At 34.9% G+C, this 115,343-nt stretch carries 106 protein-coding genes, 3 pseudogenes and 1 riboswitch (2 of these 110 running past the window's edge); of the genes and pseudogenes, 12 read left to right on the forward strand and 97 right to left on the reverse strand.

Going from position 1 to position 115,343, the window contains the following annotated elements:
- The 6 genes from pdxR to M1D73_RS19180 all read right to left on the reverse strand — a co-directional run.
- Window positions 1-1,359, reverse strand: partial view of a MocR-like pyridoxine biosynthesis transcription factor PdxR gene (gene pdxR / locus M1D73_RS19155; protein ID WP_481157940.1) — the 5' portion only. The gene continues 75 nt to the left of window position 1, outside the view; only the first 1,359 of its 1,434 coding nucleotides appear in the window; it begins with the start codon at window positions 1,357-1,359; the stop codon falls past the left edge of the window.
- A 186-nt stretch (window positions 1,360-1,545) separates the two neighbouring features.
- Complete coding sequence (locus M1D73_RS19160) at window positions 1,546-1,737, reverse strand: hypothetical protein (protein ID WP_000006458.1); 192 nt, start codon at window positions 1,735-1,737, stop codon at window positions 1,546-1,548.
- Between the two features lie 219 nt (window positions 1,738-1,956).
- Complete coding sequence (locus tag M1D73_RS19165; RefSeq protein ID WP_001274912.1) at window positions 1,957-2,664, reverse strand: GntR family transcriptional regulator; 708 nt, start codon at window positions 2,662-2,664, stop codon at window positions 1,957-1,959.
- Between the two features lie 30 nt (window positions 2,665-2,694).
- Window positions 2,695-4,104 carry a glycoside hydrolase family 1 protein gene (locus tag M1D73_RS19170; protein WP_000671629.1) on the reverse strand — a complete coding sequence of 470 codons (1,410 nt, stop codon included), beginning with the start codon at window positions 4,102-4,104 and terminating at the stop codon, window positions 2,695-2,697.
- A 192-nt stretch (window positions 4,105-4,296) separates the two neighbouring features.
- A complete protein-coding gene (plcA, locus tag M1D73_RS19175) occupies window positions 4,297-5,286 on the reverse strand; it encodes a phosphatidylinositol diacylglycerol-lyase (protein ID WP_000066288.1) in 990 nt (329 codons plus the stop codon).
- Window positions 5,287-5,465: 179 nt separating this feature from the next.
- Window positions 5,466-7,307 (reverse strand): S8 family peptidase, encoded by a 1,842-nt coding sequence (locus M1D73_RS19180; protein WP_000689195.1) that lies wholly within the window; start codon window positions 7,305-7,307, stop codon window positions 5,466-5,468.
- A gap of 292 nt (window positions 7,308-7,599) precedes the next feature.
- Here M1D73_RS19180 and M1D73_RS19185 point away from each other — a divergent pair, with 292 nt between their 5' ends.
- The 3 genes from M1D73_RS19185 to M1D73_RS19195 all read left to right on the forward strand — a co-directional run bounded on the left by M1D73_RS19185 (window position 7,600) and on the right by M1D73_RS19195 (window position 12,422).
- Window positions 7,600-8,397: a cell wall hydrolase gene (locus M1D73_RS19185; protein WP_000771005.1), complete on the forward strand. Its 798-nt coding sequence runs from the start codon at window positions 7,600-7,602 to the stop codon at window positions 8,395-8,397.
- A 265-nt stretch (window positions 8,398-8,662) separates the two neighbouring features.
- Window positions 8,663-10,000: an NAD(P)/FAD-dependent oxidoreductase gene (locus M1D73_RS19190; protein ID WP_000272405.1), complete on the forward strand. Its 1,338-nt coding sequence runs from the start codon at window positions 8,663-8,665 to the stop codon at window positions 9,998-10,000.
- Window positions 10,001-10,502: 502 nt separating this feature from the next.
- The gene (locus M1D73_RS19195) at window positions 10,503-12,422 is read left to right on the forward strand and encodes an LTA synthase family protein (RefSeq protein ID WP_481157941.1); all 1,920 of its coding nucleotides are present in this window, start codon (window positions 10,503-10,505) and stop codon (window positions 12,420-12,422) included.
- Window positions 12,423-12,470: 48 nt separating this feature from the next.
- Here M1D73_RS19195 and M1D73_RS19200 read toward each other — a convergent pair whose 3' ends face one another.
- On the reverse strand, window positions 12,471-15,254 hold the full coding sequence (locus tag M1D73_RS19200) for a dynamin family protein (protein ID WP_001235314.1): 2,784 nt from the start codon (window positions 15,252-15,254) through the stop codon (window positions 12,471-12,473).
- Between the two features lie 506 nt (window positions 15,255-15,760).
- On the opposite strand from M1D73_RS19200, the gene M1D73_RS19205 reads away from it, so the two are divergent.
- On the forward strand, window positions 15,761-15,946 hold the full coding sequence (locus M1D73_RS19205) for a hypothetical protein (RefSeq protein ID WP_000461138.1): 186 nt from the start codon (window positions 15,761-15,763) through the stop codon (window positions 15,944-15,946).
- Between the two features lie 263 nt (window positions 15,947-16,209).
- On the opposite strand, the gene mutL is transcribed toward M1D73_RS19205, so the two are convergent.
- From mutL to spoVFB, 33 genes and pseudogenes are all read right to left on the reverse strand, one after another.
- Window positions 16,210-18,153 carry a DNA mismatch repair endonuclease MutL gene (gene mutL / locus M1D73_RS19210; protein ID WP_000516465.1) on the reverse strand — a complete coding sequence of 648 codons (1,944 nt, stop codon included), beginning with the start codon at window positions 18,151-18,153 and terminating at the stop codon, window positions 16,210-16,212.
- Between the two features lie 8 nt (window positions 18,154-18,161).
- Window positions 18,162-20,834 (reverse strand): DNA mismatch repair protein MutS, encoded by a 2,673-nt coding sequence (mutS, locus tag M1D73_RS19215; protein ID WP_000196021.1) that lies wholly within the window; start codon window positions 20,832-20,834, stop codon window positions 18,162-18,164.
- Window positions 20,835-21,014: 180 nt separating this feature from the next.
- Window positions 21,015-21,557 (reverse strand): outer spore coat protein CotE, encoded by a 543-nt coding sequence (gene cotE, locus M1D73_RS19220; RefSeq protein WP_001288799.1) that lies wholly within the window; start codon window positions 21,555-21,557, stop codon window positions 21,015-21,017.
- Between the two features lie 125 nt (window positions 21,558-21,682).
- The gene (locus M1D73_RS19225; protein WP_000870461.1) at window positions 21,683-22,114 is read right to left on the reverse strand and encodes a YlbF/YmcA family competence regulator; all 432 of its coding nucleotides are present in this window, start codon (window positions 22,112-22,114) and stop codon (window positions 21,683-21,685) included.
- Between the two features lie 3 nt (window positions 22,115-22,117).
- Window positions 22,118-23,647 (reverse strand): tRNA (N6-isopentenyl adenosine(37)-C2)-methylthiotransferase MiaB, encoded by a 1,530-nt coding sequence (gene miaB, locus M1D73_RS19230; protein ID WP_001005386.1) that lies wholly within the window; start codon window positions 23,645-23,647, stop codon window positions 22,118-22,120.
- A 430-nt stretch (window positions 23,648-24,077) separates the two neighbouring features.
- Window positions 24,078-24,944 (reverse strand): 2-oxoacid:ferredoxin oxidoreductase subunit beta, encoded by an 867-nt coding sequence (locus M1D73_RS19235; RefSeq protein ID WP_000190155.1) that lies wholly within the window; start codon window positions 24,942-24,944, stop codon window positions 24,078-24,080.
- Window positions 24,931-26,688, reverse strand: coding sequence for a 2-oxoacid:acceptor oxidoreductase subunit alpha (locus M1D73_RS19240; RefSeq protein WP_481157942.1), 1,758 nt, complete (start codon window positions 26,686-26,688; stop codon window positions 24,931-24,933). Before M1D73_RS19240 ends, M1D73_RS19235 begins: the two co-directional genes overlap by 14 nt.
- 224 nt (window positions 26,689-26,912) lie before the next feature.
- On the reverse strand, window positions 26,913-27,836 hold the full coding sequence (locus tag M1D73_RS19245) for a dipeptidase (RefSeq protein WP_000688045.1): 924 nt from the start codon (window positions 27,834-27,836) through the stop codon (window positions 26,913-26,915).
- Between the two features lie 59 nt (window positions 27,837-27,895).
- On the reverse strand, window positions 27,896-28,156 hold the full coding sequence (gene spoVS / locus M1D73_RS19250; RefSeq protein WP_000404341.1) for a stage V sporulation protein SpoVS: 261 nt from the start codon (window positions 28,154-28,156) through the stop codon (window positions 27,896-27,898).
- 149 nt (window positions 28,157-28,305) lie between these two features.
- Complete coding sequence (locus tag M1D73_RS19255) at window positions 28,306-29,100, reverse strand: TIGR00282 family metallophosphoesterase (protein WP_121868053.1); 795 nt, start codon at window positions 29,098-29,100, stop codon at window positions 28,306-28,308.
- A 162-nt stretch (window positions 29,101-29,262) separates the two neighbouring features.
- Window positions 29,263-30,825 carry a ribonuclease Y gene (rny, locus tag M1D73_RS19260; RefSeq protein ID WP_000204911.1) on the reverse strand — a complete coding sequence of 521 codons (1,563 nt, stop codon included), beginning with the start codon at window positions 30,823-30,825 and terminating at the stop codon, window positions 29,263-29,265.
- A gap of 482 nt (window positions 30,826-31,307) precedes the next feature.
- The gene (gene recA / locus M1D73_RS19265) at window positions 31,308-32,339 is read right to left on the reverse strand and encodes a recombinase RecA (RefSeq protein WP_001283860.1); all 1,032 of its coding nucleotides are present in this window, start codon (window positions 32,337-32,339) and stop codon (window positions 31,308-31,310) included.
- Between the two features lie 143 nt (window positions 32,340-32,482).
- Window positions 32,483-33,721 (reverse strand): competence/damage-inducible protein A, encoded by a 1,239-nt coding sequence (locus tag M1D73_RS19270; RefSeq protein ID WP_000990691.1) that lies wholly within the window; start codon window positions 33,719-33,721, stop codon window positions 32,483-32,485.
- A gap of 20 nt (window positions 33,722-33,741) precedes the next feature.
- Complete coding sequence (gene pgsA, locus M1D73_RS19275) at window positions 33,742-34,320, reverse strand: CDP-diacylglycerol--glycerol-3-phosphate 3-phosphatidyltransferase (RefSeq protein ID WP_001052967.1); 579 nt, start codon at window positions 34,318-34,320, stop codon at window positions 33,742-33,744.
- Between the two features lie 64 nt (window positions 34,321-34,384).
- Complete coding sequence (locus M1D73_RS19280; RefSeq protein ID WP_000137461.1) at window positions 34,385-35,296, reverse strand: helix-turn-helix domain-containing protein; 912 nt, start codon at window positions 35,294-35,296, stop codon at window positions 34,385-34,387.
- Between the two features lie 21 nt (window positions 35,297-35,317).
- Window positions 35,318-36,103, reverse strand: a complete 786-nt coding sequence (locus M1D73_RS19285) for a DUF3388 domain-containing protein (protein ID WP_000574107.1) — start codon at window positions 36,101-36,103, stop codon at window positions 35,318-35,320.
- Between the two features lie 138 nt (window positions 36,104-36,241).
- Window positions 36,242-36,490 (reverse strand): DUF3243 domain-containing protein, encoded by a 249-nt coding sequence (locus M1D73_RS19290; RefSeq protein ID WP_000114450.1) that lies wholly within the window; start codon window positions 36,488-36,490, stop codon window positions 36,242-36,244.
- 75 nt (window positions 36,491-36,565) lie between these two features.
- A complete protein-coding gene (gene ymfI / locus M1D73_RS19295) occupies window positions 36,566-37,279 on the reverse strand; it encodes an elongation factor P 5-aminopentanone reductase (protein ID WP_000759604.1) in 714 nt (237 codons plus the stop codon).
- Window positions 37,280-37,379: 100 nt separating this feature from the next.
- Window positions 37,380-38,666 (reverse strand): EF-P 5-aminopentanol modification-associated protein YfmH, encoded by a 1,287-nt coding sequence (yfmH, locus tag M1D73_RS19300; RefSeq protein WP_000411976.1) that lies wholly within the window; start codon window positions 38,664-38,666, stop codon window positions 37,380-37,382.
- Window positions 38,667-39,941, reverse strand: coding sequence for an EF-P 5-aminopentanol modification-associated protein YfmF (yfmF, locus tag M1D73_RS19305; RefSeq protein WP_000772418.1), 1,275 nt, complete (start codon window positions 39,939-39,941; stop codon window positions 38,667-38,669).
- 209 nt (window positions 39,942-40,150) lie between these two features.
- Window positions 40,151-41,110 carry an ABC transporter permease gene (locus M1D73_RS19310; protein WP_000008856.1) on the reverse strand — a complete coding sequence of 320 codons (960 nt, stop codon included), beginning with the start codon at window positions 41,108-41,110 and terminating at the stop codon, window positions 40,151-40,153.
- Window positions 41,111-42,169: an ABC transporter permease gene (locus M1D73_RS19315; protein ID WP_121868054.1), complete on the reverse strand. Its 1,059-nt coding sequence runs from the start codon at window positions 42,167-42,169 to the stop codon at window positions 41,111-41,113. It abuts the gene before it with no gap.
- A complete protein-coding gene (locus M1D73_RS19320; RefSeq protein WP_000456914.1) occupies window positions 42,162-43,694 on the reverse strand; it encodes an ABC transporter ATP-binding protein in 1,533 nt (510 codons plus the stop codon). The genes M1D73_RS19315 and M1D73_RS19320 overlap by 8 nt, the downstream gene beginning before the upstream one ends.
- A 117-nt stretch (window positions 43,695-43,811) precedes the next feature.
- Entirely contained in the window at window positions 43,812-44,897 is a 1,086-nt protein-coding gene (locus tag M1D73_RS19325) for a BMP family lipoprotein (RefSeq protein WP_000725771.1), read from the reverse strand.
- Window positions 44,898-44,989: 92 nt separating this feature from the next.
- Entirely contained in the window at window positions 44,990-45,715 is a 726-nt protein-coding gene (locus tag M1D73_RS19330) for a GntR family transcriptional regulator (protein WP_000114182.1), read from the reverse strand.
- 232 nt (window positions 45,716-45,947) lie between these two features.
- A riboswitch (purine riboswitch) is annotated at window positions 45,948-46,049 on the reverse strand.
- Between the two features lie 203 nt (window positions 46,050-46,252).
- The gene (locus M1D73_RS19335; RefSeq protein WP_001118779.1) at window positions 46,253-48,634 is read right to left on the reverse strand and encodes a DNA translocase FtsK; all 2,382 of its coding nucleotides are present in this window, start codon (window positions 48,632-48,634) and stop codon (window positions 46,253-46,255) included.
- Window positions 48,635-48,846: 212 nt separating this feature from the next.
- Window positions 48,847-49,050 carry a YlzJ-like family protein gene (locus tag M1D73_RS19340; protein WP_000605036.1) on the reverse strand — a complete coding sequence of 68 codons (204 nt, stop codon included), beginning with the start codon at window positions 49,048-49,050 and terminating at the stop codon, window positions 48,847-48,849.
- The gene (gene tepA, locus M1D73_RS19345) at window positions 49,047-49,796 is read right to left on the reverse strand and encodes a translocation-enhancing protein TepA (RefSeq protein WP_000139806.1); all 750 of its coding nucleotides are present in this window, start codon (window positions 49,794-49,796) and stop codon (window positions 49,047-49,049) included. The genes M1D73_RS19340 and tepA overlap by 4 nt, the downstream gene beginning before the upstream one ends.
- A gap of 101 nt (window positions 49,797-49,897) precedes the next feature.
- Window positions 49,898-51,568, reverse strand: a complete 1,671-nt coding sequence (locus M1D73_RS19350; RefSeq protein WP_000823096.1) for a ribonuclease J — start codon at window positions 51,566-51,568, stop codon at window positions 49,898-49,900.
- 736 nt (window positions 51,569-52,304) lie between these two features.
- Window positions 52,305-53,183 (reverse strand): 4-hydroxy-tetrahydrodipicolinate synthase, encoded by an 879-nt coding sequence (gene dapA, locus M1D73_RS19355; RefSeq protein ID WP_000564765.1) that lies wholly within the window; start codon window positions 53,181-53,183, stop codon window positions 52,305-52,307.
- A gap of 11 nt (window positions 53,184-53,194) precedes the next feature.
- The gene (gene dapG, locus M1D73_RS19360; RefSeq protein WP_000692451.1) at window positions 53,195-54,427 is read right to left on the reverse strand and encodes an aspartate kinase; all 1,233 of its coding nucleotides are present in this window, start codon (window positions 54,425-54,427) and stop codon (window positions 53,195-53,197) included.
- Between the two features lie 23 nt (window positions 54,428-54,450).
- Window positions 54,451-55,497: an aspartate-semialdehyde dehydrogenase gene (asd, locus tag M1D73_RS19365; protein WP_000414846.1), complete on the reverse strand. Its 1,047-nt coding sequence runs from the start codon at window positions 55,495-55,497 to the stop codon at window positions 54,451-54,453.
- Between the two features lie 150 nt (window positions 55,498-55,647).
- Window positions 55,648-55,836, reverse strand: a pseudogene (spoVFB, locus tag M1D73_RS19370) (dipicolinate synthase subunit B); the annotation flags it as partial.
- Between the two features lie 237 nt (window positions 55,837-56,073).
- Between spoVFB and M1D73_RS19375 the strand changes: the two are divergent.
- The 3 genes from M1D73_RS19375 to M1D73_RS19385 all read left to right on the forward strand — a co-directional run bounded on the left by M1D73_RS19375 (window position 56,074) and on the right by M1D73_RS19385 (window position 59,484).
- On the forward strand, window positions 56,074-57,792 hold the full coding sequence (locus M1D73_RS19375) for a zincin-like metallopeptidase toxin domain-containing protein (RefSeq protein ID WP_481157943.1): 1,719 nt from the start codon (window positions 56,074-56,076) through the stop codon (window positions 57,790-57,792).
- 14 nt (window positions 57,793-57,806) lie between these two features.
- Window positions 57,807-58,295: a hypothetical protein gene (locus tag M1D73_RS19380; protein ID WP_000050864.1), complete on the forward strand. Its 489-nt coding sequence runs from the start codon at window positions 57,807-57,809 to the stop codon at window positions 58,293-58,295.
- 682 nt (window positions 58,296-58,977) lie between these two features.
- Window positions 58,978-59,484, forward strand: coding sequence for a hypothetical protein (locus tag M1D73_RS19385; RefSeq protein ID WP_481157944.1), 507 nt, complete (start codon window positions 58,978-58,980; stop codon window positions 59,482-59,484).
- A 198-nt stretch (window positions 59,485-59,682) separates the two neighbouring features.
- Here the strand turns inward: M1D73_RS19385 and M1D73_RS19390 are convergent, their stop codons facing one another.
- The 40 genes and pseudogenes from M1D73_RS19390 to M1D73_RS19585 all read right to left on the reverse strand — a co-directional run bounded on the left by M1D73_RS19390 (window position 59,683) and on the right by M1D73_RS19585 (window position 94,707).
- Entirely contained in the window at window positions 59,683-60,492 is an 810-nt protein-coding gene (locus M1D73_RS19390; protein WP_128267067.1) for a GH25 family lysozyme, read from the reverse strand.
- Window positions 60,492-60,917 carry a phage holin family protein gene (locus tag M1D73_RS19395; protein ID WP_070179436.1) on the reverse strand — a complete coding sequence of 142 codons (426 nt, stop codon included), beginning with the start codon at window positions 60,915-60,917 and terminating at the stop codon, window positions 60,492-60,494. Before M1D73_RS19395 ends, M1D73_RS19390 begins: the two co-directional genes overlap by 1 nt.
- 88 nt (window positions 60,918-61,005) lie before the next feature.
- On the reverse strand, window positions 61,006-62,400 hold the full coding sequence (locus tag M1D73_RS19400; RefSeq protein ID WP_481157945.1) for an outer membrane protein assembly factor BamB family protein: 1,395 nt from the start codon (window positions 62,398-62,400) through the stop codon (window positions 61,006-61,008).
- Window positions 62,401-62,518: 118 nt separating this feature from the next.
- The gene (locus tag M1D73_RS19405) at window positions 62,519-62,899 is read right to left on the reverse strand and encodes a hypothetical protein (protein ID WP_130055478.1); all 381 of its coding nucleotides are present in this window, start codon (window positions 62,897-62,899) and stop codon (window positions 62,519-62,521) included.
- Window positions 62,900-62,910: 11 nt separating this feature from the next.
- Window positions 62,911-67,302: a phage tail spike protein gene (locus M1D73_RS19410; RefSeq protein ID WP_481157946.1), complete on the reverse strand. Its 4,392-nt coding sequence runs from the start codon at window positions 67,300-67,302 to the stop codon at window positions 62,911-62,913.
- Window positions 67,299-68,756: a distal tail protein Dit gene (locus tag M1D73_RS19415; protein WP_481157947.1), complete on the reverse strand. Its 1,458-nt coding sequence runs from the start codon at window positions 68,754-68,756 to the stop codon at window positions 67,299-67,301. Before M1D73_RS19415 ends, M1D73_RS19410 begins: the two co-directional genes overlap by 4 nt.
- Window positions 68,757-68,797: 41 nt before the next feature.
- Window positions 68,798-72,424 carry a phage tail tape measure protein gene (locus M1D73_RS19420; protein ID WP_481157948.1) on the reverse strand — a complete coding sequence of 1,209 codons (3,627 nt, stop codon included), beginning with the start codon at window positions 72,422-72,424 and terminating at the stop codon, window positions 68,798-68,800.
- A 233-nt stretch (window positions 72,425-72,657) separates the two neighbouring features.
- The gene (locus M1D73_RS19425) at window positions 72,658-73,020 is read right to left on the reverse strand and encodes a hypothetical protein (protein WP_098300322.1); all 363 of its coding nucleotides are present in this window, start codon (window positions 73,018-73,020) and stop codon (window positions 72,658-72,660) included.
- Window positions 73,021-73,024: 4 nt separating this feature from the next.
- Window positions 73,025-73,612, reverse strand: a complete 588-nt coding sequence (locus M1D73_RS19430) for a major tail protein (RefSeq protein WP_001004907.1) — start codon at window positions 73,610-73,612, stop codon at window positions 73,025-73,027.
- The gene (locus tag M1D73_RS19435) at window positions 73,613-73,948 is read right to left on the reverse strand and encodes a hypothetical protein (RefSeq protein ID WP_065845257.1); all 336 of its coding nucleotides are present in this window, start codon (window positions 73,946-73,948) and stop codon (window positions 73,613-73,615) included.
- The gene (locus tag M1D73_RS19440) at window positions 73,945-74,289 is read right to left on the reverse strand and encodes an HK97 gp10 family phage protein (protein WP_061666393.1); all 345 of its coding nucleotides are present in this window, start codon (window positions 74,287-74,289) and stop codon (window positions 73,945-73,947) included. The genes M1D73_RS19435 and M1D73_RS19440 overlap by 4 nt, the downstream gene beginning before the upstream one ends.
- Window position 74,290: 1 nt before the next feature.
- Window positions 74,291-74,641 (reverse strand): phage head closure protein, encoded by a 351-nt coding sequence (locus M1D73_RS19445; RefSeq protein WP_481157949.1) that lies wholly within the window; start codon window positions 74,639-74,641, stop codon window positions 74,291-74,293.
- Window position 74,642: 1 nt separating this feature from the next.
- A complete protein-coding gene (locus M1D73_RS19450) occupies window positions 74,643-74,939 on the reverse strand; it encodes a hypothetical protein (RefSeq protein WP_001243202.1) in 297 nt (98 codons plus the stop codon).
- Window positions 74,940-74,951: 12 nt separating this feature from the next.
- Window positions 74,952-76,115, reverse strand: coding sequence for a phage major capsid protein (locus tag M1D73_RS19455; RefSeq protein WP_000152777.1), 1,164 nt, complete (start codon window positions 76,113-76,115; stop codon window positions 74,952-74,954).
- 19 nt (window positions 76,116-76,134) lie between these two features.
- A complete protein-coding gene (locus M1D73_RS19460) occupies window positions 76,135-76,908 on the reverse strand; it encodes a head maturation protease, ClpP-related (RefSeq protein ID WP_481157950.1) in 774 nt (257 codons plus the stop codon).
- Window positions 76,892-78,055: a phage portal protein gene (locus M1D73_RS19465; protein WP_443756631.1), complete on the reverse strand. Its 1,164-nt coding sequence runs from the start codon at window positions 78,053-78,055 to the stop codon at window positions 76,892-76,894. The genes M1D73_RS19460 and M1D73_RS19465 overlap by 17 nt, the downstream gene beginning before the upstream one ends.
- A gap of 8 nt (window positions 78,056-78,063) precedes the next feature.
- Entirely contained in the window at window positions 78,064-79,719 is a 1,656-nt protein-coding gene (locus M1D73_RS19470; protein WP_221818458.1) for a terminase TerL endonuclease subunit, read from the reverse strand.
- Window positions 79,716-80,072 carry a hypothetical protein gene (locus tag M1D73_RS19475; RefSeq protein WP_000763336.1) on the reverse strand — a complete coding sequence of 119 codons (357 nt, stop codon included), beginning with the start codon at window positions 80,070-80,072 and terminating at the stop codon, window positions 79,716-79,718. The genes M1D73_RS19470 and M1D73_RS19475 overlap by 4 nt, the downstream gene beginning before the upstream one ends.
- A gap of 155 nt (window positions 80,073-80,227) precedes the next feature.
- Window positions 80,228-80,563, reverse strand: a complete 336-nt coding sequence (locus M1D73_RS19480; RefSeq protein ID WP_065845250.1) for an HNH endonuclease — start codon at window positions 80,561-80,563, stop codon at window positions 80,228-80,230.
- Entirely contained in the window at window positions 80,556-80,813 is a 258-nt protein-coding gene (locus M1D73_RS19485) for a hydrolase (RefSeq protein WP_065845249.1), read from the reverse strand. Before M1D73_RS19485 ends, M1D73_RS19480 begins: the two co-directional genes overlap by 8 nt.
- Window positions 80,814-81,005 carry a hypothetical protein gene (locus M1D73_RS19490; RefSeq protein ID WP_065845248.1) on the reverse strand — a complete coding sequence of 64 codons (192 nt, stop codon included), beginning with the start codon at window positions 81,003-81,005 and terminating at the stop codon, window positions 80,814-80,816.
- Window positions 81,006-81,061: 56 nt separating this feature from the next.
- Window positions 81,062-81,541: a hypothetical protein gene (locus M1D73_RS19495; protein ID WP_481157951.1), complete on the reverse strand. Its 480-nt coding sequence runs from the start codon at window positions 81,539-81,541 to the stop codon at window positions 81,062-81,064.
- Between the two features lie 271 nt (window positions 81,542-81,812).
- Window positions 81,813-82,127, reverse strand: coding sequence for a hypothetical protein (locus tag M1D73_RS19500; protein WP_065845246.1), 315 nt, complete (start codon window positions 82,125-82,127; stop codon window positions 81,813-81,815).
- Between the two features lie 164 nt (window positions 82,128-82,291).
- Complete coding sequence (locus tag M1D73_RS19505; RefSeq protein ID WP_065845245.1) at window positions 82,292-82,843, reverse strand: hypothetical protein; 552 nt, start codon at window positions 82,841-82,843, stop codon at window positions 82,292-82,294.
- A gap of 453 nt (window positions 82,844-83,296) precedes the next feature.
- Window positions 83,297-83,719, reverse strand: a complete 423-nt coding sequence (locus M1D73_RS19510) for a hypothetical protein (protein WP_065845244.1) — start codon at window positions 83,717-83,719, stop codon at window positions 83,297-83,299.
- Between the two features lie 280 nt (window positions 83,720-83,999).
- The gene (locus tag M1D73_RS19515) at window positions 84,000-84,383 is read right to left on the reverse strand and encodes a hypothetical protein (protein ID WP_000713434.1); all 384 of its coding nucleotides are present in this window, start codon (window positions 84,381-84,383) and stop codon (window positions 84,000-84,002) included.
- A 304-nt stretch (window positions 84,384-84,687) separates the two neighbouring features.
- The gene (locus tag M1D73_RS19520) at window positions 84,688-85,230 is read right to left on the reverse strand and encodes a site-specific integrase (protein ID WP_320483679.1); all 543 of its coding nucleotides are present in this window, start codon (window positions 85,228-85,230) and stop codon (window positions 84,688-84,690) included.
- Entirely contained in the window at window positions 85,230-85,694 is a 465-nt protein-coding gene (locus M1D73_RS19525) for an ArpU family phage packaging/lysis transcriptional regulator (protein WP_098605673.1), read from the reverse strand. Before M1D73_RS19525 ends, M1D73_RS19520 begins: the two co-directional genes overlap by 1 nt.
- Window positions 85,695-85,919: 225 nt before the next feature.
- Window positions 85,920-86,501 carry an RNA helicase gene (locus tag M1D73_RS19530; RefSeq protein ID WP_366985128.1) on the reverse strand — a complete coding sequence of 194 codons (582 nt, stop codon included), beginning with the start codon at window positions 86,499-86,501 and terminating at the stop codon, window positions 85,920-85,922.
- Window positions 86,502-86,520: 19 nt separating this feature from the next.
- Window positions 86,521-89,169 (reverse strand): lipase/acyltransferase domain-containing protein, encoded by a 2,649-nt coding sequence (locus M1D73_RS19535; protein ID WP_481157952.1) that lies wholly within the window; start codon window positions 89,167-89,169, stop codon window positions 86,521-86,523.
- 319 nt (window positions 89,170-89,488) lie between these two features.
- Window positions 89,489-89,686, reverse strand: a complete 198-nt coding sequence (locus tag M1D73_RS19540) for a DUF3954 domain-containing protein (RefSeq protein WP_481157953.1) — start codon at window positions 89,684-89,686, stop codon at window positions 89,489-89,491.
- Between the two features lie 72 nt (window positions 89,687-89,758).
- Window positions 89,759-90,121 (reverse strand): cell division protein SepF, encoded by a 363-nt coding sequence (locus M1D73_RS19545; RefSeq protein ID WP_481157954.1) that lies wholly within the window; start codon window positions 90,119-90,121, stop codon window positions 89,759-89,761.
- Window positions 90,096-90,285 (reverse strand): annotated as a pseudogene (locus tag M1D73_RS19550) (hypothetical protein). The gene M1D73_RS19545 and the pseudogene M1D73_RS19550 overlap by 26 nt, the downstream one beginning before the upstream one ends.
- Before the next feature lie 2 nt (window positions 90,286-90,287).
- Entirely contained in the window at window positions 90,288-91,610 is a 1,323-nt protein-coding gene (dnaB, locus tag M1D73_RS19555) for a replicative DNA helicase (RefSeq protein ID WP_481157955.1), read from the reverse strand.
- Window positions 91,607-92,563, reverse strand: coding sequence for a DnaD domain-containing protein (locus M1D73_RS19560; protein WP_481157956.1), 957 nt, complete (start codon window positions 92,561-92,563; stop codon window positions 91,607-91,609). Before M1D73_RS19560 ends, dnaB begins: the two co-directional genes overlap by 4 nt.
- A 279-nt stretch (window positions 92,564-92,842) precedes the next feature.
- Entirely contained in the window at window positions 92,843-93,127 is a 285-nt protein-coding gene (locus M1D73_RS19565) for a hypothetical protein (RefSeq protein WP_000998370.1), read from the reverse strand.
- A gap of 177 nt (window positions 93,128-93,304) precedes the next feature.
- Entirely contained in the window at window positions 93,305-93,526 is a 222-nt protein-coding gene (locus M1D73_RS19570; protein WP_000215317.1) for a hypothetical protein, read from the reverse strand.
- A gap of 13 nt (window positions 93,527-93,539) precedes the next feature.
- Window positions 93,540-94,127, reverse strand: a complete 588-nt coding sequence (locus M1D73_RS19575; protein WP_000537277.1) for a hypothetical protein — start codon at window positions 94,125-94,127, stop codon at window positions 93,540-93,542.
- 90 nt (window positions 94,128-94,217) lie between these two features.
- Window positions 94,218-94,466: a hypothetical protein gene (locus tag M1D73_RS19580; protein WP_098093460.1), complete on the reverse strand. Its 249-nt coding sequence runs from the start codon at window positions 94,464-94,466 to the stop codon at window positions 94,218-94,220.
- A 52-nt stretch (window positions 94,467-94,518) separates the two neighbouring features.
- Window positions 94,519-94,707: a helix-turn-helix transcriptional regulator gene (locus M1D73_RS19585; protein ID WP_033693366.1), complete on the reverse strand. Its 189-nt coding sequence runs from the start codon at window positions 94,705-94,707 to the stop codon at window positions 94,519-94,521.
- A 155-nt stretch (window positions 94,708-94,862) separates the two neighbouring features.
- Between M1D73_RS19585 and M1D73_RS19590 the strand changes: the two genes are divergently transcribed.
- The 5 genes from M1D73_RS19590 to M1D73_RS19610 all read left to right on the forward strand — a co-directional run bounded on the left by M1D73_RS19590 (window position 94,863) and on the right by M1D73_RS19610 (window position 99,271).
- Window positions 94,863-95,297, forward strand: coding sequence for a helix-turn-helix domain-containing protein (locus M1D73_RS19590; protein ID WP_000946008.1), 435 nt, complete (start codon window positions 94,863-94,865; stop codon window positions 95,295-95,297).
- Window positions 95,298-95,309: 12 nt separating this feature from the next.
- Window positions 95,310-95,738, forward strand: a complete 429-nt coding sequence (locus tag M1D73_RS19595; RefSeq protein WP_481157957.1) for an ImmA/IrrE family metallo-endopeptidase — start codon at window positions 95,310-95,312, stop codon at window positions 95,736-95,738.
- 42 nt (window positions 95,739-95,780) lie between these two features.
- On the forward strand, window positions 95,781-96,776 hold the full coding sequence (locus M1D73_RS19600) for a hypothetical protein (protein WP_481157958.1): 996 nt from the start codon (window positions 95,781-95,783) through the stop codon (window positions 96,774-96,776).
- A gap of 68 nt (window positions 96,777-96,844) precedes the next feature.
- On the forward strand, window positions 96,845-97,648 hold the full coding sequence (locus tag M1D73_RS19605; RefSeq protein WP_242294613.1) for a hypothetical protein: 804 nt from the start codon (window positions 96,845-96,847) through the stop codon (window positions 97,646-97,648).
- A gap of 75 nt (window positions 97,649-97,723) precedes the next feature.
- Window positions 97,724-99,271 carry a recombinase family protein gene (locus M1D73_RS19610; RefSeq protein ID WP_481157959.1) on the forward strand — a complete coding sequence of 516 codons (1,548 nt, stop codon included), beginning with the start codon at window positions 97,724-97,726 and terminating at the stop codon, window positions 99,269-99,271.
- A gap of 32 nt (window positions 99,272-99,303) precedes the next feature.
- Here the strand turns inward: M1D73_RS19610 and dpaB are convergent.
- The 17 genes and pseudogenes from dpaB to M1D73_RS19695 all read right to left on the reverse strand — a co-directional run.
- A pseudogene (dpaB, locus tag M1D73_RS19615) lies at window positions 99,304-99,729 on the reverse strand (dipicolinate synthase subunit B); the annotation flags it as partial.
- Window positions 99,726-100,628, reverse strand: a complete 903-nt coding sequence (dpaA, locus tag M1D73_RS19620; RefSeq protein ID WP_000954739.1) for a dipicolinic acid synthetase subunit A — start codon at window positions 100,626-100,628, stop codon at window positions 99,726-99,728. The gene dpaA and the pseudogene dpaB, both read right to left, overlap by 4 nt.
- A gap of 170 nt (window positions 100,629-100,798) precedes the next feature.
- The gene (locus tag M1D73_RS19625; protein ID WP_001239759.1) at window positions 100,799-101,050 is read right to left on the reverse strand and encodes a YlmC/YmxH family sporulation protein; all 252 of its coding nucleotides are present in this window, start codon (window positions 101,048-101,050) and stop codon (window positions 100,799-100,801) included.
- 133 nt (window positions 101,051-101,183) lie between these two features.
- Window positions 101,184-102,425 (reverse strand): M16 family metallopeptidase, encoded by a 1,242-nt coding sequence (locus M1D73_RS19630; protein ID WP_000592996.1) that lies wholly within the window; start codon window positions 102,423-102,425, stop codon window positions 101,184-101,186.
- A gap of 86 nt (window positions 102,426-102,511) precedes the next feature.
- Window positions 102,512-103,411 (reverse strand): polysaccharide deacetylase family protein, encoded by a 900-nt coding sequence (locus tag M1D73_RS19635; protein ID WP_000868217.1) that lies wholly within the window; start codon window positions 103,409-103,411, stop codon window positions 102,512-102,514.
- A 151-nt stretch (window positions 103,412-103,562) separates the two neighbouring features.
- Window positions 103,563-105,701 carry a polyribonucleotide nucleotidyltransferase gene (pnp, locus tag M1D73_RS19640; RefSeq protein WP_000076737.1) on the reverse strand — a complete coding sequence of 713 codons (2,139 nt, stop codon included), beginning with the start codon at window positions 105,699-105,701 and terminating at the stop codon, window positions 103,563-103,565.
- Between the two features lie 160 nt (window positions 105,702-105,861).
- On the reverse strand, window positions 105,862-106,131 hold the full coding sequence (rpsO, locus tag M1D73_RS19645; RefSeq protein WP_001229392.1) for a 30S ribosomal protein S15: 270 nt from the start codon (window positions 106,129-106,131) through the stop codon (window positions 105,862-105,864).
- A 100-nt stretch (window positions 106,132-106,231) separates the two neighbouring features.
- On the reverse strand, window positions 106,232-107,203 hold the full coding sequence (gene ribF / locus M1D73_RS19650; RefSeq protein WP_000766706.1) for a bifunctional riboflavin kinase/FAD synthetase: 972 nt from the start codon (window positions 107,201-107,203) through the stop codon (window positions 106,232-106,234).
- 43 nt (window positions 107,204-107,246) lie between these two features.
- A complete protein-coding gene (gene truB / locus M1D73_RS19655) occupies window positions 107,247-108,170 on the reverse strand; it encodes a tRNA pseudouridine(55) synthase TruB (RefSeq protein ID WP_000399352.1) in 924 nt (307 codons plus the stop codon).
- An 86-nt stretch (window positions 108,171-108,256) separates the two neighbouring features.
- Window positions 108,257-108,613, reverse strand: coding sequence for a 30S ribosome-binding factor RbfA (gene rbfA, locus M1D73_RS19660; RefSeq protein ID WP_000776437.1), 357 nt, complete (start codon window positions 108,611-108,613; stop codon window positions 108,257-108,259).
- Window positions 108,614-108,628: 15 nt separating this feature from the next.
- Complete coding sequence (locus tag M1D73_RS19665; RefSeq protein WP_000582363.1) at window positions 108,629-108,910, reverse strand: DUF503 domain-containing protein; 282 nt, start codon at window positions 108,908-108,910, stop codon at window positions 108,629-108,631.
- Window positions 108,907-110,967 carry a translation initiation factor IF-2 gene (gene infB / locus M1D73_RS19670; RefSeq protein WP_000036343.1) on the reverse strand — a complete coding sequence of 687 codons (2,061 nt, stop codon included), beginning with the start codon at window positions 110,965-110,967 and terminating at the stop codon, window positions 108,907-108,909. The genes M1D73_RS19665 and infB overlap by 4 nt, the downstream gene beginning before the upstream one ends.
- Window positions 110,968-110,971: 4 nt before the next feature.
- A complete protein-coding gene (locus M1D73_RS19675; RefSeq protein WP_001286523.1) occupies window positions 110,972-111,283 on the reverse strand; it encodes a YlxQ family RNA-binding protein in 312 nt (103 codons plus the stop codon).
- A complete protein-coding gene (gene rnpM, locus M1D73_RS19680; RefSeq protein WP_000071127.1) occupies window positions 111,284-111,556 on the reverse strand; it encodes an RNase P modulator RnpM in 273 nt (90 codons plus the stop codon). It abuts the gene before it with no gap.
- Between the two features lie 11 nt (window positions 111,557-111,567).
- Complete coding sequence (gene nusA / locus M1D73_RS19685) at window positions 111,568-112,674, reverse strand: transcription termination factor NusA (RefSeq protein ID WP_000102604.1); 1,107 nt, start codon at window positions 112,672-112,674, stop codon at window positions 111,568-111,570.
- Between the two features lie 17 nt (window positions 112,675-112,691).
- Window positions 112,692-113,162, reverse strand: coding sequence for a ribosome maturation factor RimP (gene rimP, locus M1D73_RS19690; protein WP_000359096.1), 471 nt, complete (start codon window positions 113,160-113,162; stop codon window positions 112,692-112,694).
- Window positions 113,163-113,498: 336 nt separating this feature from the next.
- On the reverse strand, window positions 113,499-115,343 hold the end of the coding sequence (locus tag M1D73_RS19695) for a PolC-type DNA polymerase III (RefSeq protein WP_000060005.1). The gene runs 2,457 nt beyond the window's last position; only the last 1,845 of its 4,302 coding nucleotides appear in the window; its start codon lies off the right edge, out of view; the stop codon is at window positions 113,499-113,501.

Here is a 115,343-nt window from a genome sequence, read left to right on the forward strand (position 1 = left end):
CGTAAATCGTATATATTCATTTTTCGAACCTAAAACACTGCCCGGAACAAATGCGACACCATTCTGTATAGATTCACCTAATAAGTGATATTCATCAAACTTTCCTTTCACTTTACACCATACATGTATTCCACCCTCTGGCACGAAACATTCAACTCGGTCTCCCAATGTTCCTTCAAGCTCTGCAATTAATACATCTCTTCTTTGCTTCAATTGTCCACGAAGTATCGTAATATGTTTATGGAAATCCTTTGATTCTAAAAATTGATTTGCTACCCACTGCGTAAATACACTATGGCCAAAATCAACTTGTTGCTTTGCATCTGCTAAACGCTCAATTACACGTGTAGGACCAATTATCCATCCAATACGTAATCCTGATGCAACAATTTTTGATAATGAACTTATATAAAGAACATTTCCATTTTGGTCCATTGATTTTAATGTCGGGTTCACTTCTCCATTAAAAGAGATTAAACTATACGGATCATCTTCTACAATTGGTATACCCAACTCAGAAGACAGTTCTAAAATTTTTTTACGTCTCGCTAATGAAAGCACAGTCCCCGTCGGATTCTGATAATCTGGATTCAAAAACACCATACGAATGCGATGCTTTTTGTGCAAATCGATTAAGTCATCTGGATTCATTCCATGCTCATCAACAGGTAAATGAAATATGTTCAAACCGGCCGATTTAAACATTGGAAGCGAAAAACAATACGAAGGATCTTCAATCGCGATCGCATCACCAGGTTTTAATAAACATTGAACGATAAGATTAAGCGCCTGTTGTGCTCCTGACGTAATAAGAATAGAGCTTGAATCTGCTTCAATTTGTTTATATTGCTGAACATGTGCTGCAATTGTTTTTCTCAACATCTCATTTCCAAGTGGATGATCATAACCGAGGTTTTCCATAAATGTTTTCTCCGACAAAATTGTTCGAAATCTATCACTTGGAATTAATTCTGGTGACAGTTCACCGCTTGCTAAATTAATTAAATCATCTTTTTGTGTTTCCGTTCGAATTTGTTGAACGAGTGGTACGTTAGGTAAGAACGATCCATCCTCCACGTACCTACCCCAGTTCGGTATTCGTTTATGTGAGACACCCCATATGTCTGTATTGACCCGTGTTCCGCTTCCCTTTTGCCGTTCTACTACTCCAAGTGATTTTAATTCTTCATACGCAGCTACTATTGTACTCCGGTTCACCTGTAATTCCTTTGCTAACATACGCTCAGAAGGTAACTTACTATCAGAAGGAAATTCACCTGAAGAAATGCCTCTTTCAATATAATCCGCAATTTGTTTATATACAGGTGTCTTATCTGCACGATTTGGTTTCCATTCCATCTAGTTTCCTCCTTTCAAAACGAACTATCCTCATTTTTTACTAACAGTATTCACCGTAAAAATAGTATTAATTAGTCACATTTTCTTATCCGTAAATGGATATATCCAAAATGGTTCTCTTTCTGATTACTCAATAGCTTCTGAAATTCCAACTTCATACTCTCATTTCAATTCTTTTACAAACTATTAAATCATTACCGCGTACCATGTTACCCCGGCCAGTAGAACAAAAAGAAGAAGAATATAGATTGCAGATAAGTTTTTCACATTTCTTTTTGTAGACTTACCGTAATTCTCCTCCACGTTTCTTGCAACTAGTACAGTCCCAAATAGCGATACAATTACAATAATAACGACTAGGGAAATTGCAAAACTCATTGTCTTTTCACCTCTCTAAGACCCATCTATTTTAATTAAAGAACTTACATAAAAACCTTCCTCTTTAAAACGTCGATAACATACTACCTTTCTTCTCTTATCATAATAGATGTTTACAAAAAGCGGACCAACCACTTTCATGTTTTTTTGCTCATCCACTTAAAAAATAAAAAGCAACTGATCACTTAGGACCAGTTGCTTTTTTCACACGATAATTTTTCATTTAAAATTAATTCGATTTAAAAGTTTCGCCTTTTCATAATGAAACATCGACTGAGATAACTCAAAAATTGTTCCATTTACAAGATACACTGTATTTTCAATAAGAAGCGCCGGATCACCTTCATTTAATTCTAAAAGCTGTGCATTTTCTTTATTTACTTTTTCACAACTAATAACTTTATCAGCAAAACCAATATTTAATCGTAAATCTTCAATGAAATAACTGTATACAGAGCTTAATGCTATTTCTTCGTTCAAATATGGAATAATATCCTTTTTGAAATAACTTACTTCAATAGAGAATGGTTTAGCATCTACAATTCTTAAGCGCTTCAAAAAATACAACCTAGTTCCAGCTTCGCATTGCATCCGCTTTGCTATCTCTTCGTCCGCATCTATTACTTCCAGCTCTAACACTTTCGTTTCAATATTTTGTGAAACAAGATTTTTCGTTAATCCACGTAAACTTCCTAAATTAATGTAATCTGTTACAGAAGTTTCGCGTAAAAACATGCCACTACCTTGCACTTGAAAAATATAACCTCTATTCACAAGCTGACTAATTACTTTACGTATCGTATTACGGCTTACTTCAAATCGATTCATCAACGCTTCTTCTGTAGGTAGTTTTTTCGTTTCATTAAAAAGCCCATCTCGAATGTTTTGCTCTAACACATCTGCAATTTGTTTATACTTTGCACTCATACACTTTCTCCTAAAATACGCTTTTATCTGTTATAACTCTTCCCCTCTCGTTTCGACCACACGTTTATACCAATGAAACGAAAGTTTCTTCTTACGTTTTAAGTTATCATTATGATCGACAAAAATAAAGCCATATTGCTTTTTATATCCATTTAACCAACTTAAAAGATCAATCACTGACCATGCATAATAACCTTTTAAGTTAATTCCCTCTTCAATTGCACGCTTCATTACTTTTAAATGCGCTTCAATAAATTTAATTCTCGGAACATCTACAATTTCTCCGTCAATGATTGGATCTTCATCACCAAGTCCATTTTCCGTTACATACATCTTTATGTCACCGTAACGCGCTTTCAACATATGCAATCCCTCTAAGAAACCTTCGGGAGATATTTCCCATCCCCATTTTGTATATGTTTTATCATCCATTTTAACTGTTCGATAAAAACCATCAAAAGAAGGGTTACCTGGAGCAAGCGTTGAGTTTTCTCGAGAATGTTCCTCACTCTTTATATCCATATCGTATCTTTCTACTCGTATTGGTTGATAATAATTCAAGCCAATAAAATCATTTTCTTCTGCATTTTGTTTAATGATTTCTAATTCTTCAACCGTCCAATTAGGAGTCCATCCTTTTTCCTTTAATTGTTGTACAACATAAGACGGATACTCGCCTTTTAAAATTGGATCATAATACCAATACGTTTCATATTCATTCGCATGATTTGCTGCTTGTATATTTTCTTTTTGATCATCCACACTATAAGCTGGTAAGAAAACATGTGTAATCCCAATCTCACCATATTGTTTCAGCTGCTTGTACACCGCAACTGTTTTCGCGTGTGCATAAAATACATAATGAGTCGCTTGAAAATACTTTGGAACATCATTTTGTATTCCTGGTGGATGTGCACCTTTTAAATAACCTAATCCACAAAACATTACGGTCTCATTAAAAGTAATCCAATGCTTAACTCTGTCACCAAATGCCTTAAAACAAGTTTCTGCATATTTTACGAAAGCCTCTGCTGTTCTTTTATTCGTCCATCCACCATCTTTTTCTAACGGTAATGGTAAATCCCAATGATATAAAGTGACAAACGGCACAATCCCGTATTTTAAACATTCATCAATTAAGTTGTTATAAAATTCAATCCCTTTTTCATTTACCTTTCCATCTCCAGTCGGCAATATTCTCGCCCAAGAAATAGAAAAACGATACGATTCTAATCCCATCTCAGCCATTAAGCGAACATCTTCCTTATATCGATGATAATGATCAACAGCTACATCACCATTTGTTCCATTGTATGTTTTGCCAGGAATTTTTGAAAACTCGTCCCAATTCGTAACACCTTTTCCATCTTCATTCCATGCACCTTCTACTTGATAAGAAGCTGAAGCAGCTCCGAATAAAAAATCATGTGGAAACTTCATAGTATATACCTCCATTTCATTACAACAAATCAAATTCAATCATACATATAAAATTTATAGGTACAAATTTTATATGTATGATTATATCTTATGTTTTTATTTTTTTCTATTATAAAAGTACAATTTATATTGTTGGTTATTGGAAAAGAAATAAGAAGCGATATATTTTATCGCTTCTCACTCTCATCATCTTTATTCTTTTATTAATGACTTATTCGCTCTTATAACTTCTTGATACAATAATGGTGACCACTTTTCATTTATGTAGTCTTGAATTACCCAGCCTACTCTCGCAGGATTCTTTTGTTTTATATGGTTTGCAATTTCAGGATTTATATAAGAGGCATAGTAATATGGACTATTCCATGCTGTACCACCAGAAGACAAGCTTGTAAAATTTATATATAGATGATTTAAATCCTCGCTATTGTTCATCGTTTCATTCATTGTATCTTTAATAGATTTTACTTTCTCATCATAACTCACTTTATATTTATCTTGTACTGTTACATTTACATTTTGATTTACAGTTGTGGTAAACGTCTCATTATCTGGCCAATAAAAATTATTATATCCTCCAGATTCATTACTACCACTATATCTTTTTAGTAGTACAATTTTCCCACGAGCATCTCCAAGTTTTATATTTCCTTCTGTTTTTAAAAAGATAGGATCAACAAAATAATTTTTTTCAAACGTACTACTAAATGAATCTTCTGCCCCTTTCATATCCTCATACTCTTTTTTTAAAGACATAATAATCGTTTCACTCGGGTTATCTCTTAAAAATTGTTTCGCTTCGTTTATGAATTCATGCAGTGTTACATAAAGATATAATGGCCCATGATGAAGAACTATCGTATTATCATCTGTTAAACGTCCTCTTATATCAAAAATGCGAGCTCCATGGTCCATTTGATAGCGAAAATCATATTCTTGCGTCATTCCCCATACTTGCTTAATCGGATTTTGCAACTTGAACGTCCCACTATCGTGTGTTCCTGGAATTGAAATTCGTGCTAACGGGATATTATCAGGTATAGGTTGCATCCATTTCGACCAATTTTCAAGCTCATTAACAGAGCTAGCTGCAACTACTTGCTTATCATGTAAAGCAAATACAAATGTGATAAATATTGTACTACATATGAATAATTTCAAAATCAACTTCTTATTGCTCATTATTATCCCTCTCTTTTTCTGTTTTTATATCAAACTTATTGAATATAATATAAGCTAGTTCAGAAAAAATAAATAACATTTCATCAATATGAAATATTGCATAGAAGTAAAGTTAAAAAATCATTCACATATACTAAATTAGAAAAATTTAAAGGAACTTCATCTGAAGTTCCTTTTACTTATTTTATGTTCAATACGTATGAACCATCTGTATTCTCATATTTATAGACGTATAAATAATATTTACCTGGCTTTGCATTATAAGTTCCTTTAACTACATTGCCTTCATTTTCACCATATGCTACATAGTTATTTAAATCTGATTCATGATGAAGTACCCATGTCATTCCGATATTTTGTTCATTTAGTAGAGAAATATTAATATTTTCCGGCGAGTCAATTTGGAAAGTAAATACATCTACTCTATCACTATTATGTAGCATTCCTTTCACCGGTGTATGAAAGTTAACTTTATTTGCCTGTCTAGGCTCATTATTTGGTTCATTTTCTGTTACTTGTAATTCATTCCCACCGTTTGGTTTTCTTTGTTCATAGCCTAAGTTTACTAGTATAGACTTCAAATCTGGTAAAACACCAATTTTATCTGCATATGGATCTTTAGATTTTGTTCCTGTGCTCTGGTTGCTTAATATTGCTCTTAGTTCACTAGGTCTATATGGTTGTCCTAAATTTTCTTTAGCAATGCTTTGTACTAAAGTCGCTGCCCCAGCAATAATTGGCGAGGCACTAGATGTTCCGCTAAAGCTTGAAGTATATAGATTTACAGCACTTCTACTTTGTTCAGCTGTAGTTGTATCTACATTTTCTCCCCATCCGTACACATCAATACGGCTTCCATAATTCGAAAACCACATACGTTCATGAGGGAAAGATGAAGAGCCAGCGCCTACCATAATTGCACCCGAATCTTTAAAATCTTTACTATTACGATTTAAGACTTGCTTACCTTTTCTATCTTTGAACTGGTCTAAATCATTCCACCCATTTGCTCCAGCCTCTATAATTACAATCCCTTTATCTGTACCAGCACGAATTGCATCAAAAATATCTGGTTGTACTTCAACAGGTAAATATTTATCACCATATCCATCAAAGGATGCTTGCGCCTCTAATAATAAAACATCCCCAGCTTCTAACTGATTTACAGCGCTTAATATTGCATCAGCCGTATTATACTGTCCGTTATCTCTTATTTGAGAGATAACCTTTGCTTTCGCTTTTGGCGCAATCCCAATATTCCCGACTTCATTGTCCTCAGAGGATACAATTCCTAGTACAGACGTCCCATGACCGACATGCTGATCTATATTTCTTCCAGACATTAATTCAATATTTTGATGTAATAAATCCTCATGATTTAATAGCCATCCGTATTCCATATCAACAAAAGTAATACCATTTCCATTACCGCCTTGAATTCCCCAGGCGAAAGGCGCATTAATACCGTATGGGGCTGCTTCAAGATAACCTTGTTTTTTAAATCTAGGATTGTTATTAGGATTAAGAGCTACACTTGATGATTGCACTTCAGGTGGCATTATTTTCTCTTGTTTCTTCATATACGCATCTTCTATTAAAGAAGATGCCTTTAACTTATCTACTATTTCTTCTTCATACCCACTATTTTGATTTTGAAGAATATAGTAGTTTAATAGACTTGTAGATACATGATTAGGTGCTTTCACTTCAAGGTTTTGTATTTGTTCCGGGCTTACAGATGTGAATAAACGAGTAAATGTTACATCTGGATATTCTGTCAAAAGATCTTTTATTATTTTATCATTCGTTTGAGATTGTATTTGTTTTTCAATACCATCTTCATATGGCAAATCCAAATCCGCTTTAAATTTTACAATGATTTGCTTATCTGTTTCTTGTTCTATCCCTAATTTACTCTGCTGTTCTATAGAATCAGCATATACACTATTGATAGTGCCTCCTGTTCCTAAAAGTGTTGTAATGATTACAGTTGACGCACACATTTTTTGAAATATTTTCATTACATCAATCCTCCTATTAATAATTATTAATCATTATATTAATCTATAATGATTAATTCTATAACGTATTCCCTTTCTACTAAATAGATTATAGTAATCAGAAATATGAACTTCAATGTATTTTCATATGCAATATTTCATATTCTGACTCTACACTAAACGAATATGAAACTTATAGTGATTATTTATTTTATATGTGCTAATATACTTACATTAATATATTACGCATATACACATTTCAAACTACATTACTTAATCGTTTCACCTTAATTTTTTCTTAGGAGGATTTACAATGAAATTACTAAAAATAAAACATATAATTCCTTTATCTGCGGCCGCAATTACATTCGTATGTAGTCAAAGTACAGCTGAAGCTTCTACCATTCATACAGTAAAAAAGAACGATACACTTTGGGGCATTAGTAAACAATACGGAGTTTCAATACAATCCATTAAACAGGCTAATAATAAAGGAAACGATAAAACCTTTATTGGCGAACAGTTACATATTCCAGGGTCCGTGAAATCAAATGAAATCACTGTTCCTCAAAATGCCAAGCCTGCGAACATTTCTGAACAAATTATTTATCAAGTACAACCGGGAGATTCATTAGAAACGATAGCAAAGCGTTACAATGTCACTGTCCAATCTATAAAACAAATGAACAATACAGTCGGAAACAAGCTTTATACAGGACAACATTTAAAAATCAACTCAAGTATTTCACAAAAAGAAAAAGACTTAATGGCACGCTTAGTTACCGCTGAAGCAGGTGGCGAATCCTATAAAGGAAAAGTAGCAGTAGCCAAAGTTATACTAAATCGTGTAAATGCAAAAGGTTTTCCAAATACAATAACAGGCGTTATTTATGAACCTATTAAATACGGATATGCATTTACTCCTGTTACAGATGGAAGAATTAATCAACCTGCAAGTGCAGAAGCAAAAATGGCTGTAGAAGAGGCTATCTCCACAAATGGAGTAGATTCAGACTGGATTTATTTCTACAATCCAAAAACATCAACGGACAAGTGGATTACGACACGTCAAACAGTAGCAGTAATTGGTAATCATGTTTTTGCTAAATAAGATTTAAAATCATTAACAGACCTCTTCACTTAAAAGGTCTGTTTTTTTCTATGTAAGATGTTATTAATCATATGACATAGTTATTTTTTAAACTGTTTCTTCTTTCAAATAAAAATTTTTGTATTTACTCCACCACTCGTAGAAATTAATAAAGCATCAAGTTCAAAAACTCCCACTTTATTAATAAAAGCTATTTCTTAACTTCATAAAATTGTTATACACTAGAAAAATAAAAAACAAACTATTCGTTAGCAGGTGGAAGAATATGTATGATGTTACGATTATCGGCGCTGGAGTAAGTAGCATTTTTATGGCTTATTCACTAGCTAAAAGTAACAAAAAAGTTTTAATTCTTGATAAAGGTAAAGCGCTAGAAGATCGCCATTGTCCTTTAGACGAAGGAAAAGTGTGTAATTGTACTACATGTGATAAATATTTCGGGTTTGGTGGTTTAGGCAAATCTGAAGGGAAATTTAATTATACAAACGGATTTGGCGGAGAACTTGAGAAAAAAGTCGGTAAAGAGGGTTTTTTACAACTCATGGCTGAAGTAGATGAAATTCTATGTCAGTTTGGTGGAAGTTCGGTTTCAAAATATTCTACTGAAAATTCAAGTCTCACTAAGAGAGCTGAAGCGTGTGGTTTACAAATGCTAACAACAGAAGTAAGACATCTTGGCACTACACTTTCCAGTAACATTTTTCAGCAGCTCTATGAATTTTTACTGACGAAAATAAAGATTCAATTTCATATAGATGTACAACATATTCTGAAACAGGAAGATCATTTTACAATAGATACAAATCAAGGAACAGTTCAAACTAAGCAACTAGTATTTGCAACTGGGCGCTCTGGGGCCGATTGGTTAAAAGAAATGTGCAGTTCCCTAAATATTTCTCAGGAGCAAACACGTGTAGATTTAGGAATTAGAGTAGAAATGAAAGAACATCAATTACGTTCTATATTAAAAGATACTTTTGAAACAAAACTTTCTTATCAAGGTGAGCATTTCACAGCAACTACTTACTGTATGAATCCAAAAGGACGCATCATTCGAAAGTACGAAGAAGGTTTAGTTATGCCTGACGGTCAAAATTTTCGAGAGCAAGGAACTGGCACTTCTAATTTAAATTTCACTTTATTTATTCCTAGCTATTTTCCAACTCTCAAAGAAGCAAATGTATACGCAAGTTCAATTATTAAAGGCATTAACCAAGGACGAGATCGGATTGTTATACAGCGCTTAGAGGACTTACTAAAGAAACAACCTACGGCGGAAAACAGCATGGAACATAGCCGTATACAGCCTACACTACAGGGGGATTATGGAGATTTGAATCAAGAAATTCCTCAATTATATATTGAAGGGCTCAAAGAATTTTTATTACGTTTAGAACAATTTATACAAGAACCTATTGATCAACATACTTTACTATATGGAATTGATGGAAAGTTCTATGCTCCTACGATAAAAATTAATAATCATTTTGAAACTAGTATACATGGGCTATTTTTAATTGGAGATTGTTCAGGCGTTACGCATTCATTATCTCAAGCAGCTGCAAGTGGTCTGTATGTTGGAAAGTACTTATCTGACATTTAATTTCTATCATTAAAATGTCAGTCAAATATTTTCAATTTCAAAACACTTTACTTACATATAGTAAAATTATATTAATAAACCCCCTATCCTTCCCTGCTAATAATTAACCGACAAAAAATCGGGATTTTACAAAATACATATGTAATATAACTGTATATTTAAAACGATTGACATTCAATTCTAATAAATTGAATGTCAACAGTTTTAAAAGTCTCTATCCATTTTCACTTTTATTTGTTCGATATTTTGTAACATCATCATAGTGTTTAATATGGTAGGATGTCTATAAGTCAATTTCACTACAACTATGACTTGTTCTGCCCGTTTCTCAAAAAGAGTTATATTTATGCTACTACGCTTTAAAAATCCCCATTGTATATATATGAATACTTCAAATTATTCCCTTTAGAAAACAAAGTCTAAATGGTTCATTACACTCTAATAGTTATAAAAACATAATATATAACTTTAGTTAAATAAATTATATAAAGAAGGTGTAAAAATGAAGAACAAAATAAATTTACAAATGCAAAATATAAGTTTTGTTATAATAATGGCTTTAGCGGTATGGTTAAAAACATATCTTATTACGCGATTCAGTTTTGATTTAAAAATCGAGTCTTCAACGCAAGAGCTCATTTTGTTTATTAGCCCTCTAGCCGCATCATTAGCATTTGTTGGATTAGCATTATTTGCAACTGGTGAAAAGCGAAATTATATAGCGCTCTGTATTAATTTCTTATTAACAATCGTGCTTGTTGGAAATGTAATGTTCTATGATTTTTATAGTGATTTCGTTACATTACCAGTACTTGGACAAACCTCAAACTTCGGCCAATTAGGCGGCAGTATTATAGAAATATTAAACTACAAAATTATACTCGCATTCGTAGACATTGTTTTCTTCTTTATTTTATTAAAAAAGAAATCATTGGTCTTTAAAACAGAACGTGTAACTCATTCTACGCGCTTGTTATACTTTCTTTTAACGATTGGTGTATTCTTTGCGAATCTACATCTTGCAGAAAAAGAGCGCCCTGAATTATTAACAAGATCATTCGACCGAGTCATGCTTGTCAAAAATTTAGGCTTATATACTCACCAAGTATATGACTTAACACTGCAAGTAAAAGCTGGGTCACAAAAAGCACTTGCTGATAGTAGTAAATTACAAGAAACTGAAAACTACGTAAAAGCAAATCAAAGCGAGCCAAACCCTAATATGTTTGGTGCAGCGAAAGGAAAAAACGTAATTGTCGTCACTCTTGAATCCTTGCAGACCTTCTTAATAGGCGCATCAGTGAACGGGCAAGAAGTTACACCATTCCTAAATGAATTCATAAATGAAAGTTATTACTTTGATAACTTTTTCCATCAAACTGGTCAAGGGAAAACATCTGATTCTGAATTTCTAATCGATACGTCGTTGTATCCATTAAATCGAGGAGCTGTATTCTTTACACACGGTAACAATGATTATACTGCAACTCCAGAAATTTTACGTCAGCAAGGTTATTTCACTTCTGTATTTCATGCGAATAACGCAACATTTTGGAATCGTAATATCATGTACTCTGCTCTTGGTTATGATCGTTACTATAATGAGCTTGATTACAAAATTACACCAGAAACAAATTTAAATTGGGGATTAAAAGATATCGAATACTTTGATCAATCAGTAGATATATTAAAAACTGTTAATCAACCATTCTATGCTCGTTTCCTTACTTTAACAAACCATTATCCATTTACGTATGATGAAGATACAAAATTCATTGAACCATACAACTCTGGTAATGGCGTATTTGATCGTTACATCGTAACAGCACGTTACTTAGACGAATCCATTAAAAAATTTATTGAGCGTTTAAAAGCTGAGGGAATGTATGATGATTCTATTATTGTTTTATATGGTGATCATTATGGCATTTCTGAAAAACATAATCGTGCAATGGCACAGTTTTTAGAAAAAGATCAAATAACAGAATTTGATACTCTGAATTTACAACGTACACCTTTATATATTCATATGCCTGGCCAAACAGAAGGTGAAACGATTTCAAAGCCTACAGGACAAATTGATATAAAACCTACTATTCTAAATTTACTTGGGATTGATACTACGAATGATATTCGTTTTGGCCATGATATGTTTTCAGATGAATATACTGGCTTTGTTGTTTTACGTGATGGTAGCTTCGTTACAGATAAGTATGCATACAAAAACAACACTTTCTACGACCATATAACAGGTGAAATTGTAGATTTACCAAAAAAAGAAGCTCAAGCCCTCATTAAACGTGCCCAAAATGAATTACGAATGTCTGACAAAATTATTGAAGGCGATTTATTACGCTTCTCAGAAAGTAATAAGATTAAAACTGGTGAAGTACAAACTAAAATTAAAGAAACAGAAAAATAATCTATATATGAAAAAGGAGCAACTTATTACAGTTGCTCCCTTTTACTTTTATTCTACGCTTGTTTCTAAAGCTACATCCGTATAGGTATTATCATTACCTATATTTAAAATTACTTCACATTGACGCAATCTCAATTCAAAGAGCATGATAGAATCATGATAGATTTCAGGATTTGATTTCATCTTATGTAATATCTCTTGTTTTTCTTGTATTTCTAAATGCGTGTTTTCTACAGCTTGCTTTAAAGAGTTAAATGGATTCCTAAAGAATATATTAATATCTCGCTCTTGTGTGTTTTCAAATAGCTCAAATTGCAAGAAAAATTTCTTCATAATAGAAGCCGTTACTTCAGTATAATCTTCATTTTCTACATACTGTTTGTATTTGTTATATAGCATAGATTTATTTTTAGGAAGAACTCCAAATAATTTACCGGCACTTTTCAGTAAAAATTGTGCTGGCGTAAATCGACGTAAAATATTTACTTCATCCATTTGTATTCTAGTCGTCATCCTGTCAGTATCTCTGCGCCAGTCATCAAGCACTTTAAAGTCACATTCTAACTGTATTCTATTTTCTCCAAATAGTGAATTAAGCCCTTCACTAAGTTCTTCTAAATACGTTTGACTTTGAAGAAGCTCATTATTAGAAGTTGCAATCCAATTTTGCATAGAAAGAGCCAGATTAGGTAACACAGTTTGTTCTAAATATTTATGCACTCTTTCATTCATTGCTTTATTTAGTTCCGTATCCATGTGCCCGAAATCACTTTCTTCACTAATTAAATTAGAACAGCTCTTTAATATCTTCGGAATATTTTCAGTAAGATCATTTGTAATTTCAGTCTTCATTGAACGATATGATTGTGTAATGAAATGAATTTTTTCCCTCTCAAATGTAGTAAGGTTATTAATGCTACCGTTTAGTTTCACTAGCATATCTTCATTCCAATTAATAGCATCTACCAGATTATTTTCTTTCTCAACACGTTTATCCAAAAGATATGTAATTGTTTTTCGAATGAAAAATAATAACTTTTCAGTACGTTCTGCATCGATATTTTTATGATTAAAGTTAAAATGAATAAACTCAGTTAAATCATTTAATTGTTGACTACTTGTATATAACGAGGAATAAGGGAAAATTCTCGCATACGGGAAATATGTGTTTATTCTCGTTGCCGTATCATGTAATACCCTTTTCACTTCTGCTTCACTGTAAATGTTATCGATTTTATTTAATAAGAAATGAATTTGTAAATTTGGCGTATGTTCTTGAATACTTAATAGAATGTCACGTTCTTTATCAGTAAAAGGTGAATCCGCATTCAATACGAACAGTAATTCGTCTACAGAATTTAAATATTCGAATATCTCATCTCTAGTGTCGTTATTCCTATTAAAGCCAGGTGTCACTACAAATGCAAGTTTATTTTCATTTAAAAATCTGCATGGTAATTTAAATTCAACACACGCTCTATCTCTATATGTTTGATGGTGCTGAGACATCATATTATGGTAATCAGAGACATCTTCCGTTGTTGTAATTGCTGAGTCTGTTATAGCGTTTATTTCTATATGAGCATCATTTTTTAAAACTACTACATTTGAAATTGATTTTTCTAATATATTTTCTCCTAATATAGAGTTAATAAATGTAGTTTTTCCGTTCCCTGAAGTTCCCGTTACTAAAATACGATTTGTTCTTAAATCTGCGAGCTCGTCAACTAACCATTTAAATCGGTGACCTATTTCTATATTCTGCTTTTGTGCCCACTGTGTAATAGATTCAAAAAGGTGTAAGCTGTACTCTAAGCCATTTACATGATTAATAGAATGTGACAGTAAGTTTTCCGCATGTTCTATATTTGCTGAATCTATTTTGGAAGGGAAAATCTCATCCCATGCCAATACAGCTGCAGATGGAAATACAGCATAAGATGGATTGACTACCTTTAACCAATTTGCTAACAGATTTGGTATGATATCGTTTAATTGTCTAAGCGTATATTGACCTTGAATTAATGCAAAGTACGTTTCTTCGTAAAGAGCAGAAACTTTGTTCCATATATCGGACGAATGTATTTCAATATGTAAGAAAAATTCATTTATTGTGTTAAGCCACAATAAGTAATTTTTTTCATTTTTATAACTGTTCCAGAGTGATGAAACCATTTGCGTAAATTGTACTTGATCTACATTATTTAATGTATCTAATGCATCATAAAAATAGTCTGGTGAAATATGTTTAGTAAACCCTTTATCGATATATCCTTTTAACACCTCAAACCAAGGATACGATTCTATGCGAATTAACTCATTCACAGCAAGCTCTACTGCACTATCAAAATCTTGCTGTTCCTCATAAAAGGAACGGGCAATTTTTGTGACATTCGGATAATCAGGATTTAAAGAAACTGCTTCTTTAATAACACCGAAAGCTGAGTCAAAATTATTTTGCTCAATGTAAAGAGAAAGTAATTGTAGTCTAATTTCGGTCATCAATATTTTATTATCAGTAGTAATAGAAGTATAAATATTTTCAGCAAATGATAACTGATTCAGTTCGAAATAAGCATCCGCAATATTTTTTTGTGCCCATGGTGCTAATTCATTACTAACCTTCTCCCATTTAAAAATAGCTGCTTCAAAATCTTGATGACGATAATAAAATTCACCTTGTGCAAAACGAATATAAGACCCATCAGAAATCTCATTTTTTTCTTCGTTTACATAAGCTTGTCCAAGTACGTCAAGAGTTGGTTTTGTTTCATTCTCCATTAGGAATGTTTCATAATACATCTTTTTTATTAATTGTTTTTCTAATCTCATCTTTTCCCCCACTATATCTTGAAAATACATTTTTAAGATATGTCAATACTTTTTGTATGTATGCTTTTTATCTTAACAAAGAATATCTTTTGGAAAATTTCATTTTCCTTTCATTTTTCAAGTTAGATTGAATTTTTATGAGAAAAGTTTCAGTTTTTTTTCAATTACCTTTCAGTTATGAAACAGCATTAAATGTTCCTAATAACCTAATAACACTATAATATTCCACATTATATTATCAAGAAAATCCCATATAAACCATATTATAAAAACAATCTATATTGAATTTATATACATAATTAACTGTGCTGTCAAACAAAAAAAAACAACAATAGGAGCCAACAGCTATTCATACCATTTCTTTCTCAAATTGTTTTCCTTTAAAATGTTTCAGTAGTTATGTAATTAAATTCCATTAACCTATATAAATAACTAGTCCAAAAAATATCTATATGCATATCATGTTATAGTAAAGAATTTAGGAGATCCTAAAAGGAGGCATTTTCATGTTTGAAGATAAATCTAAAATAAATTACCCATATGAATTTACTGAAACTACAACAGTTCCTCTAAAGAACCCCATTGATAAAAAATTCAAGAACGGCACAGGTACACATAACTTCCCAATTAAGAAGCACTATAAAGAGCAAGTTCTATACACTGAAAAAATTAATAATAATAAAAATAAGTAATTGTATAGATCTTTATAACAATTAGCTAAATAAGAAGCAACATTCAACCATGCATAGTTATTTAGTTAGTAATGATACAATTCATGCACATTTTAAAAAGTGCTGTATACAGCGCTTTTTTATACATAGATAAATTTAAGCTAACACAACCAAGAAATAAACGGTAAAATTACTCCACCATATTCTCGTTTAACTATTAAATCTACATATGAAAAGGGAGCAACAGTAAATGTTGCTCCCTTTTGAAATATAATTTATTCACTCTACATAACCCTCTTAAACATCTTCTCCAACTCATAAGTAGAATGATGCACAAGAATCGGTCTTCCGTGTGGGCATGTGTATGGGTTTGTTGTTGTACGTAATTCTTCCAGTAAGGCAAATATTTGATCGTTCGTTAAATATTGATTCGCTTTAATGGATGCTTTACAGCTCATCATGATGGCTGCTTCTTCACGTAACTTTTTAATATCCACTTTTTTTAGTTTGACAACTTGCTCCATCATTTCATCGATAATTTCTGTTTCTTGTCCTTTCGGGAACCATGTTGGATGCGAGCGGACGATAAAGGATTGATGGCCGAATTGTTCTAAAAATAGCCCAACTTTTTTTAGTTCTTCTAACTGTTCTTCGACACGTAAAAATTCAGTAAGAGATAGATCAATACGGTACGGTACAAGTAACTCTTGTACTTCTTGCGCTACCCTTCCTACTTTATCACGGAAGTATTCATAATTAATACGTTCCTGCGCGGCATGCTGGTCAATCATATATAAGCCTTTATCATTTTGAGCGAAAATATATGTTCCATGCATTTGTCCAATTGGATAAAGCGGTGGTAAGTCATTCCCGTTCATTTCAATCTCTTTTATTTCCCGAACTTCTTCTTCTAATTCCTCTAGTTCAAAATCCTCTTCATTACTATCCCACGATTTCTCTTCTTGAATTGGTTCTTCGATTATCGGTTTAGTGGATGGTTGCCAACTTTGTTCTTCTCTTATGAGCGACTGTGGTGGTTGCCATTCTTGTTTCGGCGGTTGCCACAGTTGTGGTGGCTGTTTCACAGCCTGCGGTTCTTCTTGTTTTGCATCCATGCCAGTTGGTAAAACAATGTCCGGCATAGATGGTTCTTTCGGCTTCGCATGCTCAAACTGGAACTGTTCTTGCACACTTTCGTCTTTTTCTTTTTTCTTCGTTGTTACGCCTGCATCTGGAATGAGCTGTATTTTTTTAAATGCAGCTTGCAATGTTTCTTCGATCAGCTTTAGCAATTCTTGTTCTTTACTAAAACGAACCTCTAACTTCGCTGGATGTACGTTAACGTCAACTAGCATTGGATCCATTTCAATCGATAAGAAGCCAATTGGATACCGGCCAACTGGCAGTAATGTATGGTAGCCTTGCTGAATTGCTTTCATTAGTACAAAGTTTCGAACGTAACGACCATTTACGATCGTTGACATATAATTACGAGATGCTCTCGTTACTTCTGGTAATGTTACATAGCCTTTAATTGTAAAGTCTAAAGATTCAGCTTCAATTGGAACAAGCTTCTTCGCAACTTGAATACTGTAAATCGATGCAAGTACTTGTCTTACATCACCGTTACCTGATGTATGAAGCAATTTCTTTTCATTATGAAACAGTTTTAACGATACTTCTGGATGTGACATTGCAATACGATACACGATATCTGTAATATTCCCGAGCTCCGTATGAATGGTTTTCATATATTTAAGACGCGCTGGTGTATTAAAGAATAAGTTTTGTACTGTAATATCTGTTCCTTTTCGGCTCGCAGTTTTCTCTTGTTTTATAATGTCTCCACCTTTAATTATGAGGTGTGTACCAGGCGCATCACCTGTGCTAGTAATTAATTCTAATTCACTAACAGAGGCAATACTCGGCAATGCCTCACCGCGGAAACCGAGTGTTCTTATGCGAAACAGATCGTTTTCATCTTTAATTTTACTCGTCGCATGGCGTTCAAAAGCGACGATACAGTCTTCTTCTGCAATACCATCACCGTTATCAATGATACGAATTTTCGATAACCCAGCTTCTTCTAAGTGGATTTCAATAGATGTACTATTCGCATCGATAGAATTTTCCACAAGTTCTTTTACGACTGAAGCAGGGCGCTCTACTACTTCCCCTGCCGCAATTAAGTTAGAGAGTTGGTCATCGAGTTTGCGAATTTTCCCCATCTACTTACTCATCCTTTCTTTAACTTTTTCTGTAAGCGATACAATTCGTTCATCGCTTCTAAAGGTGTCATATCAAGTAAATCGATTTTTTTAATTTGCGCCAATACTGCTGTTTCTTTTTGATCTAGCAGAGGTTTGTCTTGTTTCTTCGAAGACTGTTCTCCTCCAAAGAAAGATAGTTGCGATTCTTCTTCAGTCTCTACTTTCGTTTCCTGTATTTCTGCTATTTCCTCTTTTACAACTACAGGTTCTGGAGCAGCTTCTTGTACTTTCACTTCTACTCGTTTTGGAATAATAATTTCTTCCTGTCCTTCTAGCTGTGCTAACACTTCTTTCGCGCGGGCGATTAAGCTATCTGGAAGCTCTGCAAGTTGCGCAACGTGAATTCCGTAACTTTTATCAGCTGCCCCGTCTTGAATTTTATGAAGGAATACTACTTTTCCATTCTCTTCAATTGCTGAAACGTGTACATTTTTCAGTTGATCTAAACTCTCTTCTAACACAGTCAATTCATGATAATGCGTAGAGAATAACGTTTTTGCACCAATTTGGTCATGAATATGTTCAATGATTGCTTGTGCAAGTGCCATACCATCATAGGTAGATGTACCTCGTCCAATTTCATCGAATAAAATTAAACTTCTTTCTGATGCGTTTGCAATTGCATTTTTCGCTTCTAACATTTCGACCATAAATGTACTTTGACCTGATATTAAATCATCCGCTGCACCAATTCTCGTAAAGATTTGATCAAATACAGGTAATACTGCTTCTGTTGCTGGTACGAAACAACCGATTTGCGACATAACAGTTACAAGTGCTAATTGTCTCATATACGTACTTTTACCAGACATGTTCGGTCCTGTAATTAAAAAGACATCCATCTTCTCTGGCATAATACAATCATTCGGTACATACAATTTCCCGTTCAATACTTTTTCAACGACAGGATGACGACCATCTTTAATAAAGATTTCACGCTTCGTTGTTAGTACAGGTTTTACAAACTGTTCTTCTTCACTAACTGTCGCAAAACTTTGCAGTACGTCTAATTCACTAATTACTTTTGCTAAATGTTGTAATTTCGGAATAAATACTTTTACTTCTTCACGAAGCGCTGTAAATAAATCGTATTCTAGTTGTACAATTTTTTCTTCTGCTTCTAAAATTAACGTTTCTTTTTCTTTCAGTTCATCTGTAATGAAACGTTCAGCATTAGCAAGCGTCTGTTTACGTTCATAGCGACCTTCTGGAAGTGCTGCAAGATTCGCTTTCGTTACTTCAATGTAGTAACCGAAAATACGGTTGTATCCGATTTTTAACGATTTAATTCCAGTAATATCACGTTCTCTTTTTTCAAGCTCAGCAATCCACGTTTTCCCGTTTTTACTCACGTAACGATATTGATCAAGCTTGTCATTATAACCATCTTTAATAATATCTCCATCTTTAATTGAAAGCGGTGGGTTTTCTTGAATACTTCTTCCTAGTAATTCTGTTAAGCTTTCACATGGATCTGCACCTTGAATTAATCTCGATGCATAAGCGTTATCTAACAAACTAATTGCTTCTAAAATAGCTGGCACTTGAAGTAATGAACGTCTTAATTGTAATAAGTCTCTTGCATTTACGTTACCAAATGCAACTTTTCCTGCTAAGCGTTCTAAATCATATACTTCTTTTAACTTTTCTTTTAAATCTTCACGTAAGAAGTAATCATTTACAAACGTTTCAACCATTTCTAAACGCTCTTCAATTCTTTCTTTCTGTATAAGTGGACGTTCCATCCACTGTTTTAACATACGACCACCCATAGCTGTTTTCGTCTTGTCCAATAACCATAATAGTGATCCTGTTTTTTCTTTCGTCCGAAGTGTTTCTGTCAGTTCTAAGTTTCGCTTTGAATGTACATCAATTTTCATAAATTGATTCGTATAATAAATTTCTACTGGTTGCAAATGATCTAAAGAACGTTTTTGCGTTCTTATTACATAGTTAAATAAACGTCCAACTGCTTTAATTAATTTTGCTTGTGAAACATTTTTCACAAGATGTTCTAATCCTTCCGGAATTGCCGTTGCATCTTCATACGAAATCGTCATTTTCAATGTTTCAGTTAACTTGTTTAGTTCATCTTTAGAAAATGAAGAATCAACAACAATTTCTTTCGAACCAGTTGCATACACTTCTAATAAAATATCTTCTACTGAACCAGTCAGTAACGTTACTGTATTTTGTCCAGTCGTTAAGTCGTTACAAGCTAATGCATATGATCCATCTTCAAAATGTGTTAATGCGGCTAAGAAGTTGTTTTCTTTCTCATCAATTGTACGCCCTTCCATCATCGTTCCTGGCGTAATTAATTGTACTACTTCACGACGTACTACACCTTTAGCTGTTTTCGGATCTTCTACTTGCTCACAAACAGCTACTTTATATCCTTTTTCAACAAGTTGTTCAATATAGTTTTTAGCCGCATGATATGGTACACCGCACATTGGTATACGTTCACTACTACCACCATCTCGGCTCGTTAATGTAATTTCAAGTTCATGGGCTGCTTTAACAGCATCCTCAAAGAACATTTCATAAAAATCGCCTAAGCGAAAAAATAAAAAGGCATCTTGATAATCTGCCTTAACCTTTAAATATTGCTGTATCATAGGCGTATATTGAGTCATACTTTTCCTCCATAATTCTTACATGATAATCTATTTTCATATATGTCGCATTTCACGGACACTCTTATCTCCTATTTCAGGAGTCTTTCTTCATTATAACATATTTCATAAAGAATCATGTTCATTCAGCGCCACTTATGTAAAGTAAAAAGCTAGGAAGAACTTCTCCCTAGCTTTCTATTACTCTTCTTCTGCATCAACGATAAAGTTCGGATCTAATTCTTCAAATTCATCATCAGCAATTTGGAAATCATCATCTGATTCTACGCAACCTTCAGGATTTACACTTACACAAATTTTCGTTTCTCCAACTACTTCTGTTACAAATTCACGTTCTACAGTTACAACAATTTTATTACCATTTGGTGATACAAGTGCTTCTAAACAATTTGGCGGCTGAATAACACGAGCAATAATTTCTAAATCGTCACCAGAAAAGTTTTTATCACGATAACCAATACTTACTTCGTCCGTGTAGTTCACACGTTCTGTTACAACTTCAGTCTTTGTATTTCCATCAAATGAATACCAAGTGTTCACATCATAGAAACCTTCAATTTCCACATGTTTTCCATTCTTTCTTGCTTCGTACGAGTGGTTAATTACCCAGCACCCTAAAATACTTGTTGGCTCATTATTCGATTCACATGTATGCGTTGACTTTGTATACTTACGTCCTTTTCCAACCACTGCTTTTGTAATAATCTCTCTAAATTCGGACATTCGTAACCCTCCTCAATCACTATTCACTTAATCATATGCGTGACAATAGCGGAATGTGTCATTCTTTTTTTTGAGAAGACCTTACGTTTAATCCACAAAAAAAGAGATGTCAATATGACATCTCTTTAACAACCACAATTTCCTTTTTTACTTTCTACTGCTGCGCCAGTTTCACCCTTTAGTACATCGCCACCAGTTGAAATTAATATTTCATCTGTTACGTTGTTAGAAATTGTACTAGCAACTAACTGTAATAAGTCATTTACGTATGTTTGTGAAGATTTAAATTGTTGTACGACTGGAATACTGTCTAACTTATCTTGCAATGCATCAATTTCAGCTTCTACCTTTTTTAAAGCTTCCCATTTCCCGTAATGTTGCAAGTTTACTGCTTGTTTTTGCAGTGCTTTAATTTCATCGATTGCGCGCTTTACATTTTCATTTTTATGAATTTGCGCCTCTGCTTTCTTAAAAAAATCAACTTCTTCTGTTTCAGAAATCATTTTTGCTAATTCTTTCGCTTGTTCAACAATGTCATCTTTCGAATATACTTTCATCTATTATTTCACCTCAATCGGCTCTTCAACTAATTCCCCGTTAAGAGACCAAGTTTTTGCTTCCGTTATTTTTACTTTCACAAGCTGACCAATTAAAGATTTTGAAGCGACGAAGTTTACAAGTTTATTCGTACGAGTATAACCTGCAAGTACTTCCGGATTATTTTTACTTTCCCCATCAACTAACACTTCTACAATTTGACCTTTGTAACGACTATTCTTTTCAATTGCCAACGTATTTACTAGTGTATTTAAGCGTTGAAGACGTTCTTTCTTTACTTCCATCGGTACATTATCTTTCATTTTTGCTGCTGGTGTACCTTCGCGAGGAGAGTAAATGAATGTAAAGGCAGTATCAAACCCTACTTCACGATATAACGACATCGTTTCTTCAAATTGCTCATCTGTTTCATTTGGAAAACCAACGATAATATCTGTTGTTAATACTGCATCTGGAATTGCTTCTTTAATTTTTCTTACAAGTTCTAAATAATGCTCACGCGAATATTTACGTGCCATAATTTTCAGCATATCCGTACTTCCAGATTGAACTGGTAAATGGATATGTTCTACTAGGTTGCCACCTTTGCCAAGCACTTCAATTAAGTGATCATCGAAATCACGTGGATGGCTCGTTGTAAAACGAATACGGGCAATATCAACTTTACGAAGTTCGTCCATTAAATCGCCAAGACCGTATTCTATATCTTCAAAGTCTTTACCATATGCATTTACGTTTTGACCAAGTAAAGTAATTTCTTTATAACCATTTGCAGCTAAATGACGAATCTCTTGGATAATATCTTCTGGACGTCTACTTCGCTCTTTTCCGCGTGTATACGGTACAATACAATACGTACAGAATTTATCACAGCCATACATAATATTTACCCAAGCTTTAATATCACCACGACGTACTTTCGGAAGGTTTTCAATTACGTCACCTTCTTTTGACCATACTTCAACTACCGTCTCTTTCGAGAACATCGCATCTTTTAGAATGTACGGTAATCTATGAATATTATGCGTTCCAAATACCATATCTACATGCTGATTTTTTTGCATAATTTTATTTACAACAGATTCCTCTTGAGACATACAACCACATACACCAATTAAAAGGTCTGGATTTCTTCGTTTGAGTGACTTTAAATGGCCTAGCTCACCAAACACCTTATTTTCAGCATTTTCACGAATTGCACAAGTGTTTAATAAAACTACATCTGCATCCTCAGTTGAAAAAGTTGGTTCATATCCAAGTGCGGTGAAAATGCCTGCCATTACTTCCGTATCATGCTCATTCATTTGACAACCATATGTACGAATATAGAACTTTCTTCCTGTACCAAAATTGCGAAACTCTTCAGGTAAGCCAAAATCCCGTTCAATTTTAACTTCTTCTTTCCCGCGCTTTTTCGCATCCTTTAAGGAAGGTGGTTGATATACACTTTCAAAGTATTTACTATAATCTTTCTCTTCTTTTTTCGTAGAGGAATTTGCTTGTTGACTTGCTAATCGTTGTTGCTCGTTCATTGGTAATCTCCTTTCACCCTTAACTATACATACTCTATAGTCCATTTTAATGCGCCTAGACTCACCTCAAAAATGGTTAGATAGCTTGAGAGATAACTTGTCCTTTGAAACTTGAGTAATCAATCTAATCATTCATAAGAATGAAGTCTTCCCCACGCAAATAGACATTCCCTTTTTATCATTTCTTGTTGTCCTACCAAAAAGCATATTGCTTTATCCCTATAAACATTACCATAGTATGATGTATTTCGCCAATTTTAACAATAAAGAGGCCCTTTATTATCTTACATTTCATAAGCAATGAACTTGCCATTTTCATACAACGATTTATATATTATTTTATCATTCTGAATTTTCTAAGTAAATAAGACTACCCTATATTTTTGTACATAAAAAAAGGTTACCAAATCGGCAACCTCCTCTTCTTACATTACATAAATTCAGCAACAAGCTCATCAAACATTTTCTGATCCATATTTAAATCAGATTTCACTAAAGGCTCTTCACTATAGCCTTTAACAAGTTCTTGATATGATGGTTGCTTAGTATTTTGATAAATTAACCCTGTTACTAAACCGTTATTTTCCATTAAAGTTTGCATAGCCATCATGCGATTAGATGGATCATATCCCTCTACTGTGCTTAGTTTCGTTAAATTCTCTTTAAACCAATCGTAAGTATTTACTTTATTGTAAGTAACACATGGGCTAAATACGTTAATTAATGAAAATCCTTTATGGTTAATACCAGCTTCAATAATTTGTGTTAATTCTTTTAAATCACTCGAAAAGCTTTGCGCCACAAATGTCGCACCAGCTGTTAAGGCCATTTCCATTACATTTAGTGATGGTTCAATTGAACCTTGTGGTGTGCTTTTCGTTTTAAATCCAGCTTCACTACGTGGTGAAGTTTGCCCTTTTGTTAATCCGTAAATTTGGTTATCCATTACGATGTACGTAATGTCGATATTACGACGAATAGAATGGATTGTATGACCCATACCAATCGCAAATCCATCACCGTCACCACCTGAAGCGATAACTGTTAAATCACGATTTGCCATTTTCACACCTTGCGCAATTGGAAGGGCACGACCATGAATACTATGCACACCATATGAATTAATATAACCTGAAATACGGCCTGAACAGCCGATACCAGAAATAACAGCAAGTTCATCTGGATTTAGGCCAACGTTAGCTGCCGCACGTTGAATTGCAGCTTGCACTGAGAAGTCTCCGCAACCTGGGCACCAGTTTGGCTTTACACTGTTACGAAAGTCCTTAAATGTTGCCATTTAATACAACCCCTTTTTTGCATTCGTTGTAAATCTCTTTCGGCAAGAATGGGTTTCCATCATATTTTAAAAGACTAGAAATTTTCTCACCATTACCAAGATTCATTTTCATAATGTTAGCAAGCTGACCTGTTGCATTATTTTCTACTACTACAACACGCTTCGCCTTTTTCACAAGTGGATCGATTTCAGCTGTTGGGAACGGGTGAATTAAACGCACATGAGCATGGTTTACTTTCATACCCTCTTGTTCTAAACGCGTCATTGCCTCTTCGATCGCACCACGAGTTGAGTTAAATCCAACAAGCAATACGTCTGCTTCTTCATGCTTAACATTTTTATAAACAGGGGTATTAAACTTCAAGTTCTCCATTTTACGGAAACGTTTGTCCATTTGATCTTTACGGTTTATTGCTGATTCCGATGGTTTTCCAGTTTCATCATGTTCTACACCTGTAACATGGTGAACACCATTTTTCATACCAGGTAAAACACGTGGTGAAACGCCGTCTTCTGTTACTTCATAACGCTTGAAGTATGCTTTATTTTCACGTTCTGGTAATTCTACTTCTAAATCAAGCTTACCACGACGAATTTCCACTTTATCTAATTTAAGTGGTTCTACTGTTTGTTTTCCTAAAGAAAGCTGTAAATCTGTTAAGAAAATAACAGGAACTTGATATTCTTCAGATAAGTTAAATGCTTCTACAATGTCATAGAAAGCTTCTTCAACTGTACTTGGCGCCATTACGATTTTTGGAATTTCACCATGCGTACCGTAAATCATCGCCATTAAGTCAGACTGTTCTTGCTTAGTTGGTAATCCTGTACTTGGGCCGCCACGTTGTGTATCAACAATTACTAATGGAGTTTCTGTAATACCTGCTAAACCGATTGCTTCCATCATTAATGAAAGACCTGGACCAGCAGATGCCGTTAATGTACGAACACCAGCATAGTTTGCACCGATTGCCATTGTACAAGCTGCGATTTCATCCTCAGTTTGGATTACTGTTCCGCCGACTTTCGGTAATTTTTTAATTAAGTATTCCATAATTTCTGATGCAGGTGTGATTGGGTATGCTGACATAAAACGAGCACCACCAGCTACCGCACCAAATGCGATTGCATCGTTCCCAATCATAAACATGCGTTTTTTACCATCAGCTTTTTCAAGCTGCATCATGTTTACTTTCTCACCTAGTAATTCTTTCATATATTGAGAGCCACGTTTAATTGCGTCCATATTCTTTTGAACGACTTGCTCTCCTTTACGACCAAAGATTTCTTCAACAACATCTAAATAAGCTGTTTCATCTAATCCTAATACTGCACTTGACGCTCCAACAGCAACCATGTTTTTCATTAATGATGTGCCTAATTCTGAAGCAATATCTGTAAACGGTATCACATATAGATGTACATCTGTATTGTCGGGTATTGTTGGATTAAATTTCGCATCTGCAACTACAATTCCACCTGGACGTAGTTCGTGGAAGTTAAAATCAATTGTTTCTTGGTCAAAAGCAATTAAAATATCTAAATCATCTGAGATCGCGCGTACTTCTGTTGTACTTACACGAATTTTATTATTTGTATGGCCGCCTTTTATACGTGATGAGAAGTGGCGGTAACCGTATAGGTAATATCCTAATCGGTTTAATGCAATACAGAAGATTTCTCCTGTACTTTCAATTCCTTCACCTTGTTGGCCTCCAACTTTCCATGAAAGTTGACTAATCATCTCCTACACCCCTTTTGGCTGCATTCATTGTAGTGTATTTTTTTACAGTAATAGTTTAGCATTTTTTATGCAAATAAACTACAACGGACGCAAATTATGCCTCTTCTGATTTCCCTGAATCTTTAGTATAAAGCTATTTTGTTTTTCATTCTAGTATTAGGTCTTAAAAAAAGCAATAAAATCAAATGAATTAATTTTAATTTTTCTGAATTTTAAACCAAAACTTAAAAACTCATATGTTCTACAAAATTATCATATAAAAATCGTTCTACAGTAGATGCAGCATAGTGTTTACAAAGCTCATTCATTACATTTTCATAATCTCGATAAACTGATACATTTACAACTGTTTCTAAAATCCCATCAAAATCTGAACCAAATCCTATATTGTACTCTCCACCTAATGAACAAATATATTCGATATGTCTTACTATATCTGTTATATTTGCTTCATTTTCATTCGTTAGAAACTGCGGTACAAAAGTGACACCGATCATGCCATTTTTCTTTATAAGAGCTTTAAGTTGTTCATCGTTTAAATTACGTGGGTGCTCGCAAAGTTTCATACAATTTGAGTGGGAAGCAATAGGATTTTTTGCAATCTCTATAACATCCCAAAAACTTCTTTCATTCAGATGAGACACATCAGTCCATACATGTAGCGCATTCAGTTCTTGTACAACCTGTTTACCAAAATTCGTTAAACCCGCCCCACGTGTCTCTAGCGCACCATCAGCTAAGAGATTGGCATAATTCCATGTTAGTCCAAAAGAACGTACTCCTAGGCGATACAACAACCGTAATTTCATTGCTTCTTTTCCAATTGCTTCGCATCCTTCTAGTGTTAATATCGCTCCAACCTCGTCCTGTTTTAACATGTTAATATCATCTTTTGTCTGAATAAACTTTACACCTGGTAGGGATAAAATTTCATTATAAAAAATATCTACCATTTGTAATGCTGCTTCAAATCGGTTTTCATATGCCACTGTTTCTGGTACATATATAGCAAAACATTGTATACTTCCTTTTCTTCTCTTTAACTGTTCAAATGTAATATGTAATTGTGAATCATCGTTAAAATTCCTTTTCCCTTGTGCACTCCATAACTGAAGAAGCACGTCACAATGAGCATCAAAAATTTTCATTTTCATTCCTCCATTATAAAAACAACCTGTTTGCATACTGCAAACAGGTTGTTTAAAACTTAACGAGGTTCTACAATTAATTTTATTGCTGTACGCTCTTCGCCATCAATCATAATATCTGTAAACGCTGGGATACAAATCAGGTCCAAACCACTAGGCGCTACAAATCCTCTTGCGATTGCTACTGCCTTTACCGCTTGGTTCAATGCACCTGCACCAATAGCTTGAATTTCTGCTGTTCCGCGTTCGCGAATAACACCTGCAAGTGCACCAGCTACAGAATTAGGGACCGACGTTGCTTTAACTTTTAATATTTCCATTCCGCGTTTCCTCCTCGTTTCTTTAAAAAGTATTAGCAATTATTTCACTTTAACTTATATTCACGAGGAATGGCGCGTATTCCTGCTAAATTTTCGTAATTTTTCTAAAAAATTAAAATATAATAACTTATCTAAAATTTAACGGGAATTTACTCAAAAAATGGTTGATCGTCATTAATTAAAATACGTTCAATTTTCTTTGCTTTTCCTGTATTTGGATCCACATCAATTAACACTGCACTTAATTGCGTTCTACCATTTGTTACTTCAAATCGTACTGGTAAGTTTGTTAAAAACTTCTTCAATACTGCTTCTCTATCCATACCTAATATTCCATCATACGGCCCTGTCATTCCAACATCTGTAATGTATGCCGTTCCGCTTGGTAAAATACGGTTATCTGCTGTAGGGACATGCGTATGCGTACCTACTACTGCTGTAGCACGTCCATCTACATACCAACCTAGCGCTTGTTTTTCACTTGTAGTTTCCGCATGGAAGTCAACAAAGATAATATTCGTACGTTTTTTCGCAATATTAATTAATTCATCCACTTTACGGAATGGACAATCAATCGGAGGAAGGAAAGTACGTCCTTGTAAGTTAATAACTGCAACTTCTGTTCCATTACAGTTCACAAAGATAAGTCCTTTTCCTGGAGTTCCTTCTGGGAAGTTAGCTGGTCTTGCAAGATATTTTGCATCATCGATGAATTCAAATACTTCACGATTATCCCAAGCGTGGTTTCCAAGTGTAACTGCTTGCGCCCCACATTCTAAAAAATTTCGATATATTTTTTCTGTAATCCCACGGCCACCTGCTGCGTTTTCTCCATTAATGATTGTTACTGTAGGTGTATATTTTTTCTTTAATGCCGGTACGTATTGTTGAATCATACCTCTACCAGGAGATCCTACTACATCCCCAATAAATAATATTCTCATATGTCTTACCCTTTCTATGTACTGCATTTTTTATTGCTATAGCATCAAGTAAATTCCTTATAATATGTTTATTATAAGTTTGTTTCACTTTTATACTATATAACTAACTGTCTTTATTTTATCCAATTCCAACACAAAAAAATAAAGTGGTGTTTCACCACTTTATTTTGCGTATTCCACTGCACGTGTTTCACGAATAACAGTTACTTTAATATGTCCTGGGTAATCCAGTTCATTTTCAATACGTTTTCGGATATCACGAGCTAAACGATGAGCTTCTAAGTCATCGATTGTATCTGGTTTTACCAAAATACGAACTTCACGTCCTGCTTGAATTGCAAATGACTTTTCAACGCCTTCATAAGACTCTGAAATCTCTTCTAACTTTTCAAGACGACGAATATAGTTTTCAAGTGTTTCACTACGAGCTCCCGGTCTTGCAGCTGATAAAGCATCTGCTGCTGCAACTAAAACTGCAATGATAGAAGTTGGTTCTGTGTCACCATGGTGAGATGCGATACTGTTTATAACTACAGGATGCTCTTTATATTTCGTTGCAAGTTCAACACCAATTTCAACGTGACTTCCTTCTACTTCATGGTCAATCGCTTTTCCGATATCATGTAATAGACCTGCACGTCTTGCTAGTTTTTCATCCTCGCCAAGCTCTGCCGCCATAAGTCCAGTTAAATATGCAACTTCCATAGAGTGTTTTAAGACGTTTTGACCATAACTTGTACGGTATTTTAAACGACCTAAAATTTTAATTAAATCTGGATGTAATCCATGAACACCCACTTCAAACGTTGTTTGCTCTCCGACTTCGCGAATATACTCGTCCACTTCACGTCTTGATTTTTCGACCATCTCTTCAATACGCGCTGGGTGAATACGTCCGTCCTGTACTAGTTTATCAAGAGCGATACGAGCTGTTTCACGACGAATTGGGTCGAATCCAGAAAGGATTACTGCCTCTGGTGTATCATCGATAATTAAGTCAATACCCGTTAACGTTTCTAACGTACGAATATTACGACCTTCACGCCCGATAATACGTCCCTTCATTTCGTCATTTGGAAGATTTACAACCGAAACGGTTGTTTCAGCAACATGATCAGCTGCACATCTTTGCATTGCAAGAGATAAAATCTCTTTTGCTTTCTTATCCGCTTCTTCTTTCGCGCGAACTTCACTTTCTTTTACCATAACAGCGATTTCATGAGAAACTTCACTTTCTACTTTACCAAGAATAATTGCTTTCGCTTGTTCGCGTGTCAGATTGGAAATGCGCTCTAATTCTGTTTGTTGCTTTTGAACTAACTCTCCCACTTTGCTTTCCAACTCTTCAATCTGTTGTTGTCTCGCTACAAGAGATTCCTCTTTCTTCTCTAACTGTTGCTCGCGTTTATCGAGCGTTTCGTCTTTACGATCAAGGTTCTCTTCTTTTTGCATTAAACGATTTTCTTGTTTTTGTAATTCGCTTCTACGGTCACGAATTTCTAATTCAGCTTCTGTACGAAGTGTATGAATTTCATCCTTTGCTTCTAAAAGCGCTTCTTTCTTAAGTGCTTCAGCATCACGATTCGCTTCGTCTAAAATACGTCTCGCTTCATTAGCCGCACCATTAATCTTCGCTTCAGCAATAGACTTTCGAACAAAAAAGCCAACAACTGCACCGACTGTTGCAAGCAAAATGGAGATGAGTATCCAAACTGTACTCGTCATGATTTCACCTCCCCTTGCTATGAATGAAAAAAGACTGTCGGCATGTACATTGAATTACAACATACAGCAAAGACCGTCGTCCCGCTTTTTTAAGGGACTTTCTTCATTTCACAATTAAAATGTCATATTATTATTTCGGTAAGATTTAAACCTTACTCCGAATATTACTTCTCTTCTTGAGAAGAGTATATTGTATATAAGAAAAAATATACATTCTCATTGTATCTATCGTAATTTTCATTGTCAAGCGTTGTCTACTTTTACTTTCTTTGCCTTCAGCCTTGAATGTGACCTAAATTTTAAAAGTAAGGAGCCTACTATACTGGAAAACCTTAGTAATTCCCATTTCTTTTACTTAAAATATTTATATATCCCTCTTTACACAACGCATTTGAAGTAAAAAAATATTTTTTATCTATAGTATTATGCTCCTTAATAGTAGATAAAAAAATAAAAGACACGAGGCCGTGTCTTTTATTTTTTTAATCAAGAAGAGTTGAATCTTCTGCGCCCTCAGCACCAGAATCTTCACTAATTCCGTGATGCTCACGAATAAAGAAAGCAATTTCTTCTCTTAAATCTGTATTTTCTTTTAAGAACTGCTTCGAATTTTCACGACCTTGTCCTAGGCGTTCTTCATTATAAGAATACCAAGCACCGCTCTTTTGAACGATATCAAGCTCAGAAGCCATATCCAAGATTTCACCTTCTCTTGAAATACCTTCTCCGTACATAATATCAACTTCAGCAACACGGAATGGTGGTGCTACTTTATTTTTCACTACTTTTACTTTTGTTTTATTACCAACGATGTCGTTACCTTGCTTTAATTGCTCCGCACGACGCACTTCAAGACGAACAGTTGAATAGAATTTCAACGCACGACCACCTGGAGTTGTTTCTGGGTTTCCGAACATAACCCCAACTTTTTCACGAATTTGGTTAATAAAGATTGCAATTGTTTTTGATTTGTTGATTGCTCCTGAAAGCTTACGAAGTGCTTGTGACATTAAACGTGCTTGTAAACCTACGTGTGAGTCACCCATGTCGCCTTCAATCTCTGCTTTCGGTACAAGAGCTGCTACAGAGTCAATTACGATAATGTCAACCGCACCACTTCGTACAAGTGCTTCCGCGATTTCTAATCCTTGCTCCCCTGTATCAGGCTGTGATAATAGTAATTCATCTATGTTAACGCCTAATTTTTGTGCATATACAGGATCCATTGCGTGCTCCGCATCGATGAATGCTGCTTGTCCACCTTGACGTTGTACTTCTGCAATTGCATGTAATGAAACTGTCGTTTTACCTGAACTTTCAGGTCCGTAAATTTCGATAATACGGCCACGTGGATATCCGCCTACCCCTAGTGCCACATCAAGTGCTAAAGAACCACTAGAAACCGTAGAAACTCTACGCTCCGCTTGTTCTCCTAATTTCATAATTGAACCTTTACCGAATTGCTTCTCTATTTGTTTTAACGCCATATCTAACGCTGCTTGACGATCACTCATTCAAAATTCCTCCTTAACTGAATTGCTAATCTTATTATACCTATTTTCAATTCAATTTGCCAACAAAAATCGAACATTTATTCGTTTTTTTTATTTTCTATTAAATAATATCTAAATTTAACCGTAAAAAAACTAGAAGAAACTTATATCTCTTCTAGCTTTTTATATAAATGATAAAATCCATATTTTGCTGTTCGTTCTCTAATTTGTTGACGACTTCCGCTTAAATTAAGAGAAAAGACTACAGTTGGTTCATCCTTAATCGAAAGCCCAACAAATACTGTTCCTGGTTCTTTCTGTTCTGAAGCATCTGGCCCTGCTACCCCAGTGAAACTAATTCCAATATCCGCTTTTAGTACATCCTTAACATTTTCAGCAAGATAACGAGCACATTCTTTACTAACTGCACCATCAGTATGCAACACTTCTTCAGGCACACGTAAAACATATTGCTTCACATCATTATGATAACAAATGACACCGCCTTTAAACACAGAAGAAACACCAGCGTTTTCAGTTACTTGATTTCCAAAAAGACCACCTGTTAAACTTTCTGCACACGCTAAAGTTAACCCTTTTCTCTTCAATAACTCGATTGCCTTATAATGCAAAAATTCTTGGTCATATCCGTAGAAAAATTCTCCTACTCTTTCTAAAATCAAATCTTCCACATGTTGAATTAGTTTCTCCGCTTCGCTAACATTTTGATGCTTAGCGGTTAAACGTAATGTCACTTCTCCATCATTTGCTAACGGGGCAATTGTTGGGTTTGTTTGTCCATCAATTAAATCTTGAACTTTCACCTCTAATTGGGACTCCCCAATGCCGAAGAAACGAAGCACACGAGAATAAATGTTTTCTCCTGTTGTAAAATTACGTAAAAAAGGCTCTACGTAACTTACATACATTGGTTTCATTTCTTTTGGCGGCCCTGGTAATAAAATATAAACTTTTCCGTTCTTATTTACCCCCATACCCGGCGCCATACCGTGGTCATTTGCAAATACTGTTGCTCCATTTAAAACGAGCGCTTGCTTTTTATTATTCTCCGTAAATTCACGGCCTGTACGCTTAAAGTAATTACTTATTAAGGCTAATGCCTTTTCATCATACACAAGCTCTTCATCTAAACTAGCAGCTATCGTTTCTTTCGTTAAATCATCTTTTGTCGGTCCTAATCCGCCTGTAAAAATAAGTATATCAGCACGTTCTTCCGCAGCTTCAATCGCCTTTTGCAATCGCTTATTATTATCACCAACAACAGTATGATAGTACACGTTAATTCCGATTGAAGCTAACTTTTCAGATAAAAACTGGGCATTTGTATTTGCAATTTGTCCAAGTAATAATTCAGTTCCAACCGCAATAATCTCAGCATTCATCCCAATTCCCCCATAAACTTCTATTTTGAGTTTACAAAAGCAGCTCTATTTTTCCAGAAATAATCCCATCCTGAAATAACAGTAAAGATTAATGCAATCCATATGAAGATATCCGCAACTGGAATATGGATTAAATTTAAAGGTACATCGTGTAATAAATATGCTGCAATCGCAATAATTTGTGTCCATGTCTTAATTTTTCCTAGCTGGTTTGCTGCAACTACTTCCCCTGTTCCAGCAAGTACAAGACGTAAACCAGTTACCGCAAACTCACGACTGATAATTACAATAACAATCCAAGCCGGTACATATTGCATCTCTACCAATGTAATAAGTGCTGCCGAAACAAGTAATTTATCAGCTAACGGGTCAAGAAACTTCCCTAAATTCGTTACAAGATTATATTTTCTTGCGTAATGTCCATCAATCCAATCTGTAGCTGAAGCAATGATAAAGATAAGTGCCCCCACTAAATGTTGAATCGGTAAATCAACATCACCAATTTTGTATGAACCCCAATCAAAGGGTGCTAACATAATTACCATAAAAATTGGAATTAAGAAGATTCTAGATATTGTAATTTTATTTGGTAAATTCACAGCTATTCCTCCATCATATCAAAAACATTTGTTCATCGAAAAAAAGTCATCGAAGCGATGACTGTTATTGTGCAGGTTGCTCTATCCCTTGGTTTTTTATCACCAATCTTTGGTGAAGTTCTTTTTCTGGATCCAATGGATAAGCGACCACTTGGCCATTCAGTTTAACTTCAACATTCGTTGCATTTCCAATATTAAGTCGCACTTCTTTTAATGTTGATACATCACGTTTTTCTATTTGGCCCTCTTGTACTGTAGCGTTTAGAATCACATTCCCAGCATCATCTTTAACATCTACATAACTCGCACCTTTACCCGATAATTCCAGTTCTAATGTTTTATTATTATGAATTTCCAAAGTAGATACCTTTCCAGTTGTTCCAACTACTTTCACTTCTTGCTGTCCAGTTGGTTGTGCTGGTTGCTCCTCTTTCTTTGGTTCTTCTTTCTTTGGTTCCTCTTTTTTTGGCTCTTCCGCTTTCACTTCATCTTTCTTCGTATCTAACGGAGAATCTTTCGCTTTTTGAACTTCAATTTTCTCACTTTGAGCACTCGGAACTTTTTCATCATCTTTTCCAGTTAACGCTTGAAACACAAACCAGATTACCACTCCAACTGCGATTACTAACAGCGCAACTAAGATTTTCGGCATGTGATCTGCAATTGGCCATGATGAAGATTTTTGCATTGTTTCTTGTGTTTTTTGTCCCGTTGATACTTGTGGAACTTCACGCTTTTCAGATTGTGGTATCGTACTCTGATGTTCTACGAGCAGTTCCTCTCCATTTAATCCAACCGCATCTGCGTATTGTTTAATGAATGCACGCGCATAAAAAGCTCCTGGCAATACATCATAATTGCCTTCTTCAATTGCCACTAAATGGCGTTTTTGAATTTTTGTAATCTCATGCAGCTGATCAATAGACAAGCCTTTCGCTTCTCTTGCTTCTTTCAGCTTTTGTCCCAATTCCGTCACTACTAACACCTCAATATTTCTTTAAAAGTCAAACATAGAGAAATTATTTTGCGTACCTTGCTCAATTTCATCTACTAAATTATATTGAATTTCTTCATCATAATCGTTACGCAACTCGATAATATAATCAAAATCATCCAATGTGTATTCTGACTGACTCACAAATACATCAGGATGTTCCACAACTTTCGTTGCAGGCAATCTCATAATTTCACGAACGAGCTGCCAATGTCTTTCGTTAGCACGCTTCGTTGACACAATTCCATCTAGGATGAAAATATTGTCATCGCTATACTCATCTTCAATTAATTGACTACGAACAGTTTGCTTAATAAGAGTAGATGATACAAATAACCACCTTTTATTTGCACAAACACTTGCAGCAACAATGGATTCTGTTTTTCCGACACGAGGCATTCCGCGTATCCCAATTAGTTTATGGCCTTCTTTTTTCATAATTTCTGCCATAAAGTCTACAAGTAAGCCTAATTCATCACGCACAAATCGAAATGTTTTCTTATCATCTGCATCTCGTTGTATGTACCTACCATGTCTAACCGCTAGCTTATCTCTTAGCTTGGGCGGACGATATTTCGTTACCGTTATGTTATCCATCGTATTTAAAATTGATTCAAGTCTAGAGATTTGCTCTTGATTATCACACATAAGAAGTAACCCACGTCGTGCATTATCTACACCATTAATTGTGACAATATTAATGCCGAGCATACCGATTAACGAAGAAACGTCACCAAGCAAGCCAGGTCGGTTTTTATGTATTTCATATTCAAAATACCATTCAATCATCCAAGATCACTCCCCTTGCTTACTTTACACCTACGTACTATATTATATGATTTCACCTTAATAGGGAAGCTAAATGTATAATCTACCCTGTGTAATTATTATACAAAAAAAGTAGAGAGGAGAATCTCCTCTCTACTTTTACTTATGTTGTACGAACTTAACCATTAAATTTGCAATTGTATGTTGCTCCTGTTCATCAGCAACTTTCCAAAGCTCAGCTAATAATTTCTCTTGGTCATTGCGTCCTTCTACCTCATTAGCAAGATAGTCGCCAACACGAAACGCCATATCTGATACCGCACCGCCATCTAAACCTTTGTCTTGCGCTTGCTCTAAACGTTCTCCTAAAAAGCTCTTCCACTGATCAAAATTATCTAATACTGACATAATTAAGCACCTCACTATTGAGTAATAAAATCATCCTTAATTTGTGCAACTATTCATTTTTTATGTAAGAATTTTTTAGCAGTGCCAACCGCCATTCACTCCGATAATTTGTCCAGTTATGTAAGACGCTCCTGGTGATACGAGGAATGAAACTGTTTTCGCTACTTCTTCTGGTAATCCTATTCTACCTAATGGTATATCTTCAGCAATTCCCATTTTATCTTCTTCAGAAAAAACACTTAACATTTCCGTTTCAATTGCTCCTGGTGCTACTGCATTCACACGTAATCCACTTAAAGAAACTTCTTTCGCTAAAGCTTTCACATATGAATTTTGTGCCCCTTTTACCATTGAATAAAGCACTTCACAAGAAGCCCCTATTTGTCCCCATATAGATGAAACAATTACAATATTACCACTTCTTCTCCCGATCATAGGCGGAAGTGCCATAGAAAGTAATTTATATACGTTCTTCACTTGAAGTTCTACCATATAATCCAATTCATCGTTTGTTACATCTGTTACTAGTCCAAAAATACTCTTCCCAGCTGCGTATACAATAACATCAATAGGATGTTCAATTTGTCCCCACAATTGCTCTGCTCCATCACTAGAAGCTAAATTCGCTTGAACAGGGATAACTTCTCCCCATGCCTTCTGCAATTCCAATACCTTTTCTTCACTGTTATTGTAATGAACATAAACTGTATATCCATCTTGAATTAATTGTTTCGAAATAGCAGAGCCAATTCCTCCGCTCCCTCCAGTTACTAACGCATACTTTTTCATAAAGTCCCTCTCTTATCTCTACAAGTTCAATTTTCACATAACTAAATAATACCCTCATCTTACAATTTTTCAATGATAAGATGAGGGTATCTTTTTAATTTTATTTTTTCGGTAACACCTGACAAATACTCATTTTGTCTTCTGATAACAATAATTTCGCTACTTCTTGTAAGTCTTGAACGGTTAGTCCTTCTAATACAGTCAATGCGTCAAATAGGCTAGATTCATTAAACGCGTATCGTGTAAATTGATTTGCAATATATTCTGGTGAATTCAACGAGCGTAAAAAACCACCAATTTTCTTTTTCTTCACTCGTTCTAATGCCGCCGCATCTAATTGATCATAATCTGTTTTTAATAAAATATCTTTTAAACGATTTGCCAATTCATCAGGTTGTTTCGTATCACCGCCAACCATTGCAAAACCGAAGTTATTTTCTTCTGTATAGTCATACGAGAATGAATCATCAATAAGCCCTTCATTATATAAAGTTTCGTAATGAACAGAACTTTTCCCAAATAAATAATCTAAGAGTAACGTAAGCGCAATTTCTTGTTTTAAAAGCGCTTGCCCCTTTTCCTTTAAATTAGTCGCTTTAATACCAACTAAACATTTCGGTGTTTGCACAGGCATTGAAATAATTTTTTTCTTTTCATTTACCTCATTTGGTTCTTCTTCAAATGAACGCACAATTTCTGGCTGGTTTTTATAATCTTTTTTCGCTTGATTTTCACGTACTAAATCCATTGTTTTCTCTGGATCAATTGCACCCACAACAAATAATAACATATTGCTCGGATGATAAAATGTTTCATAACATTCATACAATAAATCTTTCGTAATTTTACTAATAGATTCGATTGTCCCTGCAATATCAATTTTAATTGGGTGTTTTACAAACAAGCTATCAATTAACCCGAAGTACAAACGCCAATCTGGGTTATCTTGATACATTTGAATTTCTTGCCCAATTATCCCCTTCTCTTTTTCAACCGTTTTTTCAGAGAAATAAGGCTCTTGCACGAAGTTTAGCAATGTATTTAAATTTTGTTCTACGTTTGAAGTACATGAAAAAAGGTAAGCTGTTCGTGTAAAGGATGTAAAAGCATTTGCCGATGCTCCTTGTTTACTAAACAATTGGAAAGCATCGTGATCTTCTTTTTCAAATAATTTATGCTCAAGAAAATGTGCAATTCCATCAGGCACACGAATCATTTCTTCTTTCCCTAATGGTACAAATGTATTATCTACAGAACCATATTTCGTCGTAAACGTCGCAAATGTTTTATTAAATCCTTGTTTCGGTAAAACATATACATCTAATCCATTAGGAAGTTTTTCATAATAGAGTGTTTCTTTTAATTGCTCATAAACAATTTTCTCCATTTACTCTCCCTCCGTTCCTTGTAAAAAGTAAATTGTATCTAGTTCAATATTTTTAGCAACTTTTACAATTTCTTCTTTCGTCACACTTTCTATACCTGTAAGCCATTCTTCAACTGGACGTGTACGATCTGAAATAATACCATGATATAGCATTTCTACAAAGCCACGTGGTGTATCAATTGCCTCTAATATTTGATTTTGGATGACACTTTTTGTTTGATGTATTTCTTCTTCAGAAAACTCTCCGTTTTGCATCGCAAGCATTTGTTCTTTAATAATCTCAACTGCTTTTTCATAATTTTTCGCTTCGATTCCTGACATAACAAATAATAAACCTTTATGACTTTCAAAGCGCGATGCTGCATAGTACGCTAAACTATTTTTTTCACGCACATTTACGAATAACTTCGAATGAGAAAAGCCACCAAACAATCCATTGAACAATTGCAATGCAAAATAATCTTCATCTTTATATGTGACAAATGTACGATAACCGATGTGTAATTTACTTTGTTTTAATTCTTGTTTTTCAACAACTTCTTTTTCTTCATTATTTCGTCTATGAAGGAGTACATTTCTTTCTCTCACTGGACGAGTTGAAATAGAAAAATACTTACTTACAAGATCAACGGCGTTTTCTGAAATATCACCAATAATATATAGATCCATTTCATCTTCCGCTAACACCTTTTGATAATATTGATACAAACTTTCATTTGTAATAGACATAACACTCTCTTTTTTTCCATTTGCACTTAAACGATACGGTTCTACTTTGCACATTTCTTCAATTAAACGCTCGTTTGCATAACGCATTTTATCATCATAAGTAGCTTCAATTCTCTGTAACAGTGCTCTTTTTTCACTTTCTACGATAGAAGATAGGAAACCGTTCCCCTCCGTTGCTGGATGTAACACAATATCTGACAACATAGAAAGCGCTTTTTCAAATAACGGTGGTGCATCATGTAAATAAACTTCATTTGCAATGTCTACATAAATGGAGATAATATGGTCTTCCCCTTTTTTACTTACATCTACCGCTAAAGAAGATCCGTATAATTCTTCTAAATATTGACGAAGACGAATTACAGAAGGTAATTTTTCTGTCGCACTTTGCAATACGTATGGCAATAGGGCACGCTCTGTCACCGTCTCCTCATTTAAAGGCGCTTTAAAACGAAATACAAAGGTATTCGTTTTATATTTATCAGTCGGAATAATATGTACGCGCAAACCACCTAACTCATGTAGTTGTTGTTCCATTAGTTTCATTTATAGCCCTCCTTTACGTATATAGGAATATTCCTCTTCAATATACAGTTTTTAGAAATAAAAAATCAACTTTTCTCCCTTATTATGCTTACATATGATTCTTTCTAAAAACTTTAATATGTAAGGAACATAGTAAAATTCCGTATTAAATATATTCTATGTAAAAAAGCCCACACTAATGTGCGAGCTTTTTTATACTTATAAAATACTTATCGTTTTCCTTTTTCATAAGGAGTTCCTAAAGCTTTCGGAGCTTCAGAACGACCTACAAAACCGACAAGCGCTAATATTGTGAATATATATGGTAATATCGTTAATAAAACACTTGGAATTTGATCTAATACAGGGATTGTTCCGCCCGTTACACTTAGAGATTGCGCAAAACCAAAGAATAGAGCTGCACCTAGTGCGCCTAGTGGATTCCACTTTCCAAAAATCATAGCAGCTAAAGCTAAGAAACCTTGTCCTGTAATAGTTGCCCCTGAGAAGTTATTAGAAATTGACATTGCAAAAATCGCTCCACCAATTCCAGCAAACACTCCTGAAATACAGACTCCAATATAGCGCATTTTATATACGTTAATCCCCATCGTATCCGCTGCCATTGGGTGTTCACCAACAGCACGTAGACGAAGACCGAACGGTGTTTTATAAATAACATACCAAACAACGAATGCTAAAATAATGGCAATATATGACGTTATTGGTACGTTCGAGAAAAATATTTTCCCTAAAACCGGAATATCCGAAAGGCCTGGAATATCAATCTTTTCAATACGATACTGAATAAAGTCAGTCTGCCCTTTATCAAAAATCTTCTTAATTGCAAATACTGTTAAACCAAGAGATAAGAAGTTAATGGCTACACCACTTACAACTTGATCTGCTCGGAATGTAATAGAAGCTACCGCATGAAGTAATGCAAATAACCCACTACCAATTGCCGCAAATAGTAACGCAATCCACGGAGTCATCGTTCCCCAAGTATCACCCATTAATAAGTTTGTAACGACTCCAATAAATGCACCAAATAGCATTAGTCCTTCTAATCCGATGTTTACAACACCCGATCGTTCACTAAATACACCACCTAGTGCTGTGAAAATGATAGGTGCCGATGTATATAACGTACCCGTCACAAGAATGGCTAATATATCTAAAAAGCTCATTTATTTCCCCTCCTTGCTCATGCGTGTAAGCGCCCATCTTAACACATAACTACATGCAACAAAGAAGATGATACATGCAATAATTACATTAATAAGCTCTGACGGTACATCTGCCTCAAAGTTCATTTGAGGGGAAGCACTTTTCAAACCACCAAATAATAAAGCTGAAAGGATTATACCAAACGGATTATTCCCTCCAAGTAATGCTACGGCAATCCCATCAAATCCTACTCCTGTAAACGAAGACATCGCTGTCATACTCTGGAATGTCCCTAACCCTTCCATCGCTCCACCAATCCCCGCAAATGCACCAGCAATTGTCATGGAGAATACTACATTACGAGAAACTTTCATACCTGCATATTGAGAAGCATGCTGATTAAATCCTACTGACTTTAATTCGTAACCTAAAGTTGTTCGATCTAATAAGAACCACATTAAAATAGCGATTAAAATTGCTACAATAATTCCCGAGTGTAGACGTGAACCATCAGTAATAGAAGCAAGCCAGTCTGAAGATAGTGACGCACTCTCTTTAATATCATACGTTTTGTCATTACCCGCATGTAAGAAACGCTTAATGATGTCATACGTTACATACAAAGCGATATAGTTCATCATAATAGTTACAATAACTTCATTCACTTGAAACTTCCCTTTTAAATATCCCGGAATGAAGCCCCAAATTCCGCCCACCAATGCTGCAAATAAAATAGATAATGGAATATGAAGGAAAGCTGGTAGTGAGACTGCATAACCGAACCAAACCGCTGCAAGCCAACCAACTAACAATTGACCCTCTACCCCGATATTAAATAAACCTGTACGAAATGCAAACGCCACCGATAAGCCAGCAAGAATAAGCGGTATCATTGTACGAAGCGTTTCACCAATCGCACTTGCGCTGCCGAACATTCCTGTCCAAAGTGCACTATAACCAACAATTGGATCATAGCCACTAACTAGCATTACAATCGCTCCTACAAGTAAGCCGAAAATAACGGATAGTACTGGGACTAAAATATTTATCGTTCGTTCTGTTAAAAGCTTTTTAGCCATTTGTACCCACCTGCTCCTTCTTTGTTCCTCCAGCCATTAACAATCCAAGCTGTTGTTCATTCGTTTCTTTCGCATCAACTATTGCTACAATTTCCCCTTCATAAATAACAGCAATTCGATCGCTAACATTTAAGATTTCATCTAACTCTAATGATAAAAGTAATACACCTTTTCCTTTATCCCTTTGCTCTATTAATCTCTTATGAATAAATTCAATTGCTCCTACATCTAAACCACGTGTTGGCTGTGCCGCAATTAATAAATCTGGATTTCGGTCTACTTCACGTGCAATAATTGCTTTTTGTTGATTCCCCCCAGATAGAGCGCGTGCTAACGTTTGCTCACTAGGTGTACGCACATCAAACTGTTCAATAAGAGCCTTTGCTTTTTCTGTAATTTTGCTGAAATTTAAAATCCCTTTCTTTGAAAATGGATTTTTATAATACGTTTGCAGAACTATATTATCTCTAACAGAAAAATCAAGAACGAGTCCGTGTTTATGACGATCTTCTGGAATATGACCAATTCCTTCTTCTGTTATTCTTCTAACAGGCCAATTTGTTATTTCTTTTCCTTTAATTGCAATAGAACCTGACTCAACTTTTCGTAAACCAGTAATTGCTTCTATTAATTCACTTTGTCCGTTTCCATCAATCCCTGCAATCCCAACAATTTCCCCCGCACGAACAGTTAAGTCAAGGCCTTTTACAGCAGGTAGTTGACGTGCATCGTGAACAACAAGGTTTGCAATTGAAAGTACCTCTTCTTTTGGCTTCGCGTCTATTTTTTCTGTTTTAAAATTCACTTGACGTCCGACCATTAATTCTGCAAGTTTATTTTCATCCGTATTTGCAACGTCAACCGTTCCAATCCCTTTTCCTTTACGAATAATCGTACAACGATCGCAAACTTCCATAATTTCTTTCAACTTATGTGTAATAAGAACAATAGATTTTCCTTCTTGCACAAGCTTTTTCATAATTTGAATTAGCTCATGAATTTCTTGCGGTGTTAACACAGCTGTTGGTTCATCAAATATTAAAATTTCTGCACCGCGGTAAAGAGTTTTCAAAATCTCAACACGCTGCTGCATACCAACTGAAATATCCTGTATTTTCGCATATGGATCTACAGATAAACCGTATTGTTCAGACAGTTTTTGAATTTCTTTAGCAGCTTCCTCAACAGCAATTTTCCCTTTTTTCTTCGGTTCATTTCCGAGAATAATATTCTCTGTAACTGTAAAATTATGAACAAGCATAAAGTGTTGATGGACCATTCCAATACCAAGGTCATTTGCTATATTCGGATTTGTGATTTTTACAGGTTTACCTTTAATTTTAATTTCACCCTGCTCTGGTTGGTACAAACCAAATAGTACATTCATCAATGTGGATTTCCCTGCACCATTTTCTCCAAGTAAAGCATGTATCTCACCCTGCTTTACTTGCAGCGTAATATCATCATTCGCTACAATGCCTGGGAATACTTTCGTAATGTTATTCATCTCAATTACGTATTCCATTGTGTTCCTCCTTTTAACAGGGAACATTCCCTATTACACTATTAACTTATTAAGCAATTCGGAAGTTTTATACATACAAAGGTTAGTTCTATGAACTAACCTTTGCTATTTCTCTATTTATTTTTTTAGAGAAGCTTCATATTCTTTATACTCTTTATCTGTAGCTGGCACTTTAATTTCACCGGCTGTAATTTTCTTTTCAAGCTCTTCTACTTTTGTTAAAATTTCAGGGTTAACTTTTTTCACGTTATCAGTTGTTTTTGAAATACCAATACCGTCATCTTTTAAGCCAAACTCTTCAATTTTCCCGCCTTTTAAATTCCCATCTTTTGCTTCTTTAGCTACTTTTTCTACTGCTACATCAACACGTTTAATCATTGAAGTTAATGTTACATTTTCAGGCATACCTTCTTGATGTTGGTCACGGTCAACACCGATTACCCAAACATTTTCACCTTTTTTCTTACGGTTTTTCGCTTCTGTGAACACACCGTTACCTGTACCACCAGCAGCATGATAAATTACGTCTACGCCTTGACCATACATTGCTGAAGCAAGAACTGTACCTTTTTCAGGCTTATCGAATGCTTCTGCATATTCAGATACGATTTCAATGTTTGGATTTACTGCCTTTGCACCAGCTTTAAATCCATTTTCAAATTTACTAATTAAATCACTTTTCATTCCACCAACAAATCCTACTTTATTCGATTTTGTTGACATAGCTGCTACCGCACCTACAAGGAATGATCCTTCATGATCTTTAAACGTAATACTCGTTACGTTCGGTGCATCTACAACAGTATCTACGATTGCAAATTGTTGTTTTGAAGATTCTTTTGCTACTTCTTTAATTGCACCTTCTAATTTATAACCAATTCCGAATGTTAAATCATATTTATCTTTTGAGAATTTTTTTAAATTCGGAATATAATCAGCTTCTTTTTCAGACTGAAGGTAACGATAATTTGTCTTTTCTTTTAAACCATTATCTTTACCAAACTTTTGTAACCCTTCCCAAGAAGATTGGTTAAATGACTTATCATCAACGCCCCCAACATCCGTTACGAGACCAACCTTGAAGTCTTTATTGTCTTTCGTGTCTTTCTTGTCACTGCTCGCCTTATCCGAGTTACCACATGCACCTAAAACTGTACTTGCTGCTAAAGTTAATGATAATAAAAGGCCTGCTTTTTTCTTCATACTAGAAACCCCTCCAAAAATGATATATATTTATTTATTCTTACGCTGCTGTTCCTTACTTCTTGCTGTCACCTCCCTAAAAAGGAATTTACCTACATACGCTTTCTTAATACGTGGAAGCTAAATTTATCAGCTCTAAAGTAATTGATAGAATATAAGATTGGCTCATCATTTTGATCATAGTGCATTTGTTTTAATACAAGCAGTGCTGTTTCAGGCTCACATTCTAAAATTGGTGAGATTTTAGGGTGATAGCCAATTGGCTCAATGTGAGCAACCGCATATGTTATGCGCTTATGCGTGTTATTATGTATCACCGTTAATAATGATTCCTCATTGTAACCCGATAAGTCTGGCAATATTTCTTTTGCAAGTTTATCGATACAATACACAACAGGTTCCCCATCTGCTGTACGCACGCGTTCAATCATCACTGCATTAAAACCATCTTCACTATTAAACTTCTCTTTTTCCTCTTCTGTTAAAGTTGTAGTAGATGATGATAAAAAGATTGTTCCTGGTGTTTTCCCCACACTAGAAATCATATCTGTAATACTAGAAAGTTGTTCTATTCCAGAAGAAAATAATGGCTTTGCATTTACAAATGTCCCTACACCATGTCTACGAATGACAACATTTTCTTCTTCTAAAATACGCAACGCTTCCCTTAAAGTCGCTCTACTTACGCCAAGTTCTTTCGCTAAATCAAACTCTGATGGTAACTTTTGTCGTTCTTTATAAGCGCCATCTTTAATTTTTTCTTTGATGTGATCAATCACCCGTAGATATAGGTGACGACTATCAGATTTTACTGACATAAGACTCCCCCGCATTTCAATTATTCGACCTCTGATGTAAGACTTCTTTTCTCTTTTTTCAACTTACAACATAGTACAAATGACTAAACACCAAAATAAGTGTAATTGTCGAATAAATAATAATAATTTTTTAAAATAAAATTTTCACTCTTTATTGCATAAAAAAAACTTTGCACCATAAACATTCCTCATTTCGAGAAAAAGTTCGGCACAAAGATCCTTTACATCCTTTGTTACACACTTTTCCCCTCATAGTCTAGCAATTCATGGTTGCCAGGTAGAAACTTATGGACCTTATCTCCAAGATTATATGAGGCAGTGATTCTTTTCGAAGTAATCTTACCACTTGCTCTCATACGTGTCAACAAAATCTAACATTTTTCTGCATTAAATATCGAACATTTACATAAAACATACTCAAAGTATTCGTATTCTAAAGGGCACCCCTAAATGTAAGCCCTTTCTTTATCGCTGAGTATAGTATATAACAAAAACACTATATAAAAAAGCCTAATTGTAAAAACAATTAGGCTTTTTTTAAGAACTTTTTTCTTGTACATCATTAATGAGTACTTCTCTCGGTTTACTCCCTTCATACGGACCTACTACACCATTCATTTCCATTGCATCAATTAGGCGAGCAGCTCGCGTATAACCTACTCTAAACCTACGTTGTAACATAGAAACAGATGCTGTTTGCATTTCCACTACAAGTTGAACCGCTTCATCATATAATTCATCTTCTACTTCCTGCTTCGTATCAGGAACATCTTGCGGAATCATATCTTCTTGATATTGTGCTTTTTGCTGTCCAATAACATATTCTACAACTCTCTCAACTTCATCATCTGATAAAAATGCGCCTTGTACACGTACAGGTTTCGATGCACCAATTGGTATAAACAGCATGTCTCCACGACCTAGTAGCTTCTCTGCACCACCACCGTCAAGAATTGTACGAGAATCTGTTTGAGAAGATACAGCGAATGCAATACGTGATGGAATATTTGCTTTAATAACACCTGTAATAACGTCAACTGACGGACGTTGCGTTGCAATAATTAAATGAATACCAGCAGCACGAGCCATTTGCGCTAGACGCATAATCGCATCCTCTACATCAGACGAAGCAACCATCATTAAATCTGCTAACTCGTCCACAATTACTACAATATAAGGTAATTCGGGTTGTTTCGCTTCTGATTGACTATTATGCTCTTTTATATAATCGTTGTATCCTTCAATGTTACGTGTACCACTATGAGCAAACAATTCATAACGACGTTCCATTTCACTCACAACTTTTTTCAATGCTTGCGATGCTTTTTTCGGATCAGTTACAACTGGCGTTAACAAATGAGGCACACCGTTATATACATTTAGCTCTACCATTTTCGGGTCAATCATCATTAATTTTACTTCATGTGGTTTTGCACGCATTAAAATACTAACAATAATACCGTTAATACATACACTTTTCCCGCTACCTGTCGCACCAGCTACGAGTAAATGAGGCATTTTATTTAGCCGGGCTAATACAGCTTCACCTGTAATATCTCGGCCAAGACCAATTAACAACTTCTCTTCCGGATGATTATTAGCCTTAGAGTCAAGAACTTCCCTCAGCGTTACCATCGAAACTTCTGAGTTTGGAACTTCGATCCCTACAGCTGATTTCCCGGGAATTGGCGCTTCAATACGAATGTCCTTTGCAGCTAAAGCAAGGGCTAAATCATCACTTAAACTGACAATTTTGCTTACCTTTACCCCCATATCAGGATACACTTCATATTTTGTAACTGCAGGACCTCTATGCACTTTTGTTACTTTCGCTTTCACTCCGAAACTTTGGAATGTACGTTCTAATTTACGAGCATTCTCATAAATTTCCGCATTTTCATTTGTAACTTGCTTATTCTTTGGAAATTTTAATATATCAAGTGAAGGAAGCTTGTAATCTTTATTTTCTACATTTGAAAATTGAATAGGAGGTGCTTGCGCTTCACTCTCTAACGATTCAACAATTTTTTCTCCACGCTTTTTCTTTGGTTCTTCAATTGGCGGAGTCTCTTCAATAAACGGTGAAGTGATCAACTCTTCTTGCTCTACTTCGATTCGTTTATCCTCTTCTTCATTTACAGGATAATTCTCAGTGAAATTCGAAATAATCGGAGGATCAATTGAGATTTCTTCCATCGGCTCAATAATTTCTTCTTGTTCTGCAGCACGTTTGCTTCTTGTGCTTCTTGTTGTTTTTTTCTTTTCTGTTTGTTCAGCCGTTCTTTTGGCTCTCCAATCTTTATAATCCCCTTGCATCACTTGAAACTGACTTCTAAGAATTCTACCAACTGGAGCTAACACTTCTCCAATATGCTTATTTGTTATACAAAGTATACCGAGAATAACTAGAATAATACCAATGATATAAGCTCCTACTTCGTCAAATAAGAAGTAACATGTTGCGAACATAAGCGCACCAAACATACCACCACCTAAATGAACGCTATCTGGCCCCTTTTTCATTTCAAGAAAGAAGTTATCTTTCGTACTCACAATAACAGAAGTATTTTGCACTGCTCCATCTTTTGTAAGAAGGTTAAATAATGTAATATGACTAAACATTAATATCGCCAATACAATTAAATAAAATCCAATTAATCGTTTATTTAAAAGGTTCGGCCATCCGCGTTTTATAACAAAGGAAACCGATAAAGCTATTACACCTAACACACCAATTATGTACCACTCACCAAAGAAGAAGCGAAAAAATAACACAAACGATTTCCCTACAACGCCTAGCTGTAAAATCGTAATGATTGAAAGTGCAAAAAGAGTTAAACCGACGATTTCATAATACAAAGTTGGCTTTATCGTACGTCTTGCCTTTGCCTTCGTCCCTCTTTGCTTTTGTTTTGCCATTTCTTCACCTCGTGTTCTACATATAAGTAAAGCTCCCTTCAAAACGCTCTATTTATATGTCTGTTTTCTCTATTTTTCTGGTCTTTATATCTTCTATTTTTACACTTCTTGTAAAATGCTAAATAAACAGAAGAAAGCAGCCTACTCATGGCTGCTCAACCGTCTTGTTTTTTATATTATACCATAGCTTCTAAACAAAATCCTTCTTTTTGCTAAAAGGTTATTTTCTGACCGGGCTCAAACTCTAAATAGTGAAGTGGGTCCGTACTTAGCACACGTACAATAGAATAACATCCATGTTCCTCTTCAGAAACCATTAATTCCACACCATTTATATTTACAACTTTTTGACTTTCACATTGTGAATAATCGACCGGATACACAAGTTGCTCTGGCATAATTGTATATAAAATCATTGTAGCATTGTCCCTTCTGTACTATCTTCCGCACGAACATCTATTAATTCGTTTAATTTTCGAATCGCATTTCCAATACCGCCGACATCATCTATAAGACCGTACTTTACTGCATCCCCACCAATTACATTCGTCCCAATATCTCGCGTTAAATTTCCTTTCGCAAACATAAGCTCTTTAAAACGATCTTCTGTTACTTTCGAGTGCTTCGTCACAAAACGAATGACTCTTTCTTGCATCTTATCCAAATACTCAAATGTTTGTGGCACACCTATGACAAGACCTGTTAAACGAATTGGATGAATTGTCATCGTCGCAGTTTCCGCAATAAACGAATAGTCAGTAGAAACAGCAATCGGTACACCGATGGAATGTCCCCCACCTAAAACTAGAGATACTGTTGGTTTTGAAAGTGAAGCTACCATTTCAGAAATTGCTAGCCCAGCTTCAACGTCACCTCCAACTGTATTTAATATTAAAAGCAAACCTTCAATTTTTGGATTTTGTTCAATCGCAACAATTTGCGGAATGATATGCTCATATTTTGTTGTTTTATTTTGCGGTGGTAATTGAACATGACCTTCCACTTGTCCGATAATCGTTAAACAATGAATACGTGATTCATTCATCTGTGGTACATTTGTCTGTCCAAGCTGTTGAATTTTTTCAACTATTGAAGCCTCTTTTCCAGCTTCTTTTGGCTCAGCTTCTTTTTCTTCATTTGTATATCGATCACGTTCTGTCATTTCGCATCCCCTTTCACTCGTATATAACTATTATTTCTTAAGTTATAAATTTCATTCGATAGGGTTAAAAAGAAAAAAGATCACCCATAAGGGTGATCTTTTTATACTTCCATAATAATCGGTAAAATCATAGGTTTTCTCTTTGTCTCTTCGTACAAGAACTGTCCTAATAATTCACGAATATTTTGTTTTAACATTGACCATTCAATTGAATATTCTTTAATTGACTGCTCAACAATCATACGTACAATCTCTGTAGATCGTTCAATTAACGCTTCTGATTCACGAACATATACGAAACCACGTGAAATGATTTCTGGGCCAGAGATAATTTTCTTTTCATCTTTACCAAGCGTTACAACAACTACTAGTATTCCATCTTGAGATAACATCTTTCTATCTCGAAGAACGATATTACCAACGTCACCTACACCTAATCCATCAATTAAAACATTACCAGCTTGTACTTTACCGACTAAGTTTGCTTCATCGTCACCAAAAGCAATTACATCGCCTTTTTCTACGATAAAGATATTTTCTCTTGTAATACCTACATCTTCAGCTAAATATGCATGTGCTTTTTGCATACGGAACTCACCATGTACGGGTACAAAGTACTTTGGTTTCATTAAATTTAACATTAATTTTAATTCTTCTTGGCTACCGTGACCTGACACGTGAACTTTTCGTTCGCCGTAATAAACAACTTCAGCTCCAGCTCTAAATAACAAATCAATAATTTTTGATACAGATATTTCATTACCCGGAATTGGCGAAGCAGCAATGATAACAGTATCACCTTTACGAATTGAAATTTGTTTATGCGCTTGTTTTGCCATTCTAGATAGAGCAGCCATCGGTTCACCTTGACTACCTGTCGTTAAAATAGCTACCTTTTTCTCTGGGAAGTTGTCTACTTCTTGTAATGAAATAACCATACCTTCTGGAACATCTAAATAACCAAGACGTCTTGCAATGTCTACTACTTTCACCATACTACGTCCTACTACTGCTACTTTTCGCCCTGTTTCAGCAGCTGCATCAAATACTTGTTGAATACGATGTACATTCGATGCAAATGAAGCAACGATAATGCGACCTTCTGCGCCGTAGAACACTTTAGAGATTTCTACACCAACTTCTTTTTCTGAACCTGTATAGCCTGGGCGCTCTGCGTTTGTACTATCAGATAATAAGCAAAGTACGCCTTCATTTCCGATTTGTGCCATTTTACCAAGGTCTGCTCCACTATTTCCAATTGGAGTTTGATCGAATTTAAAGTCTCCCGTATATACGACTGCACCTTTTGATGTATGGAAACAAACGCCAACAGAATCCGGAATACTATGTGTCGTTCCGAAGAATGACACCGTTGTAGTGTTAAATTCTACTGTTGAATTTGAATCGATTGTTTTTAGGTCTACACGGCCTAACATGCCCGCTTCACCAAGTTTTTCTTGTATAAGTCCTACTGTTAATTTCGTTGCATAGACTGGAATAGATAATTTACGAAGTACATACACAATTCCACCAATATGATCTTCATGACCGTGAGTAATAAATAAACCTTTTACTCGCTCTTGATTTTCCACTAAATATGTAATATCAGGAATAACGATATCAATTCCAAACATTTCATCTCCCGGGAACATTAACCCTGCATCTACGATAAAGATTTCAGAATCAATTTCAACACAGTACATGTTTTTCCCGATTTCACCTACTCCACCAAGAGCAAATACTTTAACAGACTCATTCTCTTTTCTCTTCATGTTGTTGCCTGGTTTAAAAATCTTGCAAACACTGATTTCACTAAAATTGCAGAGACACCAGGGGAAACTCTACAACCACCATATTTTCACCGTCCAAGACGAATGTCCTTACCGTTATGCGATATCATGTCCTTGTTTATTTTTTAAACCAGGTTTCACCTCTCTTTCATTATATAAATCAAATATCTTATTCGATATGATATGAAAATTTAATTAAATTATAATTTTTCCCAATTTTGCTAAGCATACCCGTACTAAGCTACTTAGCCATATTATACCTGATACAAGAAATAGAACACAAGTTAAATCGTGCGAAAGAAAGAGGAAAAGAACGGAATGACAACAAAAGTATCGAACGTATTTCCTTTATATTTACTCCGATTTTATACTCCATATTATTTTGAAGAACTAGCCATACATACGCTAAATTCATTTCATAATAGGGAGTTTCAAGATTTATTTTTCTAGAATCCAACAAAAACACTTACAAAATGGAGTTTTTTTATGAATTACGTCACATTTGAGGGGATTTCTCTAAAAACAGACACCGTAGTTTATTACGTTTATGCCATAATATCTATCATTTTTTGACTCAGTTAAAGGGGTACGATTATTTTCTTATACACATAATGAAGAAGCGATTAATATTCTTATAAGAACACATATAAGTAAGAAAAAGAGGAAAAGATTTGCATATAGTAAAAAATGACCTAGTTCTACACTAGGTCATTTTTTATTAACGAGGGATAGATTGCATTACAGATTGTAACGTTACTCTTTCTTCTTCTGTTAATGGAAGAAGTGGTAAACGTACAGAACCTACATCTAATCCAACCATTTGTAACGCTGTTTTTACTGGAGTTGGACTTGGCGCCATAAATAATGAATCAGTTACTCTTACAAGTAATTGATGTAATTTTTGTGCCTTCTTAAATTCTCCTGTTTGAAATGCTGTAATCATTTCTTGCATTTCGTTTCCGATAACATGAGAGGCTACCGAAACGATACCTTTCGCTCCAACTGCCATAGCTGGTAACGTTAAACCGTCATCACCGCTGTATACCGCAAAGTCGTCCGCTGTTTTTTCAATGATTTCTGTCATTGTTAACACATCGCCGCCGGCATCTTTAATAGCAACAATGTTTTCTATTTCTGATAAACGAACAACTGTATCAACGGAGATTTGTACAATAGATCGTCCTGGAACGTTATATAGCATAACCGGAAGCGGCGTGCTTTCAGCAATTGCTTTAAAATGCTGATACATTCCTTCTTGACTCGGTTTGTTATAATACGGTGCTACTAGCATTACTGCATCCACACCAACTTCTGTTGCCTTTTTAGTTAAGTCAATAGAAGCATGCGTATTATTGCTACCTGTTCCAGCGATTACGGGCACTCTTTTATCGACAACAGATACGACATGGCGATATAACGCTACTTTCTCTTCTGAAGTTAATGTAGGAGATTCTCCTGTCGTTCCTCCTACCACGATTGCTGTTGTACCGTTATCAATTAAATAATTTACCAATTTCGTTGTCTTTGCAAAATCGATATTCCCGTTTATATCAAACGGTGTTACCATCGCGGTTGCAATTGTCCCAAAATCTATCATGGTCTCACTCCTTATTGTTCCAGTTGCTTTTCTTTTGAAAGCTCAAACGCACTATGTAATGCATTTACAGCCTCCACTAAATCAGTTTCTTTTACAAGAACCCAAATTGTTGTATGACTATCTGCCGATTGCAGGATTTGAATACCTTTTTCCGCTAAAGCTGTAACGATTTTCGCAGTAACCCCTGGGTATCCTGCCATTCCAGCCCCAACGATAGATACTTTCGCACAATGTTCTGTCACAATTGGCTCATATCCAAGGTTCTGTAATAATTTAACTGCATGACTTGATACATTATCACTCACCGTATATGCTACGCCAGTAGGTGAAATATTAATTAAATCAACACTTATTCCTTCGTTCGCCATCTCTTTAAACACATGTTGTTGCAAATCATATGCCGTTTCTTTTGCAAGCACTTTAATTTGCGTTACGTTTGATACGTGGGCAATGCCTGTAACAGGACGTTCTTCTACATCACGACCTCTTGTAGCACCGTCATATGCTGAAATAAGCGTACCTTCACTATCAGAATACGTAGAACGTACACGAAGTGGCACTTTTGCATGCATCGCAATTTCAACTGCACGTGGATGAACGACTTTCGCACCTTGATAAGCCATGTTACAAATTTCGTTATACGTTACAGTTTGAAGATGACGTGCATCTTTTACAATACGAGGATCCGCAGTCATAACACCTTCTACATCAGTGAATATATCGATGTATTCAGCATGAAGTGCAACACCTAATGCTGAAGCTGAAGTATCACTACCTCCGCGTCCAAGTGTTGTCGTATCACCTTTTTTCGTTTGTCCCTGGAATCCTGTAACGACGATTACATCTACATTTTCTAACTCTTCATGTATACGATCGCAATTCATTTCAATAATCTTTGCATTCGTAAAGTCATCATTCGTTACAAAACCAGCTTGTGCACCATTTAATGCTGCTGCTTTTATACCGTTCTCATTCAACATATTAGAGAAAACAATTGCAGAGATTAACTCTCCACACGATAATAATAAATCTTGCTCACGCTTAGAAATAGTAGATTCCTCTTGATTTACAAGACTTAATAACGTATCCGTTGCATATGGTTCACCTTTACGGCCCATAGCAGATACGACAGTAACTACTTTATAACCAGCAGCTAATGATTTTTTTATATGATGAAGCGCATGCTTACGTCCATTGTCATCACGTACTGATGTGCCACCAAATTTTTGAACAATTATTTTCATATTTTGCACCTTCTCTTAGCCGTTTACACTAATTGTAATTTTACTAAGCGCTCTGCAATTTGAACAGAATTCCATGCAGCGCCTTTTAATAAGTTATCAGATACGACCCAAAGATGGAATCCTTTATCGTTATTTAAATCTTTACGGATTCTTCCAACGAATACTTCGTTTTTACCTACTGCAGTAGCTGGCATTGGATATAACTGCTCTTCTGGATTATCTTGTAGAACAATACCTTCCGCATTTGCAAGTAAGCTCTTTAATTCTGCTACTGTTACGCCTTCTTTTTCTACTTCGATGTAAACAGACTCAGAGTGTCCTGATACAACTGGTAAACGTACACATGTTGCCGCTACTTCTAATTCAGGCATATGCATAATTTTTTTCGTTTCGTTAATCATTTTCATTTCTTCAAACGTAAATCCATTATCTTGGAATTTATCAATCTGTGGAATCGCATTAAAAGCAATTGGGAAATGCTTCTTATCACCTGATACAGGAAGAACATTTGCCTTAACTTCTTCGCCATTTAAGATTGCTTGTGATTGTTCATGCAGTTCTTCAATAGCTGCCGCACCAGCACCTGATACAGCTTGATATGTGGAAACGATTACTCGTTTTAAACCATATTGCTGACGAACTGGCTCAAGAGCTACTACCATTTGAATTGTAGAACAGTTTGGATTTGCAATAATACCATTATGTTCTTTTAAGTCGTTTTCATTTACTTCAGGTACAACAAGTGGCACGTTTTCTGTCATACGGAATGCACTTGTATTATCAACAACAATCGCACCGCGTTTTGCTGCTTCTGGCGCTAATTGTTTCGATACAGATCCACCAGCACTAAATAGTGCAATATCTACTCCTTCAAAGCTTTCAGGAGTTGCCTCTTGAACTGTAAATTCTTCGCCTTTAAATACAAGTTTCTTACCTGCAGATCGTTTAGATGAAAGTAACGTTAATTTCCCGATTGGAAATTCTCGTTTCTCTAAAGTATTTAACATTTGTTCACCAACTGCGCCGGTTGCTCCAACTACAGCGACATGAAAAGTTTTTTGCTTTTCCATCACTATGCCCCTTTCTAGATACCAATCCTTCTATAACTTAGAATCAGAAGGAGTATACAATACCCCTTCTAATCTTAATAACGTTAATTTTATCATATTCTACAGTAAGAATGATGGTTTCATCAAAAATTGTCCGTTTTTTTTCGTTTTTTAATTCATATATCTGAATTTTTCTACGACAACCGGTTGCAATTGCTTCCCTTGCAGCGCTTCTAACACTGTATCTTCAAGCAACTCCATGCGAGCTACCATTGAGTTCGGTTTTTTCTCTGGTGCATCTTGCCCGAATGGGACGAAGTAGATGTTTTTTGTTGCCATTAGGCGCATGAGGTTGACGCCAACATGGTAGTGACAATATAAACATTTCTTTTCTCTTCTATTATATATTCATTTCAAATCCTGTAAATTTATTTTGTATACCATATTCTTCACAGGTACCCATAAACGAATTAGACGGTACTTTAGTAATTAAATGGAAAAGTTCTACTTTGATATTGAGTTTACTACAGCAGCATATTTACATATATATCCTTTAATTGGTATGATTTACTTGTTCGCATAAAAGGGGGGAGATTTTTGAGTTTAAATATGTATTTAGGGGAAGTACATGCCCAAACCCAAAGTATGAATGCTGTATGTACGGCTACCATTCAAGGTATGGAACAAGCGATTCAGTCGATTGACGCTTTTGCAATTGATACTGTGTTACAAGGACAAACATATAGCAGTGCAAAATCATTTTTTGTACAAACCTTTCGCCCATTAGCACAAGGAATCATTTATCTGTGTGAAGAGTTAATTCGTCAGAATGATGCTTTTCCAAGTCAATTCCAATCACAGGTCGCTTCCACGGATGTCGTTGAACAAGAGTTACTAGAACAAATTCGAGAAATTGACCGAATGAAAACAAGTATAGAAGCCATCAATCAAGCTATGCCACTCCCGGGTATGGACGCTATGGCGAATCTTTTTACTGTCATGAGGAAAAAACTGCAAGAAAAATTAGATCATCTATATGAATTTAATTATACTTCTAGTAATAATTATGATACTGCACTCCAACTAGCCACTAGCATTGCGATGGGTTTGGCGGAAGTTCAAAGTGGAAAAGGCTTTAGTCCTGCAAGTGGTACATTTAGTACGCAAGGGTTGAATATGGAGTGGATAACTTCTATCCAAGCGATTACAGAAGAAAAAAAACGTCATTCTGAAGGAAGTAGTATTATAGAAGAATCGTTGTTCGATAAATTTAAAGATACTGTTGAAAATAACGTAGAAGCGATAGATCAGTTGTACGAAAAGTTTATTCGCCAGATAGAAAACACTCCCCTTATTGGGCAATATTACAACTACAAAAAAGGGCAAAATGAAGCGGTGTTAGATGAACTTAAAGGAATATTAAACACAATTTTACATCCAATAGATAGTGTTGAGGGTGCTGTGTATGCTCTTTCTCACATCGACGAAACATTTGCTGCTGTAGAACAAGCTATTTCTGATTCGTGGAATCAAGATGTTGTAAATGGAGATTGGAATAGCAGAGCTAAATGGTATGGAAATGTAGAGATGCAAGTTAAATTAGCAATCGCTGAATTATTCGTAGGAACAAAAGGTGTAGATAAAGTTTCAACGTTAGGCAAAACCTCAAAACTTAGTGAAAGTGTAAATTTTATACATGGCACTAAAAACGTAATAACTTTAGATAAGTATAAGCAAAGCGTTGACATGTTGAATAATATTCTAATGCCAAAAAATCAATTTGCTTATACAGGAAGAAATATTGTAGACTCTTTCTCAGATAGCAATGCTCTTAAACAAGCTAAAGAAAAACTATTTACTCATCAGTTTGCTGAAAGTACAGGTGACGTTAATAAGACAACAAGCGGAGCTGACTTGGATTTTAGAAAAGTAAATATTCAAACCAATGAAATTGGAGAAACTTTAGCTACTAGAAAGGAAATTCGAGCGTATAAAAAGGAATGGGGAGAATTAGGTATAAAAGTTAATATAGATAAAAAAGGAACAATTCTTCCAAACAATGTAGAAGCAGCATTTGACTTTGTTAATGGGGATATATATTTAAAGAAAAAACCATCCGTCATAAATATGCATCATGAGGGTTTTCATGCAGAGCAGTGGTTAGATATAGGAAAAGAGCAATATATGAATCTTAGTAGGTTAGAAAGAGAAGAATATGTATTTGAACAAGTAATGAAAAATAAACATTTATTTGATAAAGCTTCTATTGACCATTCAATAGAATATATTGAAAGATTAAGATTGAAATATAAATAAAAGGAGAATTTTATATGTCTTTAGATAAGTATAAAAATATGTCTGATGAAGAGTTTAAACAATTGTCTACTGAAGAATTTCAAAATTATATAAAATTAAAGCAAGAAGATTTTTCAAGACATTATAGGAAAATAAATGAAATTACTGTAGATGTAATGTTAAAGCCTCAGGAAGCAATAGAAATTGCTAAACATTATCATAAGAAAAATAAATTAGATGGAGTAGTTAATGAAGATATCAACCAGCTTTTCTTTGATGAGGCTTATACATTTAAAATTGTGAAAGAAAATAGAAACAATGATGATATAAGACCAGCTTGGAGAATATTAGTGGATTTACCAAAAAACCCTTTTCTTATGGAGGACTATACACTAATTGTGTCTGATAGAGATAAAAAAGTAATGGGTATGCTCGATCCAAATGGGCATCCAGTATTTAAAGGCAATGAATTTACAGATGAAGATATCGAATATATTATGAGCGATGAGGATTCTAAAGATTAATTAAGGTTATACTTTAGTGGATAGTTTTATAAATAGAATAATTGTCTTTTTTAATTAGTTTTTATGCTATTTTGCTAGATTCTAAGGGCAAAGAAAGAAGAATTTAAAAGAACAAGATAAATGGAAGAAAAATTTTTATATCTCTATTTTTTATATAATGATACATTTATTAACATCAACTAGGAGGAACATTCCTTGAAAGTTGTACGCTCTATATTTAAAGGCTTTCGTTTAATAGGTTTAATTGTAAAGCCAGTACTTAAAGCATTATCTAAAAGTAAATTTTAAATCCCATAAATATTAAAATCCCCTTCTGCATATAGGTGCAGAAGGGGATTTTTTTCAAATTATTCTATTCGTTCTACAGACAGTACTCATAGATAAATAAGAAACGGTGTATATTTACCCTAACATTTATAAAGATGAAAATCAATATATAATTATCTACATATAGAACCAGATAATAATTTTGTTCATAAAACTATTCTTTTCTATGAAATATTTAGTATATGCATAGACTTCATTTGCCGTTACATAGTATCCCTTTGCTATTGTGTAATTTATATGTGGCATCATTATTAATATGCAACATTTCATATTAATACATTATATATAAATGTTGTAATTTACATTTAGCCCCTGTAAAATTTAGGGTGTAAAAACCATTATAGGAGATGTGATTATGAAGAAAATTTTAACTTCACTTATGCTAATTGGATTAATAGTATTTGGCTTTATTTTACCAAGCAATAATGCAAGTGCAGCTGAAAACTCGCCACTTGTCGACAAAGTGCAAATTACTAACATCGGAAACAATGAGTATATCGACTATGGGCAAGGTAAAAAGTATCGAGTTTATGCATATAAAAACACAACATTCAAAGGATATGCATATGACGCAAATGGACAAGCAGTACCTGCTGGTACAACTTTTTACATTTACTTCGATGGCGCACTAAATTTTGCTAAAAAAGATATTTTATGTACTGTAGGAGCAAATGGTGCATTTGAAGGTTCAGTGGAAATGCCTAGTGGTAAGGGGAATTATTCTTTCTGGGCTTCAAGATCAACACACTACTACGATATTGTGACTCTTGGTTATTACAATGGTCCTAACAAAACTAATCCGATTTCAAAAGCAAATGAAAAAACAGTGTATCATTACGCTCAGGGAGTATATCATCCATAAAAAAGAGCCAGCCTATAAGCTGGCCTTTTTTTATTTTATAGAAATATAGACGTTATAAGTCGTAATGTAGTAAGTTTTTCCTTTTAAATCGTGTTCTTTATATTGCACGGATGCTTTCGGTTTATATACTCAGTTTAGATATGATAAATTAGTAAATATAAATTAAAAGAAGCCACCCAACAGGATAGCTTTCAATGTTTATTTTTTAATGTACTCGTACCACCAGTTTCTTTCATCCATCCAAGCTGTAATCTTATCAAGCTCGCCATTAGGTAGTACTTCAGTTTGTAAGTAAGCTAAACCAGTTAATGGATCAGAGACAACCTTCCCTTTTGTTCCACGCTCATTCATAGCATTTACGACTTCCTGAACCAGTGAAATGCCAAATCCACCAGATTTAACGTATTGATAGCCACCATTAGCAACAAATTGTTCTGTTTGTTCCTCTCCTGTAAACCAATATAATGATTTACTGCCAATCAATTGGTTCAAATCACACTTACCGATACCAGGTACATTACCTGTCTCTGTGTATTGCCAAATATCGCATGGATAAGCTGGCTTATTACCGCCATAACGAGGAATCCAAACAAAGTCAGCTTTTACATTTGCCATACCAAACGGAGCATACATATGATGACCAACGTATAAACCAACTTTCTGAGCACCTAATCGACGTAGTTCATCAATAAATGCTTGTGTGCCCGCTCTCATATCATTCATTGTTTTTACTTCAACATCTGCAACCCAGACTGTCGCGCTCTTGTCTCCACGTTTCCAGAAGTCACGAGCTTCTATTCTTGCATCATTTTCAGAAACGAAACGACAGAATGCATAGTTACCAAAAGGAATACCATGTTGCTTCATGGCTTGTACATACCCTTTATACAATGGATCTACATAATTTGAACCATCTTGTACACGAGCGATGATGAAATCAATGTATTGCTTTGCTATAGGCCAGTTAATGTCACCATTCCATTTTGAAATATCAATAATTTGTCCCATTACTTAACATCTCCTCTTCTATCTTCTTGTTTTTGTTTACCGCCTAAAATCTCAACTGCATTTGTTAAAGCTTGCGGAAGCGGAATACCCATTCGTCCAGCATTTTCTAAAAGTGAAAGTAACTCATTACCCATGAAGAAGAAAATTGTTGCTTCACGAATAGCACTATTACTTCCTAACGCTGCATCTAATTGAGCTGCCGCTCCGACCAAAAGAAAAAGCACCACCTTTTTGGCGATGCCTTTGAAACCAACTTTACTTTTTAATTCTCCGTTATACCCTGCTGCAATCATGCCAGTTAAATAATCAATAACTGCCATCGTTACTAAGATTTTCAATGTTGCATCCCATCCTCCCAAGAAATACCCACAAAAGCCACCAAATGTAGCAATAAATGCTTTCATTAATACATCAATACGATCCATCTTTCCATCTCCTTATTTATAATAAAAAAAGAGAGACGCTTGTCCCTCTTTTCTCAAAAACCATTCAATTGTATTAATCCAAGTAAGTTTATTTGTCTGTTTTATCAAGATCATCCGATAATTTCTTTAAAATATCACGTGCTTCTTTCTTCTCTTCATCTGTTAATTTAGCATTCTTACTCTTTGCTTCCAACGATTTAAGTACTTCCATGTATGTACTATCTTTAGTGCATACAGTGTCTGTATAAGAGTCGCCAATAGCTACTAATGAATAATACGTTTCTTTATTCTCCTTAGGCACATGCCCTAGAATATACAAAACTCCATCTTTACCAATGCTTATAGAGTTATTTGAAGTACCACCATGGAAAATAGGAGATGACCACTCGGTCTTCCATTTCAGTGTCCCATCTGGGTTTAATGCATATAATTGTTGAGATGAATGAATATAAATCACACCATTTTTATCGATTACCGGTGAGTTAATAATAACCTGAGTACCTGTTTCATATTTCCATTTCAGTGTATAGTCTGGATTATATGCATATACACCACCGCTTTTAGCTATATAAATGGTTCCATCTTTTGAATATATTGTAGGAGCAGATTTCGAACTAATCTCATCCTGTTCCCATTGTTTCATTATATTTCCATCTTTATCTAAAACGTATATAATAGACCCACCATTTATATATAATTCGCTATTTAAACCTAAAGAAAAACCAGGATTACCTCCATTCCCCTTAATCTTTTTATTCCATAATTCTTTACCGTCTTTGTCATGAGCATATAGATAATAATTTTCACCACTTGAAGATACAGTATAAATAATTCCATCCTTTGACATAAGCATAGAATTAGTTCCCGTTGTCGTTCCTTTAAACAGTTCACTTGATACCCATTTTTTTGATCCATTTGGATTATATGCGTGTATTGTTCTCTTATCATAAGCAGCATAGCGTACATAAAGTGTACCTTCACTATCTAGAATAGGAGTATCAACATAACCATTATCTTTAGTTTGCCATTTTATTGAACCATCTGGATTTAAAGCTGTTAATTTTCCTCCTACAACATAAATAGTTCCGTCTGCCGCTATAACAGGTGAAGTGTAAATATTCGCTATACCATCTTTAACCCATTTAACTGAACCATCTTTATTAAATGCATACAGTTTTTGGTTTGCATTTCCTATATAAATCGTCCCATCACTTCCAATTGCTGGTTGACTGTAAAATGTTTGAATACCACCTTCTTTGTAAAAAACCTTATACTCCCATTTCACTTTAGGTGTTTCTGGTCCAACGTAAGGTGAATTTTTATTCCAATTCTGACCAAAAGAAAACTCAGCTTGTAAATCATACTTCCCTTGTTCAAATTGTTCACCTTGTGCGCTTGATGTTTCTGCTTTTGTCATTGAATTAGGATGCAACCCTACCATCAAAACAAACAACAACATCATTAGCATAAATTTCTTTTTCATAATATACCTCCTAAATTAACTATTAAATTATATAACAATAAAATCATATTTATTATATATTATAATTAATAATTGAAATACTTAAAAACTAATATAAACAGAAATAAAAAAAGACCAGCTAATACTGCTCCTGCTTTGTTTGCGTATTATTTTCATTAGTTGGTTTTAGTGGTTCTTGTGGTGGATAAGAACTGGTAAGCGATGTATAACACTCCATACAAATGTGCTTTTTCGCAAATCCCATATCCAGTGCGTACAGACGAGCTCCGCGTTTACATATTTCGCATCTTGTTGCAATACGGAAATATATCGTTCCATCCGTTTCCCCCCACACCTCTACTTTATTAGCACCATATAAACCGGCATTGTTTAGCATATCAAAAGGAATTCGCACAAATACTCCGTTTTCGTTTCTTTCTGAATCTACTAACCTACCAGCAAACGGAGCACCTTGCCCTGCTTGTAAGGGATAACCTTGTAAATCCTTGTAATCATCCATATATTTTCCTCCTAAACGTTAGGTAGCTTGTACCATTGTCCTCCCATTCCCATAAAATAAAACCCATAGCCTTGACCGCCATCAAAGAAACGAATGGACCCAGCTTGGCCCATTTTATTACGCCCTAAATTTATTCCCTGCGTTAGAATAGGTTGATTTATGAATACATCCTTTTCTGTACTTATATCAAAGGTCTGCCCATGAGCAGCTGGACCTATGTTGTTATTTACGCTGCCTATAGCAATTTTATTAAACGGTTGAAGACCATCGGCCCTTTCTGCTGCCGCACGATCCCAGTTATACATGCAAGCATAGTTACCACTAACCAATGTTATACCTGAAACACAAACAGCTCTACCCGCAGAAACTTGCGCATTTGCAGCTGTAACTTTAACTACAATCATATGTTCTTGTGGATTGTAATTGTTAGGAACGGTAAATGTGAAATTATACCTTCTAATTTCACCATAAAATGTAGATGGCTCTGGAAAATCTTTATATATTTCGTGCCAAATTTTATAACTCACTTCATCCAATGGCGTAACAAAACATACCTGCAATCGTGGTTTTGCAGTTGTACGCACACCGTTAATCTGTGCGGTTCGATAATGTGCTGACAATGTATAAGAGTTTCCTGGATGAATCCCGTTTTGAACCTTTGTTTCTGGATAATTATACGTGTCGACACGGACTGCATTTACCATTTGTTCATAGTTAAATATAAAAGTGTTATTTTCTATCACTACACCGTTTCCTTGTACTTTCCAAGGTAGACCATATCCAGCACCAAACCCCTGATAATTTGGGTTACCTATGTTCAATTTTGGAACACTAGAAAAATCATGATCGGCTATTAAATTTCGTTTTGGCATAACAGTTGTTTTCGTTCCCCATTCATCTTCAAAAAGGAAGTCTAACATTTTAATAGTAACGCCGTTTTTATCGATGGTAATCTTATCGCCATTAATTTTGATAAGATTCGTATCAATACCCTTTGCGGTTAACCATCGCACCATTGTATCGGCATTAATATCCAGTTTTGCAGCATTGATTGTAATTTTCCCAGGGGACATATTGATCGCAGTGACAATGCCGTCCTTTAAAATCTGCGCTAAAATCCCTTCATCTAACACTTCTAACTTAGATTCCGTTTTCTTTACATAGGCATTATAAGTCTCATTTATAAACGTTTCTTGTTTTCCAGAGATAATTGAAACGCCTTTTTCAGTAGCACTAATACTTCTTTCTAACTCTGTAACTTTCTGATTGTATTTCTCAGTAGCTACTCTATTAGCTATATCTTCTAGCATTTTATCAACATCAGTTTGATCTTTCGGATGTAACCAAAATTCTGTAGCTATAGTGCCGCGTTGTAACATAGGTGCAGCACACCATAAACGCCCATTTCTCGTAACGTAATAACGCCATCTCACAAACGCTGCATTAGCTGGCGCTTTATCTGTACATATAGCACGAACCCATGTATGATTTACAAACTTGATATTAGTTCTAGCTGTTTTAACACGAGTTTTTTTGTCAGCCGTCCACCATTCAATTTCTATAAATGCACCGCCACTATCAATAAGTGTTTTCCCATCCGTATTGAAATAACCTGATGCAACAAAGTCCTCGTTAACCTGACACTCAATGAATTGACTTGTAAGTCCCCACCAACGATCTTGAGTCTGGCCAGTACCGGTAATTACAAATGTATTCATACCTTTGTATTTTAAATTCGTATCAACAGATCCAGTTGCTCCATTACCACTATTCCAAAACCAATATTTCTGCCCTAACTTAAAATCCGCATCACGCAATTCGTTGACAGTACCTAAACCGCCTACATAATCCTCAACGTCTTTCTTTTTCATTGTTAATTTCAATGCTTCAGAATGTTGACCTATTGTTGTAGTAGCCTCACTAAGCGTTTTTCCTTGCTCAGTTTGTGTTTCTTGTAATCTCTTAACACTTGCAGTTGTTCCTTCTGCATTCTTTTCTACAGTGTTAACACGTTCATTAAAAGAGGTTTGTGTTTTTTCTACCGTTTTAATACTTTCTTTGATTCCATTCACACTTTGCTCAATCTCAGTTGTTTTTTTCGTGAACGTTTCTTTAGAAGTAACTTCATCATTAGCAGGCTGCCATGTAGTTCTTATATTCCCCTCTTCCAATTTCGCATGATGTGAGTTTAAATTACCATCAATATTGCGTCCAGAGTAATAAAACCTAATTTGAGTTACATCCTTATCTTTTGTTTTGAATGTAACAGTTAGAGGCTCGTCCTTATAATCTACATTAATCTTTAATTGTGAGTCTGCACGTACAGATTTCCATTCTTGCTCTCCGTCTGTATAAGTTATTGCCGTTTCTACACCGAACCAAGGATTTGTATTAAGTTTAGTCATTTTCCCAGTGAATAAAAAAGAAATAGTAAACGTCTTATTTCTGTAATTAATCTTATTAGAAAGAGTCATTTGTTTACTGTCTGACCATGTTCCAGTCATATTCTGTTTGTTTAACCCGGTTTCTGAATCGCTTGCTAGATTAATTGAACCTACAGAAATGTTACTCATGTCGGTTTGTAATTGTTCAATGGTCTGCTTATTTGAAGTCGCCGTGTTCTTTATTTCATTTGTTGTTTTTGTTAAAACGTTTGTTGTTTGCTTCACATCGGCAATAGTTTGTTTTGTACCTTCAACTGTATCTTCCACTGTATTTAATTTTCCAGTGATTTCACCATCTTTTTTTGTTAATGATTCAATAGATTTAGTAAAACCCTCGTTAGTTTGTTTCATTTCAGAAACAGTTTTATTAATTTCACCTTGAGAGTTTTGTACATTTTTAATAGTTTGCGAAACTTCTTGAAGACTATTTTTAACTTCCTTGAATTGTCCATTGGTTTCGCTTTGCGCTTCTTCCACTTTTTTGTTTAATTCTTCTTTTGTGAGCTGAATATCTTTATTAACTTGTTTCAGTGTTTCTTCCTTTACTGACTCTACATCAGGAATAAGAAGCTCCCAACCTTTACCGTTCCACACTTTTAAAATACCCGGTTTACCGTTGGTAATATCTCGCCACACTGTTTTACCTACTATAAGATTATCGGACGGTGGATTTTTAGCTTCAATAATATTCACCGTATTATTTTTTAGATTTTCCTGGACCTTTTCAGCAAGTTTCTTGGCTGCTTGAGACTCTCTTTGAGCTTGTTCGGCTGTACCCTTCGCTTCTTCTGCTAACTTTTCTAGTTGTTCTAATAGTTCTTTATTAGCTTTATTGCCTAAAGAAGCAAGTACTCTATTGTATAAATTTCGCATTTCTTCATTCGGATCGGTAATTTCACGATAATCACCAAATACATATTTATCTTGTGAAGGATCTGTAAATGATTCATCACCAACGATTGCACGTGCTTCTAAATAAAGTTTCGGTGTAAATCCTGTATCTTTTATTCGGATTGTATCCCCCTCATTAATCAGCTCATGAGCTAGTCCAAATACACGACCAATACTTTGTGCATTTACTTCATAAGAAACAGATGTATTAACGCGTTTCTTTATCTCTGTTTTCATAAGAGTCATTAAACGTTGTGGTGTTATATCTTGCTCTGTCTCCGGTGTATAGAATCCGAATTTATGTTGTCCTCGTTCATTCCATCGCTGGAATGCATCGTTGTCTACAAGATAAGGAATTCCATTATTAATACTAGAGATGGTTATAAAGTCTCCACCTTCTTTTTTTACGAATCCTAATAGGGCTGTACAGATGTTTTGGGAATTCTCAATTCGTTTGATACCCATCAAATCTTTACCCAGAGTTACTTCTTTGCCTGTATCACGCCCTCGTTTTTTCACCATATCTACATAACGACCAACAATTTGAGACCCTACAACTTCCGCGCGATATTGAATTTCTAAATCGAATAAGGAAGCAATGTCTTTTAAAAATTTCAGTGGATCTATAAATTCATCAATCGTCATAGTGTGGAAGCCAGCGTATTCTGTTTTTCCTCTTTTCCACTTCGTACCCACAAGAGCTATATCGATAAACTCATTGACCGTTTTACCTACAATCTTCTGTGGATTGATAATGCCAACTTTCGCGAGTTGAATCCATTCACCAGATGCATAAGCAATGACTGATCTATCATCTGAATCTTTTTCAGCTTCAGTAATTACATATGGAACAATGCGACCATCACGAACTTCTTTTAAAACTAAATTTTGCTGCATGAGTGTAACTGCATGATCTGTATTATCAAACACTTTAAACTCTAATGTATCAATGTTATTTTTTATTTCCCAATGTCGTTTATCGTCCCAATAATCTTTTGGGTGTATATTGGAAACAATTTGACTCGTTTTAAAATCAACAACATGTAAGATTCCACTTGGTGTCCTCATCTAAATCGCTCCCTATACGTTACTTTGGCTGTTCCGACAGTTGAAGGCATGATTTCTAGTTTATTCGAACCCTTATGAATAACAGGATAGTCACTAAATATATCTTTTAGATTAATAGCACTTTTACCATTTATCGTTACAAGACTTCGCTCAGTATCAATAACTACTTTGTCACCAACATCAAAGATATAAGGAGGATTATTTTGTGTATTCATGTTAACCTTCCAAATTTTCAAATCGTCAATAGACATTTGCGAACAAAACATGTTGTTAGAGAACTGAGAAATGCTAATTTGTACTTGAGTGACTTTATTCATATTCACGTTATTTTCATCAAACCAGACAACGAACCTTTCAGCATCGTCAATCTCCGTACCTAATATGAATTTAGAAATATACGCTTCCCATCTATTACCGGTCCTAGCGAGCCATAATCGCCCTCTAAAATTAGTCCAAGTATCTGGATGATCTCCATGTTCATTAATTAAAACTTGCCCACCTGGTTTCTTACTGTTCCCCACACTAGCAAATCCACTGTTTTGCTCGGCTTCCCATTGAACATCACTCATTGATATACGGGCTACATAATCGCTATTTTCATCAAGAAGACCGATTTCCACACGCCCCATTTGATCCCAATGATAACTATTAATGTGTACATAAGCTTGCATGATAAAATCCTGTAATGGTCCTTGTGGAATATTCTTTTTGGCTATGCAACCATGCCATCCTTTTACTGTAGGTTCACCTAGATACTCGGCCATAAAACGGTATCCATCTGATTTAAACTTTCCTCCACCAGTCATGTCCTCAGTTTTAGGTACATCCGTCCATCCTATGGTTGTTCCCATCTCGTCCCATAACACACGTTGATTTCTTTCAACTGGAACTTGGTCTGCTTTTAATGGATATCCAATGCGAAAATAATTCGTTCCATTCCATACATCAAGAAATGTAGAAGGCTTTGTCACTTCAACCTCTATAATTGGATTGGATTCTACACTTCCTTTGTTTTGAAAATTTGCTATTAACCCACGCCCATCCATTTCAAATTCTACTGCTTTAGTAGGTCCTAACTTATATGGCATCGGACAAACAAAATTCAAAGTACCTTTACCTAAAGCAACAAAATCCTCGGGATCAAAATCTTCATCAATAACCGCTAGGTATGTCCTATTAGGTGTTACATCAAAGACTAATTCAACAGGTTTTTCTGTAATTAACCACTCTGCTATTTCTTCTTTTAATGTTTCCAGGTCAGATCCATCAGGAACAATAATTCCGACCGGAACAGGTAACACTCGCATTTCAGTTTCTGTCGTTAATAATCTTGCACCTGGATAACCTGGAACACTTAGAAATTTCCGTTTTAATGGAGCCCACGCTGGTCTTTTCCATCCCTTTTCTATTTGAATGTACTCCTTTCGTTGGTTGTTAAAAGTAAAAGAACTCATGCTAACACCTCATTTCTTTATAAAATAAAAGAAACCCAAACCTAAAAGGCTGAGTTTCTTTTTGCTTCTCTTTCTTGATACTCGGTTGTATAGCGATACGTACCGCGTGCCACGTCTCTTCCTTCTAAATTAACAGGCACTTCAATAACTAAATCTCCACCAAGCATTGGAATAACTCCACCACTAGAAGACGAACCAGATCCGTAATTAATCACTTGATTTGATACGCTGCTTGCCATAGCTTGTCTACTATTTGACATGCTTCCATACACACCACTCATGACACTCTTTAATCCTGATAATTGACTCACAGAACTAGCCATCATACGGCTCATATCACCTATTAATTGATTTATTTCTCCCGGCATAACAAATTGTTGTCGTGGCATGGCTGCTACAATTCCTGCACCAATATCTCCAAGTGTCTTTTTATTCAGGGGAAGCACTGCTTCTCTTCCCGCTTCTCCTGCACCTTGCAAATTCCCACCATTCATTCCGAAGATAGTTGGTTTAGTGAAGATACCACCTTTTGCGCGCCAATCAATATTAATTCCTGACGGAAATGTAACATCTTTACCTAAAACATTTTTCGTGCTTGTTTGTAAGCTGAAGTGTGGAAGAGGTGGCATTTCTGGTTTTGGAATTTTTAACTTCAAGTCACTAAAGAATCCTTTAATCTTCCCAATGAATTTTTCTATACTGTCAACTGCATCTTTAATTGGATCTATAATAAAATGTTTTGCCGCTTCAAATTTTTCTTGAGCTGCATTCTTAACTGAATCAAATTTTTCCCGTGCTGTGTTGTACATATCATTGAATTTCTCTTTTGCAGAATTATAAGCTGAAATAACTGGTTCAACGATGTATGTGTAAACCATCTTCCATGCTTCAAGTGTATACCCTTTTATTTTCGCCCAAATTCCTAACATCCAATTGGATAAATCATTAAACTTTTCTTTTACTAAATTCCAAGTATCTTGTACAGGTTTTATAATATATTGTTTAAATAAACCCCATGCTGCTGATGTATATGATTTAACTGTCTCCCATTGTGAATTTAGCCAAGAAACTAAATCACTGAACTTTTCTTTTACTAAGTTCCAAGTGTCTAGAACAGGTTGAATAATATATTGCTTAAATAGTCCCCAAGCAATTTGTGCCATAGCTTTTGCAATTTCCCATTGCGTACCAAGCCAAGTGACCATTTCACCGATTTGTGTACTTACCCAGTCGTAAGCTTCCTGAATTGGTTGAATAATATATTGACAGATTGCTGCCCATGCGATTTGTACACCTGCCTGTATTAACAACCAACCAGCTTCTAAAACGGTAGAAACTGCCGAAATAATTGGATCTAAAACAGTAAGAATTGTATCCCATGTTTCTTGCCATGCTTGCGTTAATGTTCCCCACAATTCAGACGCCGTTTCAACTAAAGAGGACCACCAAGAGGAAGCAGTTTCAACAATGCCAGACCATAAACTACTAAAGAATTCACCTATCGGATCAAAGAAACTATGCATCATTTCTATGAAAGAAGACCATGCTTCAGAAAAGAATTCAACAGTAGAATTCCATGCATCGCTACACGCCTGCTTTACACCCTCCCATAAATCACTAAAAAATTGACCTATCGGATCAAAAAATTCATGCATTGCTTCTAAAAATGAAGACCATGCTTCACTACAGGATTGGGATATCCCGTCCCAAAGCTCTACTAAGTACTCTTTAATAGAATCCCATGCTTCTATTGTCCAATTTTTAATATCATCCCAGTTTTTATAAATAGCCACTCCTAGAGCAACTATAGCAGCTATGATAATAGGAACAATAGCAACTATACCTAGTGCCGCGGCGGCCCCAATTTCAAATACCCCCATGACCGATACAACAATTGGTGCAATAGCCATAAGTGCCCCTGAAATTACTCCAATAGCCGTTGCAACTGCTGCTAATGTCGCTGCTAATTCTGGATTATTAGAAATCCAATCAGCAATACTAGCAACAACATCAGCAATTACTCCTAGTATAGGTTCAAGAGCCATTTGTAAATCACCCATCGCTTTTTGGAACTTTACAGCTGGATTTGCATCTAATTTTTTAACAGATTCATTTAAGTTGTCTTGGTTTTGTTGAAGATCTTTTGTTTTCTTAGAAGCTTCAATTAAAGTGTTTGTTAAATTTTGACCTTGATCTTCAAACATAGTAGCTAGAACTTTAACCCCAACCTGATTTTTCTTAACTGGGTCTTCTATTCCGTCAATAGCTTTAGCTACTTCTACCATCGCTGCTGCGCCATCTCTTCCGCCTTTAGCGACAGATGCTCCCCATTTTTCTATTTGTTCAGTTGCGATACCAGAACCGTCAAGCGCTTCTTTTAAGGCCTTATCCGCTCCTTGTGCGAATTCAGTTAATTGGATCCTACCTTCTTTCAGTCCGTCTAAAAGATTATCGATATTCCAACTACCGGTTTCAACACCAGCTTCCATAATTGCTTGGACTTCCTCAGCTTTAAAGCCTGCACGGGTTAGCTGGCTACCATATTCAGCAATGATGTCTAACTGTTCTGGCGGAAATCCCATTTTTAACAAAGCATCAACCATACCAAGAGCACTATCTTGCGTTATTCCTAATTCATTTCCTATTTCATAGGTTTCTTGAATCAACTCTGTAAAATCTATACCGTCATAGGATTGCGCGATTGTTGCTGCACCTTTAACGATAGATGCATTCGCTTCATCACTAATATCTTTATTTAAAGCCCATTGCCTACGTACACCAGCAAGTGATTCTTCAGCATCCACTCCATAAGCTGTTACGCCTCTTATTGCTTCTTCTACTGATTTTTTCGAGGATTCAGGGACATCAAAAGATATATCAATTTTGGTTTTCAATTTTGACATATCAAGTGCTTTTTCAACAGCTGTTGCAATTCCACCACCAGCTGCTAATCCACCGATAACATTCTCTAATCCTACTTTTAGACCTTCAAACTTCTTCTCGGTTCTGCCGGCTTCTTGTTGTAAGTCTCTTAACTCATTTTGTACTTGTTGTATAGAGTTTCCGGCATCCACAGATCGAAGGGCACGTTGTAATTTTTCAATATCAGCTTCAGTTCCTAAAGCTTCACGACCAATAAGACCAATTGCTTGTTCTAACTGTCGACTTGTAGCCGATCCACTTTTAATTGCATTTACAAGACGATTACCTAATGCGCTCGCAAAATCATCAACACTTTTTCCTGTAGCACTAAATAAAGTTTCTAATTGTCGTGTTGAACTTGCTACATTTTCTTGTTCGGCTTTCATATTACCGAGCTTGTTTTTCAGACCATCAAGTGACCCTTGTGTAAATTCAATTTCACGCCTAAATGCGCGATACTGCTCTTCTGAAATTTTCCCATTTTGAAATTGCTCTTGAACCTGTTGCTCCGCTTCTTTTAATTTATCGAGCTTTTGTGTAGTTTTTTCGATTTGTTGTGTAAGCAACTGTTGCTTTTGAGCAAGTGCCTCAACGTTACCGGGATTAAACTTTAATAAACGTTCAACATCTTTTAACTCTTTAGCCAAAGAATCACTTTGCTTATTCACGTCTTTTAAGGCATTTTGTAACGGCTGCGTATTTCCTCCAATTTCAATCGTAATTCCTTTAATTTTTCCTCCTGCCATTATCTCACCTCTTTTTTCTTAGAAAGCATTAAAGTCTTCTTGAGTTGCTTTTCGAACTTTTTCTTTTCCTGGATTTTTCATTTCAGCATACTCAGCGATATAATCAAAACAATCACCAATCGTCATCACTTCTAAGTCCCAATATGTGAGCTTTGCTTCATAACAAAGAGCAAGGAACAATTCAGTGCTTAATTCTTCATCACCGAAAGTCCCTTGCTCTTCATTAATTTTCTTTACTTTTTTTTTGCTCCCATTGTTTTTTGAACCATCTCATTAATTTCCGGCATTATATCGTAAATAGGAAACTCATCAAACCCTTCTAACCAAGTCATCGGGTCTGAAATTTCAGGATCAGCTGTTTTAGCGTATAACCAAACTAAATCGTAACAAACTTCAAAATCTACTTTATCGAAATCTAAGTTAGAAAAATCAATAGTGCCTTCTGTTGCATCTTGCGAAGCGAATGTACCTATAGCTCCTAATTTAAACATATCGGCAAATAAATCCCGTCTAAATTGCGCCTTATATCGCTTGGCTGATGCTGCATTAGCTTTTAATTTGACCTGTTTTCCGTCTATTGTAATTGTCTTTTCCATCTACTTACGCTCCTTTTGGTAATGCAGGTACTTTTGTATACACTTTTTTGTACCAATTATTATAAATATCTGTTTTTGATTTAGTAGTAGTTTTCGTTTTAACCATACGTTTTCCATTAATATCAATAGGGCTGGATACAAATTTAAGTTCATTTGTATTTGGCTCCGCTGAATTTGTTTTCGTTTTAGATGCAAGTGTTGGACGACTTGCAGAACAGTTAAACATAACGTGTCGAGTTGCTCGTACATCGCCATCAAATTCAAATAATAATGCAAATGATTTTCCTTTAGCATCCGCTAACTCATTTAGCACACCATCTTCTTCGTCTAATTCCTCTCCTAGTGCATCAATTGCAAATTGTTCCGGAATAGTCGCAATAGAAAGCGTTCCGTCATACCCTTGGTTATTACTTGCAGCGTAATAAAGCATGTCATCAGCGTAGAATTCAATTAAATCCCCTCGTGGATCAAACGTTAATTCAACCGCACCAGGTAATGGAATTGGTGTATTAAATGTAACTACACCATCTTTAATATCGAAAAGCGCATAATGGACATTCTTTAAACCAAATGCTACTTTATTTTCATTCATTTATATCAACCTCGTTTCATAAAATTTTTGATACATATTTTCAGATTCAATAAAAGTCCCATACGAGTCATAAGGAATCTCGTGATCATCTAGAACTTGTTCTAGCTTGGCTTCCGCAACTACATCTTTCTTAGTTGTATAAAGCTCTATATTTACATCATTTATCTTGTGATACACCTTGTTATCAGCCATTAAATTTGCTGACCCATCCACAAGAAAACAGATATACGGTGGCGCTGGAACTGGATTCCCTGGTGTTGCTGTGAAATGCGAATAAGCCACAGGATAACCTGTAGCTTCAAGGATTTTTATAAATTCTCCTAATGTTAATGTCATGATTCAATTGCCCTTTCAATACGTTTCGGCAATTCATCAATTACATACTCTTCAACAGGACGAATATGCACTTTTTCCAGTACGCGGCCACCACCAGTTTTCGCATGGCCATTTTCTAAAAGATGCGTTAATTGTCCCTTTGTATTATGGATAACAACGGCTTTATCAACTTTTTTCTTTCGCCAACCTTTACGATAACCACCTGTTTTCTTAGGACTATTCTGTCTTAACTTACCTACAGCGATATCAGCTACATCTTCTTGTGCATTTATCAATTCTTCTTCTACAACATTTGCATATCTTTGTAATTCTCTAGCAAGCTCTCCCGCAAAATCATTCATATTAAACATACTCCTTTGCGATTATAGTCAATGTTTGATTCATTTCATCATCATTCATTGGCGGTTCGATGATATCAAAGATACGACCTTTCATATTAATTCGCATTTCTTCCGTAATACCAGAAGTGTATGGAATTACGAATCGATAAACTCGTGTAGCTTGTGAAGCGGAAGCTTCAATGTACTCAGATCCTTTCACTGTTTTTATCATCGCCCAGGCTTTTTTCAATTCTGGCCAAGATGTTTTGATTACTTGGTTTAATTCATCTTTTATTACCACAGGTTGTTCGATACGAATTCGATTGCGAAAATCTCCCGTATTCAATGTTTTCTTATACTGAAAAGGACGCATATTAATCACCGTCCAATTTAATTTCTTCTAACGCTTTATCAACACCTAAACTATTAATCTGACTTAAAAAATTCTTGTCAAAATACTCTAAGGCATCGTTATAGGCATAACGAGAGCGTTCAAAGACTAATTCCTTGAACTCCTCGTTATTATTTAAACCATAATCGCCACAAACTCTTAATAAAGCCTTATTGGACGTAGAAAGGATACGCTTTAGGTTATCGTCTTCCTCATCTCCTAAGTGCATCCTTTCTTTGAACTCTTGCAATATTTCATCTGAAATCGTTGCGTTTCTCATTCATTTCACCCTTTATTTAGATTTTGTTTCTGCAGGTGGTGTAAATGAAATTGCTAAATCGTAAACAAGAGCCGCTTTATTATCTTTTGGTTTCCCATTAGCAAATTGTTTAATTGTATAAAGAGTAGCATCTTCGAAAGCTAATGTTTGATCAAATTCTTTTAGCTTATATCCACCTGCGATTGCAGCAATATATTGTCCTTTTACAAAGAATAATGCTTTACCAACGGGAACTTCCTCACACTCGACAGGTTTAATGTTATAAGGCAATGCCATTACCCATTGACCTGTTGCGGTCTGGATTGTATTACGTGCTTGTACGCCAATCGCATCAATCGGGTTAACTACCATTACAATTTTATTTAATACTTTTCTGGATTTCCCTTTTGCATCAACAGATAAAGCTTTTACTACTTCATAAAGTTCGCCTGCTACAATTACCCCTTTATCAGACGGAGCAAATGTTAGTTTACCAGAAGATTTTTTATCAGTAACAGCGCCTGTTTCTGGATTTACATCTTTCATTAAACCAACTGGTTGATGCGCTACAGATCCGCCACCATTAATAAAACCAAATTCTAGACCGACAGAATATGTTTCTACTAAAACAGTTCGAACATAACGTTCAATCCATTCCGGGCCAAGTTCCTTCATATCATTTGGAATTGCTGCAAATGCAGTTAATTTAAGTTGACCAATTTTTTCTTGTTTGAAGATGGCATCAATTTGCCCACGGATTTCACCGAATAACTCGCCCCATACATACGCCTTCGTTGCATCAGAATAAATAAACTTCGTAACTGCTCCTAAATCTTGCAAACCAATTTCAGCTAATAAGGGATGTTCCGTAACTAAATCTTCAAACACACGCTCTTGAGTCGTTACAGGAAGGATTGAGCCATCTGTAAATCCACCTTCTTTAACAACTGCATTGAAGAATTTTGTTTCTGCTGAAGTTAAAACATTTTGACCACGTTGCTGTAAAATTGAACGATCAAGCATATCGTTATTTACTTGTTCACGAACAGTATTTGCTACATCTGTTTGTAGTGCATCAAAGAAACCTTCAAACGCTGACGTTTGTTCTTGTTCTGTACTTTCCGCGTTAGTTAAAGTGTCCGTCAATTTTGCTTTTGCTTTATTAAATGCTTCAGATTTATTAAATTTAATCGTCATTATGTGTTTCCCCCAATTTTTATAATTTTAAAAGGAGCCCTTTAATCCCACTGTTTTTTACAGGTTTAGGATTCGGCTCCTTTGGTTTTTCTATATTGTTTTGTAAATCATTCAGGATTTCATTTTTTAATCCTGATAATGCTGCATTTAAATCTTCTTTTGTAATCCCTTGGCCTTTGTTCATTGTTCCATTTCTAAAACCATCGATTACCTTTTGTGGAAGCATGGCAGCAATAGAAGCTGAAGCTGTCATTTTAACCTGATTATCCATAAACATAATTTCATCCACAAAATTATTTTCTAATGCTTGTTGCGGACCCAACCAAGTCTCTTCAGCCATCATATTAAGTAGTTCCTTTTCTGATTTACCGCTTTTAATGACATAAGCATTTACAATTGCTCTATCTGTTGTTTTCAACATTTCAGCTGCCTTTTCCATGTCACGATGATCTCCACCATTCCACATTGAAGCATTATGAATCATAATTTGTGCTGTAGGTGAAATTCGGACTTTATCACCAGCCATCGCAATAACAGAAGCCGCACTTGCAGCCAAACCAACAATTTGAACTTCCACATTACCAGGATAATTTTTTAATGCTGTATAAATTTCTGACCCTTCGTGTACATAACCACCAGGACTGTTAATCGATACAATTAAATCATCACCATTGGCATTAGTTAGTTCTTTTGAAATTTTACCTGGGCTCGCAGCATCCATTTCAAACCAATCATAAATCCAAGCTTCATCATTTGAAATTATTGGTCCTTTAACGTCAATTTTCACCGTCATTTGTATTCTCACCTCCTTCAGAATCAGTTAGTTTCGTATAGTTTTTCGTAATATGATGTGTATTTAAGTTAGGATCATCAGAAACTTCATATCCTACTTCTAATCGAATTTCATTTCCTGTAAATGCACTTGAAGAAATGAGTTTATCGATGCTTGTCGCAAGATCAAATATACTTTGATAAGAAACAGCTTTAATTTCAATTTTTTGACCTGAAAGATACTCTTCTTTTTCAAAAAATTTAACGTTTGCTTCATCTGAAATCTTTTTTAACAAAGGTTTTGCTGTGAAAAGCATGTAATTCTTTGTTTGCTTCTCTACATCAGCCATTTCACCATATATCAAAGCAGTTGGAATACCAAAAGCCATTGCTACTTGATTTAAGAAGCCATTTGTTACTTTATTAATTTCCTCCACACTCTGCCCAGAATTTGCTCCACCTGACGTTTCAGCATACTTAAAACCTGGTTGTTGTGGAATGATAGCGACATCTTTTTCTCCAATCGCTTTGTACATGTTATCAATGAACTCTTGCAGTTTTGATTGGTGTTCTTTGCTCTTTGCAGCGAGCATGTCCATATCAACTGTTCCGCGAATTTGATTCTTACGTTTTTGAGAACTTAATATTCTACCGAATAAATCACCATAATCAGTAAACAAACCATCGATAAGAGGTGATAACTTATCATTCCTGTATCTTAAATGAATGACTTCACTTTGTTTAAAACTTCTTTTAAACTGATAATCTTTTACAGTGACATTTGTAAAAATATCTTCAAACACAGCATATTCATTATGTTCAAAGTCATCAGCAATAAGTAGATCACCATCATCCGCTTGGATAATCAAAGCTTCATTATCATAAATAAGTTTGTAAATGAAACTCTCCCAAAAGGTACTTGCTGTCATATTCTTATTTGGTCTAACATTTAATCGGTAATAAAGCTCATCCTTTTCAAATTCTTCACCGTTTTTCACTCTGAATTCCGACTGACTTATTGTTCTTCCTAAAAAAGAAATACATGTATCAATCGCTAATCGCTTCATATGGACTCTATTTGCCTTTTCAATAAACATTTCCACATCAAACATAAATCCTACTTCACTATTTCTTTTAAATACTGCGTCCAACCATCCAATGATTATCACACCCTTTATTAGAATTTAATACTGTCTAACATAAAGTCGAATTCATCCACAAGAATGTTATCCGCTTGCCATAATGCATGGATAAAGGCTTGGAATCCATCTGTTTTTCTCTTAAATTCATCTTTCTTCAAATATTCTTTGTTGCCGTCTTTTTTGATGTGGACGTAGACGTTATTGGTGTACCAACGCATTAATGGATTATCACCAAAAATAATACGATTGTTTGCAAATAACGTTTCTACCCTTGGCGCTAATAAAGAATGAATAGCTTTTGGGTTACGGATGTATAACAATATGAAACCTTCAGCTTCAAGTGCTGTTTTAACAAGATCAAGACGGAATGTATCAGCTACTATTGTGTTAAATCCGTATATCTCACGCATTTTTACAAACCAATCCACAATATGAGAGATATTAATAACCGGCTCATCCACAATAGTTAGTAAGCCATTTTCAGCCCATTCATAAATAGGCGCTTTTAATTTCACCTTGTCCAAGAATCCTTTACGTACAAATGAATGACCTTTCCATATATAATCTTCACCATGTTTAAATAGCAAGCCGACTGCTGCGAAGTCTTTGATGCTGGCGAAGTCGAGACCGCCTACAGCTACTTTGTGCTTTAAATCTGGAACTTCTCTCAGTGTTTCTCCATCTTCTTCAAAACCAGTACGCATGATTTCTTCCCATGAAGCTACAGACTTTGTTAAATCTACTTCCGGTATATTCATCCTCTTAGTCATGAAATTTTCTCTATTAGACGGGTCGTTTTCTAGATTTTTATACTGACGCATAACTTTCTTAAACAACCCTCTAGCGTATTGACTCATTGGCTTACTAAACATTGGATTTGCTTTTTCCCACATATCAGGATTATCTACTTCTTCAGCGTTATCAAGCTTACAAATAAAAGGAAACAATCTATCTTCTTTTTCTTTCCCTTTCAGGATATTCATAGCTCGCTCTTTCATTTTGTCAAGATAACCCTCACGAACAAATCCATCTGTGGTAATAAAAAATTCCCTAGAGTTAGGAACTTTACCTAAACCGCTAGAGAACACTTCTACAACATCGCTATTTTCATATCTATGTATCTCATCGTAAATAACACACCCGTCCCTTAACGAGTCTTTACTCCCTGCATTAGACGTATGAAATTCAAAAGTCGAACGAGTAGCTTTATTTGTTATCAATTGTTTTGTTGATACAAATAACTCGTCTAATATTTCATGTTTTTTATTCTTTTCATAAACATCTATAAAAGAAGTTTTAGCTTGTCTTTCTGTATTAGCAACTACCGATACGTTGTAATGTTCAATACCGTGCAATTCGCTAATAAAGAAGTGTGTCAATGCACTAATCAATCCGTTTTTACCAGCACCCCTTGCCATCATCCAGAAGTGTTGATCAAAATAAACATCCTCATATTCATCAAACAAAAACACAAATGCTATTAAAAATTTCTGAAAGGAATTTAATTTGAAATGCCACTTTTCTATGAAAGTTACACATTTATGAATTAAATCCACATCAAAATGTAAATCATTACGAGTTAATATATCTTGCTTTAAATAACTTATAAGCATGATACGTTCTTTATTTAATACCACTGTTCCTATTTCATATAGTTCTATATATTCACTTACATACTTATGAACAATCATATTAAATCACTTGCCGAATATTTCTTAATTTCTTTTTTATTATTTCCTTCTGGCAACAAATCCGTTAGTTGTTTAATGACCCTTTGATATGATTGATCACGAGTATTATATAACCGGGCAACAGGTCGTTCTCTTTCATACGGCTCTGTTTTATCAGATTGTGAGAACATTTCATAGTCACCATTCTCAGATATATCCATCCACATCTCATTTAATAAAACTCGTAATCTTGCTGCCTGAATAATTAATCCTTCAACCACTTTTAACTTACTAGGTGGGATGTCTTTAAATAATCTTTTCAAACGATTTTTTTCTTTGTTAACTAGCACCTCACGCTCATCAATATCCGCCATAATATCACCTCGATTCAATCATATTTTCATACTGGGTAGGGGTCCTATACGAGACAACTTAAAAATCTGGAAAAACGACCCCCTCCTCCGGTGCCCCTTAGAACAATTTTTGATGAAATATTTTAAAGGGGGGGATTGTTATTGCCGATTCTTTTTTACCATTTTTCATCATGTTCCCATTTGTTGATTTTCTTTTTGAATGTTCTACCATGTTCTTTATTATGGCAATTCACACAGACTGTTTCTAGATTGTCCATTTCCAATGCAAGTTCCGGATGATGTTCAAGTTCTTTTATATGATGGACAACAAGTTGAGTCTTCTTACGCCTTGCACTCTCACTATACTCATTGGTATCAGTTTGAACACGACCATTACGTTTACATTCCTGACACTCATAGTTGTCACGCTTCTTTACTCGTTCTCGTGTTCTCTTCCACTCACCACTGTCATAGAACTTACGCTTCTGTTGTTTTGTTTTGTATTCATTCATCCGTCTTTACCCAACGTACTTTATTACCTTTATCTCTTTCCAGTAATTCTTTTATTGATGTTTGTTCCAGATATTCTACAGAATAAAGCATGTGTTTCTCGCCATATAGTTTGTAATACTTGAATCGATTAACATTAATCCCAGCCTTCTTGTACGCTTTCTCATGAGGTTTAAAGTATTTGATATATGCTTTCTTATCAATAGGTATAAGACCAAGTGCAGCAATCTTACCATCTATAACACTATTCAATTATCCCCACTCCTTCTCATCCTTTATATCCTTCAATTGCGCCATTTCCTTTTCGACCATCTTATCTATGGGATTTAAAATTTTTAATGAAGTTATAGTGAATTGTTTGTGATTAGTATCCTTGAATAACTGAATGGTTTGTTGAAAAAGAGCAATCATATCATTCATAAACTTTTTAAATATCCCAAACACACGAATCATCACCTACGTAATTTTTACACAATAAAAAAACACCCATTACGGATGTTTCAGTTTAATAGATTTATATTTCTTTTTTCATAAAAATCTTTTAACTCTTTTTGTGTTAACGCATTAACTTTACTACTACCTTTGAATTTATTTGCATTTGTATTAGCTATTACATAGATATGTTCCGTAATACTTTTAATTTTTTCAATATAAAAGCTAGATATTCCTTTTTTTCTCAAGGATTCTTCATGAACATATAACAAATCTACTATTAGTGTTTTTTCATTCCATTGACGTAGATCAATTATCATTGAATTAGGTTTATGAAAATCCATGGTAAATAAAACTTTTCCAGTTCGTTTATTCCAAATGGCAAACTTTACTTTCCCATCTTCAACCCCATAACCACTTTCCTTGGTATCAACTAATCCATTATCATCAAATTTGAAATCAATATTATCTCCTTGCTCTTTAAGAACCTTCGGTAAACCCCACCTTCTAATTAATGCTTCCATTTCCTTATTAATTTCCGGAATCAAAATATTCATCTCCTCTCGTAATACCTATTCTACATAAAACGAAGGAATGCTACAAAAATATACGTTCATTTACTAATTGGTCCACCATAATAAAAAGCAGCCACTATGTGAACGCTTAGTGCTATTATATGTAAGTTGTTATATTAACTCAGATTGAAATGTAGGTAAAACAAATGGAAAACAAAGAACCAAAACTAGAATTCGACCTAAGCAAAATATACACATACAAAGAGTTCTCTTATAAAATAAAAAAGCAGCAAATTTGCTACTTTTATTTCTTCCAATCTTTAAGGTCTTTATATTCCTTTTTATAAACTTTTTCGATTGCATTATCATGCCACTTATTATCTTTCTCATCTCTATTATCTTTAAAGTTAAACTCACTTATATCACTGTTTACATTTAACCATTCTAAATTATTATGAGCATATTGATAAATAAACATCCTAGCTTCTTTTAATGAATTGAATTTTTCTTCGAACAGAATAGATTCATTACTTTTATGTCTAACTATTTCATACACTCCAACTTCTTTTTCTCCTCTTATTTCAAAATATGGTTTAGTAAAACGATCCAATTTCCTCACCTGAACATCCCCTTTCAAATCGCCTTAGATTTATTATACAAAATAAAAATAACTACTTTTGAAAAGTTTCATGCTTTTAAATGAAAAGAATCTTATTTTGAACAATCCATAACGAAATCTAATTTAAACTTCAAAATAAAAAGCACCCGTTTTGGATGCTTTAATCATTTAAGTACATTCTTGTGATATTCTGGATTCTCTTCTTCAGCATCAAATACTATCGATCTATCAACATATGGTTTTAACCATTCATAATTCCATCTGACGTCTGTCCATGAAACGATGAAAACCTTCTTTATATTTTTCCATTCAAGAATATCACGCATAAGCTCTTCTTTAGCTTCATTTTTCTTATCACAGAATGAATCCATTGGATAAACTATAGCGAAATCTAATTCAGAAGGTGTTCTTCCCCATGTTGATTTAGTCGGTAATGAATCAAAATAGATTATTTTATTTTTCAGCTGATATGGTTTTCCAGAAGTTATTGTTTTATTCATTGGAACATCGTATCCTGCTTGATTCAAAAACAACGGAACGTTTTGAAATGTTGTAACTCTGAATACGCCTGTTTTCAAATTCTTACTTTGTTCAAGTAATTCTAACACCAAAGAATGCTTTGCATATTGGTGTGTCCCTCTAATTAACATTACTTTTTCATTTTTCGAGCTGATAAACTCATTTATTTGCTTAATTGCATTCCCACGATTGTTCACTGTTACCCCTCCTTCCCCATTCTATCTATTCGACAGAAAAGAAGGATATCCTACAAAATAAAGCACCTGAATGGATGATTTTTCATTAAGTATTAATTTGTATTTCAATTACGGTAAATGAAGTTTTATTCTTCTTCCAATCACCTAATGTTGTTTAAATTTATCTGTTCCAACAATAATTAAGTAATTGAAAGAAGAGCAAAAGCCCTTCTCCGTTTACACAACGTAAATTGCAATTGAATGTGAAAACAAGAAACAACTATTCATCCAATCTGCAACCATCGCCACCGGTCATGACGATCCATTTTCAGAGGAATTTTGCAAGCAATGTTTTTCCGCCACTACTCACAATACAAATATATCACATTGATTTCAAAACAACCGGCACATTTACTGCCAAAAAGCGGTCACGACTCTGCCACTTTTTTCTATACATTATTGTTTTATACTTAGTTATTTATCGTATGGCAACCCTAATTCTTTTCTCAAACTATTATACTTTGAATATACATAGCAAAATAGTTCTTCAAAATCATATCCTGCTTTAAGACCACTATAATCCCCTGATGTTACATCCATAAAACGAACCCCAGCTTTTGTAGCTTCAACAATTTCTCTTAATTTAGAGTCTACAAATTCACTATTGCTATGTATAATATTTTCTATTTCACCTAACTTTCCCGGTCCTTTATAACCTGAAATGTAACTTTTATCCTGCGATAATATCTTATATAAAGGAGCATAGACTTCTTTTAAAACTATCTCCTTATTCTTATATTCCCTGCCACGCCTTTCTCTTATCTGATTTAAAAAATGATTTAATATCGCACCTATTATTACCCCAACAACACCTATTACTAACTTCTCATAATCCATTTGAATATTCACCTCCAAATCCTATTATATCTTGATTTCACATTATATTCACTTACCCATATCTTATATTGTGTGTAACTGACCCCTTCGCTGAATCCCTTGGTATCATTGATTTCATTTAACTTTCTCTTTTGAGTTACACAGTGCGAAAATTATGAGTAACTGTATAGTGATATCACCAACATTTTGCAAAATAACCTACGCTATGTGGAAAAATAAAATAAGCTGCCCATATGGACAGCCTATTTACATAATTATCGTTATCAGAAGTTGATCAACATCAGTTTATTCGTCTTATGAAATAAAAAACTAAGGAAGATAAAATAATTGGAAGACTAAAATTAATAAAAAGCATTGTATAGTGAAATAAATATCCTCCATATAATCCTATGCTCATTAAATATGCATAGGAAAAACCTAATAATATAAACAAGGGAATCCCAATACTTAATTTATAACTTTTTTTTACTTTTCTATAAGAAAATTCTCCTAGTAGACAGCCTATAAGTACAGGTATACTCCCGTATATAATGTAAAGAAGAGCTATCGCCAAGGGGGAACCCGATGCGTCCATACCTTCAGGGTCTATTATAAATAGCAAGCTAGATGTAAATATAGAAAAAAATATGAGACACGCTAAATAACTAAATATAAATTTTTTCATTTTTATCCCCCAAATAATTTATAATGATATCTTCATTGTATGATAGTTACCTTTACTTAATATAGATAAAATGTAATATGTATATCATATACATGTTCGGTTAACATAACACATCATTATCGGTAGCAAGGAAAAGAGAGGAAACCGTACTCTCACCAAGGAGCCTTCTTTTTTTGTTCTATGGATCTATGCATTTTTTTATACATTCCTATCCTAGCGCAGTTTTAGGGTTCTTGTTTGCTACTGGAACTGTATAAAATCTTGCATACTCTTAGCGTGTTTTTTTCCAAAATGCTGCAATACTCTAGATTTTAAACCTAGTCATTGCTTTGTCCATTGCATCTTGGTTTACACCTATATAACGTAACGTGACCTTCTCTGACGAGTGATTGAATATCTCCATTAGTAATGCTATGTTTTTTGTTTGCATGTACATGTGATAACCGTATGTTTTTCTTAACGTATGTGTTCCTATTTCATCTAACCCGAACTCTGTCGCTGCCCCGCTTAATATCTTATATGCCATGCTACGACCAATTGGACGATTCTTACCTTGTCTGCTTTGCAATAAATACTCACTGTCTTCTCTTTCTATAATAAACCATTTAAGTTCTCTTTTCAGTGCTGCAGTAATTTGTATTCGTTTCTGTTTCCCTGTTTTCTTTTCCCGCATAGATATATGACTGCTTTTAACATCCCCTACTTTCAATTTCAAAATATCTGAGATTCTGAGGCCTGTATTAATACCCATAATGAAGAGAATGTAATTACGTAAACTCTTTTCCTTAAAATACTCTTTTAACTGCTGTATTTGCTCTAAATCACGTATTGGTTGAACAAAATTCATTATTCATTACCTCCACTTTCTTCTGCCTCATATACTTCTAATCTAAGAGCAAAAGCTAGTTTATAAAAAGCATTAGATTTATTTCGTCTATACGTACGCTCACTCATACCAATTTCGTTATAAACCATATAATCAAAGACTTCTTCATCTTCTAAATATCTTTTTACAATAATATCCCTTTGGTTTTTACTAAAACGACTTAATGCCTTATCAATTTGGAAAGATAAACGTTGTAGTTTCACTTCCCTTTCACTCATAGCAACATTTGCTAAAGCAATATCTTCAGCTGGCTTCCCTACTATATTTGTTGGACCGTGATATCTTACCTCGCTAGATGCTGTAACCTTCATCTCATGTCTAATCATCCCAAATTGCCTATAAATACGAACATTTTCAAGAATCTCTTCTACACGAATCTGCGTTGCTTTGCGATCAATTTTAGGTAAGAAAGTTAATTGCGTCATATATACAAACACCCCTTATATATTTTGTTAATAAAAACAAAAAAGCGGACACCAAACTATAGAGCAATATCACTAATGCTCTTATAGTTTGATGTCCGCTAGTTTTTCCAGTAGGACAAGATATTTATCTTTTTATTATTATATCACTTCCCTAGGAAGAATTAATCTTTATTTCCACTTTCTTCTTATTCTTAAAAAGAACCACCTGAATAGGTGGTTCTTTCCTTAAATTAAACTCATTTCACAGTTAAATTCATTTTTTTTTTGAGAATCAAAATCAAACCTAAATTTTATGTCTACTTTAATTTCAGGTATTTTTTCTTCAAGAAGATTTTTCAACTTTTTAAGAACAAATTCTTCATTATATTGAAAAACCTCTAAATCTATAACAACTTTAAAGATATCCTTACTATCTCTTCGCCCTTCACTTTTAATAATAATAATATCTTTTTCATCGATATCAATAGATAAATCCTCAAAAAACCCCTTGATCGTTGTACGAATCTTCGGTGCGTAATTATTGTAAACTGCATTTTGTGTTTTTTGTTTTTTTCTATCACGATACATTTTGATTATAGGTATCAGTGCATAACTTAATGGAAAAATATAATTCCACATAGAGAGATTATTTTTTTCAATGAATACTACGTTACTGATAATCAAAAATATCGGTATTAATATTACTATGAGTACTAAGAAAAAAGCTAAATCAAAAAATAATTGCCTACTTGCGGTCCACCACAGCACTCCAAAAACAATTGAACATATTACTAACAGGGACAAATTGAAACCAATCATTGTTAACATTTTGCCCCTCCTCTCTTTATTACCTAATGGTTATTGGCTGAACTCTAAGTGCTTTATGTTTATCCTTGGCTTTATCTACCTCTTCAATGATTAAATCAATTTTATTTACTGAATCCTTACTCCAATATAGATTAAGATACTGCTTTATATCATCAATATTTAGTACAACATGATAATTATCATCTTTTTCATCAAAGTAACTAGATAGCTCTTTTGAGAATTCTTCTCCTGATTTGAAACTCATTTTAATTTCAGAGTGTATATCTAGGTTTTTCACTTCTACTGTATCATCTAAAACTTTAAATTTAAATATATGTTGATCCTTCTCATCAACTTTTATATCCTCTGCTAAATTTTGAAATGATACTTTATGGCGAACATCTCTTACTATCTCAATAAAGAATATTTTTTGATCAATTACAATTTCTTTTGCTTTTTGAATATATTTAGTTTGTATAGATTTCGGTGTCCCATTTTCATCCGTTTTTGTGATTCTAACTGTCATAGGAGGTGTTACCCCAATACCACTTAACAATTCATTTAATTGCTCAGCTGTCCCTTGTGTTCCTAAAACTGATGTTATTAAGGTTTCATCAATCTTACTATAAAGCACCTCTTTGTCATTGAATACATTTGTATATTCAATTTTCACCTCTCTTGTTAAACCACGGTAAGATATCATATTCGTGTCTTTATTTACACCTTCCGAAGGTTCAACCACAAATGATACCTTAGGTAACCTAACCTTTAGCTCAGAATACATTTCTTTGTTTGGTTGTTCATATTCTAATTTATATGCCTTTGGATAAAATCTCATAATAATTTTTGGAATAACATTTTCAACGTAGTAAAGAGTATATGTCTGTGTACTCTCTTCATTACCAGCACTATCGACAGAAAAGATTTTTAAAGTATTTTCTCCTTCGTTTAATGTTAGCTTTACCATATTTTCTTTAAATATTAGGTTGAATTTAGAGTCATTTATTGAATAATAGGTGTCTGATACTGGATTTGTTCCCTGAATTACATCCAGTATATTTAGATTTACCTCTCCACCAATTATATAAGTATTGAATTTATTTTCTAGCTTTACTTGTTTTTCACTCTCTATATTTAATTTAGTCTTTGGAGGAATCACTTTATCTATTTCAGTTGGTTTTACAGTTTTTGGTTCTTTAGATTGAACCTTACCATCTTCAATTATAGATAATCGACTATCGCTCGATTTTAATGGCAGTGTTACTTCTACAGTTTTATTCTGATCTATAATAAATGAATCATAAGTATTTATTTCTGTTACTTTTCCTTCCTTATACTCTTCAATAGAGATAGAAGTAGCGCCCTCATCATATGCCTCTATAACAATTTTATCTGGCATTATACTCTCAAGCTCTTTTTCATCTTCATAAGGTAATAAAATATAAGTAGTGTCATCTATATAGGTAACTTCAATATCATCTCGATTAGATTGGTCATCAAACCAATTATTATCATTTTCGTTTAACAAACTTTCTGCATTACCATATAAGACTCCATGATTCGAATCTGATAAAGATACAAGTACTGGACAAGCAACTTTTATTACTTTAGCTTTAAAGTTGCTTATATATTTTTCTTTAAATTTTTGATGAACCAAATAATCTTCCGTATTTTTGATATCATCTCCATGTATCACGCCTCTTACAATATCAAGCACAATGCTATTATTAGGTAAAAATTGATGCCCACCATTTACATAATATTTATTAGGAGTGCTAGATTCAGCGCTAGTTAAAGGCACTGTTCCATCGCCATCTCCAAAAATCGCTTTTGTTTTTTCTTTTTTATCTCTTTCAAACGCACAATATGTACCTTTACCATAACCGATAATTTCATGATGTTCTATATTAATATCCGTATTTATTAATTTAACAAAGGAATTAAATGCATCTACAAAATCAACATCATTATTTTTTAACAAAGGCATATATATATCACTATATACATCCTCCCAACTCTTCATCACCTTTCCATCATATTCAGTAAAAGGTAACTTTGATTTTTTATCATAATTGTGCATATATTTCATATTTGGAAGCAATTGATAAACACTTGCAAAATTATAGACAATTTCTTTTGCTTTCTTAGCTGATAATATTGTTGGCACTCTATCACGAGGGAAGCCATCACCATGCCTTAAAGCTTTATACGCTGAAGGTGCTCCTGCCCATGGGGTCCCCATTGTAATTAGTTTTTTAACTTTTTCTATCGATTCTTTTCCGGCATAATTATTTAAGCACGCTTTAGCGATTAATCCTCCCATACTATGGGCAACTATTATAGTTTCATCTACTTCTTCTTTGCGAGATTCTATTAATTTCTCTAAATCTTCCAAATGTTTGTTATTATCAATTCTCCAATCATATGCAAACTCATCTACATATAAAGCATAATCTTCAAGGCATGTTTTCAACCTACCGTAAAAAGGTCCTAATAAACCATCAGCTATTAATCTATTTTCTTTTGGTTTTTTATTATTATACTTTAGCTTCTCATATAAATTCATTTCAAGTATTGCCTGAACATGGGGAAGCCATAGGGTTAATGCCTGCTCTTTCAATTTACTTCCCATAATTCCTGGTATAATGATTATTTGCCTCTTAGCTTTTCCGTACTGTTGTTTATCCATTCCTTCTTCTCCTTTATTCCTCTTTTAATCTATTTTACCAAAAAATAGATTAAAGCACTCTATTTTTTAATTCCACAGATACAATATATCACAATAATAAGAAATAAAGGTTTAATGCTAATAAAATGTTATATCTAACATTACTTGTTCAGATTCTTTTATATCCTGCTTTACAACGCCTAAAATTGTAGTTATTCGCTCGGTTTTATTCATCTATCATTATAAGTCACCTTTTCCATTAAATGTACTACCTTAATTGTTTCATTATCTTTAAATTCTTCTATATAAGTAAAGAACTTACCCTGTGTTCATTCATTTTCTAGCATCCAAATAATTGAGTTTTTCGCTCATCCATACGAATTACTTTCCCATTTTTATACACAAATATTTGTTCTCCATATCCAGTTTTTGGTGGTTCAATTGAATGAATCTGACCATCTTTCACAACGTAAATCATATTTTCTGTTAAAGAAATTTCCGCTTTTATCTTAGCAATATTTTCATTAATTACTGCCACCGTGACCACTCCCATATGTTATAATTACTTTGTCGAATTAAGTTGAGAGTGATCTCAGCTTTTTTTATTTGTCTATAGATATTGCACAACATTTTCCGGAAGAAATAATTGTTCCAGTGATAGATGGAGCCGAATTGGAATCGGTTCTTTTTCATCTCTTGCTCGTTTACACATTTCTTCTGCTTCTTCCCATGCAAATTGCTTATCCTCCACTCGCTTATAACGCCAAATCCCAATTGTATAATCCTCAAATAATTCGTAACGTTCATCAGGCGCTGTCGTTGCTTTTAATTCATCAATCGCTTTGACTTGGCGTGGTATTTGCACAACCACATCTGCATACCGTAATTTTGAATTCAAACGGTGAATATGAGCTTTCTTAGGATCAAATGATACAACTGGCTCCACGTCAAAAATTGTTAATTGCTTTGGCATTGTTTTTTCCCCTCCAATACCTGCAAACTTGCTATTAGAATCCCTTCAAGCTGCGTTAACGTTAATTGATCTAATGTTTGTCCATTAATTTCAGCTAATCCTAAACCCAATAATTTACGAATGATTATTAGTTTTCTACGTTCTACTTCCTGACGTAACAACATGATTAAACCTCCTGTTGATGATTGAACTTTCTCTCTAAATTTACAAACTTACTAAATTCTTTAATGAATGCTAGTTCAACAACACCAACTGGACCGTTCCTTTGTTTCGCTAAAATAATTTCTGTTATGTTTTTATTTTCTGTCTCGCGATCATAGTAATCTTCACGGTATAAGAATGCGATTAAATCCGCATCTTGCTCAATTTGACCATTCTCACGTAAATCTGATAGCAACGGTCTCTTATCTTGCCTACTTTCTACAGCACGACTTAACTGTGATAATGCAACTACACATACATTTAATTCCCTTGCCATCAGTTTTAACTTACGACTAATCTCACCGATTTCTTGCATACGGTTCCCTCTATGCTTTGGATCCCCTACAATAAGCTGCAAGTAATCAATTGCAATTAAAACCTTTTTATCAGGGTACTTACGCTTTAATTTCCTAGCCTTTGCATAAATCTCTTGCATCGTTACATTTGCTTTATCGTAAATTTCTAATGGCAAATCATTAATTAATCCCATTGCTTGACTAATCTTTTCCCAATCCTTTAAATTACATAGCTTCTTAGGATTCTTTAATTTTGTAGCCTCTATATTTCCAGTACTTGAAATCATACGTTTAAGTAACTGTTCTTCTCCCATTTCTAATGAAAAGATTCCTGTTGCTGTATGAGCACTTGCTGCATGAAAAGCAACGTTTAATACAAATGCTGTTTTCCCCATTGAAGGGCGGGCACCGACAATGATTAAATCACCCTCTTGGAACCCTGCTGTCATTCTGTTCAGGTCGTCATAACCAGTTGGTATACCGGTTAAATCTCCTACATCAACTTGCATGTTCTTATACAAATCAACAAGCGTATCTTTCAAGTTAAATTCATCTGAGTAACCCGTTTCTTCAATTGCGCTTAATTCATCAATAGATGTACTAATAACACTCATGTCCCTATCTTGCTGAAGGCGGTTATATAAATTACCAGCAACCTCTTGAGCATGTCTCATTTTCCATGCTTCGATAACTAAGCCTTCGTGATACGAGAAATTTTTAGTAGTCGTAACAACTTCTGTTAAGTTTACAAAGAATTCAATTCCGCCAATTTGATGCATAAAGCTTTCATCGAATTTTCCAATGAGAGCAACAAGATCTATCGGAACCTCAGCATCCTCTAATTCTCTCATTGCCTTAAAAATTACTTGGTGTGTTGGTAAAGAAAACTGTTTTACCTTTAGCTGACAATCTTTAATTAAATCGCCTTCTTGGATTATGCTACCTAAAACACTTTGTTCAGCTTCAACATTGCGAATCATATCGTTACTCATTTGGCCAACCACGCATTCTGTTGGTTAAGTACTGCAAGTTCTTCTTCTGTTGGAATGTTCTGCTCCCATGCTTGTTGCTGCTGTATTACGTTTTTAGTAGTTTCCGATAATCCTTTTTGTTGATAAGGTGCTTGTGTTTGTTGCTGCGATTTTGTTAATCGTTGAGCACGAAATGCTTTATCAGCTGCCTCAACATCAGTTACTGTTTTAAAGCCTTTAAGATGCCAATCTCTTAAAATCGTATTTACGTAAGACATGTTTCTCGTATTCTTCTCTAAAGCAATCTCCATAGCCTTAATAACTAGCTCTGCATTTAAATCATCTATCCAAGCATAAATACCATCTGCGATAAAAGGTGTAATGAATCCGAAGTTTTGCTCGTAAAAAGAAATTGGATTAACCTCAACAACTTCTTCCGCGCCTGCGCGTTCTTCTTGTTGTTGTTGTTGTTCTTTTTCTTTTTCTTCTTCTTTTTCTTCTTCCTTGCTAGGGTCTTGGAAGCCCCTTATAAGCCCCTCCAAACGGACTGATAAATACTCTTTAATACGAGGAATTTTAAAATCTTGCTCTTTTTCTAATTGCAAACAAGTTTCATAGAAATCAACTAAAAAATCCTGGTCCTTCACAGATTGAATCTCTTTTAAGACACACTTTTCAATGTTTACATTTTTAATTGGATTGAATTTTAACCAGTTGATTAAGAACAACTCTTTTGTTTTTTGGTTGTAATTAATTTTTCCGTACTCAGCAAAACGTTCTAATAGCTTCATAACAGTTTCACGGTTATATCCTGTATCAGTTTCAATGATACGAAGTGGAAGCTCATAGATTCCTGATTGAGACGTCTTACTATTTGTCATCAAATATAAGTAGAAATACTTCTCCTCCGGTGTAAGATCTAAAACAAATGAATCCTGCCAAAATGAAACGTGTACTGGTCTATAAACTGCCATATTATTCATCCTCCCGTTTACATATCACGAATCCGTCCTCTACACGTAATAAGCGATAATTCTTGTATCCTATTTTGAGATATTGTTTTACTAAGTAAATTAGGTGTTGCTCTGATGTTGCTTGTTGAAACACTTTAGGGTTCAGCAACACTCTATGTAACGATTTGTCTAATAACATGTAGCACACTCCGTTGTTATACGAATGCTAATTTGATATAATTAATCCCAAGATCTTTTGCAAGACCGTTTGTCTATCACTCTGCCAAGTGATAGATCTTTTTATTTTCTACGTGTTACTAACGAAGCGTTAACTCCTCTTGCTCTTAAATCTTTAATCACTACACGATAACTCATCGATGCCTCATGTTCCTCTTTTGTATCACGAAGCATTTTAAATTCCCTTATACAGCGCTCTAGCTCTTCTTCCCAGTGATTTGATTCTTCAGTTGATTCTGCATTAAACATGTTATGAATACATTCACTCATACAGTTACGAAGTTTATTCGCAAATGAAAAATCTCCAGGAAGAACAAGATCATGAAGACGATTATTTTTATCGTTCATGAATTACATCTCCTTTCTAATTAATTTGATGCTGTACGCATCGTTACAACCAGAAAGGATTGTAGAGGTATGGGAGGAACAATCCCTTTCTGGTCATAACGACAAGCACAGTGGCTTGTCCAAATGATTTATATAATGTTATAATTGCTTTACGATATTTTTCAGAGCTACTGTTGTCTAGGCGGTAGCTTTTTTATTTACCCATTTATGCTTCAAAATAAATGATGCTTCTATAATTTTGATTCGAATCCCCAACAATTTCTTCTCTTGCTTTAACTCAACTGTTTTTGAATCCTCATTGAGTAATTCTGCTATTTTAATTTCACCAGTTAGTTTTGCATCATAGCGAATTAATTCCTTATATTCTCTTAGACTCGGTTTCTTATAATCTACTGTCATTTTCCTTCCTCCCTCAAAGCACCTTTGTTAAATTCATTAAGCTATCGACCGATTGAATAATAACGTTTTCCGCCATAGCCTTTTGCAACCAACTTCTTTGTATTTGTTCCATAATGCCAAAATGAACTTGCTCAAGAGCTTGTACTACACACTGAGTAGCTTGGATTGTATCGAAGATTTCTTTTGCATGAACTGCGTATTCATGTTTCTTTTTTTCATCATGTTTCCATGACCTTGTTGTAACTTGTAAGTTCATGATTTCCTTTGCTGCCGCAATTCCCTCTTCAGCTTGTTTAATGTAGTTCATCAATTGTAGATTTACATCTTGAGTTAAACGTGGATCTGTAGGTGGTAACCCAACACCATAAATATGTTTAATTGCTTGTTGATTTAACTTTGCTCCTGTTGCATGGCACCAATCCATAGCAAGTTCAAATTCTGGTTTAGAAAGTCCAGATTCAATACGGGTTAATCTTTCATGTGTAATACCAAGGTACTTAGATAGTCCTTTCTTCGTTTTCAGCTGAACATTGTCACAACATTCTCTAGCATTCTGTAATAATTCCCCTATTGCTGAATTGCAGTATATGCTTGTTCCCATATCTGTTCGCCTCCATATTTAGTTTTCAAATAGTTACAATGAACTTAGTACATATGTAACTTGTCTACTTTTCGTATAAAAAGAGAGGAACTATTCCTCAACGTTTTCTTTTACTTGTATCTCTTTGATGATGGCCCAACCAGCCTTGTAATATGCTTGACGGATTTTATCAATATCCTTTTGTGATTTTGGCTCAGGAGCCACAACATGGACTTTCGTTTTTCCAAATTCATAAGTCGCCGCATATTCTTCTTGTTGGCTCATGGTGTCACCTCTTGAAGTGCTTTTTATATGTGTATGCGACGGTTCTGTTGGTACTGCCATGTTAGTTGATGGCATTTTCTCACCCGCTTTCCATCTATTAAGTATAAGATTCTTGTACTCTTGTACATCAAATTAAATCCTTTACATCACTACCAAGAATAGTGGCTAACCTAATAGCCTTTTCAAGATTTGGATTACTATAACCATTTTCCCAATTACTTATTGTAGATTTTGTAACTTTCATTCTTTTTGCAAGATCTTGTTGCGTTAACTTGCTTTTTTTCCTAGCTCTAATTAATTTGATATTTTTGTTCACTGTCTCGCTCCTTGTATAAGTATTTTGTACTTTCATTATATGTATAAGATTCTTGTACGTCAATACATTTGTACAATTATCTTGTACAAAGTTTTACAATCCATCTTTATAAGGTACAATATCTTTGTACTTTTTATTAACGGGAGGTGCTAAAAATGTTGAGACAAAGATTAAAAGAGATGCGTAAAACGCGTAAGCTCACTCAGCAAGGATTAGCCGATAAAGTAAATACCACTAAAGGCACCATTAGTAACTATGAGAATGGTCATAGCACTCCCTCAAACGAAATGCTAAAAGATTTAGCAAATGTTTTAGGAGTAACAACAGATTATTTATTAGGAAGAGAAGATGAATCAAGGATGTCTAATGCACTTCCTGATTTAAACAAAAAAGATACTCGTGATATCGCTCGTGACTTAGAAAAGACTTTAAAAGACTTAGAAAATAGCGAAGATGCTTTAATGTTTGACGGAGAACCAATAGACGAACACACAAAAGAAATGATTCGTATTTCTCTAGAAAACTCTATGCGCATGGCAAAACAATTAGCAAAACAAAAATTCACTCCAAACAAGTATAAAAAAGATTGAACGGAGCGAGAAATGAAAATTAAAGACTACGTAATGAAAATCGTAAAAAAACACGGCACAACAAACCCCTTTGAAATTGCTAAACGAAAAGATATTATAGTGTTGTTTGAAGACCTTGGAAATACTCTTGGTTTTTACAACACTTATAAACGCTTTAAATTCATTCATATTAATAATAGGATTGATGAAACCACACAACGCTTTGTCTGTGCTCACGAACTAGGACATGCTCTATTACACCCAAAAGCTAATACTCCATTTTTACGAAATAAAACCTTTTTTTCTGTAGATCGATTAGAGATCGAAGCAAATACATTTGCAGTCGAACTCTTATTACCTGATGAAATGATTTCAGAATATCAAGATACAAATCTATCAATTCAAGAAATAGCTGAGATCTATGGAATTCCAGAAAGTTTTGCTAGTTTAAAAAGTTATTAATATGAATTTAAAATACAAATTTATAAGTTAGGAGCTACATAAATGAAAATATTTTTCTCATTTCTATTTGCAATAGCAATGCTAGCCACGTTTATTTTATTAATCACATCTTTGGTATTTCGCTTAAAAAAGAAACCAAACACTAAGAAATATTTTAAGTTTACAGGTATAGCCTTTATTTTATCTATTATTTCATTAATTGTAGTTAACATGAACATGACACCACAGGAAAAACAAGAAATTCTCGCTAAACAAAAAGCTGAAGAAAAGCTAAAAGCCGAAGAGAAGCAAAAGGTTAAAGAACAAAAAGAAACTGAAGAAAAACAAAAAGCCGAAGAAAAACAAAAAGCTAAAGAGCAAAAAGAAGCTGAAGAAAAGCTAAAAACCGAAGAGAAACAAAAAGCTAAAGAGCAAAAAGAAGCTGAAGAAAAGCTAAAAGCCGAAGAGAAACAAAAAGCTAAAGAGCAAAAAGAAGCTGAAGAAAAGCTAAAAGCCGAAGAGAAACAAAAAGCTAAAGAACAAAAAGAGGCTGAGGAGAAACAAAAAGCTGAAGAGAAGAAGTTAGCTGAGGAACAAAAAAAAGCTGAAGAAAAACAAAAAGAATTTACTTCCTATGCCCAAAACATTAGAGGTGGTAATTTTATTAAGGATATGAAACTTAATAATAAAGATGCTGAAATTACATTCCATGATTCATTTGCATCTTATAAATCAGCAAAACCAGATAGCAACGTTACTGAAGAACAATATAAACAATATTTTTCAACAGGGGATGCCATTGAGAAAATGTTTGTAAGTGAACCTGCTAGATTACTAAGACAATTTCCAGATTTGAATACAGTAAAAATGACTCTGCCGTTCGATGGGAAAACATATAGTACTAACTTGGATAGAAGTTCTTTGAATACATATCTTGGATTTAAGATTGAAGATTTAAAAGTTGAAGATAAATCTTGGGTCAAAAAATTTAACGATCCATACGTGTATGATAAAACTAAACGTAACGCATTCTTTAAGAAATTTGTTACAGCTCAATAAAATAACATTCTTGTTAAGGAAGTACGCTAAATTCTATTAGCATTACTTTAAATCAAAGGAGAATCACAATGGAACAAATAAACACCCTACTTTCTTTTTTTACTAAAGAAATTTGGACTTTTTTAGCTACTATTGCTCCAATAATCGGTATCATTATTACCTATACAAATAAAAGTAACTTTGATCTAATTTTTGAAACAAAGCGAACTCGCTTATTGGTAAGAACAACAAAACTATTAGTAAACTCCCTGTTTCTCTATATAATTTTCCAATTTTTATCATTCGCATTTTCTTATAGTATAAGTAGCCTAGAGTTTCTTACCTCTAAGATATTTTTTCAATTTATCCAAATATCTTTTATCCTGGCCTTATTTATAATTATTTTCTATATAGTACTAACTCTAATTAAAACTAAGATACCCCAAAATTGGGATCGCTTATTAAAATTACTTATATTTTGCACAAAAAAAACTGGCTTTATCTTATACTGTTATTTTTTCATGGCATGTATATACCTTCAAGCTTTAAACTATTTAACCCTAAAAAAAGATTTATTTGCACTTACATTAACCCAAGAACAAGCAACTAGCTTTTTCTTGTCTCCTTTTATAGAAATTATATTTTTAATTGCAATTTTATATTTACACCTTATCAATCAAGGTGGGATTAAAAAATATAACTATTTAATGGAAATCCTTACATATAACGATATAAAAGATCTGAAATTGGTACATTTATATACTAAAAGCGAGAACGAATGGATTCTTGTAGAAGAGAACGATGTACATACTCAAGATACTGTATATATATTTAAAAAAGATAGTGAAAAATGCTACAAGTACACTAAAGTTGAAATAAATCCCCCTTCCTAGAATGTTTTGGAAGGGTATTTTCTTCTGCTCTTTACTCTCTTCCCATATAATATCTAATAATAAGGAGGTACTACTATGAAAACTGCAATCTACCTACGTAAGTCCCGTGCCGACCTCGAAGCTGAAGCACGCGGCGAAGGCGAAACATTAGCAAAACACCGCTCTACCCTGCTGAAAATTGCCAAGGAAATGAACTTAAATGTTTTAGCTGTCCGTGAGGAAATCGTTTCTGGTGAGAGTTTAGTGAAACGACCGGAGATGTTAGCATTACTTGAAGAAATTGAAGATAATAAATATGATGTTGTTCTTTGTATGGATATGGACCGTTTAGGTCGTGGCGGTATGAAGGAGCAAGGAATCATTTTAGAGACGTTTAAACGCTCGAATACGAAGATTATGACCCCTAGAAAGACATATGACCTTAATGATGAGTGGGACGAAGAATATAGCGAATTTGAAGCGTTTATGGCTCGTAAGGAGTTAAAAATTATTACGCGTCGTATGCAACGCGGCCGTATAGCAAGCGTGGAGGCTGGTAATTACCTCGGTACCCATGCGCCTTATGGTTATGATATCCACCGTTTAAATAAGCGAGAACGTACTTTAACAATTAATTCAGAAGAAGCTTCTGTTGTAAGAATGATATTCGATTGGTATGCAAACGAGGATATGGGCGCTAACGCAATCCGAAGCAAATTAAATGATCTTGGCTACAAAAGTAAGCTAGGTAATGAATGGAACCCCTACAGCATCTTAGATATATTAAAAAATAATGTGTACATCGGAAAAGTAACGTGGCAAAAACGAAAAGAAGTAAAACAGCCTGATGCCGTAAAAAGAAGTTGTGCTCGTCAAGATAAATCAGATTGGATTATTGCTGATGGCAAACATAAGCCAATCATACCGGAAAGTTTATTTGAACAAGTACAAGAAAAATTAAACTCAAGATATCACGTTCCTTACAATACGAACGGAATTAAAAATCCTCTAGCTGGCATTATTAAATGTAGTAAATGTGGTTATAGCATGGTCCAACGTTATCCGAAGAATCGAAAAGAAACGATGGATTGTAAACACCGTGGCTGTGAAAACAAATCAAGTTATACTGAATTAATTGAGAAGCGTTTACTCGAGGCATTAAAAGAATGGTACATCAATTATAAAGCTGATTTTGAAAAACATAAGCAAGATGACAAATTAAAAGAAACGCAAGTCATTCAAATGAATGAAGCTGCATTACGCAAGCTTGAAAAAGAATTAGTGGATGTCCAAAAACAAAAAAGTAATTTACATGATTTATTAGAACGTGGCGTTTACACAGTCGATATGTTTTTAGAACGCTCGAATGTTGTTTCTGACCGTATAACTGAAATTACTTCCACGATGGAAAACTTAAAGAAAGAAATTAAAACCGAAATTAAGAAAGAAAAAGTGAAGAAAGATACAATACCTCAAGTAGAGCATGTTCTTGATCTGTACTTTAAAACAGATGATCCTAAAAAGAAAAACAGCCTCCTAAAGTCGGTTTTAGAAAAAGCTGTTTATAAAAAGGAAAAGTGGCAAAGGCTCGATGATTTCGAACTTGTGCTTTACCCTAAGCTCCCTCAAGATGGCGACATATAAGCGTTTATGCTTTGTCGTCACCTTGTTGGTGTAATTAGATTTACCCCATTTAATCCTAAAGCATCATTCGTCGAAACTGCCAATACGACAGGCTTGCCATTTCTTAGCGTCGCTTTTGCTGCCATTAGTACTGGAGAATCTGTCATTGCATTTGCAAATTTACTCATAGAATTTCCTGTTAAAGGAGCGATTACCATGCAGTCTAATGGAATTTTAGGTCCAAGTGGCTCTGCTCCAACAATTGAATTAATTGCTTTAAAACCTGTTATTTCTTCAATCTTCTTAATCCACTCTGCTCCTTCTCCAAATCTAGTATTTGTTGATTGAACAGTGTATGAAACAACAGGACGTACTTCTGCTCCTTCAGCAATTAATTTTTCTAAGTGCGGCATAACTTCCTCATACGTACAATGTGAACCTGTAAATCCGAAACCAATTCGTTTCCCCTTCAAACTCATTTCTTTTCCTCCTCCTTTGCGATTGCATCTGCTGCTAATAACTGAGAAAGAACATTTGCTAAGATTTGCCCAGCCGTTTTTGGGGCAACAATACCTGGTAATCCAGGTGCTAGCAATGCTTTGACTCCTCTTTTTTCTGCATATCTAAAGTCGGTACCGCCTGGTTTAGAAGCTAAATCAATCACTAACGTATGAGCTGGCATTTTTGCAATAACATTCGCTGTTACAACGAGGTGTGGAATCGTATTAATTACAATATCGATATTTCCTACTTTTTTCTCTATGTCTTGCATATGAAAAGGAGAAAACATCATTTCTGTAATACGTGCAATATGTTCAGATCGTCTTGCTCCAACTTTGACATGGGCTCCTAATGATTGAAATGCTCTCGCAACACTCATTCCTGTTCTACCAAATCCTAGAACCATTACATTGGACCCATGAATTGTATAGTCGGTATGTTGAATTACCATCATTAATGTACCTTCTACCGTTGGAATAGAATTGTATATTGCTACATCATCACGATCAAATAATTTAACAAGTTTTCGGTTCGTAGTAGATACGAGATTTTCCAAGTAAGGTGTACCAATACCTGAATATATAGTAAAGTGTTCTGGTGTATTTTCAATTTGTTCTTTCGTTATTGAAACTTTTTCATTTGAAAAAATAGTATCTACTTCTCCTTTGGCATTTGTACCGGCAACCGGCAAAATAATTGCGTCTACAGAAGTGAAATCTAAATTTTGTATACTTTCTTTTGCTGCCCCTGTGAAACCATGATCTAACTGATCAAAACCTATCAAAGAAAGTTTCGCATCCAATTCAACTAGCTTACGAATTACTTCTAGCTGCCTTGCATCTCCTCCTATGACAGCAATATGCATCTCAGTCAACATTCCCTAATTCACCTTCTTTTTCTGTCATTTATAAGAAAAGTGCCTACTTTTTCTTTTTCCTCCACATCATATGTAATGTACGAGTTTATGGTGATTGAAAATCCAAATGCACATATGATTTATCAGGTTTCTATGTAGATACAAAAAAAGATGACCAAAATGGCCATCCTTCACTCCGAATTTGAACGATCTATACTATCACAAAGAAGCATATCGTGTCCGACTTTCTTTATTTGACTCCATGCCACCCTTACTTCTTGTGGTTCCTTTTTAAAACCTCCCCACTTCCCTACAGGTATTATAAGTGTTTGTATTTGCCCGTCTTTCTCATTAATCTCTAAATCCATATAACCTAAGACTCCCATTTTTTCCGCTTTTTCTATATCTACAACCTCTTTACCACTTAATTCACTTAATCGCATACACACTCCACTCCCCTAATGAATTTTTCATTTGCATTGTCTATAATTAGTACCTATTCTATATGTATAAAAAAAATAACCTTCTCTCATTTAAAAAGAGAGAAGGTTATTTTTTATACATCGTAAAAATTGATTATAGTTTTATTCCTTTTGGAAGTTTTCCGTCTGGACTAATAAGTGCCGCAGAGAACTCGTCAGTAAACATATTGCGAATTAATCCGTCCACATTTTCTTTTGTTACAGTGTTTACACTTTCAATAATCTCATCAAGTGAACGATGTTTACGAAGAAGCAATTCATTTTTACCGTTACGGCTCATACGGCTATTTGTACTTTCTAAACTTAACATTAAGTTTCCTTTTAATTGCTCTTTACTATTCATAAGCTCTTTTTCTGTAATACCTGTATTTTTCAATGTCTCTAATGTTTCTTGCATTGTTTCATACAATGTATCTAATTGTTGGCTACCTGTTCCACCGTAAAGTGTTAACATGCCTGTATCTTCATAAGAAGAGTGGTAAGAAAATACTGAGTAAGCTAATCCACGTTGCTCACGTACTTCTTGGAATAAACGGCTACTCATGCTACCGCCTAAAACATTATTTAATACAATTAAGTTATAAATATCTTCGTGTCCCATTTGTAAGCCTTTATATCCTAGACATAAATGAGCTTGTTCCGTTTCTTTTTTACGGGCTACCTTATTGAAATGGAAAATTGGGCTATGTACTTGTTCACGGTTTGTTGTTCCTTCATAACTACCGAAATATTGCTCCACTGTTTGTAAAAATGCTTCATCAATATTTCCTGCGATTGATACAACTACATTTTCAGGTGTGTAATGATCTTTTATATATTGACGTAACGTATCACCTGTAAACGTATTAAGCGTTTCTTCTGTTCCTAAAATAGGATATCCAAGTGGATGCGTTTCATATGTTGCTTTCGTTAACATATCATGCACAATATCATCTGGAGCATCTTCGTACATTTTAATTTCTTCACATACGACATTCTTCTCTTTTTTCAGTTCTTCCTCATCAAATGTTGAATTAAAGAACATGTCTGCTAAAACATCTAAAGCATATTTAGCATGCTCATCTAATACTTTTGCATAGTAACATGTATATTCTTTTGAAGTAAATGCATTCACTTGACCACCAATGCTATCAAATGATTCTGCAATCTCTCGTGCACTACGTGTTTCTGTCCCTTTAAAGAACATATGCTCTAAAAAGTGAGAAATCCCGTTATTTTTTTCATTTTCATTTCTTGATCCCGCATGGATCCAAATACCAATCGCAACCGATCTTACAGTTGGTATATTCTCCATAACTATTCTTACACCATTTTTACAAGTATATTTTTTAATCAAAAACTTTCCTCCTACTGCCAGTTTCTCTAAATAAGTGCTATTATTTAATGATAACAAGTTTAAGGATGAATGTCATGCAAATGTATTTAATCCACACGTTTTTCATCCAGTAATTCTGTTATATTCCCCACTTTATATCCTTGTTCCTTCAATTTTTTAATCATTGTATCTAATGCTTCTGCCGTTGACGAAGTAGGATGCATTAATACGATAGCACCTGGGTGTATTTTTCTCATTACTCTCTGCAATAGTACATCTGGCTCAGGTCGCTTCCAATCGATTGTATCGACAGTCCACATAATCGTTCCCATTTGGAAATCATCAGCGATTTTCACGACTTCATCCCGAAAACTTCCACTCGGCGGGGCAAACCATCTTACTTTTTGATTCGTTACTACTTCTATCATTCGATTTGTTTTTTGTAACTGCTCTCGTATTTCATCAGACGATAGCGTTTTCATATTAGGGTGCGTATAAGAATGATTTCCGACTTCTTGATTTGCATCGACAATCATTTTTGCAAATCGTAAATTTTCTTTCACCCAACGTCCTTCTAAAAAGAAAGTGGCCTTCACATCATGCTTTTTCAATATCTCTAATATGCGAGGCAAATACTCATTTCCCCATGCCACATTTATTGTTAATCCTACCATCTTTTTATTTGGATGGCCTCTATAAATTGGAGCGGGTGATAAATCTTCTAAATGAACACTCGGTGAGACTTCTTTGAATTCAAGATATTTTTGATCAAATTCCTTTAGCTTCTTCATATTATTATACGATGCTTCAATATCCACTTGTCTTCCATTATATCCAGGTGTTGCCTTCCATATTTTATCAATCATCGCATTTTGAGGTGCAATCTCATACTTTTTTGCATGCTTTTGAATTTCTTCATGCAAGTTATCTTGTGCAAAAACAGAATAAGAGCCTAAACTGACATATAAAGAAAATATACATATGTATGCCAATATACGAACTTTCATATAAACCCTCCCAAATTAACTATATAAAAACATTTTCTTCTTATCTTTGTTAATTTGAGCGTTATAATGAAAACTATACCTATGCTGACATAAAAATATATATAAATCATATTTTTACATAACAAAAAAAGCCAGTTAAACTGGCTTTTACTTATTGCTGCTCTTGTTTGTTTTCTTCTTTAGCAGCTTCTTTTTCTTGCTCTTCTTTTAGCAATACTTTTCTAGATAGATTTACGCGACCTTGCTTGTCAATCTCGATAACTTTAACTGTAATTACATCACCGATTTTTACAACGTCTTCTACTTTACCTACACGCTCAAGTGCAAGTTCAGAAATATGAACTAATCCATCTTTACCGCTGAATAATTCAACGAAAGCACCGAATTTCTCAACACGTTTCACTTTTCCTTCGTAGATTTCACCTACTTGTACTTCGCGAACGATATCTTCGATAATTTTCTTAGCTTTGTCGTTCATTTCTTGGTTTATTGAAGAAATGAATACTGTGCCATCTTGCTCGATGTCAATTTTAACGCCAGTTTCTTCAATAATTTTATTGATTTGTTTACCGCTCGGTCCGATAACGTCACGGATTTTATCTGGATTAATTGTCATTGTAATAATCTTTGGAGCGTACGCTGATAATTCAGTGCGTGGCTCTGGAATAACAGATAACATATGATTTAGAATGTGCACACGACCAACTTTCGCTTGTTGTAATGCCTCTTCTAAAATTTCACGAGATAGACCATCGATTTTAATGTCCATTTGTAGTGCAGTTACACCTTGTGCTGTACCTGCTACTTTAAAGTCCATATCACCTAAATGATCTTCCATACCTTGAATATCAGATAAAATTGTGTAATGCTCACCAGTTTTAACTAGACCCATTGCAATACCTGCAACTGGAGCTTTAAGTGGAACACCAGCATCCATCATTGCTAAAGTACTACCACAAATACTTGCTTGTGAAGTAGAACCATTTGATTCTAAAACTTCAGATACAAGACGTACTGTGTATGGGAAATCTTTTTCAGATGGAATTACAGGCTCAAGTGCGCGTTCTCCTAGTGCACCGTGACCGATTTCACGACGACCTGGTCCACGCATTGGTCTTGTTTCACCAACACTAAATGATGGGAAATTGTAATGGTGCATAAAGCGTTTTGATTCTTCTACACCAAGACCATCTAAAATTTGCACATCGCCTAATGCACCTAATGTACAAATACTTAATGCTTGTGTTTGTCCACGAGTGAACAAACCAGAACCGTGTGTACGAGATAAAATACCAACCTCTGATGCTAATGGACGGATTTCGTCACCTTTACGGCCATCTGGACGGATTTTTTCAACTGTAATAAGACGACGTACTTCTTCTTTTACAATTTTATATAAAATCTCATTTACTTGTCCTAATGTATCAGCGTCAGCTTCCTGCGCTTCGTAATGCTCAATAACACGCTTTTTCACTTCGTTAATTGCATCTTCACGTGCATGTTTCTCATGTACTTGAATTGCTGAATGCATATCTTCTTCAGCCATTTCACGTACAGCTTGGTTAAGATCAGCGTCAACTTCATAAAGTTTCACTTCTGATTTCTCTTTACCTACAGCTTGTACAATCTCTTCTTGGAATGCAATTAGACGTTTAATTTCGTCATGACCAAACATAATTGCTTCTAACATTGTTTCTTCAGGTACTTGATCTGCTCCTGCTTCAACCATGTTAATCGCATCTTTCGTACCAGCTACAACTAAGTGGATATCACTTTGTTCTTGCTGTTCTACTGTTGGGTTAATAACGAATTCGCCATTAATACGGCCAACTGTCGCACCAGCGATTGGACCTTCAAATGGAATATCTGAAATCGATAACGCTAATGAAGAACCAAGCATAGCTGCCATTTCAGAAGAACAATCTTGATCAACACTCATTACAATGCTGACAACTTGTACTTCGTTACGGAAGCCATCTGCGAATAGCGGACGAATTGGACGGTCGATTAAACGACTTGCCAAAATTGCTTTTTCACTTGGACGACCTTCACGCTTAATAAAACCGCCAGGAATTTTTCCGACTGCATATAAACGCTCTTCATAGTTTACTGTAAGTGGGAAGAAATCTACATTTTTTGCTTCTTTTGATGCAGTTGCTGTAGATAGAACCGCTGTATCGCCATATCTTACTAATACTGCTCCGTTCGCTTGTTTTGCAAGCTGACCAGTTTCAACTGTTAGCTGGCGACCAGCTAAATCTATCGAGAAGACTTGCTTTTCTTGACTCATTTAAGTACCCCTCTCAATTTAAAGTATTCAATTCTTCTATGTAAATGGATAGTATATCACAATATTCTACCTCTAGTATTGCCTAAAATTAAGTAAGCTATAAAGCGTAGAAGATATATTTTTACCTAACAAAAAAGCGGGAATATTCCCGCTTCTTTGACTATCGACGTAAGCCAAGCTTTGTGATTAATTCACGGTAACGTGTGATATCGCTATTACGAAGGTAAGTTAGTAAGTTACGACGTTTACCAACCATCTTTAATAGACCACGACGTGAATGATGATCTTTCTTGTGAGTACGTAAGTGCTCGTTTAGAGTGTTAATTTGCTCCGTTAGGACAGCAATTTGAACCTCTGGAGAACCAGTATCAGTCTCATGAGTTCTAAATTGTGCAATGATTTCATTTTTACGTTCTTGTGTTAAAGCCATCCTATTTCACCTCCTATTAATTAAACCCCCAATTACCTAGCAAGCGTCGGTGAGTCGCAATGCCAAGCAATGGTTGTCATAAAGTACATAACATAGAATACTACTTTTCATTTGAAAAAGCAAGTATATTCTTTTCGCTCATAAAATATTCTTGTGCTGTTTTCTTATCTTTTGCGATTTGTTCAACTAACTCATCAATACCGTTGAATTTCTTTTCTGCTCTTATACGCATATGCCACTCTACTGTAACATTTTGATCGTATATATCTTTGTTAAATTCAAATAAGTGCACTTCAATTGATAATTGACGCTCATCTTCTTTAAAAGTCGGTTTATATCCAATATTACATACACCATCGTACCATTCATCGTGAACTTTTAATCTCACTGCATAAACACCTACAGGTGGCAATAAATACTCATCACTTAAACCTACATTAGCTGTCGGGAAACCAATTTGACGCCCACGTTTGTCGCCGTGTATAACTGTTCCCGCTACAGTATAGGCTCTACCTAAAATAGATGGAATTTGCTCCATTTCGCCATTTCGAATTAACTTTCGTAATGCTGTAGAACTTACTTTCTCTTCTTGAAATTCAACTTTTTCAATCACAGTCTGTGTAAACTCCCCTCTTGCATGAAATGGTAAAGTCTCCATCTTTCCTTTTCCTAAACGTCCATATGAATAATCAAACCCTGCTACTACATGCTTTACATTTAAACCAATAATATAATCATCTACAAATTGTTGCGGTAATAACCCTGCAAATGATTCATCAAATTTAATCACATATAATATATCGATTCCTAAGCTTTCGACTATTTTTTCTTTATCACGCATTGGTGTAATATACTCCACATGCGCATCCTTTTTCCCTAAAACAACAGATGGATGAGGATGAAATGTCATAACTGCACTTTTATATCCTCGTTCGTCCGCTATTTTTTTCGCAGTTCGAATTACACATTGATGTCCTAAATGAATGCCATCAAAAAATCCTAATGCCATTACAGTAGGTGGTAATTCTAATTTATTTTGTTCATGTGGATGAGTTAAATGAATAAGTTTCACGCTTGAATTCACCTTTTTCTGTAATAATCCTTCCAATAATTCATTATAGCTTTAGTTCTTGATTATTCACAAGTACTTTCATCGGCTTTAACATGCCAGGATGTTTCGGATGATGTTCATAAATTGCTAAGCAACGATCATTTTTATCAAACACTGTAATAAATGGTGCTGTTATTTCTAATTCATTCTTTAAGAACATACCATTCTTTATTTTCTCTGCTTGCTTTTCATCTACAACCATTTTTGGAAACTTACTTAATGCTTCATCAATTGAAATGAAGATAGACTCTACTGTTCCATTTTGCACGTTTTCTTCAATTTCTTCAAATGATATGCAATCTTCTAATAAAAATTCACCAGATGCCGTTCTTACAAGGTGAGACATATGTGATGGGAAACCAAGTTTCTCCCCGATCATTACAGCTAACGTTCTTACATATGTTCCTTTACTACACGTTACACGGAAACGGAATGAAATATTTTCTCCTTCAAAAACTTCACGATCATCAAGTAATACGAATTCATGAATTGTAATTGTACGAACTGGACGTTCCACCTCTTGTCCTGCTCTTGCATATTCATATAATTTTTTCCCGTTTACTTTTACAGCCGAGAACATTGGTGGCATTTGTTCAATCGTGCCTGTTAATTCCGCAAGGACTTTCTCTACTTCCATACGAGTAATAGTACGATCTACATTTTTCGTTTCAACAACCTCACCAGAAGCGTCTTCAGTTGTCGTTGAAAACCCTAATGTTACTTCACCTTCATATGTTTTCGTTTCACTTGTTAAAAATTGTGCAATTTTCGTTGCTCTTCCAACGCAAATTGGTAATACTCCTGTTACATCTGGATCTAATGTTCCCGTATGACCAATTCTCTTTTCTCGCAATATCTTTCTTAATTTAAATACACAATCATGTGATGTCATGCCTTTTGGCTTATGTAATAATACTACACCTTCCATATATGTTCACCTCATCATAATTCTTTCGTATTAAATATCCAAAACTTATTTTGCATTGAAAAAATGGATAGACAAATGTCTATCCATTATTCTTCACGTTTACCGTCTTTATTAATTTCATGTAAAAGTGTATCAATTCGATGACCATATCCGATAGACTCATCAAACTCAAAGGTAATTTCCGGTGTTTTACGAAGACGAATACGTTGGCCAATTTCTGAACGAATAAAGCCTTTTGCCTTCGCTAAACCTTTTAAAGTATTTTCTTTCTGTTCTTCGTCACCTAAAACAGAAATATATACTTTAGCAATTTGTAAATCACCACTCACTTGTACATCTGTTACTGTAACAAATCCAATACGTGGGTCTTTAATTTTACGACTGATAATATCGCCTAATTCTTTTTTCATTTGCTCGCCCACACGGTTCGCACGTAATTTCATAACTCTTCACCTCATTCAATACCATTCCAAATGTGTTATTGTACGTTCAATTTCAGGAAATGAATCGATGTACTCAAGTACACGATTCATTTCTTTTTCACAGATAACACGATTTGAGGATACGGAAACAATTGCAATTTCTGTACGTTGCCATACATCTTGGTGCCCAACTTCAGAAACAGCTACATTATAGCGCTGTTTCACACGAGTTAACACACGTTGTAAAATTGCACGTTTCTCTTTTAAAGAATGCACATCGTAAATCATACACTCGAATGAGAGTGAAGCGATAATCATCGCTTCACTTCTTCCATAATATACGCTTCAATGATGTCCCCTTCTTTAAGATCATTATATCTCTCAATTGTAATACCACACTCATAGTTTTGTGCAACTTCTTTTACGTCGTCTTTGAAACGTTTTAACGTATCAAGTTGTCCTTCGAAAATTACTACGCCGTCACGGATAATACGTACGCCACTATCACGCGTAATTTTACCGTCTGTTACATAACAACCTGCGATTGTTCCAACTTTTGTTACTTTAAACGTTTGACGAACTTCTGCTTGACCGATTACTTTTTCTTCGAATTCTGGATCAAGCATACCTTGCATCGCTGCTTCAATCTCTTCGATTACTTTATAAATAATACGGTGTAAACGAATATCAACGTTCTCTAATTCAGCTGTACGCTTCGCGTTCACATCTGGACGTACGTTAAATCCAATTACAATTGCATTAGATGCAGAAGCTAAAATGATATCAGATTCTGTAATCGCACCTACACCAGTGTGAATGATTTTAACTTTTACGCCTTCAACATCAATTTTACGAAGTGATGCTGCCATCGCTTCAACAGAACCTTGTACGTCTGCTTTTACGATTAAGTTAATTTCTTTTACATCGCCCTCTTGGATTTGTTGGAATAAATCTTCAAGGCTTAATTTAGATTTCTCACCACGTTGTGCAACTAACGCTTCTTGTGCACGTGATTCACCAATTTGACGAGCTTTCTTCTCATCAGCGAATGCCATGAAACGATCTCCAGCCTGTGGTACTTCGTTTAAACCAGTAATTTCAACAGGAGTTGATGGACCAGCAACTTTTACACGACGACCAATATCACTTACCATTGCACGAACACGTCCGAATGAAGTTCCAACAACGATTGGATCTCCAACTCGAAGCGTACCGTTTTGAACAAGTAATGTCGCGATAGTTCCTTTACCTTTATCAAGCTGCGCTTCGATTACTGTACCAGTTGCATAGCGGTTTGGATTTGCTTTGTATTCTTCTACTTCACTTACAAGAAGGATCATTTCTAGTAAGTTGTCAATGCCTTCGCCTTGAATTGCAGAAATTGGTACGAAAATAGTATCTCCGCCCCAAGCTTCTGGAACTAATTCATATTCTGTTAGTTCTTGCATTACGCGATCAGGGTTTGCAGCTGGTTTATCCATTTTATTCACAGCAACAATAATTGGTACTCCTGCTGCCTTCGCATGGTTAATTGCTTCAACCGTTTGTGGCATAACACCGTCATCCGCTGCAACAACAAGGATTGTAATATCCGTTACTTGTGCACCACGAGCACGCATCGTTGTAAATGCTGCGTGACCAGGTGTATCTAAGAATGTAATCTTCTTATCGTTTACTTCAACTTGATATGCACCGATATGCTGAGTAATTCCACCCGCTTCGCCTGCAGTTACTTTTGAGTTACGAATAGAATCCAGTAATGTTGTTTTACCGTGGTCAACGTGTCCCATGATTGTAACTACAGCTGGACGTTCTTTTAAGTTCTCTTCATCATCTTGCTCATCAATGAATGTTTCAAACTCAGTCTCGCTCACAATTACTTCTTCTTCTACTTCAATACCGTAGTCGTTAGCAATTAACTCAATTGTATCTTTATCCAAGTCTTGGTTAATTGTTGCCATAATTCCAAGCATGAAGAGCTTCTTAATAATTTCAGATGGCTCTTTGCTTAATTTTTTAGCAAGATCTCCTACTGTAAGGCTTCCAGAGAAAGTAATTTTATCTGGTGTTTCTACAATTTGAGTTTGTTGTCTACCAGCAAAGTTCTCTTGACGTTTGTCTTCGTTTCCTTTGCCTTTTTTCTTTTTCTTATTGCTGTTCTTTTTACTGCGAACAACTTTTTCTTCTACTTCAAACTCATCTGCAACAGAAGGTTTTTCAGTTTGATATTCATTATCTAATTTATTTACTACTTCATCGTCTAACATTGTCATATGATTCGAAACCTCGATATTCATTTCTTTTAGTTTTGTCATAAGATCTTTACTTGAGATATTATGTTTTTTTGCATATTCATGCACTCGAATTTTACTCATACCTTCACCCCCGGTAATTTGTATCGAGCATGCTACGCAGCTTTTTCGCAAAGCCTTCATCTAACACAGCTACAACGACTCGCTCATCTCTCCCAATCGCATGCCCTAATTGTTGTCGATTTTCGACCTTTCTCATTGGTACGTTGTAGTACGTAGTTTTATCTGTGATGCGTTTTGTAGTATTTACTGACGCATCTTCAGATAGCAATACAAGTTTTGCTTTGCCACTTCGTACTTCTTTTAAAACGAGTTCTTCACCCGAAATAATTTTCCGAGCCCGGTTTGCTAGTCCTAAAAACGATTTCCAATCGGACACTTATTTCGACTCCTTCTCAACAAGCTCAAGAAGCTCTTCATATAAAGAACCGTCGATTTTCGCTTTTAGATGATGTTCCAAAACATTTTTCTTTTGAGCTTGAAGAATGCTCTCCTTGTCCTTCGACAAGTAAGCACCTCGTCCTGATTTTTTCCCAGTTAAATCAATGGACACTTCTCCCTCTTTGGAACGAACAATGCGAACGAGCTCTCGTTTTGATTTCATTTCTTGCGTTGCAACACATTTTCGTAACGGAACTTTTCGATTGCTCATACTCATCACCTCTATTCGATTTCGTCTTCCACTGAATCGAATCCAAATGCGATTACGCTATCTTCTTCTGTTACAATACCAAGTTGTTTCGCATCAGACTCACTCTTAATGTCAATTTTCCAGCCTGTTAATTTAGCTGCAAGACGTGCATTTTGTCCACGCTTACCGATAGCTAATGATAGCTGGTGGTCTGGAACAACTACTGTTGTCGCTTTTTCTTCTTCATCTACAAGTACTTTAACAACTTGTGATGGGCTTAATGCATTTGCAACATATTCAACTGGATCATTTGACCAGCGAACGATGTCAATTTTTTCACCTTTTAATTCGTCTACAATGCGTTGTACACGTTGCCCTTTTGGTCCTACACAAGAACCAACTGGATCAACATCAGTGTTCTCTGCATATACAGAGATCTTAGAGCGATCGCCAGCTTCACGTGCTACAGAACGAATTTCTACAGTTCCATCATAGATTTCAGGAACTTCCATTTCGAATAAACGTTTTAAAAGACCAGGATGTGTACGTGATACGTAAATTTGTGGTCCTTTTGTCGTTTTTTCTACTTTCGTAATGAATACGCGAATACGATCATGTGGTTTGTATTGCTCATTAGGCATTTGCTCACTTACAGGTAATAAAGCTTCTACTTTTCCTAAGCTTACATAGATGAAACGAGCATCTTGACGTTGTACAATACCTACCATAATATCTTCTTCACGATCACTAAACTCAGAGTAAATAACACCGCGCTCTGCTTCACGCACTCGTTGTGTTACAACTTGTTTTGCAGTTTGTGCTGCAATACGACCAAAGTCTTTTGGTGTTACTTCAATTTCTAGTACGTCACCATCTTGGTAGTTTGGATTAATTTGTCTTGCTTCCTCTACAGAAATTTCAAGACGTGGATCAAACACATTGTCTACTACGTCTTTACGTGCTAAAACTTGAATTGTTCCCACTTCTGGGTTAAAGCTCACACGAACGTTTTGTGCTTGATTAAAATTGCGCTTATAAGCAGAGATTAAAGCTGCTTCAATCGCATCAATAATAATGTCTTTGCTAATGCCTTTTTCAGATTCTAATACGAGCAAAGCATCTAATAACTCAGTGCTCATGAAGATCCCCCTTCTAACTAAAACGTAACAGCAAGTCGCGCATTTGCGACTTTATCCATCGAAATTTGGATTTCTTTTTTACGTGTTTTAATTGTTAATAATAATGTTATTGTTGTACCATCGTAAGAAAGCAATTTTCCTTCAAACATCTTTTCACCATCAATCGGCTCATATGTTTTAATTGCCACTTGTTTTCCTACCGCTTGCTGGAAGTCTTTTTCTTTCTTTAATGGGCGTTCCGCTCCAGGAGATGATACATCCAAAAAGTAAAGATGAGGAATTGGGTCCTCTTTATCTAAAGCTTCGCTTAAACGTTCACTTACCGCACCGCATTCTTCAATGTCGACTCCCTTTTCAGAATCGATGAATACGCGTAAGAACCAGTCTTGTCCTTCTTTCACATACTCTACATCTACAAGTTCAAGATTTAACTCTTCAACGATCGGCTGCGCAAATGCTTCTACAACTTCTGTGACTTTCTTATCCATAAACAGCCTCCTTCCTGCCGTCATGTACCATTTAAAAGAAGAAGACCCCGCCAATTTAAAAACGGTCTATCTTATTCTTTCTCGTTAGCTAACAAAAGCCCCTGCTGTTCAGCAGGGATTATCTGTCTTAGTATTACCAAATTTAAGAAGTAAAACTTGTAACAAAATATGTATATACGACAGAAATCTTTTACCTATCTACGTAGATAAAACATAGATAGTAACACGAAAGAGTGGGTTTCCCCACTCTTTTCTTTACACAATATACATGACATGGTTATCTCGGTTAATAGTATATCATAGGAAATGTTGATTTGCAAAGACTTTTCCTACCTACTAGAACAGTGATAACTGGTTTTGATCTGGTAAGTCTCCTAAACAACCTTGGCTATCTAAATACTCAATAATTGTTTTCGAAACCTTACTTCGCTGTTGCAAGTCTTCTTTTGATAAGAAGTCTCCATTTTTACGTGCTTCTACAATACTTAAAGCTGCGTTTGTGCCAAGACCAGGTACTGCATTAAATGGAGGGATTAATGTATCTCCATCAATAATAAATTCTGTTGCATGTGAGCGGTATAAATCCACCTTTTGGAATGAGTATCCACGCTCACACATTTCAAGTGTCATTTCTAGTACCGTTAATAAACTCTTCTCTTTCGGCGCAGCATCGAGTCCCTTTTGAGCAATTTCATCAATTCTTGCACGTATAGATGCTGAACCTTTCGCCATTGCCTCTACATCAAAATCATCTGCACGAACTGTAAAATATGCGGCATAGAATAACAGTGCAAAATGTACTTTAAAGTATGCGATACGTACAGCCATAAGTACGTAAGCAGCCGCATGGGCTTTAGGGAACATGTATTTAATCTTCTTACATGAATCAATATACCAACCTGGTACATTATTATTTTTCATGTCTTCTTCCCATTCTTCCGGTACACCTTTACCTTTACGAACCGACTCCATGATTTTGAAGGCTAATGATGGATCTAGACCTTGATAGATTAAATATACCATGATGTCATCACGACAACCGATAACTTCGCTCAGCGTACATGTACCGTTATAAATTAACTCGTTTGCATTACCAAGCCATACGTCGGTACCATGTGATAGTCCAGAAATTTGGACTAACTCTGAGAATGTCGTCGGTTTTGTCTCTTCTAACATCTGTCTTACGAATTTTGTACCAAACTCTGGTATACCAAGTGTACCTGTTTTACAGTTAATTTGTTCTTCCGTTACCCCTAACGATTCTGGACCAGAGAAAATTTTCATTACTTCTGGATCATCCGTTGGGATTGTTTTCGGATCAATACCACTTAAATCTTGTAACATACGAATAACGGTCGGATCATCGTGTCCTAGTATATCAAGTTTCAATAAATTATCATGAATCGAGTGGAAATCAAAATGCGTTGTTCTCCATTCAGCACCAATTGAATCAGCTGGATACTGTATTGGTGAGAAATCAAAGATATCCATGTAATCTGGCACAACGATAATACCGCCTGGATGCTGTCCTGTTGTACGTTTTACACCGGTACACCCTGCTACTAAGCGATCAATCTCTGCATTTCGAATCGTTAAGTTATGATCATTTGCATAACCTTTTACATATCCGTAAGCAGTTTTTTCCGCAACTGTACCAATCGTTCCTGCACGATATACATAGTCTTCACCGAACAGTACTTTCGTATAGTTATGGGCACGTGGTTGGTATTCCCCGGAGAAGTTCAAATCGATATCGGGTACCTTATCTCCTTTAAATCCAAGGAATGTTTCGAACGGAATGTCATGTCCATCTTTTACATATGGAATATTACAAGCAGGACATTCTTTATCTGGTAAGTCAAAACCAGAGCCTACAGAACCATCATTAAAGAATTCTGATTGCTTACACTTCGGACATACATAGTGTGGTGGTAATGGGTTTACTTCTGTAATTTCCATCATCGTTGCAACAAATGATGATCCTACCGATCCACGCGAACCTACTAGATATCCGTCTACTAACGATTTTTTCACAAGCTTATGTGAAATTAAATAAATTACGGCGAATCCATGCCCAATAATACTTTTTAATTCTTTTTCTAAACGTGCTTCTACAATTTCCGGTAGCTCTTCACCATAAATGCTACGCGCCATTTTATAACTCATATCACGCGTTTCATC

The sequence above is a fragment of the Bacillus sp. PK3-067 genome, assembly GCF_056738645.1.

Coding starts and splice junctions, on each gene's coding strand:
- rimP (WP_000359096.1), bottom strand. CDS start 113,162: ATGGATAAGAAAGTCACAGAAGTTGTAGAAGCATTTGCGCAGCCGATC.
- M1D73_RS19450 (WP_001243202.1), bottom strand. CDS start 74,939: ATGAGAAACGCAACGATTTCAGATGAAATATTGCAAGAGTTCAAAGAA.
- nusA (WP_000102604.1), bottom strand. CDS start 112,674: ATGAGCACTGAGTTATTAGATGCTTTGCTCGTATTAGAATCTGAAAAA.
- asd (WP_000414846.1), bottom strand. CDS start 55,497: ATGGAAAAGCAAAAAACTTTTCATGTCGCTGTAGTTGGAGCAACCGGC.
- M1D73_RS19235 (WP_000190155.1), bottom strand. CDS start 24,944: ATGGCAACATTTAAGGACTTTCGTAACAGTGTAAAGCCAAACTGGTGC.
- M1D73_RS19535 (WP_481157952.1), bottom strand. CDS start 89,169: ATGGATAAACAACAGTACGGAAAAGCTAAGAGGCAAATAATCATTATA.
- M1D73_RS19190 (WP_000272405.1), top strand. CDS start 8,663: ATGTATGATGTTACGATTATCGGCGCTGGAGTAAGTAGCATTTTTATG.
- M1D73_RS19395 (WP_070179436.1), bottom strand. CDS start 60,917: ATGGATCGTATTGATGTATTAATGAAAGCATTTATTGCTACATTTGGT.
- M1D73_RS19415 (WP_481157947.1), bottom strand. CDS start 68,756: ATGAGTTCTTTTACTTTTAACAACCAACGAAAGGAGTACATTCAAATA.
- M1D73_RS19445 (WP_481157949.1), bottom strand. CDS start 74,641: ATGCGTCCTTTTCAGTATAAGAAAACATTGAATACGGGAGATTTTCGC.
- dapG (WP_000692451.1), bottom strand. CDS start 54,427: ATGAAAATAATTGTTCAAAAATTTGGTGGCACATCAGTACGTGATGAC.
- ymfI (WP_000759604.1), bottom strand. CDS start 37,279: ATGAAAAAGTATGCGTTAGTAACTGGAGGGAGCGGAGGAATTGGCTCT.
- M1D73_RS19580 (WP_098093460.1), bottom strand. CDS start 94,466: ATGCCATCAACTAACATGGCAGTACCAACAGAACCGTCGCATACACAT.
- mutS (WP_000196021.1), bottom strand. CDS start 20,834: ATGACTCAATATACGCCTATGATACAGCAATATTTAAAGGTTAAGGCA.
- M1D73_RS19530 (WP_366985128.1), bottom strand. CDS start 86,501: ATGTTAACAATGATTGGTTTCAATTTGTCCCTGTTAGTAATATGTTCA.
- M1D73_RS19635 (WP_000868217.1), bottom strand. CDS start 103,411: ATGAAAGTTCGTATATTGGCATACATATGTATATTTTCTTTATATGTC.
- M1D73_RS19185 (WP_000771005.1), top strand. CDS start 7,600: ATGAAATTACTAAAAATAAAACATATAATTCCTTTATCTGCGGCCGCA.
- M1D73_RS19390 (WP_128267067.1), bottom strand. CDS start 60,492: ATGGGACAAATTATTGATATTTCAAAATGGAATGGTGACATTAACTGG.
- M1D73_RS19225 (WP_000870461.1), bottom strand. CDS start 22,114: ATGAAAGTATATTCGAAAGATGACATTGTTGAACAAGCGAAAGAATTA.
- M1D73_RS19165 (WP_001274912.1), bottom strand. CDS start 2,664: ATGAGTGCAAAGTATAAACAAATTGCAGATGTGTTAGAGCAAAACATT.
- M1D73_RS19470 (WP_221818458.1), bottom strand. CDS start 79,719: ATGATTGTTCATAAGTATGTAAGTGAATATATAGAACTATATGAAATA.
- M1D73_RS19430 (WP_001004907.1), bottom strand. CDS start 73,612: ATGAATGAAAATAAAGTAGCATTTGGTTTAAAGAATGTCCATTATGCG.
- rpsO (WP_001229392.1), bottom strand. CDS start 106,131: ATGGCTTTAACACAAGAACGTAAAAATGAAATCATTGCACAATTTAGA.
- M1D73_RS19590 (WP_000946008.1), top strand. CDS start 94,863: ATGTTGAGACAAAGATTAAAAGAGATGCGTAAAACGCGTAAGCTCACT.
- M1D73_RS19520 (WP_320483679.1), bottom strand. CDS start 85,230: ATGAATTTTGTTCAACCAATACGTGATTTAGAGCAAATACAGCAGTTA.
- cotE (WP_001288799.1), bottom strand. CDS start 21,557: ATGTCCGAATTTAGAGAGATTATTACAAAAGCAGTGGTTGGAAAAGGA.
- M1D73_RS19425 (WP_098300322.1), bottom strand. CDS start 73,020: ATGGAAAAGACAATTACAATAGACGGAAAACAGGTCAAATTAAAAGCT.
- yfmF (WP_000772418.1), bottom strand. CDS start 39,941: ATGAAACTAATGGAACAACAACTACATGAGTTAGGTGGTTTGCGCGTA.
- M1D73_RS19330 (WP_000114182.1), bottom strand. CDS start 45,715: ATGTCAGTAAAATCTGATAGTCGTCACCTATATCTACGGGTGATTGAT.
- spoVS (WP_000404341.1), bottom strand. CDS start 28,156: ATGGAAATATTAAAAGTTAAAGCAACGTCGGTCCCTAATTCTGTAGCT.
- M1D73_RS19240 (WP_481157942.1), bottom strand. CDS start 26,688: ATGATTAGTCAACTTTCATGGAAAGTTGGAGGCCAACAAGGTGAAGGA.
- M1D73_RS19195 (WP_481157941.1), top strand. CDS start 10,503: ATGAAGAACAAAATAAATTTACAAATGCAAAATATAAGTTTTGTTATA.
- M1D73_RS19560 (WP_481157956.1), bottom strand. CDS start 92,563: ATGGCAGTTTATAGACCAGTACACGTTTCATTTTGGCAGGATTCATTT.
- tepA (WP_000139806.1), bottom strand. CDS start 49,796: ATGACAGAACGTGATCGATATACAAATGAAGAAAAAGAAGCTGAGCCA.
- M1D73_RS19350 (WP_000823096.1), bottom strand. CDS start 51,568: ATGAAGAGAAAAGAGAATGAGTCTGTTAAAGTATTTGCTCTTGGTGGA.
- M1D73_RS19385 (WP_481157944.1), top strand. CDS start 58,978: ATGAAGAAAATTTTAACTTCACTTATGCTAATTGGATTAATAGTATTT.
- M1D73_RS19460 (WP_481157950.1), bottom strand. CDS start 76,908: ATGACGGTGAAAATTGACGTTAAAGGACCAATAATTTCAAATGATGAA.
- M1D73_RS19200 (WP_001235314.1), bottom strand. CDS start 15,254: ATGAGATTAGAAAAACAATTAATAAAAAAGATGTATTATGAAACATTC.
- M1D73_RS19410 (WP_481157946.1), bottom strand. CDS start 67,302: ATGAGGACACCAAGTGGAATCTTACATGTTGTTGATTTTAAAACGAGT.
- M1D73_RS19320 (WP_000456914.1), bottom strand. CDS start 43,694: ATGGAATACGTAATTGAGATGAATAACATTACGAAAGTATTCCCAGGC.
- M1D73_RS19255 (WP_121868053.1), bottom strand. CDS start 29,100: ATGAGAATATTATTTATTGGGGATGTAGTAGGATCTCCTGGTAGAGGT.
- M1D73_RS19475 (WP_000763336.1), bottom strand. CDS start 80,072: ATGGCGGATATTGATGAGCGTGAGGTGCTAGTTAACAAAGAAAAAAAT.
- M1D73_RS19335 (WP_001118779.1), bottom strand. CDS start 48,634: ATGGCAAAACAAAAGCAAAGAGGGACGAAGGCAAAGGCAAGACGTACG.
- dapA (WP_000564765.1), bottom strand. CDS start 53,183: ATGATAGATTTTGGGACAATTGCAACCGCGATGGTAACACCGTTTGAT.
- infB (WP_000036343.1), bottom strand. CDS start 110,967: ATGAGTAAAATTCGAGTGCATGAATATGCAAAAAAACATAATATCTCA.
- pnp (WP_000076737.1), bottom strand. CDS start 105,701: ATGAGTCAAGAAAAGCAAGTCTTCTCGATAGATTTAGCTGGTCGCCAG.
- M1D73_RS19290 (WP_000114450.1), bottom strand. CDS start 36,490: ATGTCAGTATTAGATAATTTTGATCAGTGGAAGAGCTTTTTAGGAGAA.
- M1D73_RS19435 (WP_065845257.1), bottom strand. CDS start 73,948: ATGACATTAACATTAGGAGAATTTATAAAAATCCTTGAAGCTACAGGT.
- M1D73_RS19510 (WP_065845244.1), bottom strand. CDS start 83,719: ATGGATTATGAGAAGTTAGTAATAGGTGTTGTTGGGGTAATAATAGGT.
- M1D73_RS19245 (WP_000688045.1), bottom strand. CDS start 27,836: ATGAAAATTTTTGATGCTCATTGTGACGTGCTTCTTCAGTTATGGAGT.
- M1D73_RS19525 (WP_098605673.1), bottom strand. CDS start 85,694: ATGACGCAATTAACTTTCTTACCTAAAATTGATCGCAAAGCAACGCAG.
- M1D73_RS19665 (WP_000582363.1), bottom strand. CDS start 108,910: ATGATTATCGCTTCACTCTCATTCGAGTGTATGATTTACGATGTGCAT.
- M1D73_RS19610 (WP_481157959.1), top strand. CDS start 97,724: ATGAAAACTGCAATCTACCTACGTAAGTCCCGTGCCGACCTCGAAGCT.
- miaB (WP_001005386.1), bottom strand. CDS start 23,647: ATGAACGAGCAACAACGATTAGCAAGTCAACAAGCAAATTCCTCTACG.
- M1D73_RS19570 (WP_000215317.1), bottom strand. CDS start 93,526: ATGACAGTAGATTATAAGAAACCGAGTCTAAGAGAATATAAGGAATTA.
- M1D73_RS19340 (WP_000605036.1), bottom strand. CDS start 49,050: ATGATTTTATATACAATTATGCCAGAGCAACTTGTGTATCCGGTCGAT.
- plcA (WP_000066288.1), bottom strand. CDS start 5,286: ATGAGCAATAAGAAGTTGATTTTGAAATTATTCATATGTAGTACAATA.
- M1D73_RS19600 (WP_481157958.1), top strand. CDS start 95,781: ATGAAAATATTTTTCTCATTTCTATTTGCAATAGCAATGCTAGCCACG.
- M1D73_RS19270 (WP_000990691.1), bottom strand. CDS start 33,721: ATGAATGCTGAGATTATTGCGGTTGGAACTGAATTATTACTTGGACAA.
- M1D73_RS19545 (WP_481157954.1), bottom strand. CDS start 90,121: ATGCCAAAGCAATTAACAATTTTTGACGTGGAGCCAGTTGTATCATTT.
- M1D73_RS19380 (WP_000050864.1), top strand. CDS start 57,807: ATGTCTTTAGATAAGTATAAAAATATGTCTGATGAAGAGTTTAAACAA.
- dpaA (WP_000954739.1), bottom strand. CDS start 100,628: ATGTTGACTGAGATGCATATTGCTGTCATAGGAGGAGATGCAAGGCAG.
- M1D73_RS19605 (WP_242294613.1), top strand. CDS start 96,845: ATGGAACAAATAAACACCCTACTTTCTTTTTTTACTAAAGAAATTTGG.
- rbfA (WP_000776437.1), bottom strand. CDS start 108,613: ATGAAATTACGTGCGAACCGTGTGGGCGAGCAAATGAAAAAAGAATTA.
- rny (WP_000204911.1), bottom strand. CDS start 30,825: ATGACGAGTACAGTTTGGATACTCATCTCCATTTTGCTTGCAACAGTC.
- mutL (WP_000516465.1), bottom strand. CDS start 18,153: ATGGGGAAAATTCGCAAACTCGATGACCAACTCTCTAACTTAATTGCG.
- M1D73_RS19315 (WP_121868054.1), bottom strand. CDS start 42,169: ATGGCTAAAAAGCTTTTAACAGAACGAACGATAAATATTTTAGTCCCA.
- M1D73_RS19625 (WP_001239759.1), bottom strand. CDS start 101,050: ATGCGATTAAGTGAATTAAGTGGTAAAGAGGTTGTAGATATAGAAAAA.
- truB (WP_000399352.1), bottom strand. CDS start 108,170: ATGGAAGGTGTAGTATTATTACATAAGCCAAAAGGCATGACATCACAT.
- M1D73_RS19515 (WP_000713434.1), bottom strand. CDS start 84,383: ATGAAAAAATTTATATTTAGTTATTTAGCGTGTCTCATATTTTTTTCT.
- M1D73_RS19325 (WP_000725771.1), bottom strand. CDS start 44,897: ATGAAGAAAAAAGCAGGCCTTTTATTATCATTAACTTTAGCAGCAAGT.
- M1D73_RS19455 (WP_000152777.1), bottom strand. CDS start 76,115: ATGACGATTAAATTTAATAAATCTGAAGCATTTAATAAAGCAAAAGCA.
- M1D73_RS19310 (WP_000008856.1), bottom strand. CDS start 41,110: ATGAGCTTTTTAGATATATTAGCCATTCTTGTGACGGGTACGTTATAT.
- M1D73_RS19420 (WP_481157948.1), bottom strand. CDS start 72,424: ATGGCAGGAGGAAAAATTAAAGGAATTACGATTGAAATTGGAGGAAAT.
- M1D73_RS19575 (WP_000537277.1), bottom strand. CDS start 94,127: ATGGGAACAAGCATATACTGCAATTCAGCAATAGGGGAATTATTACAG.
- M1D73_RS19400 (WP_481157945.1), bottom strand. CDS start 62,400: ATGAAAAAGAAATTTATGCTAATGATGTTGTTGTTTGTTTTGATGGTA.
- M1D73_RS19170 (WP_000671629.1), bottom strand. CDS start 4,104: ATGAAGTTTCCACATGATTTTTTATTCGGAGCTGCTTCAGCTTCTTAT.
- recA (WP_001283860.1), bottom strand. CDS start 32,339: ATGAGTGATCGTCAAGCAGCGTTAGATATGGCGTTAAAACAAATAGAG.
- yfmH (WP_000411976.1), bottom strand. CDS start 38,666: ATGGAGAAAATTGTTTATGAGCAATTAAAAGAAACACTCTATTATGAA.
- M1D73_RS19440 (WP_061666393.1), bottom strand. CDS start 74,289: ATGAATGATTTTGCGGGAGAGCTTGCTAGAGAATTACAAAGATATGCA.
- M1D73_RS19565 (WP_000998370.1), bottom strand. CDS start 93,127: ATGAACGATAAAAATAATCGTCTTCATGATCTTGTTCTTCCTGGAGAT.
- rnpM (WP_000071127.1), bottom strand. CDS start 111,556: ATGAGCAATCGAAAAGTTCCGTTACGAAAATGTGTTGCAACGCAAGAA.
- M1D73_RS19205 (WP_000461138.1), top strand. CDS start 15,761: ATGTTTGAAGATAAATCTAAAATAAATTACCCATATGAATTTACTGAA.
- M1D73_RS19180 (WP_000689195.1), bottom strand. CDS start 7,307: ATGAAAATATTTCAAAAAATGTGTGCGTCAACTGTAATCATTACAACA.
- M1D73_RS19595 (WP_481157957.1), top strand. CDS start 95,310: ATGAAAATTAAAGACTACGTAATGAAAATCGTAAAAAAACACGGCACA.
- M1D73_RS19285 (WP_000574107.1), bottom strand. CDS start 36,103: ATGATTGAATGGTATTTTGAATATGAAATACATAAAAACCGACCTGGC.
- dnaB (WP_481157955.1), bottom strand. CDS start 91,610: ATGAGTAACGATATGATTCGCAATGTTGAAGCTGAACAAAGTGTTTTA.
- M1D73_RS19160 (WP_000006458.1), bottom strand. CDS start 1,737: ATGAGTTTTGCAATTTCCCTAGTCGTTATTATTGTAATTGTATCGCTA.
- M1D73_RS19405 (WP_130055478.1), bottom strand. CDS start 62,899: ATGGATGATTACAAGGATTTACAAGGTTATCCCTTACAAGCAGGGCAA.
- M1D73_RS19480 (WP_065845250.1), bottom strand. CDS start 80,563: ATGAATGAATACAAAACAAAACAACAGAAGCGTAAGTTCTATGACAGT.